This is a genomic window from Sinorhizobium glycinis, assembly GCF_001651865.1.
GTDB lineage: Bacteria > Pseudomonadota > Alphaproteobacteria > Rhizobiales > Rhizobiaceae > Sinorhizobium > Sinorhizobium glycinis.
Genome location: NZ_LPUX01000061.1, coordinates 57672 through 168972 on the forward strand (window position 1 = coordinate 57672; position 111301 = coordinate 168972).

Here is a 111301-nt window from a genome sequence, read left to right on the forward strand (position 1 = left end):
GGCTTTTTCATTCATGACGCCGGTGGGATTTGCTGGCAGGACGGTCGAAAGCGGCGTTGCGGCGATCGAATCGTCGCCGGCATGTTCCGGCCCCGCCGCAATCAGCAGCGCGCCGCCGTTCTGCACGTACTGAGCGATGTTGTCGTAATAGAGAATGGGCAGCACGCCGCGGTGCTGGTAGCGGTCGAAGATGATCAGGTCGAACTCGCTGATCTTGTCGACGAAGAGCTCGCGCGTCGGGAAGGCGATGAGCGAGAGTTCGTTGATCGGCGTGCCGTCCTGCTTTTCCGGCGGCCGCAGAATGGTGAAGTGCACGAGGTCGACGGCGGCATCGGACTTCAGAAGGTTGCGCCAGGCGCGTTCGCCTGCATGCGGTTCGCCCGAGACGAGGAGGACGCGCAGGTTCTCGCGAATGCCATCCAGCACGTGAACGGCGCGATTGTTGACCTCCGTCACTTCGCCCCGGATCGGATTGACCGCGAATTCGAGGATGTTGTTGCCCCCGCGCGGCACGGTGAAGCTGAACGGGACATCCGTTCCCGGCTCCACATGTTCCGTCGCGATCTCGTTGCCGTTGAGGCGGATGGTGACCTCGGCACTGCCGCCTTCGGCAGCCCCATCGTCCACGACCCGGAAGGTCAGTCGCTGCTGCTCGCCGACGATGCCGAAGCGCGGCGCGTTGACGATCTCGATGCGCCGGTCGACCTCATCCGGCTTGCCGGTGATCAACCCGTGGATCGGCGCGTCGAAACCGAGCTTCTGGTTGATGTCCGGCACGTCGTGGATCTGGCCGTCGGTGATGAAGATTGCGCCGCCGAGGCGGGCGGGCGGCACGTCGGCAAGCGCCGTCGCCAACGCGCCGAAGAGCTTTGTCGAGGGCGCCTCGGTCTCCTCGCCATCGGCCGCTTCGACGACCCGTGTCTCGATCTGCGGGAAGCGGGCGAGCCGCTCCTTGAGATCGGAGAGTGCCTTGTCGGTTTGTTCACGCCGGCCGTCATTGTCCTGGCTCTGGCTGCGGTCGACGACGACGGCGACGATGGTCGAGAGGGGTTCGCGTTCCTCCTGGAAAAGCACCGGATTGGCGAGTGCAAGGCAGAATGCCGCAAGCGCCGCGGCCCGGAGCCATGCGCCGCGCACGCCGCGCCAGATGCCGAACGCCGCCAAGGCGGCCGCAACGAGCGCCAGTGCGGCAAGGTAGGGCCAGGGAAGGAGCGGTGAAAAATCGATCGTCATCGCCGCCTCATTGTCCGAGCCGCTCGAGCAGGGCCGGGACGTGTACCTGGTCGGCTTTGTAGTTGCCGGTCAGCATGTACATCATGATGTTGACGCCGGAGCGGAAGGCATATTCGCGCTGCATCTCGTCCGGCGGGACCGTCGGCAGCAGGGCGACGCCATTGGTGTCCACCGCCCAGGCACCGGCAAAGTCGTTGCCGGTGATCATGATCGGCGTCACACCGTCGCCCGAACGGGCCGGCCGATTGCTCGGCTCGTCGCGATTTTCGAACTGCGCCTCGATCCAGAGCGGGCTTCCCGTGTAGCGGCCGGGGAAATTCGTCAGGAGGTAGAAGGCCTTTGTCAGCACGTGGTCGGCAGGCACCGGCTCCAGCGGCGGTATGTCCAGATTGGCCAATATGGCCTGCAGCCGTTCCGTGTTCGGGCCCGTGCCGCTCGAGGAGGCGCCGAGCGAGGAGAACTGGTCCCGCGTGTCGAACAGCACGGTGCCGCCGGCGCGCATATAGGCGTCGATGCGGCTGACGGCTTGCGGGCTCGGCATGGGTGCGCTGGCCGAGACCGGCCAGTAGATGATCGGATAGAGGCTGAGTTCGTCCCTGATGATGTCGAGTCCGACCGGCGCGCCGGGTTCAAGCGTCGTGCGGTAGGTCAGGAAATCGGTCAACCCGCGAAGGCCGCTCTCCGAAAGCCGATCGACCTCGTCCTCGCCGGTGACGACATAGGCGAGATGCGTCGTGTCCAGACGTTCGAGAATACCCTCGTCGCCGGGGCGGGTGTCGTCCGCATGGACCTGTGGCGGCGTGAAGAGGGCGCTTGCGGCAACCGCGAAGACCAGCACCGATGCGGCGCGCGCCACGCGGTGGCGGGAAAAGGCGCCGCTCATCAAGAGCACGATGACGGCGTCGGCAATGAGCAGGAGCAGGGCGAGCGTCAGCAGGGCCGGCTTCAGCGACCAGCTCTCGGCACGCGCGAGCCGCTCGACGGTATGAGGGCCGGCAAGGGTCATGTCGATCCGCTTGAGTTCCGCGTCGCGCGGCAACAGGTTCAAGGCCGTGAATCCGTCCTCGGAGCCGTAGAGACCGGGCGGGTTGTCGGGCGTGGTGGCGGGGGTCTTGCCGGGCTGCAGCTCCAGCGGGCGGGAATTGCCGGTTTCCGCGACCAGCACGCCGTCGGCATTGAGAAGCCGGAAGGGCGCCAGCGTGTGCGCCTGCGCCGCCTTGCTTTCACCGGCAACGCCGCCGCTGCGTGAAAGCTGGACGCTGCGGCGAAGCATCTCGACGAAATGCCCGGAGATCGGCAGGTTCGACCAGGTCGCCTCGGCGCTGACATGGAAGAGGACGATGCGGCCGGTGCCCCGCGCAGCCGTCGTGACCAGTGGAGTGCCATCGGCGAGGTTTGCCCAGGTGCGCTCGACGAGATCCGCCGTCGGCTCGGCGAGAACCTGTCGTTTGATGAGAATGTCGCTCGGCCGCGCCATGCCCGCGAAGGGGCTGTTGGCCGGATAGTCGGCAAGCGGCTGCGGCTCCGACCAGGAAAGCGCGCCGCCGAGCGCCCGCTCCCCTTGCCGGAGCGTGACAGGCACGAGCGGATCGTCCGCTGGGGCTGCGGCAAGGCGCGGACCGGCGAAGCGGATCAGCATGCCACCGTTCTCGATCCACTTCGCCAGCAGCGGATAGGTTTCCTCGGGCAAGCGGCCGATGTCGGCCATGATCAGGACGGAGGGGCGCTGCTCCAGGAGTTCGGGAATGGCGACGGCGAGATCGGTCTCGCGCGGTTCGATGAGATCGGCATAGGGGGCAAGCGCCCGATTGATGTAGTAGAGCGGCGACAACAGCGGCTGCGAGAGGTCACGCGCCTCGCCGCTGAGAAGTGCGACGCGACGCCGGCGGAAACCGTCGTCGAGCAGATGGGTGGCGCCGGCGGTCGCCGCGCCTTCGATGCCGAGGCGGGCGAAATCGTTGCGCAGTTCGAATGGCGCTTCGATCGTTCCCTTGGCGATAGCTGCCCCTGGCGCGAAGTCGATCGTGCCGTCGGCGATGGCACGGCCGCGGCTATCATAGGCGACGATCGAAAGAGACCGGCGGTCGTCCGTCTTCAGGCGGGTTGCCGTCACCGACATGCCGCTCGACTCGTTGGTCGTGCTGGTCAGTGCCACCGCCTGGCCGCCGTCGGCCTCGATCACCCGAACTTCGGCGGCGCCGATCTCGTTCAGCGCCCCCATGGTCTTGTCATCAGCCGATTCGATGCCATCGGTGACGAAGGCGATCGTCCCGGGCGGGGTGTCCTTGAACGCGGTCTTGAGCGCCGCAAGCGCCGATCGGCGATCGGCAGGAAGCGGCTCTGGCGCGGCAGCCGCGAGCCGCGTGCGTGCGGTGGCGGCCGATGCCGGCGCCGCGTCGTGCTGTCGATCGCCGGTGAAAAGGACCGAAACCGCAAGGTCCTTCGCCTCGGCATCGTCGATCATCGCCGAGGCCGCCTCGACCCTTCGCTCCCAATCGGGCGCGGTCGCCCAGCTGTTGTCGATCAGGAGCGCCAAAGGACCGGAGGAGGCAAGCGTGTTGCTGCGGGGATTGAAGACCGGGTCCGCGATCGCAAAGATAACCGCTGCGGCCATCAGCATCCTGAGCAGCGTCAGCCACCAGGGGCTTTTCGACGGCGTCTCCTCACGCTTCATCACCGAGGCGAGGATGCGGAGCGGCGGAAAGACTTCCGCTGCCGGCCTCGGCGGCATCATGCGCAGGAGCCACCAGATCACCGGCAAGGCCAAAAGCGCTGCCAGTATAGCGGGGTTGGCAAAGGCGAAGGCGAGGCCCCCGATCATAGCTGACCCCCGTGTGTCGCGCGGGTAGGCAATCCGGAAAGATACATGTGCACGGAAACAAGGGCTTCAGATGCCGGCCGGTCGGTCCGGTGCGGAATGAAGGTCCAGCCGAGATGGCGAAGACTCGCGCCGATGCCGTCGCGGCGGGCGCGATAGGCACGCTGGTAGTCATCACGCAGGATCTCGGCGCGGCCGGCCGTCAGTTTCTCGCCGGTTTCCGGATCGGTGAATTCGGTGCGGCCCGTATAGGGGAAGACCTCTTCGGCCGGGTCGGCGATTTCGACGACATGGCCGCGCAGTCCCCTGCGGGCAAGCGGGCCGAGACGCTCCATCACCTTGTCGGCCGGATCGAGGAAGTCGCCGATCAGGACCAGATCGCTGGCGCCGCGGATCATGCCGGTCTCGGGCAGACCGCCGGCAAGCGGGCTCAACATGATTGCGGCCGCCAGCCGCTCGGCGGCATTGCGGGCAGAAACCGGTTCCATCACCCCGGGGCAGCCGATCCGCTCGCCGGAGCGGGCGAGGATTTCGGCAAGCGCCAGCATCAGCACCAGTGCGCGGCTTTCTTTCGAGACGGTGCCCAGCGTCGATTTGTACATCATCGAGGGCGAAAGATCGGCCCAGAGCCAGATCGTGTGCGCCGCTTCCCATTCGCGGTCGCGCACATAGGTGTGATCGTCGCGGGCGGAGCGGCGCCAGTCGATGCGCGACAGGCTTTCGCCCTGGCTGTAGGGGCGGAACTGCCAGAAATTCTCGCCGATGCCGCGCTTGCGCCTGCCGTGCCAGCCGGCAATCACTGTGTTCGCAATGCGGCGGGCCTCGACAAGGCAGTCGGGAACAAGCATCGCGCGCTGTTGGGCGCGCGACAGGACTTCTCCGGAAGGTGTGCGCGCGACTGTCTGCCCGATCGAGGCCATGCGCTATCCCTTGGCTCGCTTTACCAATTCGGCAATGACATCCCGCACCGTCATGCCTTCGGCGCGGGCCGCGAAGGTCAGCGCCATGCGGTGCTGCAGCACGGGTTCGGCAAGCGCAAGGACATCATCGATGGAGGGCGCCAGCCGGCCGTCGTAGAGCGCCCGGGCCCGGGCACAGAGCATCAATGCCTGGCCGGCGCGAGGACCCGGTCCCCAGGCGACGTTCTTGTCGGTGGCCGGATTGCCATTTCCCGGTCGCGCGGAGCGCACGAGCGCCAGGATGGCGTCTACGACCTTTTCGCCGACGGGCATCTGGCGAATAAGACCCTGGAGCTGCTGCAGGCGCTCGGCATTGATGACGGGGCGGGCCTCCGCCTCCGTCACGCCGGTGGTCTCCAGCAGGATCCGCCGTTCGGCGGCGAGCTCCGGATAACCGACATCGACCTGCATCAGGAACCGGTCGAGCTGGGCTTCGGGCAGGGGATAGGTGCCCTCCTGTTCGAGCGGGTTCTGGGTCGCGAGCACATGGAAGGGCTGCGGCAGGTCCTTGCGGGCGCCGGCGATGGTGATGTGATATTCCTGCATGGCCTGCAGCAGCGCCGATTGGGTGCGCGGCGAGGCTCGGTTGATCTCGTCCGCCATCAGAAGCTGGGTGAAGATCGGACCGGGGATGAACCGGAAGGAGCGATGGCCCGCGGCATCCTGGTCCATCACTTCCGACCCGAGAATGTCCGAGGGCATCAGGTCGGGCGTGAACTGAATGCGGCTGTTGGCGAGGCCAAGTACCGTGCCGAGGGTGGCGACGAGCTTGGTCTTGGCGAGGCCGGGCACGCCGACGAGCAGGGCATGACCGCCGGAAAGCACCGCCAGCAGCGTCTGCTCGACGACGCTCTCCTGGCCGAAGATGACTTTGCCGACCTCCGCCCGGATGAGCGCAATTTCCCCGAGAGCCGCTTCCGCGGCAGCGACGATCGCCTTCTCGTCGGCCGCTTCGGCCGCGCTCTTCATTACACTCATCGCCTGTCTCCCGCTCGTGCGCGTCGAACCGACACGGCATCATCCGTCCGCCGGTTCCCCTTTTTTCAATTTAGACCCTGGCAGACGGCTGACAAGCCGCCGCCAACGCACTATCTCGTGAGCTTCAAGAAGCCTTGAAGCCTACTGGTGTTTCTCCGCGAAGCGCGAAGCCCGGTCAAGGTGCTCGTAACCGATGACGAACATCCCGAATATAGCGTGGACGCGCTATTTCCTGGAAAGATTGGGGCCAAACGGGACAGAACGATGGCAGAAACGAAGATTCAGCAGACGGGCGATGCGGCGGGGCTTGCCGCGCTGATCGCGCGCGCTGCCGGCCAGACGGGGGGCGAGGCAAGAGGGCTGCCGCCGGTCGAGCGCTGGAATCCGCCATTCTGCGGCGACATCGACATGGAAATCCGCGGCGATGGAACGTGGTTCTACATGGGCACGCCGATCGGCCGGCAACCGCTGGTGAGATTGTTTTCGACCGTCCTGCGCAAGGACGACGACGGCAGGACCTATCTCGTCACCCCGGTGGAAAAGGTCGGCATCCGCGTTGCCGATGCGCCGTTCATGGCCGTCGAGATGAGCGTCACCGTGAGGGACGGCGAAACCGTGCTCACCTTCCGGACCAATGTCGGCGACGTGGTGGAGGCGGGGCCGGAGCATCCGCTGCGCTTCGTCATCCATGGCGACAACCGCGAACTGAAACCCTATCTGCACGTGCGCGGCCGTCTCGAGGCGCTCGTTTCCCGGCCGGTCATGTACGACATCGTCGAACGCGGCGAAACCGCCCTGATCGACGGCGCCGACATGTTCTGCGTCAGGTCCGCGGGAACCGTCTTCCCGATCATGCCGGCAGCCGAACTGGAAGCGCTGTCGCGATGAGCCATCCGCTGTTTTCCGCCGACGAGTTCCGTCGCCGCGCGCTCAAGCAGGCGGGCGGTCCGGTCGAGACCGCCTGGCGCGATCACGGCGACTTCCTCCTCAACCCCGGCATCGTCCCCTATCTCGAGTCCCTGCATCTCAAGGATGCTGCGGTGCTCGTTCCGGTGGTCGACGACGGCGACGATGCGAGCGTCATCTTTACTCAGCGCACCTCGCATTTGCGCAAGCATTCGGGTCAGGTGGCCTTTCCGGGCGGAGCTGTCGACCCCGAGGACCACTCCATCGAGGTGGCGGCGCTCCGGGAGGCGCAGGAGGAGATCGGCCTCGACCCGCGCTTCGTCGAGCCGGTCAGCCGTCTGCCGCACTATATGGCAATGTCCGGTTTTCGCATCACCCCGGTCCTTGCCGTTGTTCAGCCCGGTTTCGAGCTCGTGCCCAATCCCGAAGAGGTCGAAAGCGTGTTCGAGGTGCCGCTCTCCTTCCTGATGAACCCCGGCAATCATGATCGCGGAAGCCGCCACTGGGAGGGCGCGGAGCGGCATTTCTACCGGATGCCCTATGGCGAGCGGAACATCTGGGGAATCACGGCCGGCATCGTCCGCATGCTCTACGAAAGGCTTTATGCATGACATCCATCGCCGCCGAGGCCTGGTTTCAGGCTCCATCGCTCAGCCGAGTCTTCGAGCTGTTGAACGCCGACGGCGGCGAGGTGCGGGTCGTCGGAGGTGCGGTTCGCAACAGCCTTCTCGGCCTGCCGGCGGGTGACGTCGATCTCGCGACCAGCTGGCATCCGCAGGATGTAGCGGAGCGGGCGAGGGGTGCAGGCATCAAGGTGGTGCCGACGGGCATCGACCACGGCACCGTCACGCTGGTGATCGACGGGATACCCTATGAGGTGACGACGCTGCGCCGCGACGTCGCGACCGATGGCCGACGCGCCGAGGTGGCCTTCGGCACCGACTGGAAAGAGGATGCGGAGCGCCGCGACTTCACGATCAACGCCCTCTATGCGGACGTCAAAGGCGAGATTTTCGACTATGTCGGCGGACTGCCAGACATCGAGAGCCGGACCTTGCGCTTCATCGGCAGCGCCGCAGAGCGGGTCGCGGAGGACTATCTGCGCATCCTGCGCTTCTTCCGCTTCTTTGCCCATTACGGTCAGGGCCGCCCGGACGCGGAGGGGCTCAGGGCCTGCGCGCAGGCGCGTGCGAAGCTCGCGACGCTATCGGCGGAACGCGTCTGGGGCGAGCTGAAAAAGCTGCTTGCAGCCGAAGATCCGGGTCGTGCTCTGCTGTGGATGCGCCAGGCAGGCGTGCTCGGTGAGGTTCTGCCTGAGAGCGAGAAATGGGGGATCGACGCCATCCCGGGCCTGATCGCGGCCGAGAAGATCTTCTCCTGGAAACCGGAACCGCTCTTGCGGCTCGCGGCCATCGTCCCGCCAGACGCCGAGCGGCTGGAAGCGATGGCGGCGCGGCTGCGACTTTCGAAAGCGGAAGCGGCCTTTCTCGTCTGCTTTGCCAAGGCGCCGGCCATGGCCGCGACGCTCGCGGACGCAGCGCTCGATCGTGAACTCTACCGGAAGGGTGCCGAGGGCATTGTTGCGCGCCTCAAGCTTTCGCTCGCTTCGGCGCGGCGCAAATCGGAAACCGACCCGGCGTACCTTGCCGAAACCGCCTCCTTTCAGCGGTTGTTGGCGCGCGCTGAGAAGTGGCAGCGGCCCGTCTTCCCGTTGAATGGGGCGGATGTTCTGAAAGCAGGCGTTCCAGCGGGGCCGAAGATCGGCGAACTGCTCACGGAGCTCGAAGATTTCTGGATCGCCCGCAATTTCAATGTCGACCGGGCGACGCTCGTCGCCCGGCTCGAATCCCGGCTGCATCCCGGCTGAAAGCCGCGGTCACGCAGCCTGGGTCTCGTCGACGATACGAGCCTTGATGTTGTCGATCATGTTTTCGCGGATCACCGTCTCTCCGTGGGTGTCGCGCATGTGCTCGACAACGCGGCGGACGATTTCCGCATCGTTGTCGGCGCGGGTATGCCAAGGGCAACCCGGAACGAGAGAACCGCATTCGAACAGGCGCATGGTGTTCCTCCTTTCTCTGGACCCGCATGCTTTCGCATCAAGCCAAAGCAGTGTGATCTCATCCAAGAAGTTCGAGCGGGACTGGGCGAAAGACCGCCGACGACCTTCTCATCCCGCTCTGTCGTCATCGCGATTGAACAGAGCCTCGGCCGGAACCTGCCGACGGGCAAGGGTAACATCAACCCGAGGTTCGGCCAAATCGTTCCGGCCGGCATCGCGCAAAGAAATCCCCGTGAAGATGCGGCTCGATGGTGCTATGGCTTTGCCATCCTCAAGACTTTGAAAAGGCCGTTTCCACACCATGCTCGCTGTTCAATCGGAACTGATTTCCGCCATCCGGAGCATTCCGGACTATCCGAAGCCCGGCATCGTCTTTCGCGACATCACGACGCTGCTCGGCAATCCGAAGACGTTCCGCCGGACGATCGATGAACTCGTGCATCCCTATGCCGGAACCAAGGTCGACAAGATCGCAGGCATCGAAGCACGCGGCTTCATCCTGGGCGGCGCGATCGCGCATCAGCTTTCGGCCGGCTTCGTGCCGATCCGCAAGAAGGGCAAGCTGCCGCACGAGACGGTGAGGATCGCCTACAGCCTCGAATACGGCGTGGACGAGATGGAGATGCACAAGGACGCGATCGAGCCCGGCGAAAAGGTGATCCTCGTGGATGACCTGATCGCCACCGGCGGAACCGCCGAGGGCGCCACCAAGCTCCTGCAGCAGATGGGAGCCGACATCGTCGCCGCCTGCTTCATCATCGACCTGCCGGATCTCGGCGGGCGCAAGAAGCTGGAGGCGCTCGGTGTGAAGGTCCGCACCCTGATCGAATTCGAGGGGCATTGAGCGATGTGAAGCGAGGGCTCGGCGCTCGGCTGCTCAGGTGAATTCGATGACCTTGCTCTCGAAGCGGATCACCGGCTCTTGGTGCTGGTTTTCGCCCTCGCAGAGGATGGTGTTGATGCGCCAGCCGGGGCGGGAGGCAAGCGCCCGGGCTTCGACGAGCGTGACGGCATAGGTAATGGTGTCGCCTGCATAGACCGGCTTCAGCCATCTGAGTTCCCGGAAGCCGGCCGCGGGGCCGAGTCTGGGGGCGTGCAGCCCCTCTGCCGCCAGGCGCCGGGCCTCGTCCGCCCAGAAGCTGACGAAGCACTTCATCCAACCGGCGCCGGTGTGCCAGCCGGAGGCGCAAAGCCCGCCGAAGAGCGAGCGTCTCGCTTCCTCCGCGTCGAGATGGAAGGGCTGCGGATCGAAGTCGCGGGCGAAGCGGATGATGTCCTCTGCCGTGAATGTCAGGCTGCCGATCACGGTCTTGCGGCCGGCCGCATAGAGTTCGTCGAGTGTCATCATGGCCGCGCAGCCTCCCGGCGCCGAAACATGATCGAACATTCGGAGACCGCAACCGGTTCACGGCTCTGATTGCTGATTTCGTTGCGGAACTTCACGAAACCGATCTGGGGCTTCGATTTGGACGGGCGCGCCTCCAGAACCAGGCTGAAGCCGGAAATCACGTCTCCGGCGAGCACCGGTTTCTTCCAGTCCATGAAGTCGATGCCGGGCGAGCCCTGCGACGACGAATGAGCGAGGAAAGCATCGATCATCATCCGCATGCCGATGGCGCTGGTGTGCCAGCCTGAGGCGGAAAGGCCGCCGAGGATGCTGTGCCTACCGGCTTCTTCGTCGAGATGCATCGGCTGCGGGTCGAACTCGCCGGCGAAGGCGATCATATCTGCCGCCTGCATTTCAACCGGTCGATAGTCGAAGCGCCGTCCCGGCGTGAAATCCTCGAAATAGAGCATGCCGCCTTCCTCATACTTCGCCGCCGTGTCTGGCCAGCTTCTGGTAGCTCCACATTGCGCTTGACGTGGGTTCATGCAACCACTTACTTGGGGTTGCACCCTCCTGCCTGTACAAGGAGCGAATCTTGAACGAACTGAACACAGCACTGACCGCCGCTGCCGACAAGGGGATCATCTCGCCGCATCAGGTAAGAGATCTCGAAGCATATCTTTTGGAGCGCGGCATTGGTACAGGCGGCCATGACGCAGCGCTGCGGCGGGACGAGCCAGCCGAAATGCCGGCAGAAGATTGCGAGCAGCCGCGCTTTCTCAGAGGATTTCACGACATCCTGATCACGATCGGAGTCGTGGTCGTCCTGGTGGGCCTTTGGGGCATTGGCGGCGCAATTACGATGCTACCTGCAATCCTGGTCCTCGCCGAAATACTGATTCGACGGCAGCGGCTGGCCTTGCCCGCGGTCAGCCTGTCGCTTGCACTCATTTGCTGCGTTGCCATTGTGGCGCGCGGTGTTGTGATTGCTTGGGAAGAGACATGGGAGCCGCTTACCCGCGGCCTGATCTTCGTTTGCGCCTTCCCGCTACCGCTCTGCTTGTTCTATTGGCGTTACCGGGTTCCCCTGTCGCTCGCGCTGCTCCTCCTCTCACTCGCTGCCACTGCGGTGATTTTTGTGCTCTTCCTCCTCAAAAAGATGTGGGGAATTGACCCTGGCCTGGAAATCTATCCGCATCTGCTCTCCAGTATCGTGCTCGTCGCGGCACTGGCGGTTTTCGGGGTGGCGCTGCGATATGACATCTCGGATCCGCGGCGACTGACACCGCGTTCGGACACCGCCTTCTGGCTGCATATGGCAGCAGCGCCGGCATTGCTCTATGCGATGCTCGGCTTCATCACCTTTGCCGGCGGTGATGAGATTTGGTTGAGCGGCGAGAGGGGCGTTGGCCAGGCCGTGGCCGTCTTGCTGCTTGTCGCCTTCCTCATGGCAATTGGCGTGGTGATCGACCGCCGGGCCTTCGTGACATCGGGTCTGTTGTCGCTGGGCGGCGCCATCTGGGCCATCGTCAGCAAGACTGGCGTCTCATTCGACACCTACGTCTTTGTTGTCTTCGCTGTCGTCGGTGTGACTGTGCTCGCCATCGGCATCTTCTGGCAGGCGCTGCGCCGCATGGCGATGCGGCTGCTACCGGAAGCCATCACGGCGCGACTGCACGCCACGCAGTGATGGCATCACGGGTCCGTTTAAGTGTTGAAGCGGAAGTGGATCACGTCGCCGTCCTGGACCACGTATTCCTTGCCCTCGTCGCGTGCCTTGCCGGCTTCCTTGGCACCAGTTTCCCCGCCAAGGGCGATGTAGTCGTCATAGGCGATCGTGTTGGCGCGGATGAAGCCGCGCTCGAAGTCCGAGTGGATGACGCCGGCCGCCTGCGGCGCCTTGGTGCCGCGCGGGATGGTCCAGGCGCGCGTCTCTTTCGGACCCACGGTGAAATAGGTGATGAGGTCGAGCAGCTTGTAGCCGGCGCGGATCAGTCGGTCGAGACCGGCTTCTTCCAGTCCCAAGGCGGCGAGGAATTCCTTGGCTTCCTCTTCCGGCAGTTGCGCGACCTCGGATTCGATCGCCGCTGAGATGACGACGGTTTCGGCGCCCTGGGCCTTGGCCATTTCGGCGACGGCGCGGGTGTGTTCGTTGCCCGCTGCCGCGTCGGCTTCGGCGACGTTGCAGACGTAGAGAACCGGATGGGCGGTGAGAAGGTTGAGGCCCTGCAGGATGCGCAGCTCCTCGGCATCGAGCTTCGGCAGCAGGGTGCGCACCGGCTTGCCTTCCTGCAGGAGCTTCAGCGAGGCTTCCATGATCGGAAGCTGCGCCATGGACTCCTTGTCCTTGCCGGTCGCGCGCTTGCGCGTCTGTTCGGTGCGCCGCTCGAGGCTCTCGAGGTCGGCGAGCATCAGCTCGGTCTCGATCGTCTCGGCGTCCTCGACCGGGTGGATGCGGCCCTCGACGTGGGTAATGTCGTCATCCTCGAAGCAGCGCAGTACATGCACCACGGCATCCACCTCGCGAATGTTGGCGAGGAACTGGTTGCCGAGGCCTTCGCCCTTGGATGCGCCACGCACCAGGCCGGCAATGTCGACGAAGGAGATACGGGTCGGAACGATTTCCTTCGACCTGGCGATGTCGGCAAGCTTGCGCATGCGCGAGTCGGGCACCGCGACCTCGCCGGTGTTCGGCTCGATGGTGCAGAACGGATAGTTCGCCGCCTGCGCCGCCGCCGTCTTGGTCAGCGCGTTGAAGAGTGTGGACTTGCCGACATTCGGCAGCCCGACGATACCGCATTTGAAGCCCATGGCTAAAACCTGTCGTTCTCGAATTTCTTGGGCGTGGCTATGGGATAAAGGAGAGGAGCGGTCAAGCTCTTCGCGCGCAACGGATGGAACTCAGCCGGCTACGACTTGAACGCCGATGCCGCGCGCGCGATAGTGGGTCCGACCTTTCCGCATGTCATCAACGGGTGAATTTTCCGATGAGTGACAATGAAGTCGCCCCGAAACGAAAAACGAAGGTTAAGCCCAAGCTCGAGCGGCCAAGGCTCTACAAGGTCATCCTCGTCAACGACGACTACACGCCTCGCGACTTCGTGGTGATGGTGCTGAAGGCGATCTTTCGCATGAGCGAGGACACCGGTTATCGGGTGATGATGACCGCTCATAAGCTGGGCACGTCGGTCGTCGTGGTCTGCGCCCGGGACATTGCCGAGACCAAGGCCAAGGAAGCGACCGACCTCGGCAAGGAAGCCGGCTTCCCCCTGATGTTCACCACGGAGCCGGAAGAATGAGCCGGCCAGCCCCTCAGTCTCCCTTTGAGCCGAACATCTTCTTCAGCATGTCGGCCATCGGCCCGGTTGTCGGCAATTTCTTCGGTTGGGCGGCGTTTCGGGCCTGGTGTATGTGAGATTGCGCGACCTGCTTCTTCGGCGCCTGCGGCGCATCCGCGTCGGGCTTGCCGCCTGTGGCAAGAGCGATCTTGTTCATGAGCTGCGAGTCTTCGGCTTTCGCGAGCATTCCGGCATTCTCGGCGATCGTGTCGAGGAGCGGCGAGAGCCAGGCCTGGTCGGCCTTGGCGAAATCGCCGAGCACATGCGCATGCACCAGGTCCTTGACGCCCGGATGGCCGATGCCGAGGCGCAGGCGGCGGTACTCCTTGCCGCAATGCGCGTCGATCGACTTGATGCCGTTGTGGCCGCCGTGGCCGCCGCCGGTCTTGATACGCGCCTTGCCGGCGGGGAGATCCAGCTCGTCATAGATGACGACGATGTCCTTTGGCGCGAGCTTGTAAAAGCGCATCGCTTCGCCGACCGCCTCGCCGGAAAGATTCATGAAGGTCTGCGGCTTGATCAGCAGGACGCGTTCGCCGCCGATCTCGCCCTCGGCGATTTCCGCCTTGAACTTCTTCGACCAGGAGGAGAACCCCTGGCGCCGCTGGATCGCATCGACCGCCATGAAGCCGATATTGTGGCGGTTACCGGCATATTTTGGCCCCGGATTGCCTAGGCCCGCGATGATCAGCATGTGGCCGACTCCTGATGCTTCCTGCCTACAGAAATGGGTGCTGAATCCGAAGAGCGTGGAAGTGCTTCTCTACGTCCGCCCCTCATCCGCCTGCCGACACCTTCTCCCCGCAAGCGGGGAGAAGGGACTCGCGACACCAGCTTCGTCCCCTCTCCCCGCGAGCGGGGAGAGGGCTAGTCCTCGGGTTAAACCCGAGGAGAGGGGCAATCACCCGTATCCCGTAAGCAACCCCAAACACCGTCGCCCGAGCAAGTCAATCTCTATTTCGCCGCCTGCTTTATGCCGTCCGGACGAAGGCCGTATTGCTCGTAGATCCGATCCTGGTCTCCCGCGGCGATCAGGCGGTTGAGTTCGACCTGCATGCGAGCGACGATCTCATCGGGCATGTCGATGTGGCAGGCGATGCCGTATTGCTTGCCTTCGAGCACCAGCGCCGCCTCGACAGGCTTTCCGTCGGCCTGCATCGTCTCGAAGGTCTTTTCCGAGGTCATCATCAAGTCGACGCGGCCGGCGATCAGCTTCTTCAGCGTCGAGTCGAGGCTGGCGGCATAGTCGATCTTCTGAAAGCCGCGCTCCGTCAGATAGGTCGCGGAAAAGTCCTCGCGCTGCGTTCCGACGATGAACTGCTTGGCCTCATCGAGCGACCACAGCTTGATGGCGGAGTCCTTGTGGCGCACCATGATCATCTGGTCGACGAGAAGCGGCTCGACCCATTTGAACTTCTTGTCGCGCCCCGCGTCATGACCCGTCGTGAAAACGCAATGCCAGGGTTCGCTTTCTGCAAGTGCGAAGGCGCGCGCCCATGGCAGGACCTCGATCTCGTAGGGGAGCTCGACGGCCTTCATGATCAGCGCGATCTGGTCGACCGACGCGCCGCTCGCACCTTTGTCGGTCGAGAAATTGTAGGGCGGGTATTCCTCGGTGACGAAACGGATCGTCTCGGCGTGAGCGGCGGAGGAAAGACCGAGGAAGAATGCCAGGATCAGTTGCTTCACGCCTTGTCTCCTTCTTGCCCCTTCTATGCAGGGGCGCTGGCCTTGGCTTCGGAATCGTTCTCCAGCATGGTCAGCATACCGTCTATCGGCATCGGCCGGCTGAAGAGATAGCCCTGGCCATAATCCACACCGAGCTTGCGCAGGAGTTGCCACTGCTCTTTCGTCTCGATACCCTCGGCGACGACGGTGCAGCCCATCTGGTGCGAGATCGTTCGAATGCCCTTGATCAGCATTCGGCTCTTGCGCCGGACGTCGGCGGCCCCGGTGCTCAAGGAGCGCGTGAAGGATTGATCGACCTTGACGATATCGACCGGGAAGCGGTTGAGGTAGCTCAGCGACGAATAGCCTGTACCGAAATCGTCGAGAGCGATGCGGCAACCGAACTCGTTCAGTTGTTTCAGGACCGCATGAACTTCCGGGTTGTCGAGCATCAGCACAGCTTCGGTGATCTCGACGACGATGCGCTGCGGCGAGATATGATGCTTGAGAAGAAGCGCCGCGAGCTTGTGGGGCAGGGTCAATTCGAACTGCAACGGCGAGAAGTTGACGGCGAGATAGGTGCTCTGGGTTCCGTCCAAAGCGGAGATGGCAGCAAGATGCCGGATCGCCTTTTCGAGGACGCGGTCGCCGATGCGGCCGATCGTGCCGGTCTCTTCGGCAATGCCGATGATCTTGCCCGGCGGCATCAGGCCCTTTTCCGGATGATTGAGGCGCATCAGCGCTTCGAAGCCGACAATCTGCCCGTCCTCAAGGCTGACGATCGGCTGCAGCCAGGCTTCGAACCAGTCCTCCTTCAGGCCTGCCTCTATGCATTGCTCGATCTCGTGGCGCTCGCGGGCCGCGTCTAGCATGCCGGCATCGAAGACCTGCAGGCCGTTCTTGCCATCGCGTTTGCGGGCATACATGGCCATGTCTGCCTTGAGCAGCAGGTCGGAGGCGCCGGAGGCGTGGGTCGGGTAGACCGAAACGCCGACGCTGGCGCTGACGAGGAGCTCGTTTCCGGCGACCGTCATTGGTTCGTGTAGCGCCGTGCAGATGCCGCCGCCGATGTCGCTTGTCAGGGCAGAGACGTCCGTTGCGGCAATGAGGATGGCGAATTCGTCGCCGCCTAGCCGCGCGATCACATCCTCAGCCCTAAGCGCGGCCCGGATGCGCTCCACCGTCTTGCGCAAGACCGCATCGCCGGCGGCGTGCCCGAAATTATCGTTGATCCACTTGAAGCGGTCCAGATCGATGAACAGGCAGGCGAGTTGCATGCCGCACTGGTCGGCGCTCAGAATGGCCTGGTCGAGCGCATTCTCGAAACCTTGCCGGTTCAGAAGCCCGGTCAAGTGATCGGTGATCGCCTGCGTGTGGTTGCGGCTCTCGGCTTGTTTCAAGGCGGTGACGTCGGTCATCACCGAAAGCGAGATCTCGCCGCCGCTCGTTTCCGTTTCCAGGATGAGCACGGTCATGAACTCGCCATCCGCCTTGCGGAAGGGCAGGGTCAATGCGCTGGTGTCGTGACCATCCGCCGCTGCGGCTCTCGAGCGCAGATGATAGGCCTCGTGCCAGGAAGGATCGATGAAATCGGTGAAGCTTCGCCCGGTCACTTTTTCGCGGGTGTAGCCGGTCGCCAGCAGCCAATAGTCGCTGACCGCGGTCAGCCGGCCTGCCGCGTCAAGGGAGAAGAGCATCGCCGGCGTCAGATCATAGGTCTCGGTGGCACGGGCATGGGCGCTCTTCAGTTCCATCTCCTCGCGCTCCAGCCGGTCCTGCATGGCATTGAAGTTGGCAGCCAAGGCGCCCATCTCGTCGTCTGACCTCCAATCGACCCGGTGGCGCGACCCGAGGCGGCGCGTTGCCTCGATTGCTGCAGTCAGCCGCATCAGCGGGCGGATCACGGTGAAGCGATTGGCGATCAGTGCCGCCGTAAAGACGGTCGCGACGGCAAAAAGCAGGATGGCGAGGATGGTCCACTCGTCCTTGCTGAAGCGCACCAGGGGGCCGGAAGTCGGTATGACGACCTTAAGCCCTCCGATGGGCACGGGGCCCTTAACACTGTCATAGGAAATGGCGGTTTCCAGAGCCGTGCCAACCGCGGCGATTTTTCCAGGGGGTAATTCAGCGAGGATATTTCCTGCCGTATCGCGTATGGTGACGGCGCGAATGTCGGTCGCGCTCATGAGCGAACGAGCGATCCGCTCGATGCCGTCCTGATCGAAATCCCAGATCGGCTTGCCGAGCGCTTCACCGCTTGCTTCCATCAGCAGTTCGACATTGTGCAGGCGTTCCCGCGCGACGCGTTCGCTGGATACGACTAGGAAAAGTACCAACAAGGGCGCAACGAACACAAGCATTGCGCCGCAGACGATCGCAACAAACCGGCTCTCCACCGAGTGCATCATCGGATGCTCCCGCCAGCGGCCGTCACCAGTCTCAACATTCGGATTCTCTTGCACTGCCACGCTATGTCCCTCGCGTGCAGAACATCATCAAAACCTTAAATGTTGCTGAAATTGCACGCCGAGATTTCATGTTGTCCGAAGACGTCTCGCGCTTTGCGTGCGGTGCGCAAACAAAAACCCGCCCAGGGTGGGGCGGGTTTCTCGAATGCTGGCGGTCGTCAGCCGTTGCGGCGGTCGCCGATCAAGCTTCCGCTTCGCCCTCGGCTTCTTCTACAGCTTCAACTTCCTGCGCGCGGCCGGCGATCGTGGCGATCGTGAAGTCGCGATCGGCGATGACCGGGGTCGTGCCGGCCGGAAGCTTGACGTTGGAAATGTGGACGGTATCGCCGATCTTGAGGCCGCTGAGGTCAACGCTCAGGAACTCAGGGATGTTGTCGGCGGAAACGTTCAGTTCGACTTCGTGGCGAACGATGTTCAGCGTGCCGCCCTGCTTCAGGCCCGGGGACTTCTCTTCGTTTTCGAAGTGGACCGGAACCTGGACCGACACCTGGCTGCCCTTGGAGACGCGCAGGAAGTCGACATGCATGGTGAAATCGCGGACCGGATCCAGCTGGTAGTCCTTCGGCAGGACGCGGATCTTCTCGCCGTTGACGTCGATCGTCGCCACGGTGGTCATGAAACCGCCGGCGTGGATCTTCATCGTCACTTCCTTGGTGGAGAGCGCGATGGAAAGGGGGGCTTGCTTGTCACCGTAGATGACAGCCGGGATAAGACCGTTGCGGCGAAGTTCACGGGAGGACCCCTTACCAACCCGTTCGCGCGTCTCGGCCTTGAGCTCGTAAGTCTGGCTCATGGATAGACCTTTCTGGTTATTTGGAGAGTTCGTCCGTCAAGTCGGAAGAACTTGAAGCCGCTGGCGGCCTCATCCGCGTTGCCTCCAAGGGTGTCTGCGCGGACGCCGGGTCCATAGCGGAGAACCACTTGAAATGCAAGGAGCGCTGCGCATCTCAGCCCTTGCGCCGGGAAAAACGCGCGAGCGCCAGCATGAGACCTCCCGCAATCAATCCCCAAAAGGCCCCGGAGACGCCGGCAAGACTGACGCCCGATGCGGTGACGAGGAACGTGATGGCGGCGGCCTCGCGGGTCCGGGCTTCCGAGAAGGCGGCGACGGCCGAACTCGAAAAGGCGCCGATGAGCGCCAGGCCGGCGACGGCCTCGATCAGCACCGGTGGCGCCAGGCTGACGAAGGTGGTGACGGCGCCGGCGAGCAGGCCGAAGGCGATATAAGTGATGCCGGCGTTGATCGCCGACCAATAACGGCGGTCGCGCTCCGGATGGGAATCGGAGCCGGCGCACATGGCCGCGGTAATCGCCGCCAGGTTGACGGCGTGGCCGCCGAAGGGTGCGCTGAACAAGGAAAAGAGTCCGGTTGCCGCAAAGAGCGGGCCGGGATTCGGGTGATAGTCGTTAACCTTCAGCACGGCGATGCCGGGAATATTCTGCGAGGCCATGGTAACGATGAAGAGCGGCAGGGCGATGCTGATCATCGCCGCGGCATTGAAAACGGGGGACACGAACTCAGGCTTGGGGACGAGAGCGGAAGCGAGTTGCGCAAAGGCATGGTCCGGCATGTCGACGCCGAAGGCGATCACAAGCACGAAGGCGAGAAGGGCTGCCGGCACGGCATAGAGTTTGTTGAGGCTGCCGACGATCGCCCAGGCGAGGACGATCGGCAGGCCGAAGAGCGGGTTGAAGGCGATCGCCTTCACCGGCGCGAAGCAGAGGCTCAGGAGCACGCCGGCGAGCATCGCGTTCGCGAGCGCCGGGGGAATGGAAGAGACCATCCGGCCGAGCGGCTTCCAGAGGCCGGCGACGACGATCAGCAGTCCGCAAACGAGAAAGGCGCCGACGGCGGCGTTGAAGCCGCCCTGGACTGCTCCGGAAGTCGCCAGCAGCGCCGCACCGGGCGTCGACCAGGCGATGCTGACCGGAAGCCGCGTGACGATGCTGATGACGATCGCGCAGACGCCCATTGAAATCGACAGAGCCATCAGGCCCGAGGCCGCCTGTGCCTCGGTGGCGCCGACGCCGGCGAGGCCATGCAGAATGACGGCGAAGGAACTGGCGAAACCGACGAAGGCGATCAACACGCCCATGAAGAGGCTTTGCACGGAAAAATCACGAAGCATGGCGGAGAACCGGATGTTGCGGACGAGTAGCAAGTGTCGATCGACGACGTAGCATATCGATGGGCCTGTCGATACAGCCGGGCCTTCGCCGAAGCCTGCACTTGCACGACCTTCGTCTTGCTGGACCGGCCGCGCTGCCTCAGCCTATAGTGCCCGCGGACGCGGCGCGCCGATATGCTGAGATCGGTGAACGCGATTTGCCGCCGGAGGACGCTTTCAGGGAGGGGGCGAATGCCTGCAGCCAGGGACCATACGGAACACGTCTACAGGACCACGCAGCAGTCGTCGGCAGCGGTCAGTTCGCCGGTCGCCGCCTCGTGGCGGCGCTGCCTGACCCTGCACGGCCTGGCCCCCGAGGAGGCGCGTTTGCCGTGGCGCCTTGCCGATGGCGAGTTTCGGCAGGCGCGCGAACGCTCCGGGGTGCTGATTGCGGAAGCCGTCGGCGAGCTCGACCGGCTGTTCGCCGTCATCGTGAAGGCCGGATGCTGCCTGTTGCTCACCGACGAAAAGGGGGTTGCGCTCGAGCGGCGTGGGGCAGGCGGGGACGATAAGGATTTCCGCGGTGTCGGCCTTTGGTCGGGCACCGTGTGGAGCGAGGCGAGCGTCGGAACCAACGGCATCGGCACGGCGATCGCCGACGAGCGCCCCGTCGTCATTCATCGCGACCAGCATTTCTTGAGCCGCAATATCGGCCTGAGCTGCGCGACAGCGCCGATCCGCGACGAAACCGGGCGCCTTGCCGCGGCGCTCGACATTTCCACCTGCCGCGACGACGCCTCGGAGGCGACACTCTCGATTCTCTCGCAGGCGGTGCGCGATGCGGCCGCCCGCATCGAGGCAAACCTCTTCCGCCGGGCATTTGCCGAAGCGCGGATCGTGCTGGTCCCGGCCGATCGCCAAGGGCCAGCTCTGCTCGCCGTCGACCGCGACGACCTTGTGCTCGGCGCGACGCGGGCGGCCCGGCAGTGGCTCGGGCTCGACGACAAGCGCATTGCCGCCGGCGTTCCCGCGTCCGACCTGCTCCAGGAAGGCGTCTGCAGGGAAGGAGCCGAATTGCCGGATGCAGAGAGAGCGGCGCTGCGCCGCGTCCTGTCGCGCACCAACGGCAACGTGTCGATGGCTGCAGACCTCCTCGGGATCAGCCGCGCGACGCTCTACCGGAAGATGAAACGGCTTTCGTTGAATTGAGCGGCGTATGCCCGATTTGCCCCTCACCCTAGCCCTCTCCCCGTTTTGACGGGGAGAGGGGACTGGCACCGGTGCGGCATCGTCCTTCTCCCCGTCAAAACGGGGAGAAGGTCGCGGCAGCGGGATGAGGGGCAAGACGCAATGCCGTACGATAGTGGAGGCCACCTGTCTCAATTCTGAAACAGATGGCACTGCCGGCTGCCGGGGCACTCTACCGCAAATCCGCACACGGCTTCACTCTTCCTCCCACAGCAATCGGAGTGCTGTTTTTTCGAAGGGAGGAAGCCATGCTTCATCAGAAGATTCTCGAGAACCCGTTCAAGCACAAATACGGAAATTTCGTCGGCGGCGAATGGCGCGAGCCGGTCGCCGGCCGCTATTTCGACAACACCACGCCGGTCACCGGCGGTTCGCTATGCCGGGTGGCCCGTTCGGATGCGGCCGATATCGAACTTGCGCTCGATGCGGCCAATGCCGCCAAGGAGAAGTGGGGCCGGACCTCGACCACCGAGCGCTCCAACATCCTGATGAAGATCGCCGCGCGGATGGAGGACAATCTCGAGCTTTTGGCGCGGGCCGAGACCTGGGACAACGGCAAGCCGATCCGCGAGACGTTGGCCGCCGACATTCCGCTGGCGATCGATCATTTCCGCTACTTCGCCGCCTGCATCCGGGCTCAGGAAGGCTCGATCGGCGAGATCGACCACGATACGGTCGCCTATCATTTCCATGAGCCGCTCGGTGTGGTCGGCCAGATCATTCCTTGGAACTTCCCGATCCTGATGGCCGCCTGGAAGGTGGCGCCGGCGCTTGCGGCCGGCAACTGCGTCGTCCTGAAGCCGGCCGAACAGACGCCGGCCTCGATCCTCGTGCTCGCCGAACTGATCGCAGACCTGCTGCCGCCGGGCGTGCTCAACATCGTCAACGGCTTCGGGCTCGAAGCGGGCAAGCCGCTGGCGACCAGCCCGCGCATCGCCAAGATCGCCTTTACCGGGGAGACGACGACCGGGCGGCTGATCATGCAATATGCCAGCCAGAACCTCATTCCGGTGACGCTCGAGCTCGGCGGCAAGTCGCCGAACATCTTCTTCGCCGACGTGCTCAACGAGGATGACGATTATTTCGACAAGGCGCTCGAAGGGTTTGCCATGTTTGCGCTCAACCAGGGCGAGGTCTGCACCTGCCCGAGCCGGGCGCTGGTGCAGGAAAGCATCTACGACCGCTTCATGGAGCGGGCGCTGAAGCGGGTCGAGGCGATCCGGCAGGGCAATCCGCTCGATAAAGCGACGATGATCGGCGCGCAGGCGTCGGGCGAGCAGCTGGAGAAGATCCTCTCCTATATCGACATCGGCAAGCAGGAAGGCGCCGAGGTCCTGACCGGCGGCGAACGCAACGTGCTCGAGGGCGAGCTCTCCGGTGGCTACTACGTCAAGCCGACGGTGTTCCACGGCCATAACAAGATGCGCATCTTCCAGGAGGAAATATTCGGGCCGGTCGTGTCGGTGACGACGTTCAGGACCGAGGACGAGGCGCTCGAGATCGCCAACGACACGCTCTACGGCCTCGGTGCCGGCGTCTGGAGCCGCGACGCCAATCGCTGCTACCGTTTCGGCCGCGAGATCCAGGCCGGCCGCGTCTGGACCAATTGCTACCATGCCTATCCGGCGCATGCCGCCTTCGGTGGTTACAAGCAATCCGGCATCGGCCGCGAGACCCACAAGATGATGCTCGACCATTACCAGCAGACCAAGAACATGCTGGTGAGCTACAGCCCGAAGGCGCTCGGCTTCTTCTGATCCCGGCCGTCAGAAATCAGGCGGGGTGCGGGCGTCAAACCGCTCGCACTTCCTCATCCCGCCTGTGCCGGCGATCCTCCCGGCAGGCTCCCGATTTTCCATCGGGAGCCGTCGGCGTTTTGGAAGGAGAGAATAATGACGGACACAAAAGGCGAGCCGCGCGTGCTTGCGACCGACGCGGCAATCGAGCTCATCCGCGAAATTCGCCGCGATCATCCGGATATCCTGTTCCACCAATCGGGCGGCTGCTGCGATGGCTCCTCGCCCATGTGCTACCCGGCGGACGACTACATCGTCGGCGACAATGACGTGAAGCTCGGCGAGATCGACGGCGTGCCGGTCTACATCAGCGCCAGCCAGTTCGAAGTCTGGAAGCACACGCAACTGATCATCGATGTCGTGCCGGGCAGGGGCGGGATGTTCTCGCTCGACAACGGCCGGGAGAAGCGCTTCCTCACGAGGTCACGGCTTTTCGGCGGCGAGGCGTGTGCCTTGAGGCGCGGATAACGCTGGCCGCGAGTCAAACCTGGCTCATTTGCGCCTTACGTAATTCGAGCCGCCGCCGTTCGATTTATACTCTACGGACGAAATACTCTCCATCAGCGTGCTGAGTTTGTTAAATCCATAATTTCGGTGATCGAAATCCGGCATGCGTTTGTTGAGCACGCTACCGACTGCGCCGAGGTGCGCCCAGCCGTCATCGCCCGACGTGTCGTCAACTGCGGCCAGGATTTCCTTCAAAGGCAGGTTCGTCTGCTTGCCCGAACTTGCATTGCCTTTTGGATCCTTCTCAAGAAGAAGATCGCAATAAAAGAAACGATCGCAGGACTTAACATAAGGATTGGATGCCTTCTTTTCCCCAAAGCCGTAAACGGACAGACCATCTTCGCGGATTCGGCTTGCGAGAGAAGTGAAATCGCTGTCACTCGAAGCGATGCAGAAGCCATCGACTTGCCCGCGATGCAGGATATCCATTGCGTCGACCGCCAGCTTCAAGTCGGTGGAATTCTTGCCCTTCGCTGCTGGTATGACATGAACCGGTGACAGCGTATATTCATGCACCAGCGGCTGCCACGCCGCCGTCGCAGGACTGCCAAAATGTCCATAAACCCGCTTAATGACAATGGTGCCAATGGCCGATGCTTCGCGAATGATAAGCGGTAGAAAACCCGAACGAATATTATCGGCGTCTATCAATATCGCAAGGCGATCGCGCTGCCCCTGAAAGCCAATTTCCTTTTTGCTTACGCCTAATCTTCTGAAATTAAATGGAACTATGCGGCGCACGCCTCAGAATTGTCAATGTGCGTGGACTTTCGGCACGGTTGCAGGTCGGTGGCTCGCCCGAGGCGGCCATTGGCTGAAAGGCCCAAATAGAGACGGTGATGCTATCCGACGCGGTCTGCATTGGGAATCCTAATCCCAAGCTCCCCCGTGTCAGTTAGTCAAAGAGGCTCGAAACCGATTCTTCCTGGCTGGTGCGGCTGATCGCTTCGCCGATCAGGCCGGCGGTCGAGATCACGCGGATGTTGTGGGCCGACTGCACCGCGGTCGTCGGCTGGATGGAATCGGTGATCACCAGTTCCTTCAGCATCGAGGAGGTGACGCGGGCGACGGCGCCGCCGGAAAGCACGCCATGGGTGATATAGGCGGTGACGCTGGTGGCGCCGTTCTTGAGCAGCGCCTCGGCGGCGTTGCAGAGCGTGCCGCCGGAGTCGACGATGTCGTCGATCAGGATGCAGTCCTTGCCGTGGACGTCACCGATGACGTTCATGACCTCCGATTCACCGGGGCGATCGCGACGCTTGTCGACGATCGCCAGCAGACAGTCGAGCCGCTTGGCGAGTGCGCGGGCGCGCACGACGCCGCCGACGTCCGGCGAGACGACCGTGACGTTCTTGAGGTCGTAGTGCTCCTTGACGTCGCGCGCCAGGATCGGAACCGCATAGAGATTGTCGGTCGGGATATCGAAGAAGCCCTGGATCTGGCCGGCGTGGAGATCGAGGGTGAGGACGCGGTCGGCCCCGGCTTCGGTGATGAGGTTGGCGACCAGCTTGGCGGAAATCGGGGTCCGCGGTCCGGGTTTGCGGTCTTGCCGGGCATAGCCGAAATAGGGGAGCACGGCGGTGATGCGGCGGGCGGAGGAGCGGCGGACCGCGTCGATCATGATGAGCAGTTCCATCAGATGATCGTTGGTGGGGAAGGAGGTCGACTGGACGATGAACACATCCTCGCCGCGGACGTTCTCGCCGATCTCGACGAAGATCTCCTGGTCGGCGAAGCGCCTGACCGTGGCTTTGCCGAGCGGCAGATTGAGATAGTTGCAGATCGCTTCGGCCAGCAGCCGGTTCGAATTGCCTGCGAAAACCTTCATAGACGGTCCGCCTTGAGCTGGCGCGGCCACCGTCCGGTCCGGCAGGATTGTCCGCGCAAATTCCCTGAGCCATTCCGATCGCGGGCAATCGCTGCGATGGCCGTTGTCAGAGCTGATCGGCCGCCTTTTAGCGTCCTTGAAGGTGATTGCAAGGGGATTGCTGCGCCGCAGCGCCTATTATCCTAAAAACTTTGCGTCAACCGCGCTGGGAACGGCGCCATTCGAGATAGGTGTCGATCGTCTTTTCGGCGATCGCCTGCATTGTTTCCGGCGGAATGGCACTCCAGGGCTCGGCAGCGCTGCTTTCCACCGTGTCCTGCCCCTGGATGCGGTGCAGGCGGTTGCCGGTGCCGTCGAGAATGTCCCAGACATAGACGACGGTCGTCTTTCCTCCGTCGTTGAGTGCCGAGAAATAGCCCTTGAGGATGTGGTCGCTCGTGGTGTCCGTGGAACTCTTGATGGCAAGCCCTTGCGCCCGGGCCGAGGCGCCGAGCTGCTTCGAGAGAGGCGTGACGGCCTGAACCGGCGCGCCGATGATCGGCAGGAAACGGATGCCGCCGGCGCCCGTCTTCGCCGGTGCCGGCGAAGCGGCGGCCTGTTTCGTCTCTTCCGCTGCACTCGCGACTTCAGGCTGCTGCGGCTGCTGCAGGCTTTCTTCCTCCGGCGATGCTACACTCTCTGCCTGCGCCGGAGAACTTTCTGCCTGCGGCGAGGGATTTTCTGCCTGCGGCGAGGAATTTTCTGCCTGCGGCGGCTGGGGCTGCATGGTCTGCACCGGTGCCGCGCCCTCGGCCAGACGGCTGGCCTGCCCTTCGAGCGTGCCGGCCGGATCCGTGTAGTCGGTGTGGCTCGTCGCGTATTGCGTCGGCGGGCTGGAAATGCTCGGCTGCGCTGCGAAGGCGGCCGTGCGGTTTGCCGGCACGCTCTCCACCGGCATCACGGCGGTCTGCGTGGACATGGCTTCGAGATCGGACTGCGTCACCGGTGGCGAGCGGAAAGTCCCTCCGCCCACGTCCACTTGCGGGATCAGGGCGTCGGTGGTGTTGCAACCGGCAAGGGCTGCGGCAAGACCAAGGCTTGCGATAGGCATGATCTGCTTACGCATCGTTCCCACCGTCTGGCTCGAACTGGTCGGCGCGGCGTGCGGTCGGAAAGCCGGCCGCCGCGCTTCCTCTCATTTCTCGCCGGAAAGCATAGGACGATTTCCTTACGCAGATATGAAGTCCAGTCCGTAGCGCGAGAGCGGCCTCGGGCTGTCGGTGGTCGTCAGGTAAGTCTGGCCGAGAGTCATGGCCGTCCCGCTGTCGGAGTCCATGATGATCATGTGCACGAAGAGCGACATGTCCGGCTCGATCTGCTGCGGGTTGCCGACGTGGAACATCTGGTGTTCCATCCAGGAGGGCGAGAAGCGGGCCCCGAGCGAATACCCACAGGCGTTCAGCCGATGGCGCGCGAGGCCGCGCTCATCCATGATCCTCGCGTGGACGTCGAAGACGGTGCCGAAGGTGTTACCCGGCCTGAGCACCATTTCGATCGCCTGGATCGTCTCGCGGCAGGCGCTGTAAAGTTCGCGGTGCCGGTTGGTGGGTTCCCCGATCACGATCGTGCGCATCATTGCCGCATGGTAGTGGGCGCTGACGCCCGCCCATTCGAGGGTCAACTGGTCATGGGCGTCGAGCCTGCGCCGGCCGGCCTTGTAACGGCAGAGCAGCGCGTCGGCGCCGGAGCCGATGATGAATTCGTTGGCCGGATAATCGCCGCCGCCGGCAAAGATGGCGCCCTGCATGGCGGCGAGGATATCGGCCTCGTTGCCGCCCGGGCGGATCAGCGGCAAGGCCGCGTCGAGCGCATCGTCTGCAAGGCTCGCGGCCTTCTCGACATGGGCGATCTCCGCCGGGCTCTTGATGAGGCGCAGGCGGCTCACCAGCATCGAGGCGTCGACCAATTCGCCGAAGGTCGAGAGCTGATTGTCGACAAGACGCGCTGTCCTGCCGGTCATGCCATGCGTGTCGTACTCGACGCCGATGCGTCGGCCGAGCAGGTCGAGCTCGCTCAGCAGGTTCTTGAGGTCCATAGCGGGATCGGCGTTGACGCGATCCACCCAGATCTCGATACGCGCGATATTCGACGTGTGGCGCGCCTGCCGCAGATCGGCCGATCGGGTGAGCAGCACCACGGAGCCGTCCTGCTTCACGACGAGCGTCTGGAAGAAGCAATAGCCGAAGGTATCGTAGCCGGTCAGCCAATACATGCTCTCCTGGGCGAAGAGGAGCACGGCATCGAGCTTTTCTTCCTGCATCCTGGCGGTGAGCCGCGCCAGGCGCGATGCATATTCGTCTTCGGCGAAGTGAAGCGCCATCTCAAGCCTCCCGTATGCAAATTGCGGATATCTGCCGCCCGTAGTCGGGCTCCTGCCGGTGCGTGGTGCGGCGGTAGGAGAAGAAGCGGTCCTCGTCCGCATAGGTGCAGATATCGAGGTTTTCCGCAGTCACGCCCGCTTCCGCGAGGCGTCGGATCGTAAGCCCGGGCAGATCGAACATCGCATGGCCGTTGCGGCCGGACGGACTGAAGAAGGGGGCGTACCCGGCATCGGCCATGACGAAGCGTTCGACGAATTCGGGACCGACCTCGTAATGCTGGCGGCTGATCGACGGTCCGAGACAGGCGACAATGCGCTCCCGGTGCGCGCCGAGCGAAACCATTGCGTCGATGGTGCTTTCCAGCACACCGCCGAGCGTTCCCTTCCAACCGGCATGGGCGGCGCCGATGACGCGCGCTTGGCGGTCGGCGAAGAGCACGGGACCGCAATCGGCCGACAGCACGCCGAGCACGATGCCCGGCGTCGCCGTCACCAGCGCATCGGCATCCGGACGGGCGCCGTCGTAGCTATCGTCGACGATGATCGCATCGGGGGAATGAATCTGATGCACCGTTGCAAGACGTCGCGGCTCGGCACTGAACCAGCGGGCGACCCGGGCACGGTTCTCGCCGACGCGCTCCCGATCGTCATTGGAGCCGAGGCCGACATTGAGGCCGCGATAGATACCTTCAGAAACGCCGCCCTTGCGGGTGAAATAGCCATGGGCGATCTCCGGCCCCGCCTCGGCGCCGAAGAGTGGGCTCTGCACGGGTGACAGCGAGGCGTCGTCCTGCATTTGGTGTTCTCGCCCTTGATTTTTCTTGGTTTCGTTGGAGTGAGGGCGCGTCCGGCCCGATGATTGCGCTGATTTGCCGGGCGATGTTGGCCCGGCAGGCCAGGACTGTCAATCGCGGAACGCCAAGGGGTGGGCTCGCTACCGCGCCTTCTTCCGGAACGGCGACAGGGTCACTTCAGGACTGCTGACGACCAGCACCTTGAACAGTTCGCCCATCTTTCCGGCGCCGGCGCCGGCAAGCCGCTCGACATCGTCACGGATGCTTTCCTGAGTCGCCGCATCCTTGCCGCGGCCGAGGGCCGCCGCCCGATCGAGCAGGCCCAGACCGACCAGGAAGTCGCCCTGATGCGCGAGGCCGTTCACCTGCAGACCCTCCGCCTTGGCGCGCAGCGCCAGTTGTTCGAAGTCCACATGGCTGGTGAGATCGGCTCGCCCAGGATTGGCAAGCGGAGGATCGTACTGGTGGTTGCGGACAGCCTGCAGCGTATCGCCGTAGCCGGTCGCGAGATGGCCGTAGTCGATGAGGATCGCCGTGCCGCCGTTCGCGCGGAGACGCTCGCAAAGAGCCGCCATCACCGCGTCACGCGCGGGAGCGACCTCGAAGATCGTGCCCTCGGCGACCGATTGCGCGGCTGTCGGCAACAGCGAAGGATCGATGCCCGCCATACCGGCGGCAAAGGCCAGCTCGCCGTCGGCATCGAGCCCGACCATGCGTTCGCGGAATCCCTGTGCTGTTCGGACGAACTGGCGAATCGGGATCGCGTCGAAGAGCTCGTTTGCAGCGAGAAGCAGGAAGCCGGGAGGCAAGCTGTCGAAACTCGCGTGCCAATAGGTCTTGCCTTCATGACCGGCCAAGGTTTCGGCCTGCACCTTGCGCAGCCTTTCGCTGGTTTCGACGAGATGGACTTCGGCGGCCTGGTAAAGCTCAGGCGCCAGGCGCCGGACGACACGCAGGATGTCTGACATCATCGTGCCGCGACCGGGGCCGATTTCGGCAATGATCGGCTGCGTCGGGGAGCCGTGCTCCTGCCACGCGTGAACCAGGAATATGCCGATCATTTCCCCGAAGAGCTGGCTGATCTCCGGCGCGGTCGTAAAGTCGCCGGCCTGTCCGAAAGGCTCGCGAACGCGATAGTAGCCGTACTGTGGATCGGCGAGGCAGAGGGAAAAAAAGTCGGTGACGCTGATCGGCCCATTGGTCCTTATCAGCGCCTTGATCTTGTCGGCGAGGGGGTTCGTCATGCACCAGTCCAGTTATGCGGCGGCGGCTGCCGCCTTGCGCGCCCGCGCGATGGCCCATATCCCGGCGAGAGCCATCGGCAGCGAAAGCACCATGCCCATGGTCAGCCAGCCGCCGGCAAGATAGCCGATCTGCGCGTCCGGTTCGCGGAAGAATTCGACGAAAATGCGGCTCGCGGCATAACCGCAGACGAAGACGCCGGTGACGAAGCCGGGCGTCTTCAGGGCTTTGCGGCGATAGACGAAATAGGCAAGGACAACCAGAAGCAGAACGCCCTCGAGGAGAGCCTCGTAAAGCTGGCTGGGGTGGCGCGGGAACGGCCCCCCGGTCGGGAAGACGACCGCCCAGGGCATCGAAGACAGCCGCCCCCAGAGCTCGCCATTGATGAAATTGGCGATGCGGCCGAAGAAGAGGCCGATCGGCGCCACGGTCGCCACGACATCGAGCAGGCTCCAGACGGGGATGGCATTCCTGCGGGTGAACAGGACGATGGCGAGCGTCGTGCCCAGAAGGCCGCCATGGAAGGACATGCCGCCGTTCCAGATTTCGACGGCGCGCACCGGATTTTGCAGCACCGAGCCGAGATCATAGAAGAGAATGTAGCCGAGGCGCCCGCCAAGCACGACGCCGCCGGCCGCCCAGAGCAGGAAATCATCGAGCTGCGCCAGATGGAGAGGGGGCGCATCGTTACGCCATAGCGGCGAGTTCTGGACCATGCGCCGGGCGTAGAACCAGCCGAGCAGGATGCCGGCGACATAGGCGAGGCCGTACCAGTGTACGGCGAGCGGTCCGATCGTGAAGATCACGGGGTCGATTTCGGGGAAGGGGAGAATGGCAAGGCGGGTAACAAGTGGTTCCAAGGTCTTCTCTCATGCCGGGCCGATCGGTTGGGCGGAACATGACGGTCGATGCAGGCGGGGTCAAGCGGCTGTCCCGCTCTTCACGTCTCACGCTCCTATTTTCCTTGCATCCTTGCTGCGACGACCCTACCTGAAAGTGACAAGGCTCGCCCATGTGGCGCGAGCGAAACGGAGACACATACGATGAGCACAGGGGCCAACCGCATTCTCGATGATCTTGCCAGGTTGATGACGGATGCTGCCGGTGCGGCCCAGGGCGTGCGGCGCGAGGTCGAAACGGCCTTTCGCGCGCAGGCTGAAGGCTGGTTGAATTCGCTGGACGTGGTGAAGCGCGAGGAATTCGAGGCCGTCAAGGAAATGGCCGCCAGGGCGCGCGAGGAAAATGACGCGTTGCTCGCCCGCATCATGGCGCTGGAAGCGCGCCTCGCCGCGACAGGGCCTGCTACCGGCGACATTACCACCGGCAAGTAACAGGGCGAAGGACCGCCTCCGACGGTGCGCACGATTGGGAATTTCAATCTCCGAGCGCGTGCGTGCGCGGTTCAGGCGGCTGCGGAATGCGGCAATTTCCGCGGCCGGCCGACTCGCCGGTAGAGGGCTCGCGCGACAAATCGCTGCGTCGGCTTCAGGGTTAACAAAAGCTGAAAAGTTTTCCACCTGTGGACACTGCCAAAAAATCCTTATCGCAGAGTCGTTTAAGCATCCCCGCTGAATCAAAATCCTAAGGCGACGAGAGTTCTTCCCTGCAATTTTTCGGCTCAGGGGCTGGCAGGGTGACTCTGCCGCTATACACTGATTTTAAATGATGATTCGAGACGGGCCGCGCAAGCTTCGGGCAGGGTAAGTAAGCCAGGATAGCCGCAGGTCCAGCAATCATAGTGAGTCGGTATCCGGTAGTGGGTTTGCAGCGTTGCGTCTTGTGAACGTGATTCTGTGCGCCGTCACGCCGTGCCTTTAGGGTGATGCATGAGCCTTTTGGAAATGGAAGTCGAGCGCCAGTCCAACCCGGTCGATATGATCGAGTTCGTCGCCGCCAACAATGACTGGTCCTTCGAGCGGTCCGGCGAAGACGAGATCGCCATGACGGTCGAAGGCCGGTGGGCGGACTATCACGTTTCCTTTTCCTGGATGGAGGAGTTCGAAGCGCTGCATCTTGCCTGCGCCTTCGACATCAAGGTTCCGGAAAGCCGCGTCAACGAGGTGATCCGCCTGCTTTCGCAGATCAACGGCCAGGTATTGATGGGGCATTTCGACCTTTGGCGCCAAGAAGAGGTCATCATCTTCAGGCAATCTCTCTTGCTTGCCGGTGGCGCCGAACCGACGAACCGGCAGGTGGAAGTGCTTTTGTCGAGCGCGCTCGACGCCTGCGAAACCTACTTCCAGGCGTTCCAGTTCGTGGTCTGGTCCGGCATGGATGCGCAGCGCGCCGTGGATGCCGTGCTGTTCGCGACCGTAGGGGAGGCATGAGATGAGCATCGCCGTTTCCGGGCCCATCGTTCTTGTCGGCGCCGGCAACATGGGCGGCGCCATGCTCGGCGGCTGGATCAAGAGCGGTGTCAGCGGCGGCGACGTTCTCGTCATCGATCCGGGCCCGGCTCCGGCCATGCAGAAACTGCTCGCCGACAAGGGTGTGGCGCATGCCACGGCAGTGCCCGACGGCGTCAAGGCGGGCGTGATCTTTCTCGCCGTCAAGCCGCAGGTCATGGAGGCCGTGCTCCCCCCGCTTAAGGGGCTCGTCGGTCCCGACACGGTGATCGTTTCGGTCGCGGCCGGCAAGACGCTCGGTTTCATCGAGGGCCATCTCGGCGAAGCGGCGGTCGTGCGGGCGATGCCGAACACGCCGGCAATGATCGGCCGCGGTGTCACGGGCGCTTTTGCCAATACCCGCGTGACCGAAAAGCAACGGGCGCTCGTTCATGACCTCTTGAAGGTCAGCGGGGCGGTCGAATGGGTTGCCAGTGAAGCCGACATCGATACAGTGACTGCGGTTTCCGGAAGCGGACCGGCCTACGTCTTCTATCTCGTCGAGTGCATGGCGGAGGCTGGGCGTAAGCTCGGCCTCGAGGCGGACCTTGCCATGCGGCTCGCTCGGGAAACCGTCGCGGGGGCTGGTGAACTCCTACATCAGTCCCCCGACGAAGCCGCACGCCTGCGCCAGAACGTCACGTCGCCGGGCGGCACGACAGCCGCGGCTCTCGCAATCCTGATGGCGGAGGACGGCATGCAGCCGCTTTTCGACAAGGCCATCGCGGCAGCGCGCAAGCGCGCCGAAGAACTTGCCGCCTAAGGTACGCGGCACGCCATAGGACCAGGACATTCCCCTTCAGGCGCCGCCGTAGGGCGAACTGATTGCCCGGCATCGGTCGAGCCTGCTTCACCAGTGGAGAACTGCCGGAGCGCAGAGCGGATCGCCAGCTGTAACAAGCGGCGAACGGCGGCGGCGCGTTGGCGGCGCGCCAGGGCGTGGAGCTGGTGGCTGAACGGGACGTGGCCGCTTTGCTGGTCCATCGCTGTGATCTCCAATTGCCTCGATCAGCAAACGATACGGCCTATCGCTTGCCGCGATAATCCATGTTACTTTCCGTTTATCTATGACGAATTGGAATAGACGCAATGGACCGGCAGGATGCCATGGCCGTATTTCTCGCCGTCGTCGAGGAGGGGGACTTTTCGGCGGCTGCGCGGCGACTGCGGATGACGCCTTCGGCCGTGAGCAAAATCATAGGCAGGCTCGAGACACGGCTTGGCGTGCGGCTGCTGCAGCGCTCGACGCGCAGCATCAGCCTCACCGCGGAAGGGCATTCCTATGCGGAGTCGGCCCGCCGTATCCTCAGCGACCTGGACGAGGCCGAACTTGCGATCCAACCGGGCGCCGAGCCGCGCGGCCGGCTGCGTGTCAGTCTTCCAAGCGCCTTCGGCCACCGCCTGATCGTGCCGATGTTACCGGACTTCATTGGCCGCTATCCCGCGATCGAACTCGAACTGGATTTCTCCGACGCGATCGTCGATCTGGTGAACGGTGATGCGGACGTGGCCGTGCGGGTGGCGGCGCAAAGCGACTCCACCTTGGTGACGCGGCGCCTTGCGCCCAATCGGCGGGTCATCTGTGCGGCGCCAAGCTACCTCGAACGTCGCGGCATTCCCAAGACGCCCGAGGACCTGGAGAAGCATGTCTGCCTCGGCATCACCGCCCGCGGCCGTCTCAACATATGGGAATTCGACGAAGGTGGCCGGCGCCGGGCCATGCGAATCCGCAGTTCCGTCGAGGCCAACAGCACCGAGGCTTTGCGACGGCTGGCGCTCGCCGGCATCGGCATCGTGCGCTTGTCGGAAATACTCGTCGGGCCGGACATAAGCGAGGGCCGCCTGAAACCAGTGCTCACCGATTGTAATCACGCCGAGGCCGAGCCGATCAGCGTCGTCTATCCGCATCGCCGGTTCCTGTCGCCGCGCGTACGCGTCTTCGTCGACTTCCTCGTCGAACAGTTCGCGCATCCGCCGTGGGAGGCGAGCAGGTCGGGGCACGGGTAACGGTTCTTCCGACCTGCGCGAGCTTTCGAATTCCGCTGAACTGCGGTAATCCGGGCGGAGCCAGATTTTTTGTTCAAAAGGCCTGTCATGTCGGACGTCATTGAATTTTCGGATTTCGAACGAGTCGATATCCGCATCGGCACGATCGTCGAGGCCGAAGCCTTTCCCGAGGCGCGGAAGCCCGCCTATAAGCTGAGGATCGATTTCGGCCCGGAGATCGGCATAAAAAGGTCATCGGCCCAGATCACCGTCCACTACAAGCCAGAGGATCTTGTCGGGCGGCAGGTATTGGGCGTGGTCAATTTCCCGCCGCGCCAGATCGGCCCTGTCCGCTCCGAAGTCCTGACCCTCGGCTTTGCAGACGAAGAGGGCGCGATCGTGCTGGCTGCGACCGACAAGCCGGTTCCGAACGGAAGAAGGCTGATGTGAGTCACGTGATGTTCGAGGTTGAAGCGATACCGGAACGCATCAAAGTATCCTGCCTGTGGCGTGCGGCAGACGCAGCGCGGGAATGGCGTGCGAGCCATGTTCTGTCCCTGCTCGATCCGGAACTGCCGGAGGGGGACGTGCCGATCATCGACCAGGTGAGCCATCGGGTGGCGCGGCTTCGCGACCAGGAAAATGCCGGCGCGACGCAGCATTTTCCCGATCTCGTTGAGGAGATCTTCGAGGCAATGCGACCCGTTGCGGATGACCGGTCCAGCCGGATTCTCGTCCATTGCCACGCCGGCGTCAGCCGGTCGACGGCCTTTGCCTATGGCCTGATTGCGCATCAGCTGGGTGCCGGCAGGGAGGAGGAGGCCTTCGCGGCGCTTCTGACCATCACGCGCAAGCCCTGGCCGAACCGCCGCATCGTCGAGATCCTCGACGTGTCGCTGGGGCGGCAGGGCAGGTTGCTCGCGCCTCTCGATGCGATGCGCAGGCGTTATCCGCGCCGGATCGAGGCGTGGCGACGCTTCAATGAACGGCGTGGTTTGACCTCGGCCTATTCGCGATAGCGGTTTCGAGAACTGGTATCATGTCGGGACGCGCACTGTGGCGCGCAGCCCTCCGAGCGGGCTGTCGCCGAGGATGACGTTGCCGCCGTGGCTCCGGGCGATGTCGCGCGCAATCGCCAGCCCAAGGCCGGTGCCGGAACTGTCGAGATTGCGCGCTTCATCCAGACGGAAGAAGGGCTTGAAGACTTCCTCCCGCGCGTGTTCCGGAATGCCGGGACCATCATCGTCGACGGTGATCGTCAGCCATTTCGGGGTATGGCGTGCCTCGATGCGCACCGTCTCGGCATAGCGATAGGCGTTCGAGGCCAGATTGGCGACGAGACGTGTGAAGGCGTTCGGCGGGACGCGAATATTGTCCTCTCCCTCGATCGAGGTGGTCAGCGTCTTGCCGTAGAGCTCCGCCTCTGCCGCGAGCCGGGCCATCAGGTCGCTGAGCTTCAATTGACCGACATCCTCTTCCGCCTCGCCGCGGGCAAAGGCCAGATAGCCCTCCAGCATGTTCTGCATGTCCTCGACGTCCTGGTTGAGGCTGTCGAGGTCGGGATTGTCGCCGGCTAGCGCGAGTTGCAGCTTGAAGCGCGTCAAGATCGTGCGCAGATCGTGGCTGACACCGGTCAGCATCGCGGTGCGCTGTTCGATCTGGCGTTCGATGCGTTCGCGCATCAGGATGAAGGCAAGGCCGGCGCGGCGGATCTCGTCGGCGCCGCGGGGGGCGAAGTCATCGATCTTCTGTCCCTTGCCGAAGCTCTCCGCTGCGTTGGCGAGCGACAGGATCGGCCGGATCTGCCCGCGAAGGAAGAGGATGGCAATGGCCAGCAAGACGAGCGACGCGCCGACCATCCAGACGAGAAAGATATGCGTGTTCGAGGCATAGGCCTGATTGCGCCGCGCATAAACACGGAGGATGCGGCCGTCGTCGAGCTTGATGCGAATCTCGACGATTTTCGAGTTGCCGACCGTGTCGATCCAGAAGGGGCGGCGGATCTGGTTCGAAATCTCTTCGCTGAGGATCTGGTCGAGAATCTCGAAGAAGGGCTTGGGCCGCGGCGGCGGCAGTTCGCCGCCCGGCTCGACTGCGATGTTGAGGTCGAGTTCGTCACGGGCGATCCGGACGACCTGGTCTATGTCGCCGTCTTGCGGAAAGGTCGTGATCAGGTCGACGATCGCGGCGATGTCGTTGGTTACGGCAGCCGAGAGACGTTGCGTGACGAGCTGCCAGTGCCGCTCCATGAAGACGAAGGCGACGACCGACTGCAGCAGCACCATCGGAATGACGACGATCAGCAGCGAACGGGCGTAGAGCCCCATCGGCAGGCGGCGGCGCAGCCAGCGGGCGATGCGCTTCCAGGCGCTGTCGGCGCTGTTCGATCTTTCGCGCCTGAGGCTGTCAAAGCTTGCCATCGTTGTCTGCGTCGTTGCCGGAGCGTTCTTATGTTAAAGCGGGACGGCCGATGCTGTGAAGCGGATTTCACGCTCTGAGCCTACTGCATGTTTCCTTAACTCGTGGCCGATTCAAGTGCTACAGCGACCTTTGTGCGTCTGAAAAGACGCACCGCGCTGCAGATCAGTCCACACTCAATCGGTAGCCGATGCCGCGCACCGTCTGCAGCCAGACGGGATTGGAGGGGTCGTCCTCGATCTTGCGCCTCAGTCGGTTGATCTGCACGTCGATCGTTCGCTCGCCGACCTCGGCGTCGTCGCCGATCAGTTCATGACGGGGAATGGTTTCGCCGGCGCGCTGCGAAAACAGCGTCATGATCTCCTGCTCGCGATCGGTCAGCCGTATGTGCTCGGCTCCGCGGCGAAGTTCCTTGCGCACGACCGAGAATGTATAGGGGCCGAAGATCACCTGATCGATCTTCGGCGCCTGGGCCGGGTGGTTTCGGCGCAATATGTTGTTGACCCTGAGCACGAGCTCGCGCGGCTCGAAAGGTTTCGGCAGATAGTCGTCGGCGCCCGCCTCGAGGCCCTCGATGCGTGAATTCGCCTCGGCGAGCGCCGTCAGCATGATGATCGGCACCGTCTTGATCTGTCTCAAGCTCTGCGTCAGGGAGATGCCGCTTTCGCCGGGCATCATGACGTCGACGATCAGGAGGTCGAAATCGAGACCGATGAGCTTTCGCCTCGCCTCACTGGCATCGGCCGCCGTTGTCACGCGAAATCCTTGCTCCACCAGAAAGCGGTTGAGCAGGTCGCGAATGCGCCGGTCGTCATCCACGATCAGAAGATGCGACGCGTCGTCGGCCACTTTCGCTTTGGCTATCATCCTTGGCAAACCCTTATTCCCGGCAGAGCCTTGTTTTCCCTTTGGTCCGCTGCGATCGAACCGAATCAATCCGGATCACCAACGGGTCCTCTCCCCCCAAATCTGAGGGACCGCATATTGAAGCAGATGCGCAGCGGTTGCCCCATTCCCTGATTCCAGGGGTTTATCCGCTTATCCTAATAAATCGAAGGCGGAATCCCCGGCATCAATCCGCGGCGCTGTTCTTCATATTGACGAGAAACCGCTTGACGATTTCACGCGCGCCGGGACCCGTCTTCGCCAATGCATCCGCTATGCGGCGGGACTGTGGCTCCGCGAGGGCCCTTGCCAGTGCCTGTCCCTCTTTCGTCGTATAGAGCATGCGTTGACGCCTGTCCTCCGGACCGGTCACCTGGCGAATATAGCCCGAGTCGATCAATTGCTTGAGGACGCGGGCGAGGCTCTGCTTGGTTATCTTCAGCGTATCGAGAAGATCGGCCACAGTCATGCCCGGTTCCCGATTGACGAAGTGTACGACGCGGTGGTGCGCGCGGCCGAAGCCGCTCTTCTCGAGAATGGCGTCCGGATCTCCGGTGAAATCGCGATAGGCAAAGAACAGCAACTCGATGATCTCGAAATCGATCGTATCCTCACTCTTGCGGGTGACGTCGGTCGTATACTGGCTGTTGTCCCTGGATTGGCCGGCCACGCAGTCATTTCCTTTCAGGCAGATTGCACCTCGCGACATATATAGAGGATATGTCAGCTTTGTTGACACAATTCTACGGGGAACAGCGTCGGACTCGGGCTCTGCTGTGGCGGGCATGATAGGCCGATGTGCTGGTGTTGTTGAGGGACTATGTCTGCGCAATAGTTTCGCAGCGCGTTCGGCACGCGCTGCGAATGGAAGCCCCGGGGTACTACAGTAGAGCGTCAGCGGTAAATGTAGACGATCCGCCGCGTGGAGGGTTCCACAAGAACAGGCTGCCCGTTTACCATGACATATTCATAGTTGTAGTCCGGGATCTGCCTGGCGGCCACCGTGTTCGGTAATGTGGCGCCAAGAACCACCTCGCCATCGAGATAGACCGGGTCCATCGGGTTGGAGGTGATGTAGGTGCGGACGGCCGGAGGCGGGGTGACGGCGTCGACCTCTTCGACTGGACCTATCAACTCGAGCGGCTCGGCCGGGGTCGCCACGGTGCTGCCGGTCGTCTCGTAGGTCACGACCGGAACTCCAAGCTCCGCGCGCCGCTCGGAAATCACGACTGTCGAACCGCTCTGGTCGGCTGCGAGATATTTGGCATAGGCCCAGCCGCTGACGCCGCCGGCATTGACGCGGCACCAAAGGCTGCCTTCGATGCAGCCCTCGAGCACGGTTGTGCTGCCGCGCGCCGCAAGGCCGACGATCGGATATTGCGGGCCTGGACCGGCGCGCACATTGAGATCGGTCACTGCCGTGGCGGTCATCGCCGCAGCGGCGGTAGAAATACCTGCGGCGAGGATCAAACCCGCTGCCGCGACCGCTCGTAACAGGTGGGGGGAGAGGGTCTTCATTGTCTTGCTCCTCATCTATGATGCGGGCCAAACGCACCGTACGCCCCGGATGTTCCCGGCGTGACATCAGGAAATGTGAACATGAAACATATTGCTGTCGCCGAGCGTTGCTTGGGGCGCCGGGGGCTTATCAATCAGGAGTCCGGAAAAATGCAGTATGAGACCGTCGACGAGGCCAAGCTTACCGCACAGCGGCTGCGTCCGCTGGTTCTTGTTGTCATAGCGGCGAAACTTGCCGTATCCGTCCTGTTGCTCACCACGGTACAATTGCCGCCGGACGCCAACACACCGGATGTTGTCGCGCTTCGCTGATTTGCGCTGATTCTGCGCCGACATCCCGCTATAGGTGGCGCAGTGATGGCGGTATATCTCCCGCTCAATTGCGATCCAACAGCGAGGCACGGTCGGCATGTTACAGGCGGGCATCATCCCGGTTACGCATTTTCAACAGAACTGCACGGTGCTGTTCGACAGCGAGACCAAGGAAGGGGTGATCGTCGATCCCGGCGGTGACGTGGACGTCATCCTGCAGACGGTTCGCGAAAACGGCATCACGCTGAAGGCGATCTGGCTTACGCACGGCCATATCGATCATGCCGGCGGAGCCAAGGAATTGAAGGAGGCGCTGGAACTCGAGATCATCGGTCCGCACAAAGACGATCGGCCGCTCCTCGAACGGCTCGAGGGCCAGGCGGAACGTTTCGGGCTGGCAATGAAGGTGCAGAACGTCCTGCCGGACCGATGGCTGGAAGACGGGGACACTGTCTCCTTCGGCGATCACGTCTTCGAAGTCCTGCACTGCCCTGGTCACGCGCCGGGCCACGTTGTCTATTTCAACCGCGCGCAGAACTTCGCCCATGTCGGCGACGTGCTGTTTCACGGCTCGATCGGCCGCACGGACCTGACGGGCGGCGATCATCAACAGCTTCTCGATTCCATTCGCGACAAGATCCTGCCCCTCGGGGACGAGGTCGGCTTCATCTGCGGTCACGGCCCAGGCGGCCGGATCGGCGAGGAGCGCCGTACCAATCCGTATCTGCGCGGGCTCTGACGGGATTTGGAACTGCGGACATGAATAACCCCGCGCCTCGATCGAGCCGCGGGGTTTTTCGGTGTCTTTGACGTTGTAATCAGCCGGCAGTGCAGAAATGGCTGCGGCCGTCATAGCCGATGAAGGTGCCGCTCTCCGGATCGAATGAGCGGTAGCGCTGCGAGCAATAGCGGTACCAGGCAGGCGTCCAGGGCTCGAGACCATAGTTTTCGACCACGACGCGACGATAAACCGGGCGGGCCCGGTAGACCGGACGCGGCTCATAGTATTCCGGCTCCGGATCGATATAGGCCGGCTCGTGGTAGTAGCGCGGCTGCGAGGCGATCGCGCCGCCGATCAGCGTGCCGGTTACAAGGCCAACTGCGCCTGCCGCCCACGCATCATCGTTGTCGCCTGCCTGCGCAGTGCCGAAGGTCGGGAGAACCAGGGCGGCGGCGGCGACCGAGAGAACGGCTGCTTTGATGAACTTATTCATGGGCTTCAATCCTGTGCATGGGGAACCGGACTGGAGGCCCGGCTTTCATGATGAACAAACTCTATATAGCCCAAACTGAACGGAGCCTGAACGAAAAAACCCGGCAAAAATGCCGGGCTGCAAAACTTAACCGGTAACAGAGGCGGCGTTAGCCGACGATCTGCAGGTTGACCGCCTTCGGGCCCTTGCCGCGGCGATCCGGCTCGGTATCGAAGGAGACTTTCTGGTTTTCGCTCAGTCCGCTCAGGCCGGAGGCCTGCACGGCTGAAATATGTACGAAGATATCCGCGCCACCGTTTTCAGGCTTGATAAAGCCAAAGCCCTTGTCGGTGTTGAAGAATTTTACAGTGCCAGTTTCGGCCATGCGTCAGGTCCTTTTCTCTCCACCCGGTCGAGGGGTGGCATTACAGTTTTGCCCAGAAGGGCGTGGGGCAGGCATTTCTCGACAATTGAGGAAAGGGTCCTGTTATCGCGATGAACCCTGGGAAGGTTGGCAATGGCTCTTCCCCTGATTCTCCGCCCGGAGTGGATTGCGTCTCCGGCCCGCAATTTATTTCAAGATCTTCCCGCGTTCGCAGATTGCCCGAACACAGTAAGAGTGATCAGTTTATTTTGAATTGGCAAGCAAAACTTTTCCGGCGAGGTATTGAGTCTTCTCATTGCTCAAAAACAGGTCAATTCGCGCTTTGGCCCATGAGGTTCCGGATGCCCCGCAAGCTGTTGAATCCACAGCTTTTTGGACAGTTACGTCAGCGCAGTGGATTTTTTGCGCCAATTCGTGTCGCTGTCGAGCATGCCTTTCTGTTGGGCAATTCCGGATGCGAGTCGCAACCCTATGATAAGTCTCATCCTTCGCGGGAAGCTGATCGGCGGCCAAACCGGCCTATGGCTTTGCAGAAAAAATACAAAGAAAATGAGCGTCCGCTTGCCGCCGTCGCTCGCTGATCCATTTTGGGGCAAAGTAGAGCGGCGCGAACAGTAATAAGTAATATAGTAAGTCCAGCTTGGTTGTCCGGCCTAGCTATTATTGTAGGCTCAAGCGGCCGCTTCTGCCACCCGCTGACGCCGCTTCGCGAGGCGCGAGTTCGACGACCAGCATCGCTGCGAAGGTGACGATGCAGCCGCGATAGAGGCGGGGCCTCACTGGGTCGGCGCCTTCGATACCCTGAGAACGGCTCCATCCTGCTCATCGGTCACCATGAGCAGTGCGCCGTCGGGTGCGACGACCACATCGCGGATGCGGCCGAACTCGCCGTCGAAAAGCCGTTCCTCGGAAGTGATCGCGCCAGTGTCGTCGCGCTCCAGCCGCGCCAGCAACTGGTATTTCAGCGCGGCGATCAGCAGGTTGCCGTTCCATTCGGGAAACATGTTGCCGCGATAGACCGCAATCGCGCCGGGAGCGATCGAGGGATCCCAATAATAGAGCGGCTGCTCAATACCCTCCTTGGCGGTACCTTCGCCGATCTCCGCGCCGGAATAGTCCTTTCCGTAGGTGATCACCGGCCAGCCATAATTCTTGCCCGGCTGCGGGCTGTTCACTTCGTCGCCGCCGCGGGCCCCGTGCTCGACGGTCAGGAGTTTGTCGTCGGCTGGGTCGAAGGCAATTCCTTGGGGGTTGCGGTGCCCCTTGGACCAGATCTCCGCTCGGCCCTCGGTGCCGCCATGAAAGGGGTTGGAGGCCGGGATGGAACCATCGGCATCGATGTGCAGGATGGCTCCAGCATGGTCGCGCGGATCCTGGGCCCGCTTGCCATCGCCGCGATCGCCGATGCCGAAGAAAAGGCTGCCGTCGCTGTCGATGGCAATGCGCGAGCCGAAATGCTGGCCGGCCCGCGTGAACCGGTTCATCCGGAAGATCTCCTTGACGTCCGCCAACCTCCGCTCGTCAGCGGAGAGCGCCGCCCGCACGAGAACGGTGCCATATCCACCGTCTCCGCGGGCGGAAAGGGTGAGAAAAAGGGTGCGGTTCGTGGGAAATTGCGGGTCGAGGGCAACGTCGAGCAGCCCGCCCTGGCCATATTCGGCGACGTCCGGAACACCCCTTATCGCAGGGGAGAGCTTGCCGTCGCGGAGGATGCGGAGGCGGCCCGGCCGCTCGGTGACGATCAGCGCGCCGTCAGGCAAGACCTCGACCGCCCAGGGATATTGAAGCCCGCGCGTGAGGGTTTCGACAAGGACGGTTCCCGTCTGTGTCTGGAATTCCCGAGCCTCTTGTGCAGCGGCAGGCAGAGCGGCGGATAGGAACAGGGCCGCGGCCAGAGCGAGCATCGCGCGGATCTCGCTCAATCTGGTTTTTCTCCAATGCACGGGCCGCATTGCGATTCGACGCTCCTGTATTCCGGGGGCACGCCTGCGGAACCAGACTTGGCTGTACCGACCAGGAGAGAAATTGGTGCCCAGCCGGCCTCGCTTCAAGTCAAATCCGATCAAAACAGCTTTATCGGAGGTGTGAGCGGCAATGAGCGTGTCATTCAGCTCTCAATAAACGCGGGGGTAGGGCTCTGCCTACCGATCTCAGCCAACGACATTCCTTGCCATGAGCTTCTCCGCCGCGAAAAGCTCGGCCTTGGCTTTCACGTAAAAACCCTTGCCGAGCAACATCAGGCCGGCAAGGGCAATCATGGCGATGATCGCCACGATGATCGTCTCGGTGGCCGAAAGCCGGGCAAGGAAACCGGCGCGTTGTTCAGGCGGGTCGTCTTCGTTATCGGCCATGGCGCCTGCTTCTCGCCCTGCTGAAGGCGGCGATCTGGTGACCCGCGACGAAAGTGGTGCCGGCCGTGAGCGCGGCGGCAAGCAGCGTCGTGCCGACGAGGATCTGCCGGTCACCGTCCGCCCGCATCTGGGGTCGATCGAGACCTGCCGACGCCGTCGGAGCCGCCGACGCGGGGTCGGCAATGGCGACCGTTACAAGCTTCGCTTCTGCGCCGGATTGCTGTTCCCGCTTGGTCTCGGCCGCCTGGGCCGTCGCCTCGACTACCAGGCCGAAGATCATCACCATGCAGACTGCGAGAGCCGCGAGCGCGAGATAGACCCCGCAGCGCGCCTCTTTGCGGCCTGTTCGCGTCGAAGCGATTTCGTCATCGAGAAACATGAGCGCACCCCCACATGCCAATGCGTTCGCATTCGGTGAGATGACGCCTGGATATCGGCTCTTGAAGGACGGAATTGCGGCGCTCCGCGACAGTTATCGTGGCGAATTAAGGGCAGCGCAAAGACGCGCGAGGATCGCTGCTTCTCCGAGGCAAGGAGGAGCGACATATTGCGGCCGAAGTGCCGTCGCTCATCGGGGTGCGGGAATCTCCGGCGAGGCGAATGGCCGCGGCTTGGGGCAGGGCGTGAACGGAGGCGGGCCGTCTGCATCGATTCTCGGGATCGCACTGATGAAACTTTGTCATGGTGATGCATTTTGCGCGGCTCGGGGGCCGTTTTTCTCAGCCGAACGCTTGCAAGACCGGACGTCTTTCGACATAGACCTAACCGCTATGGAGCCCGATCTTCCGTTCCGTAGCGTCTCACGCCCGTTTCGAAACGATCAGGACCTCACACCATGGCCTTCCTTGCCGATGCCCTTTCCCGTGTAAAGCCCTCCGCCACCATTGCCGTTTCGCAGAAAGCCCGCGAGCTGAAGGCGAAAGGCCGCGACGTCATCGGCCTCGGAGCAGGGGAGCCGGATTTCGACACGCCGGACAACATCAAGCAGGCGGCGATCGACGCGATCAACCGCGGCGAGACGAAGTACACGCCGGTTTCCGGCATTCCGGAACTTCGGGAAGCGATCGCCAAGAAGTTCAAGCGCGAGAACAATCTCGACTACACCGCCGCGCAGACGATCGTCGGCACCGGCGGAAAGCAGATTCTTTTCAACGCCTTCATGGCGACGCTCAACCCGGGCGATGAAGTCGTGATCCCAGCACCTTACTGGGTCTCCTATCCGGAAATGGTGGCGCTTTGCGGCGGCACGCCGGTCTTCGTATCGACGACGCAGGAAAACAACTTCAAGCTCACGGCCGAGGATCTCGACAAGGCGATCACGCCGAAGACCAAGTGGTTCGTCTTCAACTCCCCCTCGAACCCGTCGGGCGCCGCCTATTCGCATGAGGAGCTCAAGGCGCTGACGGACGTGCTGATGAAGCACAGCCATGTCTGGGTGCTGACCGACGACATGTACGAGCACCTGACCTATGGCGACTTCAAGTTCGCGACGCCGGTCGAGGTCGAGCCTGGCCTCTACGACCGCACCCTGACGATGAACGGCGTCTCCAAGGCCTATGCGATGACCGGCTGGCGTATCGGCTATGCCGCCGGCCCGCTGCAACTCATCAAGGCGATGGACATGATCCAGGGCCAGCAGACCTCCGGTGCGACCTCCATCGCGCAGTGGGCCGCCGTCGAGGCGCTGAACGGCTCGCAGGATTTCATCCCGCGCAACAAGGAGATCTTCCAGGGCCGGCGCGATCTCGTCGTCTCGATGCTGAACCAGGCCAAGGGCATTTCCTGCCCGACGCCGGAAGGCGCCTTCTACGTCTATCCCTCCTGCGCCGGGCTGATCGGCAAGACGGCGCCCTCGGGAAAAGTCATCGAGACCGATGAGGACTTCGTCTCCGAGCTTCTGGAATCGGAAGGCGTTGCCGTGGTGCATGGTTCCGCCTTCGGACTCGGCCCGAACTTCCGCATCTCCTATGCGACCTCCGAGGAGCTGCTCGAGGAAGCATGCCGCCGCATTCAGCGCTTCTGCGCCGCCTGCAAGTAAGAGCAGCAATTTCACTGCTCAGGGGCCCGCCCGTCGTGGCGGGCTTTTTTGTGCTCGGATTTTGATTCGGGGCGAGATGCCAAGTCGTTAAAATTGCGAGTTTTTATTTCGATGCTAGCGGGACTCGGCGGCAATACCCCCTCTGGCCTGCCGGCCATCTCCCCCACAAGGGGGGAGAATCGACGGGGCGCCCTCGGTGGCTCAATTGAGGGTTCCGCTTGTGGGCATGAGGGTCCGGTTGCAGGCGCGTTTCGGAGCGATCGGCAGCCGCGCGTACTCTCCCCCCTTGTGGGGGAGATGGCCGGCAGGCCAGAGGGGGTTCTCCTCCGGCAGCCAGACACGCGCGACTGCTCTCAGCGCTCGGCGAGCGCCGGTTCGCCCTTCTTCTCGCGGATGAGGTTCAGGAAACGGCGGAAGAGATAGTGGCTGTCCTGCGGGCCGGGGGAGGCTTCCGGGTGATGCTGGACCGAGAAGACCGGCTTGCCGCTCAAGCGCAGGCCGCAATTGGTGCCGTCGAAGAGAGAAATGTGAGTCTCTTCAACGCCTTCCGGCAGCGACTTCGAATCGACCGCGAAGCCGTGGTTCATCGAGACGATCTCGACCTTGCCGGTCGTGTGGTCCTTCACCGGATGGTTGGCGCCGTGGTGGCCCTGATGCATCTTCTCGGTCTTGGCGCCAAGCGCCAGCGCCAGCATCTGGTGACCGAGGCAGATGCCGAAGACCGGAATGTCGCTCTTCAGCAGATCCTTGATAACCGGCACCGCGTAATTGCCGGTCGCGGCCGGATCGCCCGGGCCGTTCGACAGGAAGATGCCGTCCGGCTTCAGGGCCAGGACCTCTTCGGCGCTCGTCTCGGCCGGAACGACGGTGACCCGGCAGTCGAGGCCGGCGAAGAGGCGGAGAATGTTGCGCTTGACGCCATAGTCGAGGGCCACGACATGGTAGGCCGCGTCGGTTTCGCCGAGCGCCGAGTAGCCTTCGTTCCACACCCAGGGCTTTTCGTTCCAGCGATAGGACTGACCGGAGGTCGCGACTTTGGCGAGATCGAGCCCTTCGAGGCCGCTCCAGGCCTTTGCTTCGGCCTTCAGCGTCTCGATGTCGAAGACGCCGGCCGGATCATGGGCGATGACGGCGTTCGGCATGCCGTTCTCACGGATCCAGGCCGTCAGGGCACGCGTGTCGATGCCGCAGAGCCCGATGACACCGCGCGCCTTCAGCCAAGCATCAAGGTGCTTGGCGGCGCGATAGTTGGAAGGATCGGTGATATCGGCCTTGAAGATCACCCCGACGGCGCCATGGCGGGCGGCGGGCGTCAGATCCTCGATGTCCTCGTCATTGGCACCGATATTGCCGATGTGCGGGAAGGTGAAGGTGACGATCTGGCCGAGATAGGAAGGGTCCGTGAGGATTTCCTGATACCCGGTCAGCGCCGTGTTGAAGCAGACCTCGGCCTGAACCTTGCCGGTCGCGCCGATGCCCTTGCCTTCGATCACCGTGCCGTCGGCCAGAACGAGCAGGGCGGTGGGTTTCTGGGTTGTCCATGCGGGTGTCGCGGTCATCGTTCCTATCCCGTTGCGGCAGAAGGCGCGGCTTTCAAAGCCGGTCGGTTCAGCCCCATTTCAGATTGCATGCGGCATGGCGCGCGGAAGCCCCGCGAGAAAGAGGTTCATGCCGATGTTCGTGCAGGTGCCGGAAAATAGACAAAGGCCTTTTGCGGGTCAACCGGCCGCTGTGAATTGTCCGGAAATAAAGTTCATTATAATTCAATCGCTTGCGTATTAGGTTTGATTGTGGCTGCCGCACTGGTTTAAGACGATGACAACAATGAGGCAAACGAACGGGTCCGGACGCACGCAGCCGGGGCCGGTTTCGGCATGGAGACAGAGATGCGCGAGCAGTTCGCAAACGCCCTGAAGGAAGCGCTGAAAGCCAGGGATTCCCGGCGCACTTCGACCGTTCGGTTGATCCAGGCGGCCATCAAGGACCGCGACATCGCCAACCGCGGCCAAATTAAGGGTCCGGCCAGCGACGACGAGATCATGCAGATCCTCGCCAAGATGATCAAGCAGCGCGAGGAATCGGCCCGCGTCTACGACCAGGGTGGCCGCCCGGAGCTTGCCGAGCAGGAGCGGCAGGAAATCGCCATCATCAACGAGTTCCTGCCCGAGCAGTTCTCCGAGGAGAAGGTTCGGGAGCTTTGCGTTTCCATCATTCAGGAAACGGGAGCCCAAGGCTTGCGCGACATGGGAAAGTGCATGAACGCCTTGAAGGAGCGTTACCCCGGCCAGATGGATTTCGCCAAGGCTTCCAGCATCCTCAAGGAACTGCTGAAGTAGTCCGGGTCATCCACGCATCCGTGGGCGTACCGTCCGAAAGCCGGTACCAATTCCCTGTGAATAGCGGGCACCGCGGGTCGCCGCGGAAACTTCCGCTCGCCATATTGCTTGTATGGGTCGCCGCCTAGGGGTATCGGCTATCCATGCGCTTTTCACCGTCCTTCCTTGACGAGATCCGCGACCGCGTTCCGATATCGGACGTGGTCGGCAAGCGCGTTACCTGGGACAGGCGCAAGACCAATGTGTCACGCGGCGATTACTGGGCCTGCTGCCCTTTCCACGGCGAGAAGTCGCCGAGCTTCCATTGCGAGGACCGCAAGGGTCGCTATCACTGCTTCGGCTGCGGTGTTTCCGGCGACCATTTCCGCTTCCTGACCGATCTCGAAGGCCTGAGCTTTCCCGAGGCGGTGCAGCAGATCGCCGATATGGCGGGCGTCGCCATGCCTCAGCCGGACCCGCAGGCCGAGCGGCGGGAGAGGGAGCGCACGAGCCTTCTCGACGTCATGGAACTGGCGACGCAGTTCTTTCAGGACCAGCTCCAAGCGGCGACCGGCGCGAAGGCGCGTGCTTATCTGCGCGAGCGCGGACTGACCGGCCGCACGATCGAGACGTTCCGGCTGGGCTATGCGCCCGACAGCCGCAATGCATTGAAGGAATTTCTCGCCGGCAAGGGCGCCGGCAAGGAGCAGATCGAGGCGTGCGGCCTCGTCGTGCATGGGCCGGACGTGCCGGTCTCCTATGATCGCTTCCGCGACCGGATCATGTTTCCTATTCATTCGGCGCGTGAGAAGGTGATCGCCTTTGGCGGGCGGGCCATGTCGGCCGATGCGCCGGCCAAATATCTGAACTCCAATGAGACGGAGCTTTTCCACAAGGGCAACGTGCTCTTCAATTTCGCGCGCGCCCGCCGCGCTTCGCAAGGGCCGGATGGAAGTGGCACGATCATCGCCGTCGAAGGCTATATGGACGTGATTGCGCTGCACCAGGCGGGCATCGAGAATGCGGTGGCACCGCTCGGCACGGCGCTCACCGAGAACCAGCTCGATCTCCTCTGGAAGATGACGCCCCAGCCGGTGCTCTGCTTTGACGGCGACGGCGCCGGCATCCGCGCGGCCAACCGCGCCGTCGACCTGGCGCTGCCGCATCTGAAGCCCGGCCGTTCCGTCCGTTTTGCACTGCTGCCGGATGGCAAGGATCCGGACGATCTCGTCCGTCATGAGGGGCGCGAGCCGTTCGACAAGGTGCTTGCCAATGCCCGCTCGCTGGCCGACATGGTCTGGATGCGCGAGGTTCAGGGCGGCGGGTTCGACACGCCGGAAAAACGCGCCGAACTCGAAGCGCGGCTGCGGCAGGTGACCTCGGTCGTCGCTGATGAGAGCGTGCGTCGCCATTACGGCCAGGACATGCGCGACCGGCTGAACGCCTTTCTGCAGGGGAGCGCACCGTTCAGGGGCGAGCGGCGGCCGTTCGAGCGGGGTGGGCGAGATCGTGGCGGTCGGCAAGGCGGCTTTCGCCCTGCGGGCGGCGACCGGAACGCCGGCCCGACCACGATCTCAGACCGGCTGGCGCGCTCCTCGCTCGTCAGCGGTCAGCAGGCCGCACCCTCGCTGCGCGAAAGCGTCCTTGCGCTGACGATCGTCAACCATCCGCAACTGCTTTTCGACGAGTATGACGAGATCTCGACGATCGAGTTCGACCATCGCGACCTGCAGCGTTGCTGGGCGGCGGTTTTGAACGCGGCAGCGGCAAACGGCCCACGGCTGACACGGGAAGGGCTTGTCGAGCAACTGGAGGCGGAGGGTTTCGGGGCCTTGATCGGCGCGCTCGACCAGCAGATTCGCTATGCGCGACTGTGGACCGCGACGACGGCGGCTGCGCCCGAGGACGCGCGCGAGGGCTATCTGCAGGCGCTGGCGCTTCACAAGCGCACCAAGGCGCTCAATTGGCAGCGCCGGGAGCTCGAAAGGGAACTGGCACACGCCACCGAGGAAGGCGATCTCGAGGCCGTGCCGCAGCTGTTGCGGACGCTGCAGGAGGTTCAATTGGAAGTGACCCGGCTGGAGAACCAGGAAGCCATCATCGAAGGCTTCGGCGTGCTTTCCGGACGGGTGAAGGGGCCAGCGGCGCGGTGATGTCCTCCCTAGGGTTCCGTTCATCTGCCCACCCCTCCCCAACCCCTCCCAACAAGGGGGAGGGGCAACCCGAGCCGCCCCGTTTTCGCCCCTGCCTCAAGCCTCTCGCCAGACGCGAGCGGCTGGAAAGGGGCAGGCCGGCGCCGCATGCGCCTAGCCCCTCCCCCTTGTGGGGAGGGGTTGGGGAGGGGCGCGTCGAAGGCTTTGCTCCGGCCCTTCCAAGTCCCGGTGTCCGACGAAGGCAATTCCATGGCTGATCACCACGACGCCGCGCGCCTCTTCGAAGCGAAGGGCTCCCGTAACCCCCTCGACATTCTCAAACGTATCTACGGCTATTCCGCCTTCCGCGGCCAGCAGCAGGCCGTCATCGAACAGGTGGTGGCGGGCGGCGATGCAGTCGTGCTCTTCCCGACCGGGGCCGGCAAGTCGCTCTGCTTCCAGATCCCGGCGCTGTGCCGCAAGGGCGTCGGCATCGTCGTGTCGCCGCTGATCGCCCTGATGCGCGATCAGGTGGAGGCGCTGAAACAGCTCGGCATTCGTGCCGCCGCGCTCAACTCCTCGCTTAGCCGCGACGAGGCGATCGCCGTCCGCAGGGCACTCTCGGCGGAGGCGCTAGATCTCCTCTACGTCACGCCTGAGCGTGCGGTTACCGATGGTTTCGCCGAAATGATCGCCGACATGGATATCGCGCTCTTTGCGATCGACGAGGCGCACTGCGTCTCGCAATGGGGGCACGATTTCCGCCCTGAATATCGCGGCCTCGATTGTCTGGCCGTGCGCTTTCCCGGCGTGCCGCGCATCGCGCTGACGGCCACCGCCGATCCGCACACGCGCGACGACATCATCGAGCGGCTGGCGCTCCGAGGCGCGCGAGTGTTTTCCTCCAGCTTCGACCGGCCGAACATCGCCTACGAGATCGTCGAACGCGACCAGCCGCGCCAGCAGCTCCTGCGGTTCCTGTCGCGCTTCAAGGATTCGAGCGGCATCGTCTATTGCCTGTCGCGCGCCAAGGTCGAGGACACGGCGGAGTGGCTGAACGAGCAGGGTATCCGTGCGCTTCCCTATCATGCCGGCATGGATCGAGCTTTGCGCGATCGGCATCAGGATGCCTTCCTGAAGGAGGAAAATCTCTGCCTGGTGGCGACCGTCGCCTTCGGCATGGGGATCGACAAGCCGGACGTGCGCTATGTCGCGCATCTCGACCTACCCGGCTCGGTCGAGGCCTATTACCAGGAGACGGGAAGGGCAGGGCGTGACGGCCTGCCATCGGAAGTCTGGATGGCCTATGGCATGGCCGACGTCATCCAGCGTCGGCGCATGATCGACGAGGGCGGGGCGCCGGACGAGATCAAACGCATCGAACGGGCGAAGCTTAATTCCCTGCTGGCGATCTGCGAAACGGCCGGTTGCCGGCGGCAGGCGATCCTCGCGCATTTCGGCGAGACGCATCCCGGCCGCTGCGGCCACTGCGACACCTGCCTGAAGCCGGTCGAAACCTGGGACGGCACCGAAGCGGCGATCAAGGCACTCGCCGCCGTCTACCGGACCGGCGAGCGGTTCGGCACCGGCCATGTTATCGACGTGCTCGTGGGAGCGGTCAACGAGAAGACCGAGCGCTTCGGCCATGTGGACATGCCGGTCTTCGGGGCCGGCAAGGACCTGCCGGCGCGCACATGGCAATCGGTTTTCCGGCAATTGCTGGCCGTTGGGCTCATTACTGTGGATCACGCCGCTTTCGGGGCGCTGAAGCTCGAGCCGGAAGCGCGCGCGGTCTTCAAGCGCGAGAGGCAGGTGCTCTTCCGCAAGGATCGGCCAGCATCGGCCAAGGCGGCCCGCGGCCAGAAATCGGCCGCCCGCGACCGGTCGGATCTCGCCGGCTCGGACCGCGAGCTTTTCGAGAAGCTGAGGGAGCAGCGGTTTTCGATCGCCAAGGAATTGAACGTCCCGCCCTATGTCGTCTTCCCGGACACGACCTTGATCGCGCTCGCCAAGCAGCGTCCGCGCGACTTTGACGACCTCCTCGACATACCGGGGATCGGCGAGAGCAAGCGGGAGAGATATGGAGAGGCTTTTCTGGCGGTCATCGATGCGTTTGAGGGCGGGGGCTGAGAAGGGCAGGCGTTCCCGAAAAAGACATTACTTATGATGAGGCGGGTTTGGGGTGTCGATTTGCACTCCCTCATCCCTGTGCTTGCTTGTCACAGGGATCCAGCAGCGCCGCGTCTGCGGCGCGGAAGTTGCTTGAATCCCGCGCGTTTCGCCTCGACAATGCAGCGAGAAATTGCTGTGCGTCGCTAGCCATCGTGCTACTTGTCTATACAAACCCCTTTATTCGAAAGCGGCTGCCATGACCACTGCCTTCCTTTCCCACCTGCGTTCGGAACTCGACGGATTGAAAACGGCCGGGCTCTACAAGTCGGAGCGCGTCATTATCTCAAAGCAGTCGGGCGAGATCGAAGTCGCTTCCGGCGAAAGGGTCTTGAACTTCTGCGCCAACAACTATCTCGGCCTCGCCGATAACGAGGAGCTTGCCGAGGCCGGCAAGAAGGCGCTCGACCGCTACGGCTACGGCATGGCCTCGGTGCGCTTCATATGCGGCACCCAGGAGGAGCACAAAGAGCTCGAGGCGCGCATCTCTTCCTTCCTCGGCATGGAGGATACGATCCTCTATTCCTCCTGCTTCGATGCCAATGGCGGGCTGTTCGAGACGCTGCTCGGAGAGGAAGACGCAATCATCTCGGACGCGTTGAACCACGCGTCGATCATCGACGGCGTGCGGCTCTCCAAGGCGAAGCGGTTCCGCTACGCCAATAACGACATGACGGCGCTGGAGGAGGAGTTGAAGAAGGCCGAGGGCAGCCGCTTCAAGCTGATTGCCACCGACGGGGTCTTCTCGATGGACGGCATCATCGCCAACCTCAGGGGCGTCTGCGATCTGGCGGAGAAATACGCCGCGATGGTGATGGTCGACGACAGCCATGCGGTCGGCTTCGTCGGCAAGCATGGCCGCGGCTCGGCGGAGCATTGCGGCGTCGAAGGTCGGGTCGACATCATCACCGGCACGCTCGGCAAGGCGCTCGGCGGCGCTTCGGGCGGCTACACTTCGGCCAAGGCCGAGGTGGTCGAGTGGCTGCGGCAGCGCTCGCGGCCCTATCTCTTCTCCAATACCTTGGCGCCTGTCATCGCTGCTGCATCTCTCAAGGTGTTCGAGCTGATCGACAACGGCGATCAGCTGCGCGATCGGCTTTATGCGAATGCGGCGCTCTTCCGGGCCGAGATGTCGAAGCTCGGTTTTACGCTCGCCGGCGAGGGGCACCCGATCATTCCGGTCATGCTGGGCGATGCGGCACTGGCGCAGGAAATGGCGGCGCGCATGCTCCAAAAGGGCGTCTACGTCATCGGCTTTTCCTTCCCGGTCGTGCCGAGAGGGCAGGCGCGGATCCGCACCCAGATGTCGGCGGCGCACAGCGAGGCGGACGTGCGGCGGGCGATCGCGGTGTTCGAAGAAGTCGGCCGGGAGCTGGGAGTGATTTGACACGCTGCCCCTCTCCTCGGGTTAAACCCGAGGAGAGGGGCAATCGGAGGAACCGCGGGACGCGGGGGAGCGAGGACACTGCAATGACCAATATGATGAAGGCGCTGGTCAAGACGAAGCCGGAAGTCGGGCTCTGGATGGAACGCGTGCCGGTGCCGGAGGTCGGGCCCAACGATGTCCTGATCCGCGTCAAGAAATCGGCGATCTGCGGCACCGACGTCCATATCTGGAACTGGGACCAGTGGGCGCAGAAGACCATTCCCGTGCCGATGGTCGTCGGTCACGAGTTCATGGGCGAGATCGCCGAGGTCGGCTCGGCGGTCACCAAGCACCACGTGGGCGAACGGGTTTCCGGCGAAGGCCATATCGTCTGCGGCAAGTGCCGCAATTGTCGGGCGGGCAGGGGACACCTCTGCCGCAACACGCTCGGCGTCGGTGTCAACCGGCCGGGCTCCTTCGCCGAGTTCGTCTGCCTGCCGGAATATAATGTCGTCACGATCCCGGACGACGTGCCGGACGAGATCGCCGCCATCTTCGATCCTTTCGGCAATGCCGTGCATACGGCGCTCTCCTTCGATCTCGTCGGCGAAGACGTTCTCGTGACCGGTGCCGGGCCGATCGGCATCATGGGTGCGCTGGTCGCCAAGCGCTCGGGCGCGCGCAAGGTGGTGATCACCGACATCAATCCGGTGCGCCTCGACCTCGCCCGCAAGGTCGGGATCGACCATGTCGTCGATGCCTCGAAAGAGAACCTTGCCAATGTGATGCGGTCGATCGGCATGACCGAAGGCTTCGACGTCGGGCTCGAAATGTCGGGTGCCGCGCCCGCGTTCCGCGACATGATCGACAAGATGAACAATGGCGGCAAGATTGCCATTCTCGGCATTGCACCGGCCGGTTTCGAGATTGACTGGAACAAGGTGATCTTCAAGATGCTCAACTTGAAGGGCATCTACGGCCGCGAAATGTTCGAGACCTGGTACAAGATGATCGCCTTCGTCCAGGGCGGGCTCGATCTCGCGCCGATCATCACCCACCGCATCGGCATCGACGAGTTCCGCGACGGCTTCGAGGCGATGCGCTCCGGCAATTCCGGCAAGGTGGTGATGGATTGGCTGTGATGCGGCCGCAGGTTGCATCCCGAAATGGGACGGCGCCAGCGATCCCGGAAAACGCCTGCGCCCCTTGTCTTTTAAGAGGGCGCTCCTACATCTTGAGCAACCCTGGTGAACGGTGAGAAATCCCCGTCGAGTACCGTTTTTTGCCGATTTGCGCGGTTTTTCACCGGAAATGCTTGACGGGATCAAAAATTCTGGGAATCACCATTTCAAGCAGAAATGGCGACACGGTACGGCGGATAGGGAATCATGCCAGAGACGATTCAGTGGCAGGACTGTCGAAGCTTGCCCGCTCAACCGCGATCGCTCTCGTGGTTAATCAGGAATTAAACATCATCCCGTTACGTCAGGGGAAATGAGTCGGTGGCGGGTGCGCGGCGCGCCCGAACCCCCGAGCGGCATTGGGCACCGGGAGCACGCCGGTTGCGACAAGGAAAGCGACGAGTAAATGGCAACAAAAGTCAAAGAAAACGAAGAAGCAGACGTTGAACGCGAAGGCACTCCGGACGGTCCGCTTCTCGATCTTTCCGACGACGCTGTCAAGAAGATGATCAAGGCCGCCAAGAAGCGCGGCTATGTGACGATGGACGAACTGAATTCCGTCCTGCCTTCCGAGGAAGTCACCTCCGAGCAGATCGAAGACACCATGGCCATGCTCTCCGACATGGGCATCAACGTCATCGAGGACGAGGAAGCTGAGGAAGCAGCCGGCGGCGACGACGAAGACAGCGGCGATGACGGCGACAGCGAAGGCGGCGAACTCGCAACGGTCAGTGGCACGGCGCTGGCGACCGGCAAGAAGAAGGAGCCGACCGACCGCACCGACGACCCGGTGCGCATGTATCTGCGCGAGATGGGTTCGGTGGAGCTTCTCTCCCGCGAAGGCGAAATCGCCATCGCCAAGCGTATCGAGGCCGGCCGCGAAACGATGATCGCAGGTCTATGCGAAAGCCCGCTCACTTTCCAGGCGCTGATCATCTGGCGCGACGAACTGAACGAGGGCCAGACGCTGCTGCGTGAGATCATCGATCTCGAGACCACCTATTCCGGCCCCGAGGCCAAAGCCGCCCCGCAGTTCCAGAGCCCGGAAAAGATCGAGGCCGACCGCAAGGCGGCCGAGGAGAAGGAGAAGGTCCGCAAGTCGCGGGTTCCGGCCAATGACGACGACATCACAAATGTCGGAGGCGAGGGCCAGCCCGTCGAGGAGGAGGAAGAGGACGACGACGAATCGAACCTCTCGCTCGCCGCGATGGAAGCGGAACTGCGCCCGCAGGTGATGGAAACGCTCGACATCATCGCCGAGACTTACAAGAAGCTGCGCAAGCTGCAGGACCAGCAGGTGGAAGCGCGTCTGGCCGCGACCGGCACGCTCTCGCCGGCGCAGGAGCGCCGCTACAAGGAGCTGAAGGACGAGCTGATCAAGGCGGTTAAGTCCCTGTCGCTCAACCAGAACCGCATCGATGCACTGGTCGAGCAGCTTTACGACATTTCCAAGCGGCTCATGCAGAATGAGGGGCGGCTGCTGCGTCTTGCCGAATCCTACGGCGTCAAGCGCGACTCCTTCCTCGAACAGTATTCCGGCGCCGAGCTCGATCCGAACTGGATGAAGTCGATCAGCAATCTCGCCGGCAAGGGCTGGAAGGAGTTTGCCAAGGCCGAGAACCAGACGATCCGCGACATCCGCCAGGAGATCCAGAACCTCGCCACCGAGACCGGCATTTCCATTGCCGAGTTCCGCCGCATCGTTTCGATGGTGCAGAAGGGCGAGCGCGAGGCGCGGATTGCCAAGAAGGAGATGGTCGAGGCGAACCTGCGTCTCGTCATCTCCATCGCCAAGAAGTACACGAACCGCGGCCTGCAGTTCCTGGATCTGATCCAGGAAGGCAATATCGGCCTGATGAAGGCGGTCGACAAGTTCGAGTACCGCCGCGGCTACAAGTTCTCGACCTATGCCACCTGGTGGATCCGGCAGGCGATCACCCGCTCGATCGCCGACCAGGCCCGCACCATCCGCATCCCGGTGCACATGATCGAGACGATCAACAAGATCGTCCGCACCTCGCGCCAGATGCTGCACGAGATCGGCCGCGAGCCGACGCCGGAGGAACTGGCCGAAAAGCTCGCCATGCCGCTCGAGAAGGTGCGCAAGGTCCTGAAGATCGCCAAGGAACCGATCTCGCTCGAAACGCCGGTGGGCGACGAGGAGGATTCGCATCTCGGCGATTTCATCGAGGACAAGAATGCATTGCTGCCGATCGACGCGGCGATCCAGGCAAACCTCCGCGAGACCACGACGCGCGTCCTCGCCTCGCTGACGCCGCGCGAGGAACGTGTGCTGCGTATGCGTTTCGGCATTGGCATGAACACCGACCACACGCTCGAGGAGGTCGGCCAGCAGTTCTCGGTGACCCGCGAACGCATTCGTCAGATCGAGGCGAAGGCGCTCAGGAAGCTCAAGCATCCGAGCCGCTCGCGCAAGCTCCGCTCGTTCCTGGACAGCTGAGCGAACACCCTTTCAGAGACAGTCATGAAAGCCGGGCTCAGCGCCCGGCTTTTCCGTATCCGCCCCCATCATCGGTCGACCTTGTTCGGTCCAGACCGCGGGATTATACTTCGCAGCTTGCAGCGAAAGGGGCACTGGTTGCAGTGCGAGAGAAGTAGTTGCACCGCAGGCGTCCACCGTGCCTTAGAGCGCCGGACTTCGTATGCGTGAGAAGCGCTCTAGCCTTTCTTGAACCGGAGCATCTTGGACGCTCTCCTTCGAGGGCGGGTTGCTCTGCGGGAGGTGTGAGATGACCACTTACGTCGTACTCCTCAATTGGACCGACCAAGGTATCAGGACCGTGCGCGAGTCGCCGAAACGGCTGGACGCGGCCAGAAAGGTGCTTGAGGAAATGGGCGGCTCCTTCAAGGACTTCTATCTCACCATGGGCGAATACGACATGGTCGCAATCTGCGAGGCGCCGGATGATGCGGTGGCCGCTCGCTTCGCGCTGACGCTGGGCACATACGGCAATGTGCGCACCCGCACGTTAAAGGCCTTCCCCGAGGCCGCCTATCGCGAACTGATCGGCACGCTCGGCTAGAGAACCCGGCTTTCGGCTCGGCCGCGGAGCTCATTCCAGAGTCGTTGCCCCTCATCCGGCCTGCCGGCCACCTTCTCCCTGCAAGCGGGGCGAAGGGGACGCGCGGCGCAGCCTCAGTCCCCTCTCCCCGTCAAAACGGGGAGAGGGTTAGGGTAAGGGTAAGGGTTAGGGTGAGGGTGAGGGGCAATCGCGCACACTTGTTTAGAGCGGCGCCGCGGGAACCCTTGCGGATGCCTCGTCAAGCTGACGCCGCTAATCTGTCAAAGGTCGATTCTCCAGCGATGTTGGAGGCGCCGGTCGGCGATCCAGCCGAGCAAAGGCGCACGCGCCGAAGGTGCCGGCCCAGCCGTTCAACTTCGCTTCAATACCGTTCCTTAACATTTACGTTTTATCAATCTCTCGCACACGAGAGGTTCCGCGATGCGTTGCGTTTTTGTCGTCGTCCTCCTGTTGCTGGCCGGCTGCGGAACGGTGCCGAGAGATACCCGGAACGCCTGCGCGGTTTTCGAGCAGCGAGATGGCCTTTTCAACAACTGGCGTCGGGCCGCCTATGCGGCGGAACGCGAGTACGGCGTGCCCGTACCCGTGCTGATGGCGACGATCTACACGGAGTCCGGCTTCCGCCACAATGCACGGCCGCCGCGCACCAAGCTCTTCGGCTTCATTCCCTGGACGCGGATCTCTTCCGCCTACGGCTATTCACAGGCGCTCGACGGCACCTGGGCCCGCTATCAGGCCGAAACCGGACGCTGGATGGCGCGCCGGACGGATTTCGCCGACGCGATCCGCTTCATTGCCTGGTACCACAATCAAAGCCACCAGCAGAACGGCATCGCGCTCAACGATCCCTATCGGCTCTACATCGCCTACTATCACGGGCAGGGCGGCTATGCGCGCGGCAATTGGAGCGAGACGGCGAAGACGGGCGCCAAGCGCGCCTCCAACACCGCATCACTCTATGCGCGGCAGCTGCAGGGTTGCAGCGGGTGAGGGCTCGTCGAGCCTCCTTGAGGATCGATCGCCCTGTCAAAAAATCGACTCGTCCTGTCGGAACCTTTCCACCCCCGCCGTCCTTTGTTGTCTTTCAACGGAGGAGACGGACATGGCTTATGTGGATGGTTTTCTGGTTGCGGTGCCGAAACAGAACGTCGAGGCCTACAAGGATCTCGCCCGGAAGGCCGGTGAGGTCTGGAAGGAACACGGTGCCCTGAATTACGTCGAATGCCTGGGCGACGACGTTCCCTATGGCGAACTCACCTCCTTCCCGCGGGCGGTGCAGGCCAAGGAGGACGAGACGGTCGTCTTCTCGTGGGTGGTCTACAGGTCGCGCCAGGACCGCGATGCTATCGTCTCCAAGGTGATGGCGGATCCGCGGCTGCAGGGCGACGAATGGAAATCCATTTTCGATGGCAAGCGGATGATCTATGGCGGGTTCGAGGCCTTCCTGGAACTTTGACGGGCGAGCGGCCTATGAAGACGGGGCGACGGCACGTCCGTTCGGGTCGCCCGTCAGCATCACTCTGCGCAACGCCAAGATGGTGAGCGGTTCTTCCAATCCGGACGAACTTCGCGATAGTGTCCTGTGGTAACGGGCGCCGAACGCGGCGTCCCACCACGCAGGACGACAGCAATGCCGCAGACCGTCATCACCATCGCCACCAAGGGGCAGGGGCTCTACGAGTTCACCGGCGAGGCGGCCAACTTCGTGCGAACGCGCGGGATTTCGGAAGGTCTTCTTACCGTTTTCGTGCGCCACACCTCCGCCTCGCTCATCATTCAGGAAAACGCCGATCCGGACGTTCAACGCGATTTGCGCGAATTCTTCCATCGTCTCGTGCCCCCGACGTCCGATCCTTCGATGGACTGGATCGTTCACACCCAGGAGGGGCCGGATGACATGCCTGCCCATATCAAGGCGGCGTTGACCCAGGTCTCGCTCGGCGTGCCGGTGATCGACGGGCGCATGGCGCTCGGCACCTGGCAGGGGATCTATCTCTTCGAGCACCGCGATCGCCCGCACCGCCGCGAAGTCGTCCTGCATCTCGGCAGCTGACGCGACGCTGGCCCGACGCTGGCCGATGCGACAATTCCTGCTGTAGTATGGATCGGCTGCTGAGAGGAGGAGGAGACGATGACGGACGCCCAGACCATCGCCGGTCGGTTCATCGAGGCCGTGAACAACCGGGATTTCGAAACGCTCGCCCGCCTCCTTGACGACGATGTCGCCTTCGATTCGCTGACCGGCCAACGTACGCTCGGCATCGGCCCGCTCCGGACCTGGGTAATGAGCTACCTGCGCCATTTCGACGAGAGCTTCGGCGACGTCGTGCTGATGCGCGATCCGTTCGGCCAGCGCGTGGCTGCCGACACGACCGCGCGCGGCACTTACCGCGAGACTATGGCCGGCTTCCCGGAGGCGTCGGACCAGACCTATGCCATCCCCAGCGTCTTTATTTTCGAGATCGAGGATGGTGTCATCACACGGCTCAGCCACTATCGCAACCTCCGCTTGTTCGAACGAGAACTTGCCGGTTGATTAGAGCAGAGGGAAATGCCGCGCTTTTCAAAGCGTTATAATTACTCTAGCGCAACTGAAAGGAACGAATTCCTTCTTTTCTCGTTTCCCCTTGAACGGGAAGAGGAAAGCGCGAGCGGTCGTCCGTTCACGTCCCGCCTGATGGCCTGCCGCAAATCCGGCCGAATCGCCTGAAATCGACGCGCTGGAGCGGGACTTTTTCCTGAACACCGCATGAACGAAGGGTTCCGGTATCGTTCAGCTTGTCTGGTCTAGATTTGGGCCAATCGTTGAGAGAATGACCGCCAACCTCTTCGCTGAACGGAGAAATGCCATGAGGAAATTTCTAGTCAATGCAGCCGTCGCCGCCGTTGTCGGGCTGACCGGCCTTGTCGGTACGACCACCACGGCTTCGGCCGATTCGCTGATATTCGAATTCGGCCCGGGCGGTGGCGTCCAATACCGCGAACGTGATTATGATCGCTGGGACGACAGGCGCGATTGGCGCCGTGACCGCTGGGAACGCCGCGGCCGCTGCGAACCGTGGCTCGCCGTCGACAAGGCACGTGACCGCGGCCTGCGCCGCGCCCATGTCGCCGACGTCTCGCGCCGCCAGGTCGTCGTCCAGGGTCGTCGCTATGGCGAGCGCCAGGCGATCATCTTCGCCAATGTGCGCGGCTGCCCGATCATCGGTCGCTGGTAAGCACAGTCCCTCCGTCCTGTCTCCCCCGGCTGACGGAGAAGGGAGCCCCGCGCCAAGCGTCGGGGCTCTTCCTTTTTTTCGTGACGCGAATGGACGCGGAAGTCAGCCTGAAACCTCAGGCTGGAATCCCGGACGTTACTGGTTGACCGCGAAGGTCACGTTGACGGTGACGCTATAGGCCTGCTCGCCGGTTGCGATCGGCACCTGATCGGCGGCGAGTTCTTTCGCCATGCTGCGCATCGGGACCGGCGGCTCGGGGCGGGACGGCTGTTCCGAAAGTTCGATCAGCCGACCGAGCGAGACGCCGGCCGCTTCGGCCAGGACCCTCGCCTTGTTGATTGCGTCGGCCACAGCGGCCTTGCGGGCCTCGGTGATCACCGGCTCCGGCTTGTCGTTGGTAAATTCGATGCCGCCGCCCTGGTTGACGCCGAGCGTTACGGACTTGTCGAGGATTTCGCCGAGCCTCGCCAGATCACGCACGCGCACGCTGACGCCGTTGACGACCTGATAGCCGACGAGCTCCGGCGGGCGGGGGCTGCCGTCGCTGTTCTGGGGATAGTTGTATTGCGGCATGATCGAGAAGCCGCTTGTCTGCAGGTCGCGCTCGGCAATGCCGGACTGCTTGAGCGCCGCAAGCACGTCTGCCATCGCCTTGTTGTTGGCATCGAGCGCTTCACGTGCCGTCTTCGCATCCTTGACGACGCTCAGTTGCACGATCGCCATGTCGGGTGCAGTCGTCGCCCGGCCTTCGCCGGAAACCTTGATCAGCGCCTGTCGCCCTCTCGCCCCATCAGGACGGCCCTTGCCGTCTGCCTTGCCGGCACCGCTATCTTGCGCCGCCGCGGCCGCCGCAAAAGCACCGGCAAAGGCGGTGGCTATCGCCGCGACCTGGGCCGAGCGGGCTATGCGTGTAGAAATCATGGATGTTTCTCTCCGGTTGTTATCCGTCAATCCATGCTTATCGATTGTGTAGGCATTGCGGCAATGGCTTGTCGGCAAAAAGGTTTTCCGCTAGAGCCATTCGAGACGCGAATTGCCATTGGTTCGCGACGGCCGGACGACCGGCAGGGCCTGTAGCTCAATGGTTAGAGCCGGCGGCTCATAACCGCTTGGTTGGGGGTTCGAGTCCCTCCGGGCCCACCATTGTCTTTTTTCTATGTTGATTTTCCATCATTTTTTCCTCGTTTTGTCTCACCGGTGTTTTCGGCCTGCGAAAGTGAGACACCTCTCTGCTGCCGATAGTCTTCCAAGCGAGCATACGCGTTTCCCGCCAACTTTCGTTTTCGCGCCTGACGGATGTAGAGTTCGGCCGTTTCCAGTTGGTCCAGCCGAACACGGCGAAATCGTGCAGCGACTCGAAGCTTCATTAACGCAGCGCCTGATTATACCGATCGATGTCTCAGCTGGGAAAGAATGGAAGTTGCTTTTCAAGGAGGGCGTCAAAGAGAGCGTCACGGAGTATCTGCGCGACTCCAATAGTGCTCAATCGATCGACTTTGGCCTTCAGCGGGGCAAATGGCGGCGCCTCTGTTCGAAGCGCCGCCATTGAGGACTACAATTCAACTTGCTCAGAGATGGCGAGCGCGTCATCGACCTCGATCCCGAGGTACTGTACAGTGCTTTCCAGCTTCTTGTGGCCAAGCAAGAGCTGGACGGCGCGCAGGTTGCCTGTCTTCTTGTAGATGTGCGCCGCCTTCGTTCTCCTCATCGAGTGCGTGCCGTAGCGCTTGGGGTCAAGTCCGATACTCGACACCCACCGCTCAACGATCCTGCCATATTGCCGCGTCGACAGATGTGGCTTTGTGTGCACGCGGCTTGGAAACAGGTAATCCCGTTCACCGAGTCTGCGACTTCCGATCCATCCCGCGACAGCCTCCCGCGTTTGATCGGTCAGTTCGAATTGCACGGGTCGGCCGGTCTTCCTCTGAATGATGATCGCCCGCTCGCGAACCCTCCCGGAAATCGAAACATCAGCAACTGAGATCGCGACGAGATCACAAGCGCGCAATTTGCTGTCGATCGGGAGGTTGAACAGCGCCAGATCGCGCACTGCGCTCAACTGCCTGATGGTTGCTTTGCGCCAACCAACGGACCGGTCGAACGAGTTCCTCGGTCTGATCGCAGTCTCTGCGGTTCTACTTGGTTCACAAGGCAGGGATGCGCAGGAGGCGGAACATTCACTTGACCACAAAATCCCCATGTGAGGGAATCCCGCTGCGATTCAGCTTCAAGCTCACCGACTCTAAGACGTTTCCGCCTTTAAATGCATTCTCGGCGACAGGACAATTCGCACACTTCAGCGGTCCGACCTCACTGCTGAAGAAGCCGATAACCTGCGCGTCCCGATGCAGGCGTCGCCGAGCGCGCCCTCAATCAATAGTAGGGCGAGACGCACGCCCGTCGCGGACCGTAATAGGGCTGGAACGTGTTGTCGTAAGCCCTGTACGAGCGGTAACGCGCATAGCACCAGCGCGCATGTGCATTGCCGCCATAATAAGCCTGGCGGTAATAACGTGGCGCGTAGTGGTGCGGACGGTAATAGCTCGACGCGTAGTAGCCCTGATCGTAGTATCCCGGATCGTAATAGCCTGGACTGTAGTAGCCCGGATCATAGTAGCTGGGGCCATAATATCTCGGCTGCGCCAGCAATCCGCCGATGACTGCGCCGGTCGCGAGCCCGCCGAGGGCCCAAGCCCAGTCGTCGTCAATCGCCATGGCCGGCGGAGCGTTCGTCAGCGCCGTCACCAGCGACAGGGTAATCATAGCTAACCGTTTCATTGGCTTCACCTTCCTCTACAGCGCCACCGCGTCGTATAGGCGCGCAAGGGTCGCTGCAGCCTTTTAAATGCACTGCGTAATTTTACCCTAAAATCCGTTTGGTTTGAGCAATTATGCGTTGGCCCGAGGGATTCGCTTCAAAGATGGCCCATTTCGGGGTGTCGCATCTTCCCGGAACGGCCAAAGGCCCGGCGTCGTATAGCTTCACACACTCACCGTATTGCGTCGAGACCGCGTGAAAGGCGTTTTTATGCACTCTGGCATGCTCTGCCCATCAACCGCGTCCACGAGCAACTTCTCCGGCTGCTGATGCTGGCTGACCAGAGCCTGTTGCAGTTGTACGTCGGTTTTCACGCCTGGGGCGGACTTTCGCGGCATTATCTGTCGAGGGTCCGCAACGCCGATTATCCCACCTTCCTCAGCGGCTCGCGAGTGGGTGGTGAGCGACGAGTCGCTTCACGAGGCGAGCGGCTTCCTGTGGAATTGCCGGGATGGTGCCGGATTTCCGTGTCGACCCGAAATCAAGGCCGGCGAAGAACAAGCCTGCTATGGCCCCCACCCCATCCTCGTGTACGGGTTGGCCGGCTGCGTCGAGGGCGCCAGGCAGCCGGACCCATGAGAAATCGCCGGTGAAGCCCGTGCACCAGACCACCGATCTGACGCCGCTAGCATTCCAATCGATGGACCGGATCGGACGATCGGGCAGACGCGCTTGAACCGTTTCGGCGGGGTCGTTCTCGGCAGGCGGCGCATCAAGACCGGCACGCTCGATATATTCGTCAATCAGCCGTTTTGCATTCGCGGAAACTTCATCGGCAAACCGGATATTGCCGTCGAGCTCGTCGCCGAAGATAAGGCTGCCATTCTCCACACCGCTGAAGCGGCCGAGCAACACCACCCCCTGCGCGCTCAGCGATTGCAGGCTGATCGTGTGGGTCGCGCCAACGAGCGCTCGGGCTGGAAGTTTACCGGAGGGGAGGACGAGTTCCTTGCGTGGGACGTCGAGAAAGCCAGCGAGCGTCAGCCAATTGAGTATGTTGCCTCCACGGTAGTGCCGGACCCAACGGCCGTTGCGGCTGGTCGCCAGGAAGACCAAGCGCCCGGCTTGAGCCAGATCCTCGGCGATCTGGCCGCCCGATTGGCCGCTGCCGACCACCAGCACCGCACCATTCTCAAGATCGGCGGCGCTGCGGTAGGCCGAAGAATCGACCTGATGTATGGCGATCGGCAAATCCGCTGACTCTGGAGGCCGGACCTGTCGGTTTTGGTCGCCGGTGGCAATCACCACATTGCGCGCCAGAAGCGCGCCACGAGCCGTGGCGACGCGAAAAAGCCCATCGTCTTTCGTCAGCTCGGTCACCGGGGTTTGGGTGATTACCGGCAGCAAGTGGCGCTCGGCATAGCCTTCGAGATAGGCCACGAACTCGTGGTGGGTTATGGCGCCCCAGGGATCGGGTCCTTCGTAAGCGTCACCGGGTAAGATGGAGCGGATTGTCGGCGAGTTCAGTCTAAACGAGTTCCATCGCTGCGTTCGCCAGGTCTCGCCGATCCGGCCTCGATCGAGCACCTGGTGATTGCGGCCCTCCCGTCTTAGAAAATAGCTGACGCCGAGACCTGCCGGACCGCCGCCAATCACGAGCGCGTCGAGAACCTCGCTCATGCGTCCCCCTGCAAAACTACAGGTTCATAGCATCGCATACTGCAGCTTCTGGCGGAAGCGGAAGCTAGCTTTCGATCGGCCGAGTCGCACGTGTTCTCAAGGTCTCACTCTGGTCTTCACCGGAACTTTGGGCCAGACCTGCCATAGGCGTCCGGCCCTTTGGAAGACGGCTTTGGGTCGACAGGAGGCTTTGGCGAACCTCCGCGAATGTCCCCGTTCTGTGCTGAAAAAATCGCGGCGAGGGGGTACCGACGCGCTGGTACAGAGCGTCCAAGCGCCTATTCGCGCCGACGATCGTGCCGGCGTCAGGTGCGAGGAGATTGGCCCGCCGCGCGCACGCAACAAGCGTCGTACGAGCGATCTCGGCATCAATCTCGCCCGCAAGTGCCGCTTTGCAGGCATCGAGCGCGATGGAGTGAGCGGGATTCCGCTTTGACGGCGGCCACTCATTCAGCCAGGCGTAGGCCTCTCTGACGCCGTAGATCTCGGCCGGAAATCCGAGACCCACGAAGATTGGTACCGGATGTCGAAAGCGATCGTGCTCCATGGTAATCAACTTTGCGGGTGATCAAGCGCTTGGCAACCGTCATGCCCTGACCTCCTGACGCTGGAAGACGACATAGGCCAGGGTGAACAGCAGGATCATCGCAGCGACCAGTCCCGCGAGCTGCGGCCATACGACCAGGAGGCTTTGCAGGGTCGGTAGCGGTGCGCCGGCGATCGCGCCTTGGACCTGATCGAAGAACAAGGGGCCCACCGACCGCGCCGCGGGGTTCAACAGCATCCCGGTGATTTCGCCGTAAAGCGTCTGAGGCGAGAACCTGCTGACGGCCTGCTGCGTTTCGAACTGCGTGACCACAGTCATCGGATCGAGCGGATCAATAGGGGCCAACACGCTTGCAAGCAGAGGCGCGATCATGTCCCAGAACACCGCGAGCACTAGCCAGACCGACAAGGCGGCCAACGCCGAGGTCGCCGGCGAGCGGATCAAGGTCGAGAATGCGATCGCCAGCGCCAGCCAGACACCGGCGTAGGCGAGCGTCGCGGCCAGATAGGCGACACCCCGCACGATGTCGGCGGCGGAAGGAGGCAGACCGAGGAACAGGATGCCGAGGCCCGTCATGAGCAGCCACAGCGTCAGCAGCGCGATCGCGATGACAAGCAAGCCACCGAGGAACTTTCCGAACAGCACCGCATCGCGGTAGATCGGCTGCGCCAGGAGCCGGCTCATCGTCCTCCGCGCGTATTCGCCATTGACCGCGTCGAAAACCAGCGCAATCGCCACCAACGGCAACAGAAAGCCAAGCAGGGCGGCGAAGGATGGAAGCGGTTCTCGTGCCTCAGTCAACAGCTTCAGGAACAGGAAAGGATCCTCGGCCGTAGTTTCGGTGATGCGCCCGATCGCGCCATAGACGGCGGCAATCGCGGTGAGCAGCACGAGCAGCATGATCAAATGCATCCGCGCGCTGGTCATATGATCGGCTGCTTCCTTGAAGGCGATGGTTGCCGTGCCTTTGAACGGTGAGCCTTCACGCCTCATGGACAACCTCCCGGAAATACCGATTATAGGCTTGGTCGAGCCGCGCTCGGCGAAGGTCCAAATTCTTCAGGGAACCACCAGCATCGACGACGAGGCGGGCGAGCTCCGGGCGAACATCGCGTTCGGCCTCGACAAGCCAATGGCCCTGGCGACCGGCTACGATCGACTTCACGCCCTTGGCCGACGTGCCTATTTCGGAAAGGTCGATGCCATCGGCTTCGACATCGATGATGAATGCGCCTCCCCCGATCTTGTCGGCGAGCTCTTCGATGGTGCCGAGGAACCCGATCTTGCCGTTGCTAAACAAAGCGATGCGATCACACACCGTCTGCACCACGTTGAGCATGTGCGACGACAAAAGGATCGTCATGCCGTCGCGGCTCAGCGCCTGGATCAGCTCGAGCAATTCTTGGGTTGACTGTGGATCGAGGCCCGAGGTCGGTTCGTCCAGGATGGCGACGGAGCACTTGCGCATCAGAAGTTCGGCCACACCGAGCCGCTGACGCATGCCACGGGAGTAGGTGCCGACATGGCGATCTGCCACCTCCGCCAACCGCGCCTTGTCGAGCGCCGCGGCAATGCTTTCCCTAGCAAGCTCGGCAGATATGCCGGCAAGGCGAGCGGTATAGGCGAGGTTTTCTCGTCCTGACATGCTGTCGTAGAATCCGACGGCGTCAGGCAGATAGCCGACCTCTCGCTTTACCTCGAGCGGCTGGCGCAGCGGGTCCTTACCGAGAATGCGCACGCTGCCCTCGGTCGGCTCGGTCAAACCCAGCAGCATCAGGATCGTGGTCGTTTTGCCGGCACCGTTCGGTCCGAGCAAGCCGACGACTTCTCCGGCACGAACCGACAAATCGATTCCGGCAACAGCCACGGTGGAGCCGTAGCGCTTCATCAGTCCTTTTGCCTCTATGACCGTCGTGCTCATCGCCGTCCATACCTCATCACCGCCAGGCCGAGGACGAGCACCGCGGTTGCGATGACGCCAAGTCCGGCCATGCCCCAGATCGTCGACGTGTTGACGGTGACGCGGAACTGAGCCGACTCCGACACGGGCCCGCCGCTCGCGCGCACCGAGACCATGTAGTCGCCCGCTATTGCCTTTTCAGAAGGGGTAATCCTGACGTTCACCTGTCTCGTAGCATCGGGCGCGATCAGATCGACGCGCACGGGCTCGAATTCGACTTTCCAGCCCGACGGGGGGCTGGCCGACAGTTCAATGTCGGTCGCAGGCGCACTGCCATTGTTGGCGAGCGCGAACGGGAAGCTCGCTTCCTTGCCGGCCTCCGCCTGTCCGGAGAGGCGTTCCTGCGGCCCAGTCAATGTAACGTCGGGCTGGCCGGTTACTTCAATACTGAGCTCAGTCGTAGCGCTCGCTCCACCGCCCGCCACTTCGACCACGACCGGGTAGCGGCCAGCCGGTGCTGACCTCGGCGGTGTCACTTCCAATGTCACGTTCTCGCTCGCCCCGGCCTCGATCGGCAAGCCGGTAATCTCTTCCGAGCCATAGCCGCGCTTGAAGCGTGACTGAAATCCATCGGGCACATTGGCGGCGAGACTGAACAGGTTCTCTTCCGCGCCGTCATTGGTGGCTTCTATCTTGAAACTGAATGTGGAGCTGGCCGTACCTCGCAGCGCCGGCAGCTCGGATTTCAGCTCCAAGCCACCCTCCGCCGCCTCCGATAGTTTCACCACAAGGGGAAGATCGGCGGTCTGGTTTGCATATCGCGCTTTCACGTTAATCGGAACGCGCTCGCCACTAGCGCCCTCAGGCGGCGTCAGTTCCAGATTGATTTCCTGCGTCGCATCTGGCGCCACGATGACAGCCGAAATCTCGCGGTTGCCGCCCCTTAGCGACCACGCCCAGCCTTCGGGAACGCCTGTAACTTCGAGTGACGCCCGCTGCGGCGGCAGATTGTCATTGCGCAGCGTCAGCGGGATCGTTTCCGTTTCTCCGGGGCGGATCGCCAGTTCCGGATGCGGTGTCGTGAGCCAGAAGCCGGTAAGCTTGGCGACTTCCTGCTGCTGGTCCTGAGCAACAGCCGGTGTGCATGCAAATGTCGCTCCAAGGGCCAATGCTGCTGCAGTGATCCATCGAGCAATTGTCCTCATCTCATTCTCCCTTCGACGTTCGATATCCGTGCGCGCGGCGACCTAACCGATCACCAGGAACAGTTTCGAGCCGCCGCGAAACAGATCGAGCGCAATCGTACCTCCGGCATCCTTTAACGCCGCGGCGAGCTCCGCGACGGTCGCGATCGGTTGGCGATTGACGGCAACGATCACGTCGCCCATGCGCAAACCCGATCGCTCTGCTGCGCTGCCCTCTTCAATGTTGGAGACAACCACATTACCTGCCGCATCCTCGAACTGCGCGCCCTGCAGGGGAGCGGGTATCGCCTCGGCCCCAGCTTTTGCCGAGGCCGGCTCAATGCGCATTGTCACCGTTTTGCGAGCCCGATCGCGCAGATATTCGATCTCAACCTGCGATCCGATCTGAGCCAGGCCGATACGATTGCGGAGATCTGCCGAGCCGGTGATTTTGCGATTGTTGACGGCGAGGATGACATCGCCCGCTTGAAGGCCGGCATGCGCCGCCGGCGAATTCTGCTCGACGCTGCCGACGACGGCGCCGGAGCTCTCCTCTATGCGGAGCGCTTCGGCCAGGTCGGGCGTCAGGTCCTGAACGGAGATGCCGATCCGGCCACGCCGCACTTCGCCATGCTTGATCAGTTGCTCCATCACGGCCGAGGCCATCGCGATCGGAACCGCAAAGCCAATGCCGACATTGCCGCCGGCTGGCGCGATGATCGCGGTGTTGATGCCGACCAGCAGGCCGTCCGCCGTGACCAGCGCGCCTCCCGAGTTGCCGGGATTGATGGAAGCATCCGTCTGGATGAAATCCTCGTAGCCCTCGACATTGATACCGCCGCGCCCAAGGGCGCTGACGATACCGGAGGTCACGGTCTGACCAAGCCCGAACGGGTTGCCGATCGCGACGACGGAGTCGCCCACCCGGAGCGCACTGGAATCGCCCAGGGGCAGGGCCTTCAGCTTTTGAGCCTCGATCTTCAGCAAAGCTACATCGGTTGCCTCGTCGCTGCCGACCAGTTCGGCCGTGAACCGGCGGCGGTCCTTCAGGGTCACGACAACCTCGCCGGCGTCCGCGACGACGTGGTGATTGGTGAGGATATAGCCTTTGTCGGCATCAACGATGACTCCGGAGCCAGCGCTCAGGCGCTGCTGCTGCTGCTCAGGCAAGTTGAAATATCGACGGAAAAACGGATCGTTGTAGAGTGGGTTGGTTTCGGCCGGAGCTCGGGACCTCACTGCAATGTTGACGACCGCCGGCGTGATCTCCTGGAGGACGTCAGCTAGGGAACGTTGAGTGCCTGTCGAGATGGCGGCCTGCGGCTGCGCCGCCGGTGGCGGCCCAGGAACCATAACGAGGACGAGTGCGGCGAATACGCCAACATATTTCGACGAACGCGTGGTCATCTTTGGCCCCGATTTTTTCCAGATCCTCCTTCGGGAGCGGGCTGGCGGCTTCGGGTCCAGCCTGTCGGAGCCACGTCTCGGGCTCCTGCCGACCTGCTCCAAACCTGTTCGAACGCTTTACCCATCGAGGGGCAAGGCATCGGTTCACGGGGTCCGCGCCCGTCAGGCGCGGACCTATCGCTTCGGTCAGAAGTCCATGCCTCCAGGCGGCATCGGTGGAACCGGTGCTTCCTTCTTCGGCTTCTCGGCGACCATTGCCTCTGTGGTAATCAGCAGCCCGGCGACCGAGGCGGCGTCCTGCAAGGCGGTTCTAACGACCTTGACCGGATCGATCACGCCCTGCTCAAAAAGGTCACCGAACTCGTTGGTCTGGGCGTTCCAGCCATAGCCAAATTCGGATTTCTCGCGCAGCTTACCGACGATGATCGAACCTTCGGCACCCGCGTTCTCGGCGATCTGGCGCACCGGCGCTTCGATCGCGCGGCGGACAATCTCGATGCCGTGCCTCTGGTCGGGGTTGTCGGTCTGAACGCTATCAAGGGCCTTGACGGCTCTCAGCAACGCCACACCACCGCCAGGCAGCACGCCCTCTTCGACCGCCGCCCGTGTGGCATGCATTGCATCATCGACGCGGTCCTTGCGTTCCTTCACCTCGACCTCGGTCGAGCCACCGACGCGGATCACCGCAACGCCGCCGGCAAGCTTGGCCAGCCGCTCCTGCAGCTTCTCGCGATCGTAGTCTGACGTGGTTTCCTCGATCTGCGCCTTGATCTGGGCAACACGGCCCTGAATCTCGGTCTTCGAACCAGCCCCGTCGACAATCGTCGTGTTTTCCTTCTCGACGACCACCTTCTTGGCGCTGCCGAGCATTTCGAGCGTGACGTTCTCAAGCTTGATGCCGAGATCCTCGGAGATTGCGGTCCCGCCTGTGAGGATCGCTATGTCCTCCAGCATGGCCTTGCGGCGGTCGCCAAAACCAGGCGCTTTCACGGCAGCGACCTTCAGGCCGCCACGCAGCTTGTTGACGACGAGGGTGGCAAGCGCCTCGCCCTCGACGTCCTCGGCGATAATCAGCAGCGGTTTGCCGGATTGAACAACCGATTCGAGAACCGGGAGCAGCGCCTGCAGATTGGACAGCTTCTTCTCGTGGATGAGCACATAGGGCTCCTCCAGCTCAACGCGCATCTTGTCGGGGTTGGTCACGAAATAAGGCGAGAGGTAACCGCGGTCGAACTGCATGCCTTCCACGACCTCGAGCTCCGTGACCGCGGTCTTGGCTTCCTCGACGGTGATCACCCCTTCATTGCCGACCTTTTCCATCGCTTCTGCGAGGAAGCGGCCGATCTCCGTGTCGCCGTTGGCCGAGATCGTTCCTACCTGGGCGATCTCATCGTTCCTCGTGACCTTGCGGGCGTTCCCTCGCAGCTCCTCGACCACAGCGTCAACCGCCTTGTCGATGCCGCGCTTTAGGTCCATCGGGTTCATGCCAGACGCCACCGCCTTCGCACCTTCCCTGACGATCGCCTGGGCGAGAACTGTTGCCGTGGTGGTGCCGTCGCCGGCGATGTCACTGGTCTTGGAGGCCACTTCGCGCACCATCTGGGCGCCCATGTTCTCGAACTTGTCCTCGAGCTCGATCTCCTTGGCGACAGTGACGCCGTCCTTGGTGATCCGCGGGGCGCCGAACGACTTGTCGAGCACCACGTTGCGGCCCTTTGGGCCCAACGTCACCTTCACAGCATTGGCGAGAATGTCGACGCCCCGCAGCATCTTCTCGCGGGCTTCGGTGTGGAATCTCACTTCCTTGGCAGCCATTTTTCTACTCCTTCAATCGGCCCGGCTCTCAGGCGACCTTCTTCGCCGAGGTTTCGCTCTCGATCACGCCCATCACGTCGGATTCCTTCATGATCAGCAGTTCCTCGCCATTGAGCTTGATCTCTGTGCCGGACCATTTGCCGAACAGAATGCGGTCGCCCGCCTTGACGTCGAGTTCGACAAGCTTGCCGCTATCATCGCGCGCGCCGGAGCCAACGGCGATGACCTCACCTTCCTGCGGCTTTTCCTTCGCCGTGTCGGGGATGATGATGCCACCGGCTGTTTTTTCCTCGGCTTCAATGCGGCGGACCAGGATGCGGTCATGCAAAGGACGGAACGTCATCTCGCTCTCCTCGTGGACAAACAGGTTTTTTTAGACTCCTCCGCGCCGCATCCGGATCGACGCGGAACGCGCGACGTTTTTGGCATCGCGCCAATCGATCTGGTTTCAGATTTTTGGAGTTTCAAGAGGGTGATGAAACTTTTTTAGCACTCCATGACATGGAGTGCTAAAGCCATGATTTCGCAGCATCATATTTCGCCGATCCTGCTCTAATGGTCTCGACTCGCCTCTTGACCCGACGCTCTGGAGTCCCCAACTCATTCTTGTCGATGCCCAATTGGGGTCGGCCTGGTCAGGGAGCGCCGAGCTTCTTGGCGCTCCCTCGTATCTATGTTGCTCTACGGAGGATGTAGCTATGAGAACAAACCTCGACTTTGCCCCCTTCTACAGGTCAAGCATCGGCTTCGACCGCATCTTCGACCTGCTCGAAAACGCCAGCCTCAACGCCGATAACTGGCCGCCCTACAACATCGTCAAACTTGGCGAAGATGCCTACCGAATCGCTATCGCGGCGGCGGGTTTCGCGGAGGACGAACTGACGATCACCCATGAAGCGAACATGCTCGTGGTCAACGGCGTGAAATCGGAGGACGAAGAGGTACAATACCTCCATCATGCACTTCCTGTACGACCGTTTGTTCGGCGATTTGAACTCGCCGATCATGTGATCGTCGAGGGCGCAAAGCTCGAAAACGGGCTTCTCGTTATCACCCTCAGGAAGGAAATACCCGAGGAGATGAAGCCGCGTCGGATCGCCATCGAAACCGAGATGACGAAACCAGCTTCGAAGCAGATCGTAGGCGACAAGGCAGCCTAGACGGCGCGCACCGCTCGAACCTCGCCTGTCGCCGGGCAGGCGAGGGGAGGGAAACTGCGCCGAACCAAGAGGAGAGAATGAAACCGAAGAAAGGATGAAGCCATGAATGTACGTGACCTGATCCCGTGGAACCGTGGCAGCAGCCAGGTCCCGAGCGTCTATCGCGGCGATGAGATGGATCCGTTCCTGTCGTTGCACCGCAATGTAAACCGTCTGTTTGACGACGTCTTCCGCGGCTTCGGTCAGCCATCGGCGTTCGGTGGCATGACGCCCTTCAATGGATCGTGGCCGACCGTGGAGGTCGAGGAGAACGACAACGAGATCCGCGTGATAGCGGAGGTTCCGGGCATCGATCCAGACGATGTCGAGGTGCTGCTGGACGATGGTGTGCTTACGCTTCGCGGCGAGAAGAAATCGGAAACCGAGGACAAGGATCGCCGGTTCACAGAGCGCTACTACGGGCGCTTCGAACGGCGGCTGGCTCTTGGTGGCCAGGTCGATGAGAACAAGGTCGCCGCGACATTCAAGAACGGTCTTCTCGCAGTGACATTGCCGAAGACCGAAAAGGCGCGAACTAACGTCAAGCGCATTACGATCGACAGCACCAAATGATACCGACGCCAGCCGGCGCGGAATGGCCCGGCTGGCAGTTTGCGAGCGAGCAAGGACGACCTCGATGACCGGGCCCCTGAAGCGGGACGTGCAAACGAACCGTGCTAACCGGAAGTTCGAAGAGCATGTCGACTTGCGCCCTACGATCGACATCAACGGATCGCAAATGGGCGGTGATCGTCTCGCGCGTATTTTTCGGCCGTCACGCTCGGTGATGACTTCGGCGCGCGTGTCGAGGCGACCCTGGCTGCTGGTTTTCGAACAGCAAGTCCCGCCCGTTATCGACTATCTGATGGGCTACACGGGCGGGAGGGACACGCTGACTCAGGTCGAACTGCGTTTTCCATCCCGCGATGCCGCCATTGCCTACGCCGAACGAAACAAACTGGATTACATTGTCGTGGACGACAGGGGCGTGACCTGTAGTTTTCGAGTGAGGGAGCGTGCTTAGCTTCTCCATCGATGCTCGAGGGTAGGTTTCCCTTTCAGTCCCGTCGTTTGCGATCGGCAGAAGGCCCCCGCTGCGGCGGCCTTCATGACGCTTACCAGCTCTATCGAAACACTTTGAGGCGATGGCCAAAGCTCTGGCGCGCCGCCGAGCAAATTCTCGCAAGTGCGGGGCACTTAAAGTGCCAGCCCACTTTAGCCGTTCTAGGCAAGCGAGCGCTGACCGCCAGCGCCCGTCTTCGTCCCGAGCGGTCCGTCCGCGAGCGTCGACATGCCCGCATCTCGGCAGGCCTCAATGAACGCCTCGCGCGCGATGGCGACTGGCGTCATTCGGTTGAGAGCACGGCGGCACGTTTGAACCGCCCGATTGTATTTTCCGCCTCGATCGCTCGCCCAATCCTCTACGAGGAAATCGAGCACATCGTTCACAGAAGCGAAGACCTGGGGCGCCCGGCCCTTCATGTGAACGGTGACGGGAGTCATCCAGACCAATTCCGGGTTGAGCATGATGTCCTCCTTTCGCATTCACACCGGATGAAAAAGAAGTGGAAAACATATTGGTGCGAATTAGCGAAATTCAAGCTCGCAGAACCAAGCGCCGTACTCACAATTCACGCCTTACTTGGCGCAAGATCTGAACAGCAGGAGGCGGGGCGAGGCGTGGCCTGGAGGATGCCCACTAGTTTGGTCGACAACCGCGCCTTGGGCGGGACCGGTCGGTCCGGGTGCATGCAGTTCTTCTGGTTCCGCAAACGCATCCATTTAGCGAACAGTATCCCGATACGCCCGCTCAATCGGGAGGTAATCACCGGAGAGGATGGGCAAGGTCGACTGGAAAGCCCATATTGAGCACTTGCCATAGAGGCGCCGCGCGCCTCAAAGCCTAAGCGCAGGTCAAATCGATGGAGGTCATCGGTGACTGAGGATCCATATCAGATTCTGGGCGTTCCGCCTACAGCCACACAGAACGACATTCGAAAGGCCTATCGCAAGCGCGCAAAGGAATTGCATCCGGACCTGCATCCCGGCGACGAGGAGGTAGAAGCTCAATTCAAGGCACTTTCGGCAGCCTACCATCTACTAAACGATCCCGAGCTGCGCGCCCGTTTCGACCGCGGCGAGATCGATGCTTCCGGGGCGGAGCGGCCCCAGCAACGTTTCTACAGGAACTTTGCCGATACGGATCAGGCCGGCCGGTATACGTCGGCGGGAGGAGCGGGCGAATTCGAGGATCTGTCCGACATCTTCTCCGATCTGTTCGGTCAGCACAGGAGTGGGGGTCGTTTCCAAGCGCGCGGGCAGGATGTGCATTACCAGTTGGAGACCGAGTTCCTGGATGCCGTCAACGGCGCCCGGCGCCGCATCACCCTTTCCGACGGGAATACGCTCGATTTGACCATTCCGCCCGGCACGCGTGATGGCAGCACGCTGCGGCTGAGAGATAAGGGAGCGCCAGGAATTGGCGGCGGGCCGCGCGGAGATGCCCTCGTCGAAATCAGAGTCCGCTCGCACCCGGTTTTCCAGCGCAAGGGCGACGACATCGAGGTCGATTTGCCAATCACGCTCTACGAAGCGGTGCTCGGGGCAAAGATCGAGGTGCCGACCGTCTCCGGACGGGTATCGATGACCGTGCCGAAAGGGTCGAACACCGGCGATGTCCTGCGTCTCAGGGGGAAGGGGGTGAAGAGTGGACATGGCCCCGCTGGCGATCAGCGTGTCAAGCTGCAGGTGGTTTTGCCCGACAAGGTAGATCCGGCTCTCGAGGCTCTCATGGAAACCTGGCGCCGGGCGCATCCTTATGATCCGCGGGATATGCTAAGGAGGGCGTCATGAGACTGACAGAGGGGCAGGTTCTCGAACTCTTCCGCACTCTCACGGCCAGACAGTTGCGCCAGTGGGTGCGTCGCGGCTGGATCGTGCCGTCTCAAGTAGAGAGCGTACCACTATTCGATGATGTCGACATCGCTCGACTCCGCCTGGTTTGTGAACTCCGGGACGACATGAACGTCAATGATGACGCCGTGCCGATCATCCTCGCGCTGTTGGATCAGCTCTATGGTTTGAGACGAGAGCTCAGAACGATTGCGGGCGCCCTGCGGCGTCAGCCTGATGACGTCCGTCAGGAGGTCATGCGGGCCCTTTCGGTCATCGTGACGCGACAACAATAGTGAAGTTGGCATCGTCCTTCACTGATCCGCCTTCCCAATTTGTCCATGTTGCGTCGGCAACTTGATCGGTGCCCCGGTGTGGTGCCAAGCCATGAAGGCGGGTCACTTGCGGGTACGACTCGAGCTGGGCGAGGAATCGACGATGTCGTCGGGTTCGCTCGGAACGGGCATCTCCTCGTCGCATGTGCTCTTGTGGGACTCGCCAGCGACCGCGAACGAACTTTGTGCCGCGTGCGTCATGTTCTGCTCCATACTCAGACTTGCAGATATCCCCGAGGGTCTGCTCGGAGAATGCCCGCCGCCGGGGCGGCGGGCATGAGGGCCGGGCCGACTAGGCGCGGGCATGCGGGTTCTGGCGTTCGTCCCACAACGCCCAAGCCGATATCGCCGCGACGAGCAGGCCCAGGACCACATGTGTCCACATGGCATTCACATTCGCGGCGAAGTCGAGCAGCCACGGCGAGACCACCAGCCAGATCCCGATCACCATATTCGCCCATTCCTCCCACTCCGAGAACGCAGTCAACGTGGCGAGCGCCAAAACGCCTATGACGACACCAACGATCCACGCGTTCCAGGCGGCCATGAACTCACCAGCGAAGCCCATGACCCACGGTGAGACGAAAAGGGCGACCGCCAGGACGAGGTTCAACCAGTCCTGCGGCTTTTTTCTTTCCATCAGCGTTGCCATCACAACCTCCACGGATGATGAAGTCGAATGAAGTTGCGCCTATCTCAAGCAGGCGCAAAAATTAGATAATTAGCGGAAAATTGCTTTCAATACCGAATGCCCTATCTCGGACGGATGAAGTATCGCCTTCGCGAGCGGTCGCCATTTTTCTCGATCGGACCATTTGCTGCGAGACGTTTGTGAAGCAAGGGAGTTGAGCCATAGGTCAAACCACACCTCAGAAACAACCCCCCAAAGTCGAGAAATCGGCTCCGGCCGGGCGGGCTCAATTTTCCCTGTTCAAGATCTCCGTCGAGAGATCGACCAGATTTTCGACGACTTGAATCCGCTAGGCTGGCGATCCTTGCCCGAACGCATGCGCGCGTTCGGCATGCCGTCGTTCGAGAGAGCCGCCTGGCATATGTCTCCGGTGGTCGACGTGATCGAGTCGGACAAGGAATACAAGATCACCGCCGAGATGCCCGGAATGGACGCGAACGAGGTCGAAGTGAAGGTCGCTAACGGCCTGCTTTCGATGAGCGGCGAAAAAAGGAGGAAAAGGAGGAACGCGAGAAGGATCGCTTTGTCTCGGAGCGCCGTTACGGCGCCTTCCAGCGGGCCTTCCAGTTGCCGCCCGGCGTCGATGCCGACAAGATCGACGCCACCTTCGCGAAAGGTGTCCTGACGGCCCACCTGCCGAAGACCGCTGAAGCGATGAGCAATGAGAAGAAGATCACGGTCAAGGCAGCGTAAGCGTTGCCCTGAGGCCTCGACTGGCACGCCCTCGAGGTCAAGACACTGAGCCCCGCGCGGCGACTTCCGCTGCGCGGGGCCTCCAGCCGGTCGAGAACGGCTGCTGCGACGGGTTGATTTGCTGCGCGCCCCTTGAGCGTGAACCACGTGTCTGGAGGGCTCCGCTGGAGTTGCAGTCTGAGCGCCCCAGAAAGAACAGGAACGCAGGTTCGAATCTCATCAGGGCGAGGGAACAAGATTGCCGGTTCCTGGCTGGACAGGTCATTCCTGACGAGGCGAGGAAATCGACGCCTTCGAAATAGCGGCACAGGCGGAAAACTGCACCGCTTCCTCATCCGGCTAAGCTGGTCGGGCAAGCCGGTGTGTGCCCGCGTGCTCGCCCGCCAACTCCCGCAATTCGTCTTCTGTGATCGTCTCGCGTTCCAGCAGGAGCTTGGCTGATCGCTCCAGCAGCGGACGCCGCTCTTTGAGCAGCGACACAGTGCGCTCGAAGGTTTCGTCTACGATCGTGCGCACCTGCTCGTCAAGAATGGCCGCGGTCGCTTCGGAATAGTCGCGCTCACTCGATCCATAGAGCGGCTCGGGTGTCAGGAGCGAGCGCCGATCCCGCTCGAGCGCCACGTGGCCTAGTTTTTCCGTCATGCCGTAGCGCGCGACGATGGCTCGGGCTATGTCGGTGACCTTGACCAGGTCGTCGGCGGCGCCGGTCGAGAGATGACCGAAGATGATCCATTCGGCGGCGCGACCGCCGAGCAGCACCGCCATCTTGTTTTCGAGCTCTTCCTTGGTCATCAGGAACCGATCCTCTGTTGGGCGCTGGATCGTGTAGCCAAGCGAACCGATGCCGCGCGGAATGATCGAGACCTTGTGCACCGCATCGAGACCGGGCAAGCTCATGGACATCAAGGCATGCCCCATCTCGTGATAGGCGACGATCTGGCGTTCCCTCGAATTGAGCAGGCGGTTGCGCTTCTCCAGGCCCGCGATGATCCGCTCGATGGCATTGTTAAAGTCTTCCATGGTTACCGCATCGGCCTTGCGCCGTGTGGCGAGGAGGGCCGCCTCATTGACGAGATTGGCTAGGTCCGCGCCGGTGAAGCCGGGCGTGAGTGCGGCGATCTGCTCCGGCTGGACATCCGTCGCAAGCTTCGCCTTCTTGAGGTGCACGTTTAGGATCTGGATGCGGCCCTGCTTATCAGGCCGGTCGACAAGCACCTGGCGATCGAAGCGTCCGGCTCTGAGCAGCGCCGGGTCGAGAATTTCCGGCCGGTTGGTCGCGGCAAGCAGGATAAGGCCGACCGAGGAATCGAAGCCGTCGAGTTCCACCAACAGCTGGTTCAAGGTCTGCTCCTTCTCGTCGTGTCCCCCGGCGATTGGGCCGATGCCCCGCGCACGGCCGAGTGCATCTAACTCATCGATAAAGACGATCGCCGGCGCCTTCTCGCGGGCCTGCTCGAAAAGATCGCGGACCCGAGCCGCGCCGACACCCACGAACATTTCGACGAACTCGGAACCCGAGATCGAGAAGAAGGGCACCCCGGCTTCACCAGCGACCGCTTTCGCAAGCAGTGTCTTGCCTGTGCCGGGCGGCCCAACCAGCAGAATGCCCTTCGGCATGCGGCCGCCGAGCCGGCCATAGCTCTTCGGGTCCTTCAGGAAGTCGACGATTTCCTTCAGCTCGTCCTTGGCTTCGTCGACGCCCGCAACGTCCTTGAACGTCACCCCGGTGTCCTTCTGCACATAGATTTTGGCTTTCGATTTGCCGATCTGCATCAGCCCGCCGCCGACGCCGGCACCGAAGCGCCTCAGAATGAGCATCCAAATGCCGACGAAGATCACCGCTGGCAGGACCCATGAGAGGATGTCTCGCAGGAAGGTGCTTTCGATCCGGCCAGTCACGATGACGCCATGCTCCTGCATCTGCCGGGCAAGGTCCGGCTCGACGCGTGTGGTTATGAACATGGGCTTGCCGTCCTGCGGAGTTTTGAAACGTCCCTGGATGAACTGGTCTGAGACCGCGACCTCTGCGATCTTACCTTCGTCGAGATAAGATTCGAACTCGCTATACGGGATCTGGGCCACCTGTGTAGCGGTCGCGAAGATGTACTGGAAAGCCATCAGTGCGAAAAGGGCCGCGACCCAGTACCAGATGTTAAACTTCATCTGCTTGTTCATTTTGGTGGCCCTCGGGGGCGGCAGCATCTTTCGCATCGGAGATTCGACATCTGGAAAGATTTCAGAGCGCGCCGTCCGGCAACGAAACGCCGCCCGCTTGCCGGCGGTTCCCTCGAACTTCCTGCTTGCGCAGAAGCTGTCCGGAACATTATTTGCTCGGTCACTTGCGGCGAGCGAACCAGCAGGAATTTCAGCCGGCGAAGGCCGAACGACTGTTCACGCTTGCCCCGAACAGCTACGTGGAGCTTGTGTTGATGCCGGCCCTGGTCGCGAGGACGCGAGAGCGAGCGCCGGGCAAGCTCCGCATGATCGGCATTCGGCAACGATCTCGCCGAGACCGGCATCATGTCCGGTATCACGGCGATGGTGCTTGGCCGGATCGTCCATCCGCCGGACAACCTTGTCGTCCAGCATCTGATGGACGATGGGCTCGCCTGCGTGGTGCGTGCTGACCATCCCGACGTTTGAGAGCGTATTTCCCGGGAACAATACGAGGGCTCAAGCTTGTGAACGTGCTCCCGCCGGGCCTGCTGCGCGCGGGTCTCTTCCAGGCATTGGGGCGACAAAACCTCAAGCGAGAGGTTGCCGTTTCTGTAACGCACTTCCTTGCCGTGCCTGAGATGCTTGTCGTTACGGACTACTGCGCAACGCTGCCGGGGCTGATCTGTCGGAGCCTTGAGCGGGATCCGCGCCTCAATAACTGCGGAAGAGACCTGAGATCGCTTTCCTGTGTTTGAGTTGAATGCCCGCAAAAGGGGCCAACACCGGAAATCTCGAGCGATATCGACGAGCGGCAGCAATCGATCGAGAGTTCGTCTTCAGTCGCGGCCGGCCTTAGATCTGCGTTCGGCAGGTGTGAATAAATAGATGTTGGCGGCGCCTCAGGAGGAACACCTTTCGCTGCAAGTCCGCCCGTTGCCAAGGCGGCCGGTCGCCGCCGATTTCTTCAGGTCAGGAACGATTGCAATGCTTGCAATTCCTCGGGTCGGATCTCATGTCCACCGGAATGGTAGCATGCTTCTGCGCGGGCCTTCTGTGCCGCAAAGTGGTCGACGAGCCGCTCTGTGAGGGGCAGCGGGCAAATAGGATCGCGTTGGCCAGCGGTGATCAGGATTCGACGATCTTTCAACTGCTTGTTAACCGCGGGGACCCAAGGAATGAGCGGATGGAGCAGGGCAGCTCGATCGAAAAGCTGCGGCTGGCTGAACAGAGTCGATGCCAGGATGTTTGCCCCGTTTGAATAGCCGAACGCGTATATTGCCCGTCCGGGATTTTCCGCTTTGTGGGCAGCAATGAACTCGACCATCTTATCTGTTCGTCTGGCCAGGTCCTGCATGTCGTAGGAGCCTTCGCTCGTCCGGCGAAAGAAGCGCAGTTCGCCAAATTCCGACACGTCCCCACGCGGAGAAACCAGCCCGGCATCCGGCAAGATTTGCCTGGCCAGCTCGGCGAACTGATCTTCGTCTCCACCCGTGCCGTGGAACGTAAAGACGATGGGCGCGTCGCGTCGTGGCGCTCTTATGAGCGCCTGATAGGATGAGGTCGTCATGGTGGTTTTCTCCCTCGGGCCGGACCCGAATTGCCGTGGTCCCGAAGCGAGCTAGTCTCTGATCGGCTCGAGACGGCGTGAGATCTCGTCGCGATAGGGCTCGTAGCGCGTGGGAAGCTTCAGGGCCTCGCCGAGGTGCCCGGTGTCTTCGTCGCGATCAAATCCCGGCTCGTTGGTGGCGATCTCGAACAGGACGCCGCCGGGCGTGCGGAAGTAGATCGCCCAGAAGTAGTCGCGATCGATGACTGGCGTGACCTGATAACCGGTGCCGATCAGCGCCTTGCGGACCTCAAGCTGGGCAGCGCGATCGTCTACTGCGAAGGCGATGTGATGCACCGAGCCGGCGCCGAGGCGGGCGAGATCGGCACTGGGAACGACTTCCAGGTCGACGACGTCAGCACCGTTGCCGCCGCTGATCGCAAAGCGCGACCACTCGCCTTTGCGGTCGACCTCCTGGTAACCCATGAAGCTCAGAAGTTCCCGCGTGGCGCCCGGATCCGTAAGACGCAGAGTTGCGCCGTGGAAACCCTTGACGGCCTTGTCCGCGTCGACCTCTGTGCCGGCCCAGCCGCGGCGCCGATCGTCTTTGACTTCGACCAGCGAGAAGGCATCGCTGTCGGGGCCTTTGAAGCGCAGACGCTTCTCGCCCCAGAGTTGGTGCTCAGAAAGTCCGTCGACGCCGCGCGAGGCGAGCCGCTCTTTCCAGTAGCCGAGCGTGCCCTCAGGGATTGCAAAGGAGGTCTCGCCCACTTCGCCAGCGCCAGGACGTCCCCTGGCAATATGGGGAAACGGGAAATACGTCATCACCGAGCCTGGCGTACCGATCTCGTCACCATAGTAGAGGTGATAGACCTCCGGATCGTCGAAATTGACTGTCTTCTTGACGCGGCGCAAACCGAGCGCCTTGGTGAAGAAGTCGCTGTTCTCCTGGGCGCTGGCGGCCATCGACGTGACGTGATGAAGGCCTTTGATCTGTGTGAGCATGGCAGGTTTCCCTCCGGGGTAGCGTGTATCGGCTGATCTGGAGAGAAAATCGCTCAGGTCCTCGCGAAAGTGAACAGGAATAATATTGACAAAATTATTGCACATACTGCAATAAAACAGCATGGGCGATCTGAGCGATATCCGAGTATTCCTGGCCGTTGCGCAGCAGCGCAGCTTCACGGCGGCGGCGCGACAGTTGTCAATGACACCGCCGACCGTGACCCGTGCCGTCAGCGCGCTGGAGGAGAGCCTGGGAGTGCAGCTTCTGCTGCGCACCACGCGTCAGGTTTCCCTGACATCTGCCGGCGCCGTTTACGCGGCGCGCGTGGAGCCATTGATCAGACAGTTTGATCAGGTGAGAGAGGATCTGCGCGAAGAGCAAGGGGAGGTGGCCGGGCTGATCCGCATCAATGCGCCGCTTTCACTTGGTCAACAACTGCTGCCGGACATCGTCTCAGGATTTCGAGCCGAATATCCGCGGACGAGCGTTTCGCTGTCTCTAACCGACCGCTTCATCGACATCGTGTCCGAGCGTTTCGATCTCGCATTGAGAGTTTCGGAGGCGCCGCGCGACAGGTCGACGATATGGCGCAAAGTGTGTCGCGTGCGGCGCATCCTTGTCGCCTCCCCAGGCTATCTCGCCGCTTTCGGGATACCAGAGACGCCCGATGATCTCCATCGACATGCCTGTATCGCCTACGACGAGGAGGCGATCGCCGAGAGCTGGGAGCTGACGAATGGCGGGCGTACCCGAAAGGTATCGGTCGGCAAAGTACTGGCGGCGAACAACGGCGAGTTAATCGCCCGACTGGCGGAAGGCGGGCAGGGCGTAGCCTTGCTGCCGCATTTCATCGTCGACGATGCGCTGTCGCGCGGCACGCTGAAGCAGGTCCTTGCCAAGTGGGAGCCTCCCGAGCTGTGGCTGACATTGTATTACCCGCCCTACGAGAAGCTGCCGATGCGCGTTGCAAGGTTCTCGGACTTCTTCGAAATGTACATTACCCATACGCGCCCGCTGTGAGGCAAGGCGAACCCCAGTCCTGTTTTCGGCTCGAAGCCGTCCTTTCCGGCAAAAGGCGAGCAAATGTTACAAGAAATTGACGGCGCCCGCGGGCATGCTTCCTTTCAATCGGACATACAGGGCTTATATCGAGCCCTTCTGCTGTCGAGATATTCCAAGTCGGGAACGCCGGCACTGTCGCGACCCGGCCTCTCGGAGCAGCAGAGCAGCATCTGGGAGGTGCGGATGAATCAAAGGACCGGAACGAGAGAGGGCGTCGGCGCTCAATTTGGGCTGCCGCATGCTCCGTGTCTCTCGGCTCGGCCGGTTCGGGACGCCGGATTTTCCGTGACGCGCCTGGAATGGCGGCTCAATGGGGATGCCAACCGCCTGGTGTCCTTGCAGCCCGACGAAGCTCACTTTCTGATGCTGTACCTGAAGGATGCGTATCATTGCGATGTTGGTCCCGATGGCACCGAGAGCGAGACACGCCGCTTCCGGCAGGGTTCCATGTGCCTCGTCGATCTTGCCAATGGAGCCTGCATACGGCTGTCCAGCGATCTCGATTCCCTCGCCTGCCAAATACCGCGAGAACTCTTTCGGGAAGTTTCAGAGTTCTCAACTGCCCCAAAAGCAACGAGGCTTAGATGCCGGCGGGGCGAGCACGATGATGTGATGTGCAATCTCGGAGCGGCGCTTCTGCCGCTGTTCGAGAGGCAAGGGTACTCCCAGGTCCCGGTCTTGCAGCACATTGCCATTGCCATCTGTGCGCACTTGCTTCACGCCTACGGCGATCCCGATCAGCCAGGCTCCAGTTCAACGCGCCTCTCCGTTTGGCAGGAAAAGGCGGCCAAGGACTTCATGATCGACCATTTTGCCGATCAGTTCCCGATGGCCGCAGCAGCTTCGGCGGCCGGTGTTTCCATCCGTCGCTTTATCGCTGGCTTCAAGGGGGTGACGGGTCAGACGCCGCAACAGTGGCTTCTGGGCTATCGCACAGCACGTGCCAAGCAGTACCTCGGCGAGCGTTCTTTGACAGTACCGGAGATCGCCACCCGCTGCGGCTTCAGTGACGAGGATCACTTTATCACGGCTTTCCGTCGCGTGACGGGCAGCACCCCAGCGGCCTGGCGGGCGCGTTGGTTACAGTGACGGTTTTGTGCAATGAGGTCATTTTCCATTCAAGCCTCGGGACTATTGTAGAGATCGCACTGCAGTCGATCCGGCACTATTGTACCCCGGAGACAGCACGGACGGTCGCACATGGCCAGATATCGGGAGACGACGCCGATGGACCTGCATGAGGGATTGAACGGCACATGTTATCGGCCGGGTCCGATCGTCAGATCAGTTGCTTCCGGCGACATCATCGTCACCAGGACATATTCCGATCGCTTCGATGCAGATGCAGCCGTCATTCCGCGCGCGGAAGCGTTCGGTGTCACCGTTCAACTGCGCGACTTCTATTCCCAGAGGCTCTGGCGTCGTGGCGAGTTGGTGCATGACGGCGGCGGTGCCAAGGCCTCGCTTACAATCACAGATCTACGCGATCAATGGCAATGTCATTCACTCTCCCCGTTCGACAATGTTCGTTTCCAGATTCCATTTGCCCGCCTACGCGCCTTTGCGGAGGAGGCCGGGCGCAGCGAATACGTAGCGCTTTCTTGCTTCGCGAGCCGCATCGATCCCGTGGTGCACGGGCTCGCGCAGGCATTGCTGCCGTCGCTCGACCACCCGGAACAGGCCAATCCCCTGTTCCTGGAGCAGATCAATCTCGCCATGCTGGCGCATCTCAGTCAGACCTATGGCGGCCTGCACTTCCCGGTGGACAAGAAAGGGACCTTGGCGCCCTGGCAGGAAAGACTCGCTACCGAATTTCTCGCAGCTCATTTCAACAAGCCGTTCTCAATCGGAGATCTGGCTTCTCGCTGCGAACTGTCGCGCAGCTATTTCAACAAGGCTTTCAAGGAGAGCTTTGGGCGCACTCCTTCGAAATGGCTGACCGAGTACCGGGTCGCGCGGGTCAAGGAGCTGTTGTTGCAGGACCTGTCGATTGCGGAGGTCGCGATAAATTGCGGCTTCGCCGATCAGAGCCACATGACCAGGGTGTTCACAAGTCTGACGGGCGACACACCGGCACGCTTCAGACGAAAGAATAGGCCGTTCGGCGTGGCCTTGGATCCGTTTGGAATCTAATCACTTCCATTTGCCTACATCGTTCAAAACGCGTGAGTTTTGTACAAGAACGTTATCGCAGTCGCGGCGATGATGCGCCAATTCAGAGCGACTCAGGCGACCTCCTCAGGGGCTCGCTCGTTTTCGCTACAGGTAGGCTCAAAGTACGGGACCACGGCATGACGGGCGTCGCTTCCACCGCAGCAACCGAAAGACACGACAGTCTCGGTTGCTCCATGGACAGGCTCGACGACGACTGGACGATCGAGGGCCGCGACATGACGTTCTATCGCAAGAGGTCGGCGTCGGCGCCGCCGGACAGGGTCACGACACCAGCGACGGGGCGCGGATATCTGCTTGGTCTTTCCGCAGCAGGCGGACACAGGCGTCGGATCTTCAAAGAGCGTCATTCGACTGTCCATGATTTCGAGCAGAACGCCGTTTACTTGCGGAATTTCGCCGATGACTATCGCGCCGATCTCAGCGGTTCATTCGACTTCATGCTAGTCGAAATCAATCACAACGCGCTCGAACGGATCGCCGACGCAGCAGACTTGAGAAGTGTCAGCGAACTGCGCCAGGCTGCCGCGCACCCAGATCCCGTGCTCGGCGGCATGCTGGGGGCCTTGTTTGCGACAATGGATGGAAGCGCGAACAGAAGCGCCTTGTTCGTTGACCAGCTCTCGATCGCAATCGGGGTTCATGTCGTTCAGCAGTACGGCAACGGCCGCGGCGGCGCAGCCACCAGCGGACGCCGGCTTTCCGCACGTTGCCAGGCCAGGATCAGGGACCTCGTGCAGAGCCAGTTGAATGGTGAGTTGGGCGTCGAACAGCTAGCTTCGGCCTGCAATCTCTCACAGGCAGCTTTTCTGCGTGCCTTCCGCGAAACCATGGGGAAAACGCCGCATCGATGGCTGCAGCAGCAGCGCATCGAAAAGGCCATTGATCTGCTGCAGTTCTCACAAACTCGCTTGAGCGAGATCGCCAGCATCTGCGGCTTTTCCGACCAAAGCCACTTCACACGTGCATTCGTGCAGGCGATGGGCAGCACCCCCGGCGCCTGGAGACGACGCCGGCAGTCCTGAGCAAGGCTCGACGTAAACAGCAGATCGAACAACGGGAGCCTCGGGAAGGGCCGAGAGCCCTTGCCGCCGTGCGGTTGAAGCGTGTCTCGGTGGCTCAACTACGGCACTTGAACTCGCATCGGCCTCAGAACTGGCGGCGATCAAAAACTACAAAAGTCCGTCGTTCGCTACAAGAATCGAGCGCCCATCATCGGCATAGTCGCAAGCATCGGCAACCAACAGAAAGAGGCCAGTATCATGACGCTGAACGCAACACCGACGCCCGGCAACCTCCTCGTCTCGCCCAAGGATCACGCGCTGATCATGATCGACTTCCAATCGCAAATGTCGTTTGCGACAAAGTCGATCGACGCTGTGCAACTGCGCAACAATGCTGCGCTGGTCGCCAACGCGGCTGCCGGTTTCAAGGTCCCCACGATCCTGACGACGGTTGCGGAAAAGAGCTTCTCCGGTCCCATGTTCGCGGAAATCACCGATGCCTTCCCCGGACAGCCGCTTCTCGACCGCACCTCCATGAACACCTGGGAAGACGCAGCGGTGATCGAGGAGGTCAACCGTATCGGTAAGAAGCGGCTGGTGTTCTGTGGGCTTTGGACGTCGGTCTGCATTGTTGGTCCGACACTGTCGGCGCTCGATCAAGGCTTTGAGGTCTACGTGATCGCCGACGCCTGTGGCGACGTGTCCGACGAGGCGCACGAGCGCGCAATGGACCGCATGGTGCAGGCCGGCGTTCGGCCGATGACGTCGCTCCAGTATATGCTCGAGCTGCAGCGCGACTGGGCCCGCACCGAAACCTACGACATGACGACGGGCATCGCCAAGAAGTTCGGTGGCGCCTATGGTCTCGGCATCATCTACGCCAAGACCATGTTCGGCGCTTCCGAAGGCCACTGACATCCACTGGGCTTATCCGTAGAGCACCGCTCCGGCCGCATGCTTGCGGCCGGAGCAGCGACCGCAAGCGCAACAAAAGGAATTGACGATGAAGATGTATCTCCTCTCGCTCGGGGCCGGGCTGCTCGTCGGTGTCATCTACAGCCTGCTCAACGTTCGCTCGCCGGCTCCGCCGGTGATCGCGCTGGTGGGGCTCTTTGGGATCCTCGTCGGCGAACAGGCGGTGCCTCTCGTCAAGCGCCTGATGTCAGGCAATCCGGTCACCGTTTCCTGGTTCAGCAGCCGCTGCATCCCGCATGTCTTCGGGGAACTGCCGACCGGGGCAGATCATGATCATGCTGGTGCGCCTGACCGGACACCGACGCGGGAGATCGGCTAATGCCGACCCGCCGCGGTTTTCTCGGCGCAGCGTCTGCGCTGGCGCTCCCCAACCTGTTTTCACCGGCGCCCGCCGCCAATTCCGCTTCGACTTCAGGAGACAAGCCAATGAGCGCCGATCTGATCCTGCACAATGGTTTGCTGACGACGCTCGACCGTACGAATCCGAGCGCGACGGCCGTTGCCATCAAGGACGGCAAGTTCCTTGCGGTTGGGCAAGAGCGGGAGATCATGGCTCTTGCCGGGCCTGACACCAAACTCGTGGACCTCAAGGGAAAGCGCGTCCTGCCTGGTCTCAATGACAACCACACTCACGTCGTTCGTGGCGGGCTGAACTTCAATATGGAGCTGCGCTGGGACGGCGTGCGCTCGCTTGCCGACGCGATGGACATGCTGAAGCGGCAGGTCGCGATCACGCCGCCGCCGCAATGGGTGCGCGTCGTCGGCGGCTTCACCGAGCACCAGTTCGCCGAAAAGCGGCTGCCGACGATGGATGAGATCAACGCGATCGCCCCCGATACACCGGTGTTCCTGCTGCACCTCTACGACCGGGCGCTGCTCAACGCCGCAGCACTTCGCGCCGTCGGCTTTACCAAAGACACTCCGAACCCGCCTGGCGGCGAGATCACTCGCGATGCCAACGGCAATCCCACCGGTCTCCTGCTCGCCAAGCCGAACGCGGGCATTCTCTACTCGACCCTTGCCAAGGGGCCGAAGCTCCCCTTCGAGTATCAGGTCAATTCGACGCGTCACTTCATGCGCGAGCTCAATCGTCTCGGGGTCACCGGCGTCATCGATGCGGGCGGCGGCTTTCAGAATTACCCGGACGACTATGCCGTCATCCAGAAGCTCGCCGACGAAGGGCAGATGACCGTGAGACTTGCGTATAACCTCTTCACACAGAAGCCGAAGGAGGAAAAGGAGGATTTCCTCAAATGGACCTCCTCGGTCAAGTACAAGCAGGGCGACGATTTCTTCCGCCACAATGGTGCCGGAGAGATGCTGGTCTTCTCGGCAGCGGACTTCGAGGACTTCCGCGAGCCGCGCCCCGACTTGCCGCCGGAAATGGAAGGTGAGCTCGAGGAGGTGGTGCGCATCCTCGCCGAGAACCGCTGGCCCTGGCGACTGCACGCCACCTATGACGAGACGATTAGCCGTGCGCTCGACGTCTTCGAGAAGGTGAACCAGGATATCCCGCTCTCCGGCATCAACTGGTTCTTCGACCATGCGGAGACGATCTCCGACCAATCCATGGACCGGATCGCGGCACTTGGCGGCGGCATCGCCGTTCAGCATCGCATGGCTTATCAGGGCGAATATTTCGTCGAGCGCTACGGTCATGGCGTCGCCGAGGCGACGCCGCCAGTCGCACGCATGCTCGAGAAGGGCGTCAATGTCTCCGCGGGCACGGACGCCACCCGCGTCGCCTCCTATAACCCCTGGGTCTCGCTTTCCTGGCTGGTGACCGGCAAGACCGTCGGCGGCATGCAGCTCTATCCGCGCGCCAACTGCCTCGACCGCGAAACCGCGCTGCGCATGTGGACCGAGAAGGTGCAATGGTTCTCCAACGAGAAGGGCAGGAAGGGGCGTATCGAGAAGGGCCAGCTCGCAGACCTGATCGTGCCCAGCAAGGACTACTTCGCCTGTGCCGAGGACGAGATCTCGTTTCTGACCTCCGACCTCACGATGGTCGGCGGCAGGATCGTCTATGCGGCGAGTGATTTCGCCAGCCTCGATGAGAATCCGCTGCCGCCGGCAATGCCGGACTGGTCGCCGGTCAGAACCTATGGCGGATACGCCGCCTGGGGCGAGCCTGAAGGGGCCGGGCGACATTCGCTTCGACGAACCGCGATTGCGTCCTGCAGCTGCTCCAGCAGTTGCGGCATGCATGGTCACGACCATGCTGCGGCCTGGACGTCCCGCCTGCCGACCGCCGATCTGAAGGGCTTCTTCGGCGCGCTCGGCTGCTCGTGCTGGGCCGTGTGAGGGAGCGGTAAATGGCAAGTATTCGATCTCATGAGGCTCCGCCAATGACGTCCCGCACGCCGGCACTTCACTTTCTGGCCCTGCTCGCCCTCTGCTCGGCTTATATTCAAGGGCCGGTCGTGAAGATCTTCGACTTTCCGGGGGCGCTCGCCGAAATGGAGCATTTCGGGCTGCAGCCGGCACCGTTTTTCGCCATCGGCGTGATCGTCTTCGAGCTATCCATGTCGGCGCTCATCCTTGCCGGCATCTACCGCTGGGCTGCCGCGCTTGCGCTTGCGGTCTTCACGCTCGCCGCGACCTTCATCGCGCTTCGCTTCTGGGAACTGCCGCCCGGTATGGAGCGCTCGATGGCGATGAACGGCTTCTTCGAACATGTCGGACTCGTTGGCGCGTTCACCCTTGTCGCATGGCACGACCTGCGTGAACATGGCGCACCCGGAAAGGGGCGGACTTCATGAGCTCTCTGTCTGCAACCCCGGCGGCTGGCGGCGGGTTCGCGCCGCTTCGCCAGAAGACCTTCGCCATTCTCTGGGTGGCGACCATCGTCGGCAACACCGGCAGCTTCATCCGCGATGTCGCAAGCTCATGGCTTGTCACCGACCTCTCGAACGCCCCTGCCGCCGTCGCGGCGGTGCAGGCCGCGGGGACGCTCCCGATCTTCCTCCTCGCGATCCCTGCAGGTGTACTGTCGGATATTCTCGACCGCCGCAAGTTCCTGATCATCATCCAGCTTCTGCTGGCCGGAGCCAGCATCTGCCTCATGTTGCTGTCTGCGACGGGGTTGCAGACCATCACGTCCCTGATCGCATTCACCTTCGTCGGGGGTATCGGAGCGGCGCTGATGGCGCCGACCTGGCAAGCCATCGTTCCCGAACTCGTTCCGAAGCAGGATCTCAAAGGTGCCGTGGCGCTCAACTCGCTCGGCATCAACATCTCCCGAGCGATCGGCCCGGCAGTGGGCGGCCTGCTGCTTGCCTGGCTTGGCGCAGCCTTTACCTATGGCGTTGACGTTATCAGCTACGTTTTCGTCATTGCTGCCCTCATCTGGTGGAGGCGCGCGCCTGATGTCGACGACGGCTTGTCCGAACGCTTCTTCGGAGCATTCCGGGCCGGTCTGCGCTATGCGAGGGCGAGCCGCGAACTGCATGTAGTGCTTCTCCGGGCGGCCGCATTCTTCGCTTTCTCGAGTTCGGTCTGGGCGCTTCTGCCCCTGGTCGCCCGCAATCTTCTCGGCGGCGATGCCGGTTTCTACGGCATCTTGCTCGGCGCGGTCGGCGCGGGCGCCATTGGCGGTGCGCTGGTGATGCCGAAACTTCGCGCAAGGCTCGATTCGGATGCACTATTGCTCGGCTCGGCGCTCGCCACGGCGGCCGTGATGGCCGGGCTCTCCTTCGCGCCGGCCCGATGGGTCGCCATTCTGGCTCTGCTTGCGCTGGGAGGCGCCTGGATCACTGCGCTGACCACACTGAACGGGGCCGCACAATCGATCCTGCCGAACTGGGTTCGGGGACGTTCGCTCGCTGTCTATCTTACGGTGTTCAACGGGGCGATGACCGCCGGGAGCCTCGCCTGGGGTGCGGTCGCAGAGATCGCCGGCGTTCCAGCGACCCTTGTTCTGGGGGCCGTTGGAGTTGCCGTGGCGGGGCTCATCTTTCACCTCGTCAAGCTGCCAAAGGGCGACGCGGACCTGGTCGCATCCAACCACTGGCCGGAACCTCTCACGGCTGCCCCAGTCGAGCACGATCGCGGTCCCGTGCTCGTCACCATCGAATACCGGGTCGATGACAGCGACCGGAGCGATTTTCTGAAGGCGCTCGCGAAGCTCTCCGGAGAGCGTCGCCGCGATGGCGCCTATGGCTGGGGCGTCACCGAGGACGCCGCCGATCCTCAGAGAGTCGTCGAGTGGTTCATGGTCGAATCCTGGGCCGAGCACCTTCGCCAGCATCGGCGCGTCTCGAAGGCCGACGCCGACGTACAGCAGCAAGTCCGTGGCTTCCACAAGGGGCCAGAGGCGCCCGTGGTGAACCATCTGTTGTCGATAAACCTGCCCCATCTCGGTCGCCACTGAGTGCGAGCATTCGCACGCGACGCGGGCGCTTTTATCCAAAACACAACGGAAAACGACAAGACTTGTCCGGACGCCTCCTTAGCCTTCGAGGTGGGGCGGCGAGGAGGCGGAGAGCAAGCCTCGCCCGCCCGGCCGCTCGGGCGACGCTACTTTCCCGCGCATCTGCTGTGCCCGGATCCGGGTGCAGACGGTCCGCGGCGGCAACTTCCATTTCGAACCAAAGCAAAGGAACGATTCCCATGACCCAGAACTTCATCAAGACCGAGGACGGCGTCGAGATCTTCTACAAGGATTGGGGCTCAGGCCAGCCGATCGTGTTCCACCACGGCTGGCCGCTCTCCTCGGACGACTGGGACGCGCAGATGCTCTACTTCCTGAGCAAAGGCTATCGCGTGATCGCCCACGATCGGCGCGGCCACGGCCGCTCGTCTCAGGTCAGCGACGGCCACGACATCGCCCATTACGCAGCAGATGTCGCCGCGCTTGCGACTGAGCTCAATCTGCGCGACGCCATCCATATCGGTCACTCCACGGGGGGCGGCGAGGCTCTCGCCTATGTCGCTCGCCACGGTGCGGGGCGTGTCGCCAAGCTCGTAATGGTCGGCGCGGTGCCGCCGATCATGCTCAAGACGGAAGCCTATCCGGGCGGGCTGCCGATGGAAGTGTTCGATGGTCTGCGCGCCCAGCTCGCGGCAAACCGGGCCCAGTTCTTCATCGATCTGCCGAGCGGGCCTTTCTATGGGTTCAACCGCCCCGATGCGAAGGTCTCGACCGGCGCCATCCAGAACTGGTGGCGGCAGGGCATGATGGGCAGCGCCAAGGCCCATTACGAAGGCATCAAGGCCTTCTCCGAAACCGACTTCACCGAGGACCTCAAGAAGGTCGAGGTGCCGACGCTGGTCATGCATGGGGACGACGACCAAATCGTGCCGATCGACAGTTCGGCGCGTCTCGCGGTGAAGCTCCTGAAAAACGGCACGCTCAAAGTCTATGAGGGCTACTCGCATGGCATGCTGACGACCCATGCCGATGTGATCAATCCTGATCTGCTCGCCTTCATCAAGTCCTGAACAACCAGAGCCGGCGGCGATCAGCGCCGCCGGCTCGCGAGCAGCGCTACCCGCATTCGCGGCCGCGCGAGTTGCTGCCGATTCAAGGGGATCACGTACCCGATCCTTTGATCGCCTTAAGTGCGCTCGCAAGCGCGTCGATGAAGACGCGAACCTTGGGAGGAACGAACCTGCTCGTCGGATAAACGGCCCAGATTGCGAGCGTTTCCGGTTCCGCGTCCTCCAAGGTGACGCGCGCCAATCGCCCGGACGAGAGATCGTCGGCAACGTTCCAATCCGACAGCAGCGCTATTCCTGCGCCCGCAAGGCAGGCCGCATGACATCCTTCGATGCTCGTCGACGAAAAACGACTCTGCAGTCGCCATGAGCTTTCAACCCCGGCCTTGAGGAATGTCCAGTGTGTTACTCCGTAGAGAGGCAGACAATCGTGTTGCGCAAGCTCGCCGGCACTGTGCGGCGTGCCGTGTTTCTCAAGATAGGCCGGCGAGGCGACAAGTGAGCGGGGGTTGTCCGCCAGCTTCCTGGCGATGAGACTGCTGTCCTTCAGCCGCGCAATGCGGATGGCGAGGTCCGTGCCTGAGGACACCAGGTCGGGCATGCTGTCGCTCATGTCGAGCGAGATCCTGAGCCCCGGATTGCTTTCCAGAAGTGAGGGAATAAGCGGAGCGATCACCTTGATGGCGAAGGCCACAGGAGCCGATACGCGCAGGAGCCCGGCCGCACCCTCGTCTTCTCCGTGGAGCAGTGCGCGCGCTTGCTGCTCCGTTTCGACCAGAGCCTGAGCATAAGGAAGGAAGCTCTCTCCTTCGGCTGTGAGCGACAGCGATCTCGTCGTGCGGTGCATGAGCCTGACGCCGAGCGCACGCTCCAGCGACGCGAGCCGCCGGGTGGCGATCATCGGTGTAAGGCCCAGGCGGCGGGCAGCCTCCGAAAGACTTCCGGCCCCGGCCGCTGCGCTAAAGAGGGCAACGTCATCAATGTTCATTATATCAGTTTTCGATATTCCAGCATGACACTTCCGCTCTCTAACACATCCTTCGATAAAAAATTAGGTTCAGCACAGTTTTCATCAGCGGGAAGAGCATCAATCATGAACGTGTTCAACGAGAAGCACCTCGGCTCTCGATCCGAACTCGGCCGCCTTCGCCTCTACGCCATGGCCGTTGCCAGCGGCATTGCCGTCGCGAACATCTATTACAATCAGCCGATCCTGGGCCTGATCGAAGCCGAGTTCTCGGGCCAATCCGCGACCGCCGTCGTTCCGACCGCCACGCAGCTCGGCTATGCGTTGGGCCTTTTTCTGCTTTTGCCGCTGGGGGATACTGTTCACCGGCGGCGGCTGATCATAGGGCAGTTCTTCGCTCTGGCGGCGGCTTCCGTCCTGGCTGCTGTCGCGCCGACTGCCGCGCTCCTCGTCACTGCCTCGATCCTGCTCGGGGCAAGTGCCACCGTTGCCCAGCAGATCGTCCCCGTGGCTTGGGCGCTTGCCTCGCCCGAGCGGCGCGGTGCGGCAATAGGCACGGTCATGGCCGGCGTCCTCTCCGGCATCCTGCTCAGCCGCACTGTGTCGGGTTTCGTCGGAGAGTATTTCGCCTGGCGCGACATGTTCCGGGTAAGCGCGCCGCTCGCGCTGGTCGGCGCAGCGATGATGTATCTAGCTCTGCCGAAGCTCAGTCCGGTTTCCCGCCTGTCCTACCCTGCGGCGCTTCGATCGCTCGTCGAGCTATGGCGGCGCCATCCTGATTTGCGGGCGGCTTCGATCGTGCAGGCGGCACTTTTTGCATCCTTCACCTCCTTCTGGACCATTCTCGCCCTCTACCTCGCAATGCCCGAGTTCAATCTCGGCGCAGATGCCGCCGGCCTGTTCGGCGTTGTTGGTGCAGTCGGCGTGCTTGCCGCGCCCTTGGCCGGGAGGATAGCCGACCGGCGTGGGCCTCAATCGGTCGTAGGGCTGGGGGCCGCGCTAACGCTGTTCGCGTGGGGAGTGCTCGGCTTTGGGACTTCGATACCAGCGCTTCTCATCGGCGTTGTCGTCCTCGATGTCGGCGTCCAGGTCGCCTTGATCTCCAATCAGCACATCATCTACGCGCTCGATCCGCAGGCCCGTAGCCGGCTTAATACCATCTTCATGACGAGCATGTTTCTCGGGGGAGCGGCTGGATCGGCGCTTGCCGTCGCTACGTGGAGTTACGGCACCTGGATCGGCGTCAGCCTGCTCGGCTTTGCTCTCTCTTCGGTCGCGCTCGGCATCAGGCTCCGTTGGCGCGACCTTGGTCCACACCGCTTTGCCTGACCGCACCCTTCATATGACCTGCAGTCGAGGCGATGGCAAATGGGGGAGGGCCTTTGCGAGATAGAAGGAGGGTGCGTTCTGTAGTTCTCTGCCTCGACGATTTAGAGCGGGATGATTCTAGATCCGTTCATATCCGGCCTCGTTGAATTGCGCCGGTTGAAGATGATCCGGCCGCGATAGTGTTCGTTGTTGAGGATGCCGGTTCCGCGGTCGACGTGGCCGCGGATGGCGGTGTCGCGCCACTTCAGCCCGCGCGGTCCGGGAATGCCCTTGCGGTTCAGCTCTTGAGCGATCGCAGACGGCGACAGGCCTTCAGCATATTGCGTCCTCTCTTCCAGCCAGCGGAGCTCAATGGTCGACTGTCGACCACTGACCTGGTGCCGGGCGCTCGTGTCGTAAAGGCGTTCAACCATCTCCCTCCGCATCTGCTCTCTGGTGATCCGCGCGCCGAGGGTGGAAGCCGCGTCCTCTTCTACTCGGGAGACGACGCGAGGTCGAGGGCCGAAGTTGGCGCACTCTCCGGCTCGAATCGGCCAAATCGTCCCGCTTCACGCACACAGGCACTCGCGATGGCGGCGATTTAAAGCTTTCCCTTCCAGGGAACGAGGACAGCTTCGATGAACCGGATGGCGGCGGAGAAGGCAAAGGCGCAGATCGCGATGATGCCGATCCCGACGAAGACAACGTCGGTGGCAAGAAACTGTGCAGCGGACATGATCATGAAACCGATTCCGCGTGTCGAGGCGATCAACTCGGCCGCCACCAGTGTGCCCCATCCTATCCCGACCGCGATCCTCACGCCGGTCAGTATTTCAGGCAGGGCTGACGGCAACACGATGTCGATGAAGAGCTCAAGCGGGCGAGCGCCAAGCGATCGAGCTGCATTGACGCGCTCGATGGGTAGCGAACGGACACCCGCTTGGGCCGACAGGCAGACCGGTGCGAACATCGCCAGCACAAGCAGTGTTATTTTCGACGTTTCCCCGATGCCGAGCCAGATGATCATCAGCGGAAGATAGGAGAGAGGGGGGAGCGGCCAGTAGAATTCGATCGGCGTATCCAGGATGCCCTTTGCCCAGCGGTTCAGGCCCATGAGCAGGCCCAAGGGAATTCCCGCCGCTATGGCGATCGACGCCGCGAGGACGATGCGGAAGAGGCTAGCGAAGATGTGCTCGGACAAGGATGCGCCCGCATAGCCATCATAATAAAGCATGCCGACCTGGGTCAGAACCTCACCAGGACGCGGCAGAAAGAGGTTCGGGACCAAATCAAGCTCGGCGACAAGCCACCATAGAGCTGCTACTGCGAGACCGGTCGCAACGCTTATGGCGACCGTAGGTTTCTCGCCCAGGCCGAAGCTTACCATTTTGACAAGCTTTGGCCTTGGACGCTGCACGGCCGATGAAACGGGGGTCGTCTGGACAAGGTCGCTCATGCCGCGCTCCTGAGGTCTTCGGCGCTGTGAAGAATGGCCCGTATTTCTTCGCGCAGACTCGCAAATTCGGGCGACGACTTGATCGACCGTGCATCCCCGGTCGCGGCAAAGCGGCGGACGAAGTCCAGATCGAAGCGGGCAACGACGCGGCCTGGCCGTGGAGACATGACCAGGACCTGGGTTCCCAGGAAAAGAGCCTCCTCGATCGAGTGGGTGATGAAGAAGATCCGCTTTGCCGTTCTGTCCCAGATCGAGATCAGCAGTTCCTGCATCTGCTCGCGCGTCAGACTGTCGAGGGCACCGAAAGGCTCATCCATCAGAAGGATGTCGGGTTCCGTAGCGAGCGCGCGCGCGATGCCCACCCGCTGGCGCATGCCGCCCGACAGTTCATAGGGCAGGGCCTTCGCGAATTCACCGAGTCCGACCAGCCGAAGCAATTCATGGGCGCGAGCCCTTCGCTCGCTTTTGCTCACGCCCGCGAATTTCAGACCAAGTGCGACATTGTCGATCACCGTCTCCCACGGAAGAAGGGCATCCTTCTGGAACACTACACCACGGTCGGCACCAGGACCGCGAACAGGTCGCCCATCCAGGATGATGGCGCCATCCGAAAGAGGCAGGAAGCCGGCGATTGCGTTGAGCAATGTCGACTTGCCGCATCCCGAGGCACCGAGGGCAACGACAAAGCCGCTCTCGGGAATTTCAAAAGACACGCGGTCAAGCGCATGGACGGGCCGGCCATCGCGCGCCGCGAAGAAGACACTGGCGTGATCGACTTTAAGCATGTGCTCTCTCGTATGTTCGATACCGGCGCGGCCAGCGCGCCGGTATCGGGGGAGGATCAGTTGCTCGCGCTTGTCAGCGCGTCGGCAGTGACGAAGGCACCGTAGTTCGGCAGGACCTCGGAAATCTTCCCCTGATCCTTCAGGAAGGCTGCCGTTTCCTTCAGGATCTTGGCCGCACCGGACTTATCTCCGCCGCCGAGCCAGGCCTCGGAAGCCTGAACCTCAGGCGTCAGCAACGAGAGATTCTTCAATGCGGCCGCATGTTGTTCGGGGGTACCGCCGAGCAACTTGGCGAGCGCCTTGGCGTTTTCGCTGTCGGCGCTCCATGCGCCTTCGTCGGATGCATACGAGGCATAGTATTTGTTGATGACCGAGGCGAAGCTCTTCAAGAAGTCCGGATTGTCGGCCGCGAACTGAGAGGTCGCCACCCAGGCCGAGAACGTCGCCGCGCCCTTGTCGGCCACATCCCTGGAGGTGACGAGCACCTTGCCGTTCTTTTTCAACTCGGTCAGCGCCGGATCCCAAACGAAGCCGCCATCGATATCGCCGCGGTTGAAACCGGCGACGATCTCAGGCTGCGGAATTGCAAAGACCTGAACGTCCTTTTCGGTGAGACCGAGCGACTTGATCAGAGCCAGAAGCTGATAGTGGTCCGTCGAAACGGGTGCTGCCGCAAGCTTCTTACCCTTCAGGTCACTCAGACTTTCTATGCCCGAGCCGTTGCGGACCACCAAAGCTTCGTCGATCCCGGAGATGGAGGAAAGATAGAACGCCTTGACCTCCAGGCCACGTGAAGCCGCGGCCGCGAAGGGACTGGACCCGACATAGCCGACCTGCACGTCGCCGGCTGCGATAGCGGCGAAAATTTCAGCGCCGGAATTGAACTTGCGAAAATCGATGTCGTAACCTGTGGCGTTGGCAAATTCGCCATTGGCTATCGCCACAGAGGACGGCAGTGCATCCGTCTGGTAGGCGACGACGACCTTCCTATCGGCGGCATCGGCAGTTGCAGCCATGGAGAGGCTGGCGAAACCGATGGCGATTGCAGTGATAACACTCTTCATATTCATGTTTTGCCCCCTGTGCGACGAATAACGTCTTCGGTGAATGCCGTGAATTCAACCAGTCAGAGCGTAACGAACGGCCGTAGTTTCGACAGAAATAATCCACTAAATTTATGTGTTATAGGGAGAATGTTTCACTCGTGGGCACACCCACGAGGCGTGCGAGTCTTGGCAGCAAGATCCGCACTCCGAAATGACGAGCGGTTGCTAGGACTTCGTGGTGCGAGCTTTCCAGCTCTCAAGCCTCGAAGGGCCGGCGTGGCCAATGCAGGATCCGTTGAGCGGTGCCGGCTTGTAGTCAAGCCGGCTTTGCCATGACCCTCGCGTTGGCCTCTTCCTATTTCACCCCGCCATGCGCGAGTCCGCTGACCAGGTAGCGCTGCATGAAGAGCGCGATCAGGTAGACCGGTGCGATGCCGGCGAGTGAGGCCGCTGCCATCTGGCCGAAGTTCACCAGCCTGTCGCCCTGGAAGAGCGAGATGCCGACTGGCAGTGTTCGCGTGGCATCGGAAAAGGTGAAGGCCGAGGCGAAGAGGAACTCGTTGTAGGAAAGCACCGTGACGATGATGAGGGTCGCCACGATACCGGGCGCGATGATCGGTGCGACGATCTCAAGAAGCGTGCGAAGCGGTCCCGCGCCGTCTATTGCGGCCGCCTGCTCGATCTCGATCGGCATCCGGCGCAGGAAGGGCGTCAGCAGCCAGAAGGCGACCGGCACATTGGCGAAGCCGTAAATGAGGACGAGGCCCGCGCGCGTATTGAGAAGCCCGGTCCCCTTCAGCAGGAAAAAGAGGGGAATCAGGGCCACGATGGGCGGCGCCATGTAGCTCGAAAGCGTCACGTCCGCCAGCCACTTGCCGCCAATCTTGAGCCGCAACACCGCATAGGATGAGGGGAGCGCCAGCGCGATGGTGAGGAGCCCGGCAAACACCGAGACCGTGACCGAGTTGAAGATGAAGCCCGCAATGTCTGCCGCTTCGAAGGCGTCCGGCCAGTTCGCGAACGTCGCCACCGTCGGCCAGAAATGGCCGCTCAGCACGTCGTCCTTGGTTTTGAAGGAAACGGCGACGAGGTAGAGGATAGGCAGAGCGAAGAAACCGACGATCGGCGCCGTCGCCACGGCCAGCCAGATATGCCGTGCGCCGAGCCTCATGATTCTCGCCTTTCGAAATGCTGATGAATGCGGACCACCGGGAGTGCCGCCAGCCCGATGACGAGGCCATAGACGATTGTCTCGGCTGCGGCACGGCCGACGTCGAACTGCTCGATCGCCCGTCGGTAGATGGAAAAGCCCGCCGATGTCGTTGCAAAACCGGGTCCACCAAAAGTGAGAATGTAGACGAGGTCGAAGAGCTTGAACGAGAGGATGAGTTTCAGCAGGTAGATCGACGAGAGCGGTGCGGCAACGAGCGGAAGCGTGATGTGCCGGAAGCGTTGCCAGGCATTGGCACCGTCGACGAGGGCCGCCTCATGGACGCCTTCCGGTATCGTCGAAAGTGCCGCAAAGCAGAGAATGACAATGAAGGGCGTCCACTGCCAGAGATCCGCGACCGCGATCGCCAGCCAGGCAAGAAGCGGGTGCCCGAGGAAGGAGATCGGTTCGGAAATCAGCCCGTACTTGAGCAAGGTGCCGTTCAAGAGACCTCCGGCCGGCGCGAGAATGAGCTTCCAGGCGACGCCGACCATCACCGGTGGCGTCATCAGCGGCAGCAGCACGAGGCTCATCAGGACGCGGCCCGCCTTCAGAAGAGAGGTGAAAAGAAGCGCAATCAGGAAGCCGAGCGTAAGCTGCAGCAGCGACGTTGTAAGAGCATAGGCGACGCTTCTGACGAGCGCCGAGAGGAAGATCGGATCCTGCAAGGTCGTTGCAAAATGCTTCAGGCCGGCGAAGCCACGGAACGGTTTTCCGAGCGTGCTTTTGCTGAAGGCGAGCGCCAGCAGGAAGACGGTTGGATAAAGCGTCGTCACGGTCAGTGCGAGAATGACAGGCGCAATCCAAAGCGCGCGTCCGAGACGCGCCGGAAGGAGGCTCCGGCGCACCGTGTGGCGGGTTTGGCCAAGCCGCATGACGTCGGCGGCGAAGGCGGTCATGCAGCCTCTGCGAGATCGGGGCGGGTCGGCCCGCTGCCGGCCTGGGTCGCGAGAAGCATGTCTTCGATGTCATCGAGGTCGCGCGGCGCGAGGGTGATCTTTGCGGCATCAATCCAGCCGTCGATGTGCGCCGGCTTGCGCGCCCCGATGATGGCCCCGGTGATTCCGGGCCAGGCGAGAACCCAGGCGGCCGCTATGGCCGCAACAGTCGTGCCGTGACGTGCGGCAATGGGCTTCAGTCCCTCTGCAAATGCGAGATTGCGGTAGAGCGCCTCGCCCTGGAAGTCCTCGTCGCGCGACCGCCAGTCGTTCTCCGGCAGCGCCCGGGCGCGCGCCGGCGTGAATGCTCCCGTGAGCAGACCTGACTGCAGCGGACTATAGGCGATGACACCGCTGCCATGCGCCCGCACCCAGGGCAGGCCTTCCTCGGCGAATCCGCGCTTGATAGCCGAGAAGGGGGGCTGGACGACGTCGACGGGGGCAACTGTCGCGGCGCGCTGCAGTAATTCCCGGTCATGGTTCGAAAGCCCGATGGCTCTGACTTTGCCCTCCGCCTTGAGATCGGCGAAAGTGGACCAGTATTCCTCGATCGGCGTGCCGTCATTGGCCGGCCAGTGAACCTGGTAGAGGTCGATCACCTCGACATCGAGTCGTCGCAGCGAAGCTTCGACCTCGTGACGCAACGATTTGGCATCACCGATACGGGCGGGAAGGGCGTTGCGATTATCAGGATCCCAGACGAGGCCGGCCTTGGTGAAGATCAAGGGACGCTCGGATCTGGGTATTGTCGAGAGTGCTTCACGCACGACCTCCTCGGAATGGCCGAGACCGTAGACCGGGGCCGTATCGATCCAGTTGATGCCGCGTGCAACCGCATGGCGGATGGCCGCGATCGACTGGGCATCGTCCTGGGTTCCCCAGCCCCAGCCCCAATCGGGACCGCCGATGGCCCAGGCCCCAAGGCCAACAGGTGTGATGTCGAAACCGGTGTGGCCGAGCCTGCGCTTCGGCAAGGAATGTGCACTCATGATCTTTCGCCTCGTTGAAGAAAATTGCGGGGCGCCGCCGGGAGGAAGCGATTGCGCCCCGCGCGCAATCAGCTGTTGGTCTCGATGATCTCGGTCCAGGCCCGATGGGCATCGGCGATCGCCTGTTCGGCGCTCTTGGTGCCGGCGAGCGCCAGCGCGAGTTCGTCGGTCAGCGCGTTTTCGAGCTTCGGCGCATAGACCGCCGTCGGCCAGGCCAGGCTGTTCTCCAGTGCGCCGTCATCGAGCAGCGGCTGCACGAGCGGTTGGAAGGCCTTGAACTTCTCGGACTTCAGACCCGTCTGGCGGCCCGGATCGATGCCTGAACCGGTGAGCGCCAAGAGCTGTTCGTGATAGTCCTTGCTGGTCACCAGTTTGATCAGTTCCCAGGCCACATCCTTGTTCTGCGATCCGGTGGTGACCGCAAAGCCGAAGCCGGCGTTGAAGGCCAGGCGCGGCGTTGTGTTTCTGCCGCCGACCGGGATGCGCGTCACACCCCATTTGTCGACGATCTTCGATCCCTTCGGGTCCTGGGCATAGCCGCCGAGGTCGGTCCAGAAGTCGATCTGCGCCGCCTTGCCGTTCAGAAACGCGGGCAAGCCTTCCTCGAAGCGGGTCTCAAGCGGAGTCGGAAGAGCATGAGGCGCGGACGCGAGCAGCGACTTCAGCGCGTCCACGGCCTCTGCGCTATCGAGCGCGGACGAGCCGTCCGCATGGAGAAAATTGCCGCCGAAGCCGGTCAGGCGGTTGGCATAGGTGGACAGGATGATGACCGGGATCTTTGCCCCGAGCACGGCGGCACCATAGATGCCATTCTTCGACTCGGCCTCGGAGATGACCTTGGCGTTCTCATTGTATTCGTCCCAGGTCGTCGGCGCCTTCAGCCCATAGCGGTCGAAAAGCTCGCGGTTGTAAAAGAGAAGATGGCTGTCGCCGTCATAGGGCAGGCCGTAGCGGCGGCCGTCATGCAAGGTGTATTGGTCGTAGATGGTCTGAATGAAGTCTTCCGGCTGGATTTCCGCCTTGTCGCGCTCGATGAGATCCGTCACGTCCTCGATTACGCCGTCTTCGGCGAGTTGGCCCTTGTAAGTGTAGAAGTAGTCGATGACATCGAATTCATTGGCACCCGATTGCACGTCGAGCGTCGCCTTGACGCTGACCTGGTCATAGGGCACCGCGGTGACGTTGACCTTGGCGCCGGTCAGCTTCTCGAAGTCCTCGGCGATCTTCTTGCCGGTGACGACGTGGGGCTGGATGATCAAGAGGTTGATGGTGCGCCCAGCAAACTTATTGTTCGAGGCGAGTGCCGTGGACGAGGCAAACGGTGCGATGAAGGGCAGGGTACCCGCTGCTGCGAGAGATTTGAGCACGCTACGGCGGCGATAGGCCTGGCCGAAAATGGTGTTGGACATGGAAATATCTCCGTCAAGATTTGGGTTCCGGCAATCGGCCTCGGAGCGTGCGCTTTGAGTGGCGCCTGCCGGCCGTCGCCCATTTGCATCATGCGGGAGATGACGATCAGAATATACATATAATAGATGTATTTTATGTATTATAGCGGAACGATTTTCCTGCGACGGCCGGCAGATCGGGCACGGTATTTCTTCGCGGGCCAGTGCGAAAGCGGGCCACCCGTCATTACCTGCCCCCAGGGGCGCGCGTCAGATAATATATTCTATAGGTTAAATAGATTATAGACTTTCTTCGCTTATCCGCCGTGGAGTCCGGCGTCATGATCGGGATCGATCAAAGACGCGCGGCCCTCAGACCGCCGGATCCGGTGTGGCCTGCCGCTCAACGTTGCGGCGACGCGCCGGATGGTCGGCATCGCCGCCACCGAAGGAGCGAGCTGCATGACCCGAACGCTCATCCTCCCCGGTTTCCGGGGTTCCTTTGGCGACCACTGGCAGGCGCACTGGCTGCGCGATGATCCCAGGGCGGTGCTGGTGGAGCAGGACGACTGGGAACGGCCCGATCTCGACCTTTGGAACGCCCGGCTCCAAGAGGTCCTGGCAACGACGGACAAGGCTCTGTTGGTTGCTCATAGCCTTGGCTGTCTGCTGGCGGCGCGGATTGCCTCAAGCCCGCTTGCGGGGCGGGTGAAGGGTGCCTTTCTGGTCGCTCCATGCGATCCGGCCCTTACGGAGAAGCTCCACCCCGGCGCCATTCGTTTCGGTGCGCTGCCGGAAAAGCGGCTGTCATTCCCGAGCATGCTCGTGGCGAGCCGCAGTGATCCGTACATGCAATTCAACGAAGCGCGGCGCCTTGCAGCGGCATGGGGCAGCAGCCTCGTCGACCTTGGCCCTCAAGGGCATATCAATGTGAAAAGCGGCTTCGGGCGTTGGCCGATGGGTTACCGACTCGCCTCGCTGCTGTCGCGCGAGAGGGGTCGCTCCAAGAGTGCTGTCGGCGCGCCGCAACCTACATCACATGGGGCCGAGGGACCCTCGTTCCGATCTCCACTCACATAAACGACTGATGCAACATTCCGGAGGTGGCACCTTGCCTGCAATATTCCGCCTCCCACGGGCCCAAATTTGGGAGAATTTTGCTTATTAAAGTATACTAAATCTATAAAGTAACTGCGCAGATTGAGATGGAACGACAATGAGAATCCTCGGACTGTCCGGCAACGTTAAGCACCCGTCACGAACGGCCTCGCTCGTCGAGGCCCTGGCTTCAGCCGCTGAACGCCGCTTCGGGGGCGTGAAGCGCATCATCGAACTTGCCGATGCTGCGGCGGTTTTGTTTCGTGCGTTGAGAGCCGATCAGCTCGATAGCGAAGGGCGGGAAATCATCGACGCAGTCGAAACCGCGGATGTCCTTATCGTCGGCTCGCCCGTCTATCGCGCCTCCTACACCGGCGCTCTGAAGCACCTTTTCGACCTGGTGGACTATCGGGCTCTGACGGGGAGGCCCGTGGTGCTCGCAGCGACCGGCGGCAGTGCGCTGCATGCACTGATGATCGAGCATCAGCTCCGCCCGCTGTTCGGGTTTTTCAACGCGTTCTCGGTTCCGACCTCCGTCTACGCCGTCGAAGCCGATTTCACCGACTATCGGCTCACCAATCCGGCGGTGCTCGAGCGCGTGGATCGTGCCATCGCCGACTTAGCGCGCCTGCTGCCCAGTAGCCCGCAGAGGGTTCCGTTTTTCGCCGGTGAAGACCGACCGGCGCCGGTTGCCATGAAAGCATGAACAAAGCAGGAGAGGGAGACTCAAATGTCGCATACAAAAAGAGAGCCGCTGAAGTTCGCCTATTGGGTCCCGAATGTTTCGGGCGGGTTGATCATTTCCAATATCGAACAGCGCACAAGCTGGACGATCGACTATAACCGGAAACTAGCGCAAATCGCCGAGGAAAACGGCTTCGACTACGCCTTGAGCCAGATCCGCTTCACCGCCGGTTACGGTGCCGAATTCCAGCATGAATCGGTTTCCTTCAGCCACGCGCTGCTGGAAGCGACGAAAAAGCTGAAGGTGATTGCGGCAATCCTGCCGGGACCGTGGAATCCGGCACTTGCCGCCAAGCAGATTGCCACCATCAACCATCTCACCAACGGGCGTGTCGCCGTCAACGTTGTCAGCGGCTGGTTCCGTGGAGAGTTCGCTGCCATCGGCGAGCATTGGCTCGACCACGACGAGCGCTACCGCCGTTCGGAAGAATTCATCCGGGCGCTGCGCGGCATATGGACCGAGGACAATTTTACCTTCCGCGGCGATTTCTACCGTTTCAACAATTATTCGCTGAAGCCGAAGCCGCTCGATCCGCAGCCGGAAATCTTCCAGGGCGGCTCCTCGCGTGCCGCACGCGACATGGCGGCGCGCGTTTCCGACTGGTACTTCACCAACGGCAACACGCCGGACCAGATCGCCAAGCAGGTGAACGACATCCGCACGAAGGCCAAGGAGAACAACCACTCCGTCCGTATCGGCGTCAATGCCTTCGCGATCGTCCGCGAGACGGAGGAAGAGGCGAAGTCCGTTCTTGCCGAGATCATCGAGAAGGCCAATCCGGAGGCGGTCAACGCCTTCGGCCATGAGGTCAAGAACGCCGGCAAGGCCTCGCCGGAAGGCGAGGGCAACTGGGCGAAATCCACCTTCGAGGATCTGGTCCAATACAATGACGGCTTCCGCTCCAACCTGATCGGCACGCCGCGGCAAGTGGCCGAGCGGATCATCGACCTGAAGCGCGCCGGTGCCGACCTCATCCTGCTCGGCTTCCTGCACTTCCAGGAGGAAGTCGAATATTTCGGCAAGCACGTCATTCCGCTCGTCCGCGAACTCGAGGCGGCGGACGCGGTCCAGCCGGTCGCCGCCGAATAACCATGTGAAAACGGCGGGTCACAACAGCGGCCCGCACTGGCAAGAGAGAAGGGGCCATCGCGGCCCCGCCGGGAACTCGTGTGCCCATGGCGGCCCCTGCCGTCGCTTCTGAGAGGGAAGGACATGCACGCAATGACCTATGCGCTCGAAGGACTTGGCACGGCGCCAATTCCGCCGGCCGTCCAGCATCGCCCTGATCTCGCTGTCAAAGCGGCGCCACCGGTGCGTGCCGGTGAGAGCCCCGATGCCCAGCTCAAACTTGACGGCGTCAGCCTGTCCTTTGGCGGGGTCACGGCCCTCGACAATGTCGATCTGGCCGTAAGCCGCGGCGAAATCCGGGCGATCATCGGCCCGAACGGAGCCGGCAAGAGTTCGCTCATCAACGTGATCAGCGGCGTCTATCGCCCCGATCGCGGCCGGGTGCTGATCGGCGGCGACAGCTATGCCCAGGTGCCGACCGACAGGCTGGCGCGTCTCGGCATCGTCCGAACCTTCCAGAACCTTGCGCTCTTCAAGGGTTTGAGCGTTCTCGACAATGTCGTTGCGGGTCGGGCCTACACGGTCCGCTCGACCTTCCTCGGCCAGATAGCTCGGATCGGCACCGCTCGCCGCGAGGAGGCCGACGCTCGCGAGCGTGCTCGGCGGATCCTCGCTTTCCTCAATCTCGAAGATGTCGCCGACCGGCTGGCCGGCACCTTGCCCTACGGGCTGCAGAAGCGGGTGGAACTCGCCCGGGCTCTGGTCGCCGAGCCGGACGTCCTGCTTCTCGATGAGCCGATGGCCGGCATGACGGCCACCGAGAAGAAAGAAATGGCCGGGTTCGTGCGGGCGACTCGCGGGGCCCACGGCACGACGGTCGTGTTGATCGAGCACGATATCGGCGTCGTCATGGAGCTTTCGGACCGGATCGCCGTGCTCGACTACGGCCGCAAGATCGCCGACGGCACGCCCGAAGAGGTGCGGACGGACCAGAAAGTCATTGATGCCTATCTCGGCGTCGTGCCGGAGAACGAAGACGGAGCGGGGATCTGATGTCGGACTTCGATTGGCTTTTCTTCACCGAAGTGCTCGTCGGCGGGCTGCTTTCCGGTGTGATGTACTCGCTGGTCGCGATCGGCTTCGTGCTGATCTACAAGACCTCCGGTGTCCTGAATTTCGCCCAAGGGGCACTGCTGCTCTTCGCCGCATTGACCTTCGTCAGCCTGGTCGAGCGCGGAGTCCCGTTCGCGCTGGCGCTTGTCGTCACCTTCGCGCTGATGGTGGTCATCGGCATCGGCATCGAGCGCACGGTGCTCAGGCCGCTGACCAACAGGCCGCCGATCACGCTCTTCATGGCGACGCTCGGCCTCTCCTATGTCATCGAGGGAGCCGCGCAGCTTCTCTGGGGCACGCAGGTGCATGCCCTCGACCTCGGCATCGAGGACATTCCCTTCGATGTCGGCGGTGTCTTCATCAGCCAGTTCGACATTTTCGCCGCGGCGGTCGCGGCCGGGATGGTGGCGCTCCTGTCGATCTTCTTCCGCTATACCCGCATCGGTCTCGCTTTCCGTGCGGTGGCGGACGATCAGTTCGCAGCACTTGCCATCGGCCTGCGGCTGCCATGGATCTGGGCGACCGTCTGGGCGACCGCCGGTCTGGTGGCCCTGGTGGCCGGCCTGCTCTGGGGTGCGCGTCTGGGCGTGCAGTTCTCCCTGTCGCTCGTGGTGCTCAAGGCTCTCCCGGTCCTTGTCCTCGGCGGCTTCGATTCAATCCTCGGCGCCATCGTCGGCGGCCTTTTGATCGGGGCGACCGAGAAGCTCGCCGAGGTCTATCTCGGCGATTATTTCGGCGGCGGCATCGAAAGCTGGTTCGCCTACGTCGCCGCACTCGCCTTCCTGCTCATTCGTCCCTCCGGCCTGTTCGGCCAGAAGCTCGTGGAAAGGGTCTGACCGTGGCCTCCATCGCAAACGACCTCCCTGTGGCATCGACGCATCCGCGGTGGCTGATTCCGGCGGCGCTCCTCGCTATAGCCTATCTCGTCATCCCCTTCGTCGGGACGAGTTACCTGTTCGAGGCGATCCTGCTGCCGTTCTTGGCATTGAGCCTCGCCGGTGTCGGCCTGAACCTGCTCACCGGCTATGCCGGGCAGGTTTCACTCGGCAGCGCCGCCTTCATGGCGGTCGGCGCCTTCGCCGCCTATAATTTCAACCTGCGCGTCGAGGGCCTGCCGCTTGTCGCGAGCATCGTAGCTGCCGGGCTTTCGGCCGCCGCCATCGGGATCGTGTTCGGCCTGCCGAGCCTCAGGCTGAAGGGCTTCTATCTCGCCGTCTCGACGCTCGCCGCGCAATTCTTCGTGCAATGGGCGCTGACGAAATTTGGCTGGTTTTCCAACAATTCCGCCTCGGGCGTCATCGATGCGCCGCCGCTTGGCGTTGCCGGCATCGGCTTCGACAGTGCCGCCGGCCGCTATCTTTTCGCGCTGACGGTGGTCACGGTGCTCACCTTCCTAGCGCTGAGACTCGTCTCGTCTCAGACCGGACGCAACTTCATCGCCGTGCGCGACAACGATACGGCGGCGCGCATTATCGGCGTGCCGGTGCTGAGGACCAAGCTGCTCGCCTTCGCCATCTCGTCGTTCATCATCGGCATCGCCGGTGTGCTCTGGGCCTTCGCCTATCTTCGGACCGTCGAGCCGGCGGGTTTCAATCTCGACCGCTCCTTCCAGGTGCTGTTCATCATCATCATCGGCGGGCTGGCCTCCATTCGCGGCGCCTTCTTCGGTGCGGCATTGATCGTAGTCTTCCCGCTCGTCCTGTCGCGGCTCGGGGCGTTCTTCCTCGGCGACATCTTCGATTCCGGCGTGCGCGACATGAGCCAGCGCATCGTGCTCGGCGGCCTGATCATCCTCTTTCTCGTTCTCGAACCGGACGGGCTCGTCGCCCTCTGGGACAGAAGCGTGAGACGCCTCGGTTCCGTTTTCGGACGGAGCTGACGAGGTCGGAGCGAAGCGAGCTCCCAAAAGCAAGAAATCCTCTTTCCATCAATCCAGGTCCGGTGATCGCACCGGCCAATACCCGGAGTGTGTCCAGAAATGACAATCCTCAATAAATTCAAGACCGCGGCGCTCGCCGCCGGCGTCGCCCTCACGATCGCCCTGCCGGCTGCCCATGCGGACGAGCAGTATTTCCCGCTGCAGAGCTATCGCGTCGGCCCCTATGCGGCCGGCGGCACCGGTTTCTTCGGCGGGTTCATCGACTATCTGAACCTCATCAACACCCGCGACGGCGGCGTCAACGGCGTCAAGCTCACCTGGTCGGAAGCCGAGACTCAGTATGAGGTCGAACGCGGCGTCGAAGCCTATGAGCGTCTCAAGAGCAACCCGAACGTCGCCGCCTGGAACCCGCTCTCGGTCGGCATCGCCTATGCGATGATCGACCGGATCACCGCCGACAAGGTGCCGCTGATCACCATCAACCACGGCCGCACCGATTCCACCGACGGGCGCGTCTTCCCCTATGTCTTCCCGCTGCTCTTGAACCCATACAGCGAGACATCCGGCATCGTGAACTACATCGCCTCCAAGGAAGGCGGCCTTGAAAATATCAAGGGCAAGAAGATCGTCGTCCTCTATCACGGCTCGCCCTACGGCAAGGAAACGATCCCGATCTACGAGCTTCTCGCCGAGAAATACGGTTTCGAGCTGCAGCAGATCGAGGTGCCGCATCCAGGCAACGAGCAGCAGTCGCAATGGCTGACGATCCGCCGCGCCAAGCCGGACTACGTCGTGCTGCGCGGCTGGGGCGTCATGAACCCGGTGGCGCTGAAGACCGCGGCCAAGACCGGCTTCCCGGTCGACCACATCATCGGCAATGTCTGGTCGAACTCGGAAGAAGACGTGATCCCGGCAGGGGACACCGCCAAGGGCTATACAGCCATCACCACCCAGGCCTCGGGCACCGAATATCCGGTGGTCAAGGAGATCGTCTCGACGCTTTACGACAAGGGCCAGGGCAATCTCGAGGACAAGAACCGCATCGGTTCCGTCTACCACAATCTCGGCATCGTCAACGGCATCCTGAATGTCGAGGCGATCCGTATTGCCCAGGAGAAGTTCGGCAAGCGGACTCTGACCGGCGACGAGGTCCGCTGGGGCTTCGAGCACCTGCAGCTTGATCCCGCCCGCGTCGAGGCGCTCGGCGCGAAGAACCTCTTCCACTCGATCAACGTCACCTGGGACAACCACGAGGGCAACGGCTACGTCACCTTCCAGCAGTGGGACGGCAAGAAGTGGAACGTCGTTTCCGACTGGATCGCGCCGGACTGGGCGCTGCTGCGCCCGATCATCGAAAAATCTTCCGAAGCCTATGCCGCGGAGAAGGGCATCAAGTTGCGAACGGCCGAAGATGCGGAGGCCGCGACCAACTGATGGTGTCGGGTCGGGCATGGCCGAGGGTGACCCGCCATGCCCGGCCCGATCTCCAAATCGCCAGAGCGCCTTGCAGGCAGGTGGAATCACCTGACGTCGCTCAAATGCGGCAAACAAAGAAATAGAGCGGCGCGAACGGATGTGAGCGCATCCCGCTCTAGAGGAGAATGACATGGCCGATGTGGAAACCCTGCTTGCCGTCGAAGGCGTCAAGGCAACCTACAATCACGCGATCCGGGCGCTCGACGGCGTCAGCTTCACGTTGAAGCGCGGCGAGATCGTCGCGCTGCTCGGCGCCAACGGCGCCGGCAAGACGACGACGCTGAAGGCCGTATCCAACCTGCTGCCGGCCGAACGCGGGCAGGTCGTCGCCGGACGCATAAGGTTCGGCGAGCTCGACGTCGCGGCGGCCGCTCCCGCGGCGCTCGTCAGGGCAGGGCTGGTGCAGGTTCTCGAAGGCCGGCATTGCTTTCGCAGTCTGACGGTGGAGGAGAATCTCGTCTCCGGCGGGATCGGACGCAGCGCAAAGCGGGCCGAAATCGCGGCCGACCTCGAGCGGGTCTACGCCTGGTTCCCGCGCCTCAAGGAAAAGCGCCGCCTGGCAGCGGGCCTGACCTCCGGCGGCGAGCAGCAGATGACGGCGATCGGCCGGGCGTTGATGTCGCGGCCGCGTCTTCTCGTTCTCGACGAACCCTCCATGGGGCTGGCGCCGCTGGTCGTTCAGGACATTTTCCGCACCTTGCGCCGGCTCAATCGGGAGGAGGGGCTGTCGATCCTCGTCGCCGAACAGAACTCGGCCGTGGCGCTCACCTATGCCGACAGGGCCGTCATCCTCGAAAACGGCAGCAGCGTGCTGTCCGGCGATGCCCGTGATCTGAGGG

The 111301-nt window shown here is 62.4% G+C and carries 110 protein-coding genes, 1 tRNA gene and 3 pseudogenes (2 of these 114 only partly in view); 59 read left to right on the top strand and 55 right to left on the bottom strand.

Annotation, left to right across the window (positions count from 1 at the left end; translation table 11 throughout):
• The 4 genes in view from AU381_RS15830 to AU381_RS15845 are tightly spaced (at most 7 nt apart) and all read right to left on the bottom strand, a layout consistent with a single transcriptional unit that may run on beyond the window.
• A protein-coding gene (locus AU381_RS15830) for a hypothetical protein (protein WP_064242711.1) crosses the window boundary here: on the bottom strand, window positions 1-1233 show its 5' portion. It extends 837 nt beyond the left edge of the window; 1233 of the gene's 2070 nt are visible here — the first part of the coding sequence; the start codon lies at window positions 1231-1233; the stop codon falls past the left edge of the window.
• Window positions 1234-1240: 7 nt separating this feature from the next.
• Window positions 1241-4054: a DUF4159 domain-containing protein gene (locus AU381_RS15835; protein WP_064242712.1), complete on the bottom strand. Its 2814-nt coding sequence runs from the start codon at window positions 4052-4054 to the stop codon at window positions 1241-1243.
• On the bottom strand, window positions 4051-4971 hold the full coding sequence (locus AU381_RS15840) for a DUF58 domain-containing protein (RefSeq protein ID WP_064242713.1): 921 nt from the start codon (window positions 4969-4971) through the stop codon (window positions 4051-4053). The genes AU381_RS15835 and AU381_RS15840 overlap by 4 nt, the downstream gene beginning before the upstream one ends.
• A 3-nt stretch (window positions 4972-4974) precedes the next feature.
• On the bottom strand, window positions 4975-5988 hold the full coding sequence (locus AU381_RS15845; RefSeq protein WP_064242714.1) for an AAA family ATPase: 1014 nt from the start codon (window positions 5986-5988) through the stop codon (window positions 4975-4977).
• Between the two features lie 264 nt (window positions 5989-6252).
• Between AU381_RS15845 and AU381_RS15850 the strand changes: the two genes are divergently transcribed.
• The 3 genes from AU381_RS15850 to AU381_RS15860 are packed head-to-tail and all read left to right on the top strand — an operon-like array spanning window position 6253 to window position 8761.
• On the top strand, window positions 6253-6876 hold the full coding sequence (locus AU381_RS15850) for a DUF1285 domain-containing protein (protein ID WP_064243113.1): 624 nt from the start codon (window positions 6253-6255) through the stop codon (window positions 6874-6876).
• Window positions 6873-7505, top strand: a complete 633-nt coding sequence (locus AU381_RS15855; protein WP_064242715.1) for a CoA pyrophosphatase — start codon at window positions 6873-6875, stop codon at window positions 7503-7505. The genes AU381_RS15850 and AU381_RS15855 overlap by 4 nt, the downstream gene beginning before the upstream one ends.
• Window positions 7502-8761, top strand: a complete 1260-nt coding sequence (locus AU381_RS15860; protein WP_064242716.1) for a CCA tRNA nucleotidyltransferase — start codon at window positions 7502-7504, stop codon at window positions 8759-8761. Before AU381_RS15855 ends, AU381_RS15860 begins: the two co-directional genes overlap by 4 nt.
• A 9-nt stretch (window positions 8762-8770) precedes the next feature.
• Here the strand turns inward: AU381_RS15860 and AU381_RS15865 are convergent, their stop codons facing one another.
• Window positions 8771-8956: a DUF1059 domain-containing protein gene (locus AU381_RS15865; RefSeq protein WP_037414981.1), complete on the bottom strand. Its 186-nt coding sequence runs from the start codon at window positions 8954-8956 to the stop codon at window positions 8771-8773.
• Between the two features lie 301 nt (window positions 8957-9257).
• Between AU381_RS15865 and AU381_RS15875 the strand changes: the two genes are divergently transcribed.
• Window positions 9258-9800 (top strand): adenine phosphoribosyltransferase, encoded by a 543-nt coding sequence (locus AU381_RS15875; RefSeq protein ID WP_064242718.1) that lies wholly within the window; start codon window positions 9258-9260, stop codon window positions 9798-9800.
• A gap of 33 nt (window positions 9801-9833) precedes the next feature.
• Here the strand turns inward: AU381_RS15875 and AU381_RS15880 are convergent, their stop codons facing one another.
• Both AU381_RS15880 and AU381_RS15885 read right to left on the bottom strand, forming a co-directional pair.
• Complete coding sequence (locus AU381_RS15880; RefSeq protein ID WP_082910065.1) at window positions 9834-10304, bottom strand: MaoC family dehydratase; 471 nt, start codon at window positions 10302-10304, stop codon at window positions 9834-9836.
• Window positions 10301-10753: a MaoC family dehydratase gene (locus AU381_RS15885; RefSeq protein WP_064242719.1), complete on the bottom strand. Its 453-nt coding sequence runs from the start codon at window positions 10751-10753 to the stop codon at window positions 10301-10303. Before AU381_RS15885 ends, AU381_RS15880 begins: the two co-directional genes overlap by 4 nt.
• Window positions 10754-10878: 125 nt before the next feature.
• Between AU381_RS15885 and AU381_RS15890 the strand changes: the two genes are divergently transcribed.
• Window positions 10879-11973: a hypothetical protein gene (locus AU381_RS15890; RefSeq protein WP_064242720.1), complete on the top strand. Its 1095-nt coding sequence runs from the start codon at window positions 10879-10881 to the stop codon at window positions 11971-11973.
• Between the two features lie 17 nt (window positions 11974-11990).
• Here the strand turns inward: AU381_RS15890 and ychF are convergent, their stop codons facing one another.
• Entirely contained in the window at window positions 11991-13094 is a 1104-nt protein-coding gene (gene ychF / locus AU381_RS15895) for a redox-regulated ATPase YchF (protein ID WP_064242721.1), read from the bottom strand.
• Window positions 13095-13270: 176 nt separating this feature from the next.
• Between ychF and clpS the strand changes: the two genes are divergently transcribed.
• A complete protein-coding gene (clpS, locus tag AU381_RS15900; protein WP_064242722.1) occupies window positions 13271-13582 on the top strand; it encodes an ATP-dependent Clp protease adapter ClpS in 312 nt (103 codons plus the stop codon).
• A gap of 13 nt (window positions 13583-13595) precedes the next feature.
• Here clpS and pth read toward each other — a convergent pair whose 3' ends face one another.
• The 5 genes from pth to AU381_RS15925 form a co-directional block, all read right to left on the bottom strand.
• Entirely contained in the window at window positions 13596-14315 is a 720-nt protein-coding gene (gene pth / locus AU381_RS15905) for an aminoacyl-tRNA hydrolase (RefSeq protein ID WP_064242723.1), read from the bottom strand.
• A gap of 260 nt (window positions 14316-14575) precedes the next feature.
• The gene (locus AU381_RS15910; protein WP_064242724.1) at window positions 14576-15310 is read right to left on the bottom strand and encodes a substrate-binding periplasmic protein; all 735 of its coding nucleotides are present in this window, start codon (window positions 15308-15310) and stop codon (window positions 14576-14578) included.
• 23 nt (window positions 15311-15333) lie between these two features.
• The gene (locus tag AU381_RS15915) at window positions 15334-17697 is read right to left on the bottom strand and encodes a putative bifunctional diguanylate cyclase/phosphodiesterase (RefSeq protein WP_064242725.1); all 2364 of its coding nucleotides are present in this window, start codon (window positions 17695-17697) and stop codon (window positions 15334-15336) included.
• 241 nt (window positions 17698-17938) lie between these two features.
• On the bottom strand, window positions 17939-18550 hold the full coding sequence (locus tag AU381_RS15920; RefSeq protein ID WP_064242726.1) for a 50S ribosomal protein L25/general stress protein Ctc: 612 nt from the start codon (window positions 18548-18550) through the stop codon (window positions 17939-17941).
• Window positions 18551-18704: 154 nt separating this feature from the next.
• Window positions 18705-19919, bottom strand: coding sequence for a benzoate/H(+) symporter BenE family transporter (locus tag AU381_RS15925; RefSeq protein WP_280137779.1), 1215 nt, complete (start codon window positions 19917-19919; stop codon window positions 18705-18707).
• A gap of 198 nt (window positions 19920-20117) precedes the next feature.
• On the opposite strand from AU381_RS15925, the gene AU381_RS15930 reads away from it, so the two are divergent.
• From AU381_RS15930 to AU381_RS15940, 3 genes are all read left to right on the top strand, one after another.
• Entirely contained in the window at window positions 20118-21074 is a 957-nt protein-coding gene (locus AU381_RS15930) for a helix-turn-helix domain-containing protein (RefSeq protein ID WP_064242727.1), read from the top strand.
• A gap of 287 nt (window positions 21075-21361) precedes the next feature.
• Window positions 21362-22870 (top strand): aldehyde dehydrogenase, encoded by a 1509-nt coding sequence (adh, locus tag AU381_RS15935; protein ID WP_064242728.1) that lies wholly within the window; start codon window positions 21362-21364, stop codon window positions 22868-22870.
• 135 nt (window positions 22871-23005) lie between these two features.
• Entirely contained in the window at window positions 23006-23377 is a 372-nt protein-coding gene (locus tag AU381_RS15940) for a DUF779 domain-containing protein (RefSeq protein WP_064242729.1), read from the top strand.
• 24 nt (window positions 23378-23401) lie between these two features.
• Here the strand turns inward: AU381_RS15940 and AU381_RS15945 are convergent, their stop codons facing one another.
• From AU381_RS15945 to lgt, 7 genes are all read right to left on the bottom strand, one after another.
• Window positions 23402-24157 (bottom strand): NYN domain-containing protein, encoded by a 756-nt coding sequence (locus AU381_RS15945; RefSeq protein WP_082910066.1) that lies wholly within the window; start codon window positions 24155-24157, stop codon window positions 23402-23404.
• 154 nt (window positions 24158-24311) lie between these two features.
• Window positions 24312-25244, bottom strand: a complete 933-nt coding sequence (locus AU381_RS15950; RefSeq protein ID WP_064242730.1) for a ribose-phosphate pyrophosphokinase — start codon at window positions 25242-25244, stop codon at window positions 24312-24314.
• Between the two features lie 196 nt (window positions 25245-25440).
• On the bottom strand, window positions 25441-26349 hold the full coding sequence (locus tag AU381_RS15955; protein WP_064242731.1) for a hypothetical protein: 909 nt from the start codon (window positions 26347-26349) through the stop codon (window positions 25441-25443).
• 102 nt (window positions 26350-26451) lie between these two features.
• Window positions 26452-27603, bottom strand: coding sequence for a M24 family metallopeptidase (locus tag AU381_RS15960; protein ID WP_064242732.1), 1152 nt, complete (start codon window positions 27601-27603; stop codon window positions 26452-26454).
• A gap of 1 nt (window position 27604) precedes the next feature.
• Window positions 27605-28399: a peptidoglycan editing factor PgeF gene (gene pgeF, locus AU381_RS15965; protein WP_064242733.1), complete on the bottom strand. Its 795-nt coding sequence runs from the start codon at window positions 28397-28399 to the stop codon at window positions 27605-27607.
• Window positions 28400-28537: 138 nt separating this feature from the next.
• On the bottom strand, window positions 28538-29641 hold the full coding sequence (locus AU381_RS15970) for a class I SAM-dependent methyltransferase (RefSeq protein WP_064242734.1): 1104 nt from the start codon (window positions 29639-29641) through the stop codon (window positions 28538-28540).
• A gap of 12 nt (window positions 29642-29653) precedes the next feature.
• Window positions 29654-30499 carry a prolipoprotein diacylglyceryl transferase gene (lgt, locus tag AU381_RS15975; RefSeq protein WP_064242735.1) on the bottom strand — a complete coding sequence of 282 codons (846 nt, stop codon included), beginning with the start codon at window positions 30497-30499 and terminating at the stop codon, window positions 29654-29656.
• 183 nt (window positions 30500-30682) lie between these two features.
• Here lgt and AU381_RS15980 point away from each other — a divergent pair, with 183 nt between their 5' ends.
• The 6 genes from AU381_RS15980 (at window position 30683) to AU381_RS16005 (ending at window position 35028) form a co-directional block, all read left to right on the top strand.
• A complete protein-coding gene (locus tag AU381_RS15980) occupies window positions 30683-30970 on the top strand; it encodes an accessory factor UbiK family protein (protein WP_064242736.1) in 288 nt (95 codons plus the stop codon).
• 495 nt (window positions 30971-31465) lie between these two features.
• Window positions 31466-31966 (top strand): type III secretion system chaperone family protein, encoded by a 501-nt coding sequence (locus AU381_RS15985; RefSeq protein WP_064242737.1) that lies wholly within the window; start codon window positions 31466-31468, stop codon window positions 31964-31966.
• Window position 31967: 1 nt separating this feature from the next.
• Window positions 31968-32786, top strand: a complete 819-nt coding sequence (gene proC / locus AU381_RS15990; RefSeq protein WP_064242738.1) for a pyrroline-5-carboxylate reductase — start codon at window positions 31968-31970, stop codon at window positions 32784-32786.
• 326 nt (window positions 32787-33112) lie between these two features.
• Entirely contained in the window at window positions 33113-34030 is a 918-nt protein-coding gene (locus tag AU381_RS15995) for a LysR family transcriptional regulator (protein WP_064242739.1), read from the top strand.
• 87 nt (window positions 34031-34117) lie between these two features.
• Window positions 34118-34459 carry a tRNA-binding protein gene (locus AU381_RS16000; protein WP_064242740.1) on the top strand — a complete coding sequence of 114 codons (342 nt, stop codon included), beginning with the start codon at window positions 34118-34120 and terminating at the stop codon, window positions 34457-34459.
• Window positions 34456-35028, top strand: coding sequence for a protein tyrosine phosphatase (locus AU381_RS16005; RefSeq protein ID WP_244520076.1), 573 nt, complete (start codon window positions 34456-34458; stop codon window positions 35026-35028). The genes AU381_RS16000 and AU381_RS16005 overlap by 4 nt, the downstream gene beginning before the upstream one ends.
• A gap of 18 nt (window positions 35029-35046) precedes the next feature.
• Here AU381_RS16005 and AU381_RS16010 read toward each other — a convergent pair whose 3' ends face one another.
• From AU381_RS16010 to AU381_RS16025, 4 genes are all read right to left on the bottom strand, one after another.
• Complete coding sequence (locus AU381_RS16010) at window positions 35047-36429, bottom strand: ATP-binding protein (protein WP_064242742.1); 1383 nt, start codon at window positions 36427-36429, stop codon at window positions 35047-35049.
• A 163-nt stretch (window positions 36430-36592) separates the two neighbouring features.
• A complete protein-coding gene (locus AU381_RS16015; RefSeq protein WP_064242743.1) occupies window positions 36593-37294 on the bottom strand; it encodes a response regulator in 702 nt (233 codons plus the stop codon).
• A 205-nt stretch (window positions 37295-37499) separates the two neighbouring features.
• Entirely contained in the window at window positions 37500-38021 is a 522-nt protein-coding gene (locus AU381_RS16020; RefSeq protein WP_174552528.1) for a MarR family winged helix-turn-helix transcriptional regulator, read from the bottom strand.
• A 185-nt stretch (window positions 38022-38206) separates the two neighbouring features.
• Window positions 38207-38830 carry a DUF1236 domain-containing protein gene (locus tag AU381_RS16025; protein ID WP_064242745.1) on the bottom strand — a complete coding sequence of 208 codons (624 nt, stop codon included), beginning with the start codon at window positions 38828-38830 and terminating at the stop codon, window positions 38207-38209.
• Window positions 38831-38980: 150 nt separating this feature from the next.
• Here AU381_RS16025 and AU381_RS30320 point away from each other — a divergent pair, with 150 nt between their 5' ends.
• Window positions 38981-39142 carry a hypothetical protein gene (locus AU381_RS30320; protein WP_164476196.1) on the top strand — a complete coding sequence of 54 codons (162 nt, stop codon included), beginning with the start codon at window positions 38981-38983 and terminating at the stop codon, window positions 39140-39142.
• 97 nt (window positions 39143-39239) lie between these two features.
• Complete coding sequence (locus AU381_RS16035; protein WP_064242747.1) at window positions 39240-39881, top strand: MBL fold metallo-hydrolase; 642 nt, start codon at window positions 39240-39242, stop codon at window positions 39879-39881.
• A gap of 79 nt (window positions 39882-39960) precedes the next feature.
• Here AU381_RS16035 and AU381_RS16040 read toward each other — a convergent pair whose 3' ends face one another.
• The gene (locus tag AU381_RS16040; protein WP_064242748.1) at window positions 39961-40356 is read right to left on the bottom strand and encodes a BA14K family protein; all 396 of its coding nucleotides are present in this window, start codon (window positions 40354-40356) and stop codon (window positions 39961-39963) included.
• A 148-nt stretch (window positions 40357-40504) separates the two neighbouring features.
• Window positions 40505-40720, bottom strand: coding sequence for a cold-shock protein (locus AU381_RS16045; RefSeq protein ID WP_037415073.1), 216 nt, complete (start codon window positions 40718-40720; stop codon window positions 40505-40507).
• 341 nt (window positions 40721-41061) lie between these two features.
• On the opposite strand from AU381_RS16045, the gene AU381_RS29775 reads away from it, so the two are divergent.
• Window positions 41062-41301, top strand: coding sequence for a hypothetical protein (locus AU381_RS29775; protein WP_156528615.1), 240 nt, complete (start codon window positions 41062-41064; stop codon window positions 41299-41301).
• A 195-nt stretch (window positions 41302-41496) separates the two neighbouring features.
• Here the strand turns inward: AU381_RS29775 and AU381_RS16050 are convergent, their stop codons facing one another.
• From AU381_RS16050 to AU381_RS16060, 3 genes are all read right to left on the bottom strand, one after another.
• Window positions 41497-42672 carry a PQQ-dependent sugar dehydrogenase gene (locus AU381_RS16050; RefSeq protein WP_064242749.1) on the bottom strand — a complete coding sequence of 392 codons (1176 nt, stop codon included), beginning with the start codon at window positions 42670-42672 and terminating at the stop codon, window positions 41497-41499.
• 198 nt (window positions 42673-42870) lie between these two features.
• On the bottom strand, window positions 42871-43071 hold the full coding sequence (locus tag AU381_RS16055) for a hypothetical protein (protein ID WP_064242750.1): 201 nt from the start codon (window positions 43069-43071) through the stop codon (window positions 42871-42873).
• Window positions 43061-43450, bottom strand: coding sequence for a hypothetical protein (locus AU381_RS16060; RefSeq protein ID WP_064242751.1), 390 nt, complete (start codon window positions 43448-43450; stop codon window positions 43061-43063). The genes AU381_RS16055 and AU381_RS16060 overlap by 11 nt, the downstream gene beginning before the upstream one ends.
• A 456-nt stretch (window positions 43451-43906) precedes the next feature.
• Here AU381_RS16060 and AU381_RS16065 point away from each other — a divergent pair, with 456 nt between their 5' ends.
• Complete coding sequence (locus AU381_RS16065) at window positions 43907-45109, top strand: pyridoxal phosphate-dependent aminotransferase (protein ID WP_064242752.1); 1203 nt, start codon at window positions 43907-43909, stop codon at window positions 45107-45109.
• Between the two features lie 353 nt (window positions 45110-45462).
• Here the strand turns inward: AU381_RS16065 and carA are convergent, their stop codons facing one another.
• Complete coding sequence (gene carA, locus AU381_RS16070; protein WP_064242753.1) at window positions 45463-46668, bottom strand: glutamine-hydrolyzing carbamoyl-phosphate synthase small subunit; 1206 nt, start codon at window positions 46666-46668, stop codon at window positions 45463-45465.
• A 327-nt stretch (window positions 46669-46995) separates the two neighbouring features.
• Between carA and AU381_RS16075 the strand changes: the two genes are divergently transcribed.
• The 12 genes from AU381_RS16075 (at window position 46996) to AU381_RS16130 (ending at window position 60534) form a co-directional block, all read left to right on the top strand.
• Window positions 46996-47445: a GatB/YqeY domain-containing protein gene (locus tag AU381_RS16075; RefSeq protein ID WP_064242754.1), complete on the top strand. Its 450-nt coding sequence runs from the start codon at window positions 46996-46998 to the stop codon at window positions 47443-47445.
• A 143-nt stretch (window positions 47446-47588) separates the two neighbouring features.
• On the top strand, window positions 47589-49577 hold the full coding sequence (gene dnaG / locus AU381_RS16080; protein WP_064242755.1) for a DNA primase: 1989 nt from the start codon (window positions 47589-47591) through the stop codon (window positions 49575-49577).
• Between the two features lie 249 nt (window positions 49578-49826).
• Window positions 49827-51686 carry a DNA helicase RecQ gene (gene recQ / locus AU381_RS16085; protein ID WP_064242756.1) on the top strand — a complete coding sequence of 620 codons (1860 nt, stop codon included), beginning with the start codon at window positions 49827-49829 and terminating at the stop codon, window positions 51684-51686.
• Between the two features lie 238 nt (window positions 51687-51924).
• Entirely contained in the window at window positions 51925-53112 is a 1188-nt protein-coding gene (locus AU381_RS16090) for a glycine C-acetyltransferase (RefSeq protein ID WP_064242757.1), read from the top strand.
• Window positions 53113-53195: 83 nt separating this feature from the next.
• A complete protein-coding gene (tdh, locus tag AU381_RS16095; RefSeq protein WP_064242758.1) occupies window positions 53196-54233 on the top strand; it encodes an L-threonine 3-dehydrogenase in 1038 nt (345 codons plus the stop codon).
• Window positions 54234-54678: 445 nt separating this feature from the next.
• Complete coding sequence (gene rpoD / locus AU381_RS16100) at window positions 54679-56733, top strand: RNA polymerase sigma factor RpoD (RefSeq protein ID WP_064242759.1); 2055 nt, start codon at window positions 54679-54681, stop codon at window positions 56731-56733.
• Between the two features lie 289 nt (window positions 56734-57022).
• Window positions 57023-57316 (top strand): GYD domain-containing protein, encoded by a 294-nt coding sequence (locus AU381_RS16105; protein ID WP_064242760.1) that lies wholly within the window; start codon window positions 57023-57025, stop codon window positions 57314-57316.
• A gap of 420 nt (window positions 57317-57736) precedes the next feature.
• The gene (locus AU381_RS16110) at window positions 57737-58306 is read left to right on the top strand and encodes a transglycosylase SLT domain-containing protein (RefSeq protein WP_064242761.1); all 570 of its coding nucleotides are present in this window, start codon (window positions 57737-57739) and stop codon (window positions 58304-58306) included.
• Window positions 58307-58418: 112 nt separating this feature from the next.
• The gene (locus AU381_RS16115; RefSeq protein WP_064242762.1) at window positions 58419-58772 is read left to right on the top strand and encodes a DUF1428 domain-containing protein; all 354 of its coding nucleotides are present in this window, start codon (window positions 58419-58421) and stop codon (window positions 58770-58772) included.
• A gap of 174 nt (window positions 58773-58946) precedes the next feature.
• Window positions 58947-59369: a secondary thiamine-phosphate synthase enzyme YjbQ gene (locus AU381_RS16120; protein ID WP_064242763.1), complete on the top strand. Its 423-nt coding sequence runs from the start codon at window positions 58947-58949 to the stop codon at window positions 59367-59369.
• A gap of 78 nt (window positions 59370-59447) precedes the next feature.
• Window positions 59448-59852 (top strand): ketosteroid isomerase-related protein, encoded by a 405-nt coding sequence (locus tag AU381_RS16125; RefSeq protein ID WP_064242764.1) that lies wholly within the window; start codon window positions 59448-59450, stop codon window positions 59850-59852.
• A 313-nt stretch (window positions 59853-60165) separates the two neighbouring features.
• Window positions 60166-60534, top strand: a complete 369-nt coding sequence (locus tag AU381_RS16130) for a hypothetical protein (RefSeq protein ID WP_064243117.1) — start codon at window positions 60166-60168, stop codon at window positions 60532-60534.
• Window positions 60535-60669: 135 nt separating this feature from the next.
• Here AU381_RS16130 and AU381_RS16135 read toward each other — a convergent pair whose 3' ends face one another.
• Entirely contained in the window at window positions 60670-61455 is a 786-nt protein-coding gene (locus AU381_RS16135; RefSeq protein WP_064242765.1) for an SIMPL domain-containing protein, read from the bottom strand.
• A 146-nt stretch (window positions 61456-61601) separates the two neighbouring features.
• Between AU381_RS16135 and AU381_RS16140 the strand changes: the two genes are divergently transcribed.
• Window positions 61602-61677 (top strand) — tRNA-Ile (locus AU381_RS16140).
• Window positions 61678-62086: 409 nt separating this feature from the next.
• Here the strand turns inward: AU381_RS16140 and AU381_RS16145 are convergent.
• The 10 genes from AU381_RS16145 to groES all read right to left on the bottom strand — a co-directional run bounded on the left by AU381_RS16145 (window position 62087) and on the right by groES (window position 72168).
• On the bottom strand, window positions 62087-62653 hold the full coding sequence (locus AU381_RS16145; RefSeq protein ID WP_082910145.1) for a tyrosine-type recombinase/integrase: 567 nt from the start codon (window positions 62651-62653) through the stop codon (window positions 62087-62089).
• 254 nt (window positions 62654-62907) lie between these two features.
• Window positions 62908-63312: a BA14K family protein gene (locus AU381_RS16150; protein ID WP_064242766.1), complete on the bottom strand. Its 405-nt coding sequence runs from the start codon at window positions 63310-63312 to the stop codon at window positions 62908-62910.
• 418 nt (window positions 63313-63730) lie between these two features.
• Window positions 63731-64972 (bottom strand): flavin-containing monooxygenase, encoded by a 1242-nt coding sequence (locus AU381_RS16155; protein WP_064242767.1) that lies wholly within the window; start codon window positions 64970-64972, stop codon window positions 63731-63733.
• 64 nt (window positions 64973-65036) lie between these two features.
• Window positions 65037-65519, bottom strand: a complete 483-nt coding sequence (locus AU381_RS31240; RefSeq protein ID WP_082910072.1) for a DUF982 domain-containing protein — start codon at window positions 65517-65519, stop codon at window positions 65037-65039.
• A gap of 39 nt (window positions 65520-65558) precedes the next feature.
• The gene (locus tag AU381_RS16165) at window positions 65559-66512 is read right to left on the bottom strand and encodes an ABC transporter permease (RefSeq protein WP_064242768.1); all 954 of its coding nucleotides are present in this window, start codon (window positions 66510-66512) and stop codon (window positions 65559-65561) included.
• Window positions 66502-67440, bottom strand: coding sequence for an ABC transporter ATP-binding protein (locus tag AU381_RS16170; RefSeq protein WP_064242769.1), 939 nt, complete (start codon window positions 67438-67440; stop codon window positions 66502-66504). The genes AU381_RS16165 and AU381_RS16170 overlap by 11 nt, the downstream gene beginning before the upstream one ends.
• Window positions 67437-68624 (bottom strand): COG1470 family protein, encoded by a 1188-nt coding sequence (locus AU381_RS16175; protein WP_064242770.1) that lies wholly within the window; start codon window positions 68622-68624, stop codon window positions 67437-67439. The genes AU381_RS16170 and AU381_RS16175 overlap by 4 nt, the downstream gene beginning before the upstream one ends.
• 42 nt (window positions 68625-68666) lie before the next feature.
• Window positions 68667-70010 carry a Do family serine endopeptidase gene (locus AU381_RS16180; protein ID WP_064242771.1) on the bottom strand — a complete coding sequence of 448 codons (1344 nt, stop codon included), beginning with the start codon at window positions 70008-70010 and terminating at the stop codon, window positions 68667-68669.
• A gap of 186 nt (window positions 70011-70196) precedes the next feature.
• Entirely contained in the window at window positions 70197-71825 is a 1629-nt protein-coding gene (groL, locus tag AU381_RS16185) for a chaperonin GroEL (protein WP_064242772.1), read from the bottom strand.
• Between the two features lie 28 nt (window positions 71826-71853).
• A complete protein-coding gene (gene groES / locus AU381_RS16190; RefSeq protein ID WP_064242773.1) occupies window positions 71854-72168 on the bottom strand; it encodes a co-chaperone GroES in 315 nt (104 codons plus the stop codon).
• 355 nt (window positions 72169-72523) lie between these two features.
• On the opposite strand from groES, the gene AU381_RS16195 reads away from it, so the two are divergent.
• The 3 genes from AU381_RS16195 to AU381_RS16205 all read left to right on the top strand — a co-directional run bounded on the left by AU381_RS16195 (window position 72524) and on the right by AU381_RS16205 (window position 74048).
• Window positions 72524-72985: an Hsp20 family protein gene (locus tag AU381_RS16195; protein WP_064242774.1), complete on the top strand. Its 462-nt coding sequence runs from the start codon at window positions 72524-72526 to the stop codon at window positions 72983-72985.
• A gap of 102 nt (window positions 72986-73087) precedes the next feature.
• Window positions 73088-73597 (top strand): Hsp20/alpha crystallin family protein, encoded by a 510-nt coding sequence (locus tag AU381_RS16200; protein WP_064242775.1) that lies wholly within the window; start codon window positions 73088-73090, stop codon window positions 73595-73597.
• A gap of 64 nt (window positions 73598-73661) precedes the next feature.
• Window positions 73662-74048: an NADH dehydrogenase ubiquinone Fe-S protein 4 gene (locus AU381_RS16205; protein ID WP_064243119.1), complete on the top strand. Its 387-nt coding sequence runs from the start codon at window positions 73662-73664 to the stop codon at window positions 74046-74048.
• A 200-nt stretch (window positions 74049-74248) separates the two neighbouring features.
• Here AU381_RS16205 and AU381_RS16210 read toward each other — a convergent pair whose 3' ends face one another.
• Window positions 74249-74551 carry a DUF982 domain-containing protein gene (locus AU381_RS16210; RefSeq protein WP_244520077.1) on the bottom strand — a complete coding sequence of 101 codons (303 nt, stop codon included), beginning with the start codon at window positions 74549-74551 and terminating at the stop codon, window positions 74249-74251.
• A gap of 408 nt (window positions 74552-74959) precedes the next feature.
• Here AU381_RS16210 and AU381_RS16220 point away from each other — a divergent pair, with 408 nt between their 5' ends.
• Both AU381_RS16220 and AU381_RS16225 read left to right on the top strand, forming a co-directional pair.
• Window positions 74960-75877, top strand: a complete 918-nt coding sequence (locus AU381_RS16220) for a DnaJ C-terminal domain-containing protein (RefSeq protein WP_064242778.1) — start codon at window positions 74960-74962, stop codon at window positions 75875-75877.
• A complete protein-coding gene (locus tag AU381_RS16225; protein WP_064242779.1) occupies window positions 75874-76212 on the top strand; it encodes a chaperone modulator CbpM in 339 nt (112 codons plus the stop codon). Before AU381_RS16220 ends, AU381_RS16225 begins: the two co-directional genes overlap by 4 nt.
• Window positions 76213-76543: 331 nt before the next feature.
• On the opposite strand, the gene AU381_RS16230 is transcribed toward AU381_RS16225, so the two are convergent.
• Window positions 76544-76906 (bottom strand): SPW repeat protein, encoded by a 363-nt coding sequence (locus tag AU381_RS16230; RefSeq protein WP_156528616.1) that lies wholly within the window; start codon window positions 76904-76906, stop codon window positions 76544-76546.
• Between the two features lie 585 nt (window positions 76907-77491).
• On the opposite strand from AU381_RS16230, the pseudogene AU381_RS31090 reads away from it, so the two are divergent.
• Window positions 77492-77635: pseudogene (locus AU381_RS31090) on the top strand (Hsp20/alpha crystallin family protein); the annotation flags it as partial.
• Window positions 77636-77974: 339 nt separating this feature from the next.
• On the opposite strand, the gene ftsH reads toward AU381_RS31090, so the two are convergent.
• Window positions 77975-79810, bottom strand: a complete 1836-nt coding sequence (gene ftsH / locus AU381_RS16240) for an ATP-dependent zinc metalloprotease FtsH (RefSeq protein WP_064243120.1) — start codon at window positions 79808-79810, stop codon at window positions 77975-77977.
• A gap of 179 nt (window positions 79811-79989) precedes the next feature.
• Between ftsH and AU381_RS16245 the strand changes: the two are divergent.
• A pseudogene (locus AU381_RS16245) lies at window positions 79990-80505 on the top strand (LysR substrate-binding domain-containing protein); the annotation flags it as partial.
• Between the two features lie 251 nt (window positions 80506-80756).
• On the opposite strand, the gene AU381_RS16250 reads toward AU381_RS16245, so the two are convergent.
• Both AU381_RS16250 and AU381_RS16255 read right to left on the bottom strand, forming a co-directional pair.
• Complete coding sequence (locus AU381_RS16250; protein ID WP_064242782.1) at window positions 80757-81359, bottom strand: alpha/beta hydrolase; 603 nt, start codon at window positions 81357-81359, stop codon at window positions 80757-80759.
• 51 nt (window positions 81360-81410) lie between these two features.
• Window positions 81411-82343 (bottom strand): VOC family protein, encoded by a 933-nt coding sequence (locus AU381_RS16255; protein WP_064242783.1) that lies wholly within the window; start codon window positions 82341-82343, stop codon window positions 81411-81413.
• A 121-nt stretch (window positions 82344-82464) separates the two neighbouring features.
• Between AU381_RS16255 and AU381_RS16260 the strand changes: the two genes are divergently transcribed.
• The 10 genes from AU381_RS16260 to AU381_RS16305 all read left to right on the top strand — a co-directional run bounded on the left by AU381_RS16260 (window position 82465) and on the right by AU381_RS16305 (window position 92999).
• A complete protein-coding gene (locus AU381_RS16260) occupies window positions 82465-83364 on the top strand; it encodes a LysR family transcriptional regulator (protein WP_064242784.1) in 900 nt (299 codons plus the stop codon).
• Window positions 83365-83589: 225 nt separating this feature from the next.
• Entirely contained in the window at window positions 83590-84495 is a 906-nt protein-coding gene (locus AU381_RS16265) for a helix-turn-helix domain-containing protein (RefSeq protein WP_064243121.1), read from the top strand.
• 138 nt (window positions 84496-84633) lie between these two features.
• Window positions 84634-85539: a helix-turn-helix domain-containing protein gene (locus tag AU381_RS16270; protein ID WP_064243122.1), complete on the top strand. Its 906-nt coding sequence runs from the start codon at window positions 84634-84636 to the stop codon at window positions 85537-85539.
• 158 nt (window positions 85540-85697) lie between these two features.
• Window positions 85698-86603, top strand: coding sequence for a helix-turn-helix domain-containing protein (locus AU381_RS16275; RefSeq protein WP_064242785.1), 906 nt, complete (start codon window positions 85698-85700; stop codon window positions 86601-86603).
• A gap of 243 nt (window positions 86604-86846) precedes the next feature.
• Window positions 86847-87497, top strand: a complete 651-nt coding sequence (locus AU381_RS16280; RefSeq protein ID WP_026617514.1) for a hydrolase — start codon at window positions 86847-86849, stop codon at window positions 87495-87497.
• Window positions 87498-87585: 88 nt separating this feature from the next.
• Entirely contained in the window at window positions 87586-87876 is a 291-nt protein-coding gene (locus AU381_RS16285) for a XapX domain-containing protein (protein ID WP_064242786.1), read from the top strand.
• Window positions 87876-89861, top strand: a complete 1986-nt coding sequence (locus tag AU381_RS16290) for an amidohydrolase (protein WP_064242787.1) — start codon at window positions 87876-87878, stop codon at window positions 89859-89861. Before AU381_RS16285 ends, AU381_RS16290 begins: the two co-directional genes overlap by 1 nt.
• 44 nt (window positions 89862-89905) lie before the next feature.
• Window positions 89906-90319 (top strand): DoxX family protein, encoded by a 414-nt coding sequence (locus AU381_RS16295; protein WP_244520080.1) that lies wholly within the window; start codon window positions 89906-89908, stop codon window positions 90317-90319.
• Window positions 90316-91929, top strand: a complete 1614-nt coding sequence (locus tag AU381_RS16300; protein WP_082910074.1) for an MFS transporter — start codon at window positions 90316-90318, stop codon at window positions 91927-91929. Before AU381_RS16295 ends, AU381_RS16300 begins: the two co-directional genes overlap by 4 nt.
• Before the next feature lie 239 nt (window positions 91930-92168).
• Window positions 92169-92999 carry an alpha/beta fold hydrolase gene (locus AU381_RS16305; RefSeq protein ID WP_064242789.1) on the top strand — a complete coding sequence of 277 codons (831 nt, stop codon included), beginning with the start codon at window positions 92169-92171 and terminating at the stop codon, window positions 92997-92999.
• 91 nt (window positions 93000-93090) lie between these two features.
• Here the strand turns inward: AU381_RS16305 and AU381_RS16310 are convergent, their stop codons facing one another.
• A complete protein-coding gene (locus AU381_RS16310) occupies window positions 93091-93984 on the bottom strand; it encodes a LysR family transcriptional regulator (RefSeq protein WP_064242790.1) in 894 nt (297 codons plus the stop codon).
• A 105-nt stretch (window positions 93985-94089) separates the two neighbouring features.
• Between AU381_RS16310 and AU381_RS16315 the strand changes: the two genes are divergently transcribed.
• Window positions 94090-95292 (top strand): MFS transporter, encoded by a 1203-nt coding sequence (locus AU381_RS16315; RefSeq protein WP_064242791.1) that lies wholly within the window; start codon window positions 94090-94092, stop codon window positions 95290-95292.
• Between the two features lie 101 nt (window positions 95293-95393).
• On the opposite strand, the gene AU381_RS16320 is transcribed toward AU381_RS16315, so the two are convergent.
• Window positions 95394-95705: a recombinase family protein gene (locus tag AU381_RS16320; RefSeq protein WP_064242792.1), complete on the bottom strand. Its 312-nt coding sequence runs from the start codon at window positions 95703-95705 to the stop codon at window positions 95394-95396.
• On the opposite strand from AU381_RS16320, the pseudogene AU381_RS29785 reads away from it, so the two are divergent.
• Window positions 95619-95810: pseudogene (locus AU381_RS29785) on the top strand (NADP oxidoreductase); the annotation flags it as partial. The gene AU381_RS16320 and the pseudogene AU381_RS29785 sit on opposite strands and share 87 nt — an antisense overlap.
• A 62-nt stretch (window positions 95811-95872) precedes the next feature.
• Here AU381_RS29785 and AU381_RS16325 read toward each other — a convergent pair.
• From AU381_RS16325 to AU381_RS16355, 7 genes are all read right to left on the bottom strand, one after another.
• Entirely contained in the window at window positions 95873-96727 is an 855-nt protein-coding gene (locus tag AU381_RS16325; RefSeq protein ID WP_064242793.1) for an ABC transporter permease subunit, read from the bottom strand.
• Window positions 96724-97512 (bottom strand): taurine ABC transporter ATP-binding protein, encoded by a 789-nt coding sequence (locus tag AU381_RS16330; RefSeq protein ID WP_064242794.1) that lies wholly within the window; start codon window positions 97510-97512, stop codon window positions 96724-96726. Before AU381_RS16330 ends, AU381_RS16325 begins: the two co-directional genes overlap by 4 nt.
• Before the next feature lie 56 nt (window positions 97513-97568).
• Window positions 97569-98576: a taurine ABC transporter substrate-binding protein gene (tauA, locus tag AU381_RS16335; protein WP_425288624.1), complete on the bottom strand. Its 1008-nt coding sequence runs from the start codon at window positions 98574-98576 to the stop codon at window positions 97569-97571.
• A 337-nt stretch (window positions 98577-98913) separates the two neighbouring features.
• Window positions 98914-99729: a carbohydrate ABC transporter permease gene (locus AU381_RS16340; protein ID WP_064242796.1), complete on the bottom strand. Its 816-nt coding sequence runs from the start codon at window positions 99727-99729 to the stop codon at window positions 98914-98916.
• Window positions 99726-100667, bottom strand: coding sequence for a carbohydrate ABC transporter permease (locus tag AU381_RS16345; protein WP_082910078.1), 942 nt, complete (start codon window positions 100665-100667; stop codon window positions 99726-99728). The genes AU381_RS16340 and AU381_RS16345 overlap by 4 nt, the downstream gene beginning before the upstream one ends.
• Window positions 100664-101695 (bottom strand): aldo/keto reductase, encoded by a 1032-nt coding sequence (locus AU381_RS16350; protein ID WP_064242797.1) that lies wholly within the window; start codon window positions 101693-101695, stop codon window positions 100664-100666. Before AU381_RS16350 ends, AU381_RS16345 begins: the two co-directional genes overlap by 4 nt.
• Window positions 101696-101763: 68 nt before the next feature.
• On the bottom strand, window positions 101764-103104 hold the full coding sequence (locus AU381_RS16355) for an ABC transporter substrate-binding protein (protein ID WP_064242798.1): 1341 nt from the start codon (window positions 103102-103104) through the stop codon (window positions 101764-101766).
• Between the two features lie 405 nt (window positions 103105-103509).
• Here AU381_RS16355 and AU381_RS16360 point away from each other — a divergent pair, with 405 nt between their 5' ends.
• The 8 genes from AU381_RS16360 to AU381_RS16395 all read left to right on the top strand — a co-directional run.
• Window positions 103510-104163 carry an RBBP9/YdeN family alpha/beta hydrolase gene (locus AU381_RS16360; protein WP_244520081.1) on the top strand — a complete coding sequence of 218 codons (654 nt, stop codon included), beginning with the start codon at window positions 103510-103512 and terminating at the stop codon, window positions 104161-104163.
• Between the two features lie 136 nt (window positions 104164-104299).
• The gene (gene msuE, locus AU381_RS16365; protein ID WP_064242799.1) at window positions 104300-104887 is read left to right on the top strand and encodes an FMN reductase; all 588 of its coding nucleotides are present in this window, start codon (window positions 104300-104302) and stop codon (window positions 104885-104887) included.
• Window positions 104888-104911: 24 nt separating this feature from the next.
• The gene (sfnG, locus tag AU381_RS16370) at window positions 104912-106015 is read left to right on the top strand and encodes a dimethylsulfone monooxygenase SfnG (RefSeq protein WP_064242800.1); all 1104 of its coding nucleotides are present in this window, start codon (window positions 104912-104914) and stop codon (window positions 106013-106015) included.
• Window positions 106016-106138: 123 nt separating this feature from the next.
• Window positions 106139-107047 (top strand): ABC transporter ATP-binding protein, encoded by a 909-nt coding sequence (locus tag AU381_RS16375; RefSeq protein WP_064242801.1) that lies wholly within the window; start codon window positions 106139-106141, stop codon window positions 107045-107047.
• On the top strand, window positions 107047-107943 hold the full coding sequence (locus tag AU381_RS16380) for a branched-chain amino acid ABC transporter permease (protein WP_064242802.1): 897 nt from the start codon (window positions 107047-107049) through the stop codon (window positions 107941-107943). Before AU381_RS16375 ends, AU381_RS16380 begins: the two co-directional genes overlap by 1 nt.
• A 2-nt stretch (window positions 107944-107945) precedes the next feature.
• The gene (locus AU381_RS16385; protein WP_064242803.1) at window positions 107946-108986 is read left to right on the top strand and encodes a branched-chain amino acid ABC transporter permease; all 1041 of its coding nucleotides are present in this window, start codon (window positions 107946-107948) and stop codon (window positions 108984-108986) included.
• A 99-nt stretch (window positions 108987-109085) separates the two neighbouring features.
• Complete coding sequence (locus AU381_RS16390; RefSeq protein WP_064242804.1) at window positions 109086-110420, top strand: ABC transporter substrate-binding protein; 1335 nt, start codon at window positions 109086-109088, stop codon at window positions 110418-110420.
• Between the two features lie 172 nt (window positions 110421-110592).
• A protein-coding gene (locus AU381_RS16395) for an ABC transporter ATP-binding protein (RefSeq protein WP_064242805.1) crosses the window boundary here: on the top strand, window positions 110593-111301 show its 5' portion. 68 nt of this gene lie beyond the right edge of the window; the window shows 709 of its 777 coding nt (coding positions 1-709); the start codon lies at window positions 110593-110595; the stop codon falls past the right edge of the window.

What these genes read in the sequence shown, in the direction of transcription:
- AU381_RS16180 (WP_064242771.1), bottom strand. Translation starts at nt 70,010, where the DNA reads ATGACCACGCGTTCGTCGAAATATGTTGGCGTATTCGCCGCACTCGTC.
- pth (WP_064242723.1), bottom strand. Translation starts at nt 14,315, where the DNA reads ATGCTGATCATCGCGGGCCTAGGCAATCCGGGGCCAAAATATGCCGGT.
- AU381_RS16375 (WP_064242801.1), top strand. Translation starts at nt 106,139, where the DNA reads ATGCACGCAATGACCTATGCGCTCGAAGGACTTGGCACGGCGCCAATT.
- AU381_RS16390 (WP_064242804.1), top strand. Translation starts at nt 109,086, where the DNA reads ATGACAATCCTCAATAAATTCAAGACCGCGGCGCTCGCCGCCGGCGTC.
- AU381_RS16130 (WP_064243117.1), top strand. Translation starts at nt 60,166, where the DNA reads ATGAGGAAATTTCTAGTCAATGCAGCCGTCGCCGCCGTTGTCGGGCTG.
- AU381_RS16260 (WP_064242784.1), top strand. Translation starts at nt 82,465, where the DNA reads ATGGGCGATCTGAGCGATATCCGAGTATTCCTGGCCGTTGCGCAGCAG.
- AU381_RS16025 (WP_064242745.1), bottom strand. Translation starts at nt 38,830, where the DNA reads ATGAAGACCCTCTCCCCCCACCTGTTACGAGCGGTCGCGGCAGCGGGT.
- AU381_RS15985 (WP_064242737.1), top strand. Translation starts at nt 31,466, where the DNA reads ATGAGCCTTTTGGAAATGGAAGTCGAGCGCCAGTCCAACCCGGTCGAT.
- AU381_RS16295 (WP_244520080.1), top strand. Translation starts at nt 89,906, where the DNA reads ATGACGTCCCGCACGCCGGCACTTCACTTTCTGGCCCTGCTCGCCCTC.
- AU381_RS15860 (WP_064242716.1), top strand. Translation starts at nt 7,502, where the DNA reads ATGACATCCATCGCCGCCGAGGCCTGGTTTCAGGCTCCATCGCTCAGC.
- dnaG (WP_064242755.1), top strand. Translation starts at nt 47,589, where the DNA reads ATGCGCTTTTCACCGTCCTTCCTTGACGAGATCCGCGACCGCGTTCCG.
- sfnG (WP_064242800.1), top strand. Translation starts at nt 104,912, where the DNA reads ATGTCGCATACAAAAAGAGAGCCGCTGAAGTTCGCCTATTGGGTCCCG.
- tdh (WP_064242758.1), top strand. Translation starts at nt 53,196, where the DNA reads ATGACCAATATGATGAAGGCGCTGGTCAAGACGAAGCCGGAAGTCGGG.
- rpoD (WP_064242759.1), top strand. Translation starts at nt 54,679, where the DNA reads ATGGCAACAAAAGTCAAAGAAAACGAAGAAGCAGACGTTGAACGCGAA.
- clpS (WP_064242722.1), top strand. Translation starts at nt 13,271, where the DNA reads ATGAGTGACAATGAAGTCGCCCCGAAACGAAAAACGAAGGTTAAGCCC.
- AU381_RS15840 (WP_064242713.1), bottom strand. Translation starts at nt 4,971, where the DNA reads ATGGCCTCGATCGGGCAGACAGTCGCGCGCACACCTTCCGGAGAAGTC.
- groL (WP_064242772.1), bottom strand. Translation starts at nt 71,825, where the DNA reads ATGGCTGCCAAGGAAGTGAGATTCCACACCGAAGCCCGCGAGAAGATG.
- AU381_RS16360 (WP_244520081.1), top strand. Translation starts at nt 103,510, where the DNA reads ATGGTCGGCATCGCCGCCACCGAAGGAGCGAGCTGCATGACCCGAACG.
- AU381_RS15980 (WP_064242736.1), top strand. Translation starts at nt 30,683, where the DNA reads ATGAGCACAGGGGCCAACCGCATTCTCGATGATCTTGCCAGGTTGATG.
- recQ (WP_064242756.1), top strand. Translation starts at nt 49,827, where the DNA reads ATGGCTGATCACCACGACGCCGCGCGCCTCTTCGAAGCGAAGGGCTCC.
- AU381_RS15835 (WP_064242712.1), bottom strand. Translation starts at nt 4,054, where the DNA reads ATGATCGGGGGCCTCGCCTTCGCCTTTGCCAACCCCGCTATACTGGCA.
- AU381_RS16285 (WP_064242786.1), top strand. Translation starts at nt 87,586, where the DNA reads ATGAAGATGTATCTCCTCTCGCTCGGGGCCGGGCTGCTCGTCGGTGTC.
- AU381_RS15885 (WP_064242719.1), bottom strand. Translation starts at nt 10,753, where the DNA reads ATGCTCTATTTCGAGGATTTCACGCCGGGACGGCGCTTCGACTATCGA.
- AU381_RS16125 (WP_064242764.1), top strand. Translation starts at nt 59,448, where the DNA reads ATGACGGACGCCCAGACCATCGCCGGTCGGTTCATCGAGGCCGTGAAC.
- AU381_RS16165 (WP_064242768.1), bottom strand. Translation starts at nt 66,512, where the DNA reads ATGAGGCGTGAAGGCTCACCGTTCAAAGGCACGGCAACCATCGCCTTC.
- AU381_RS15970 (WP_064242734.1), bottom strand. Translation starts at nt 29,641, where the DNA reads ATGACGAACCCCCTCGCCGACAAGATCAAGGCGCTGATAAGGACCAAT.
- AU381_RS15955 (WP_064242731.1), bottom strand. Translation starts at nt 26,349, where the DNA reads ATGCGTAAGCAGATCATGCCTATCGCAAGCCTTGGTCTTGCCGCAGCC.
- ychF (WP_064242721.1), bottom strand. Translation starts at nt 13,094, where the DNA reads ATGGGCTTCAAATGCGGTATCGTCGGGCTGCCGAATGTCGGCAAGTCC.
- AU381_RS16275 (WP_064242785.1), top strand. Translation starts at nt 85,698, where the DNA reads ATGACGGGCGTCGCTTCCACCGCAGCAACCGAAAGACACGACAGTCTC.
- AU381_RS16065 (WP_064242752.1), top strand. Translation starts at nt 43,907, where the DNA reads ATGGCCTTCCTTGCCGATGCCCTTTCCCGTGTAAAGCCCTCCGCCACC.
- AU381_RS16315 (WP_064242791.1), top strand. Translation starts at nt 94,090, where the DNA reads ATGAACGTGTTCAACGAGAAGCACCTCGGCTCTCGATCCGAACTCGGC.
- AU381_RS30320 (WP_164476196.1), top strand. Translation starts at nt 38,981, where the DNA reads ATGCAGTATGAGACCGTCGACGAGGCCAAGCTTACCGCACAGCGGCTG.
- AU381_RS16305 (WP_064242789.1), top strand. Translation starts at nt 92,169, where the DNA reads ATGACCCAGAACTTCATCAAGACCGAGGACGGCGTCGAGATCTTCTAC.
- tauA (WP_425288624.1), bottom strand. Translation starts at nt 98,576, where the DNA reads ATGAAGAGTGTTATCACTGCAATCGCCATCGGTTTCGCCAGCCTCTCC.
- AU381_RS16340 (WP_064242796.1), bottom strand. Translation starts at nt 99,729, where the DNA reads ATGAGGCTCGGCGCACGGCATATCTGGCTGGCCGTGGCGACGGCGCCG.
- AU381_RS15920 (WP_064242726.1), bottom strand. Translation starts at nt 18,550, where the DNA reads ATGAGCCAGACTTACGAGCTCAAGGCCGAGACGCGCGAACGGGTTGGT.
- AU381_RS16270 (WP_064243122.1), top strand. Translation starts at nt 84,634, where the DNA reads ATGGACCTGCATGAGGGATTGAACGGCACATGTTATCGGCCGGGTCCG.
- AU381_RS16225 (WP_064242779.1), top strand. Translation starts at nt 75,874, where the DNA reads ATGAGACTGACAGAGGGGCAGGTTCTCGAACTCTTCCGCACTCTCACG.
- AU381_RS16350 (WP_064242797.1), bottom strand. Translation starts at nt 101,695, where the DNA reads ATGAGTGCACATTCCTTGCCGAAGCGCAGGCTCGGCCACACCGGTTTC.
- AU381_RS16355 (WP_064242798.1), bottom strand. Translation starts at nt 103,104, where the DNA reads ATGTCCAACACCATTTTCGGCCAGGCCTATCGCCGCCGTAGCGTGCTC.
- AU381_RS16325 (WP_064242793.1), bottom strand. Translation starts at nt 96,727, where the DNA reads ATGAGCGACCTTGTCCAGACGACCCCCGTTTCATCGGCCGTGCAGCGT.
- AU381_RS16210 (WP_244520077.1), bottom strand. Translation starts at nt 74,551, where the DNA reads ATGCTCAACCCGGAATTGGTCTGGATGACTCCCGTCACCGTTCACATG.
- AU381_RS16255 (WP_064242783.1), bottom strand. Translation starts at nt 82,343, where the DNA reads ATGCTCACACAGATCAAAGGCCTTCATCACGTCACGTCGATGGCCGCC.
- AU381_RS15940 (WP_064242729.1), top strand. Translation starts at nt 23,006, where the DNA reads ATGACGGACACAAAAGGCGAGCCGCGCGTGCTTGCGACCGACGCGGCA.
- AU381_RS16330 (WP_064242794.1), bottom strand. Translation starts at nt 97,512, where the DNA reads ATGCTTAAAGTCGATCACGCCAGTGTCTTCTTCGCGGCGCGCGATGGC.
- msuE (WP_064242799.1), top strand. Translation starts at nt 104,300, where the DNA reads ATGAGAATCCTCGGACTGTCCGGCAACGTTAAGCACCCGTCACGAACG.
- AU381_RS16090 (WP_064242757.1), top strand. Translation starts at nt 51,925, where the DNA reads ATGACCACTGCCTTCCTTTCCCACCTGCGTTCGGAACTCGACGGATTG.
- AU381_RS16110 (WP_064242761.1), top strand. Translation starts at nt 57,737, where the DNA reads ATGCGTTGCGTTTTTGTCGTCGTCCTCCTGTTGCTGGCCGGCTGCGGA.
- AU381_RS16060 (WP_064242751.1), bottom strand. Translation starts at nt 43,450, where the DNA reads ATGTTTCTCGATGACGAAATCGCTTCGACGCGAACAGGCCGCAAAGAG.
- AU381_RS16175 (WP_064242770.1), bottom strand. Translation starts at nt 68,624, where the DNA reads ATGAGGACAATTGCTCGATGGATCACTGCAGCAGCATTGGCCCTTGGA.
- AU381_RS15950 (WP_064242730.1), bottom strand. Translation starts at nt 25,244, where the DNA reads ATGAAGGTTTTCGCAGGCAATTCGAACCGGCTGCTGGCCGAAGCGATC.
- AU381_RS15960 (WP_064242732.1), bottom strand. Translation starts at nt 27,603, where the DNA reads ATGGCGCTTCACTTCGCCGAAGACGAATATGCATCGCGCCTGGCGCGG.
- AU381_RS15850 (WP_064243113.1), top strand. Translation starts at nt 6,253, where the DNA reads ATGGCAGAAACGAAGATTCAGCAGACGGGCGATGCGGCGGGGCTTGCC.
- AU381_RS16010 (WP_064242742.1), bottom strand. Translation starts at nt 36,429, where the DNA reads ATGGCAAGCTTTGACAGCCTCAGGCGCGAAAGATCGAACAGCGCCGAC.
- AU381_RS16150 (WP_064242766.1), bottom strand. Translation starts at nt 63,312, where the DNA reads ATGAAACGGTTAGCTATGATTACCCTGTCGCTGGTGACGGCGCTGACG.
- AU381_RS16310 (WP_064242790.1), bottom strand. Translation starts at nt 93,984, where the DNA reads ATGAACATTGATGACGTTGCCCTCTTTAGCGCAGCGGCCGGGGCCGGA.
- AU381_RS15880 (WP_082910065.1), bottom strand. Translation starts at nt 10,304, where the DNA reads ATGATGACACTCGACGAACTCTATGCGGCCGGCCGCAAGACCGTGATC.
- AU381_RS16265 (WP_064243121.1), top strand. Translation starts at nt 83,590, where the DNA reads ATGAATCAAAGGACCGGAACGAGAGAGGGCGTCGGCGCTCAATTTGGG.
- AU381_RS16015 (WP_064242743.1), bottom strand. Translation starts at nt 37,294, where the DNA reads ATGATAGCCAAAGCGAAAGTGGCCGACGACGCGTCGCATCTTCTGATC.
- AU381_RS16300 (WP_082910074.1), top strand. Translation starts at nt 90,316, where the DNA reads ATGAGCTCTCTGTCTGCAACCCCGGCGGCTGGCGGCGGGTTCGCGCCG.
- AU381_RS16050 (WP_064242749.1), bottom strand. Translation starts at nt 42,672, where the DNA reads ATGCGGCCCGTGCATTGGAGAAAAACCAGATTGAGCGAGATCCGCGCG.
- AU381_RS15855 (WP_064242715.1), top strand. Translation starts at nt 6,873, where the DNA reads ATGAGCCATCCGCTGTTTTCCGCCGACGAGTTCCGTCGCCGCGCGCTC.
- AU381_RS16035 (WP_064242747.1), top strand. Translation starts at nt 39,240, where the DNA reads ATGTTACAGGCGGGCATCATCCCGGTTACGCATTTTCAACAGAACTGC.
- AU381_RS16250 (WP_064242782.1), bottom strand. Translation starts at nt 81,359, where the DNA reads ATGACGACCTCATCCTATCAGGCGCTCATAAGAGCGCCACGACGCGAC.
- AU381_RS16105 (WP_064242760.1), top strand. Translation starts at nt 57,023, where the DNA reads ATGACCACTTACGTCGTACTCCTCAATTGGACCGACCAAGGTATCAGG.
- pgeF (WP_064242733.1), bottom strand. Translation starts at nt 28,399, where the DNA reads ATGCAGGACGACGCCTCGCTGTCACCCGTGCAGAGCCCACTCTTCGGC.
- AU381_RS16205 (WP_064243119.1), top strand. Translation starts at nt 73,662, where the DNA reads ATGACCGGGCCCCTGAAGCGGGACGTGCAAACGAACCGTGCTAACCGG.
- AU381_RS16290 (WP_064242787.1), top strand. Translation starts at nt 87,876, where the DNA reads ATGCCGACCCGCCGCGGTTTTCTCGGCGCAGCGTCTGCGCTGGCGCTC.
- AU381_RS15875 (WP_064242718.1), top strand. Translation starts at nt 9,258, where the DNA reads ATGCTCGCTGTTCAATCGGAACTGATTTCCGCCATCCGGAGCATTCCG.
- AU381_RS16195 (WP_064242774.1), top strand. Translation starts at nt 72,524, where the DNA reads ATGAGAACAAACCTCGACTTTGCCCCCTTCTACAGGTCAAGCATCGGC.
- AU381_RS29775 (WP_156528615.1), top strand. Translation starts at nt 41,062, where the DNA reads ATGCCCCGCAAGCTGTTGAATCCACAGCTTTTTGGACAGTTACGTCAG.
- AU381_RS16055 (WP_064242750.1), bottom strand. Translation starts at nt 43,071, where the DNA reads ATGGCCGATAACGAAGACGACCCGCCTGAACAACGCGCCGGTTTCCTT.
- AU381_RS31240 (WP_082910072.1), bottom strand. Translation starts at nt 65,519, where the DNA reads ATGGAGCACGATCGCTTTCGACATCCGGTACCAATCTTCGTGGGTCTC.
- AU381_RS16040 (WP_064242748.1), bottom strand. Translation starts at nt 40,356, where the DNA reads ATGAATAAGTTCATCAAAGCAGCCGTTCTCTCGGTCGCCGCCGCCGCC.
- AU381_RS15930 (WP_064242727.1), top strand. Translation starts at nt 20,118, where the DNA reads ATGCCTGCAGCCAGGGACCATACGGAACACGTCTACAGGACCACGCAG.
- AU381_RS15915 (WP_064242725.1), bottom strand. Translation starts at nt 17,697, where the DNA reads ATGATGCACTCGGTGGAGAGCCGGTTTGTTGCGATCGTCTGCGGCGCA.
- AU381_RS16020 (WP_174552528.1), bottom strand. Translation starts at nt 38,021, where the DNA reads ATGTCGCGAGGTGCAATCTGCCTGAAAGGAAATGACTGCGTGGCCGGC.
- AU381_RS16170 (WP_064242769.1), bottom strand. Translation starts at nt 67,440, where the DNA reads ATGAGCACGACGGTCATAGAGGCAAAAGGACTGATGAAGCGCTACGGC.
- AU381_RS16345 (WP_082910078.1), bottom strand. Translation starts at nt 100,667, where the DNA reads ATGACCGCCTTCGCCGCCGACGTCATGCGGCTTGGCCAAACCCGCCAC.
- carA (WP_064242753.1), bottom strand. Translation starts at nt 46,668, where the DNA reads ATGACCGCGACACCCGCATGGACAACCCAGAAACCCACCGCCCTGCTC.
- AU381_RS16135 (WP_064242765.1), bottom strand. Translation starts at nt 61,455, where the DNA reads ATGATTTCTACACGCATAGCCCGCTCGGCCCAGGTCGCGGCGATAGCC.
- AU381_RS15845 (WP_064242714.1), bottom strand. Translation starts at nt 5,988, where the DNA reads ATGAGTGTAATGAAGAGCGCGGCCGAAGCGGCCGACGAGAAGGCGATC.
- AU381_RS16000 (WP_064242740.1), top strand. Translation starts at nt 34,118, where the DNA reads ATGTCGGACGTCATTGAATTTTCGGATTTCGAACGAGTCGATATCCGC.
- AU381_RS16120 (WP_064242763.1), top strand. Translation starts at nt 58,947, where the DNA reads ATGCCGCAGACCGTCATCACCATCGCCACCAAGGGGCAGGGGCTCTAC.
- AU381_RS16320 (WP_064242792.1), bottom strand. Translation starts at nt 95,705, where the DNA reads ATGGTTGAACGCCTTTACGACACGAGCGCCCGGCACCAGGTCAGTGGT.
- ftsH (WP_064243120.1), bottom strand. Translation starts at nt 79,810, where the DNA reads ATGAACAAGCAGATGAAGTTTAACATCTGGTACTGGGTCGCGGCCCTT.
- adh (WP_064242728.1), top strand. Translation starts at nt 21,362, where the DNA reads ATGCTTCATCAGAAGATTCTCGAGAACCCGTTCAAGCACAAATACGGA.
- groES (WP_064242773.1), bottom strand. Translation starts at nt 72,168, where the DNA reads ATGACGTTCCGTCCTTTGCATGACCGCATCCTGGTCCGCCGCATTGAA.
- AU381_RS16115 (WP_064242762.1), top strand. Translation starts at nt 58,419, where the DNA reads ATGGCTTATGTGGATGGTTTTCTGGTTGCGGTGCCGAAACAGAACGTC.
- AU381_RS16200 (WP_064242775.1), top strand. Translation starts at nt 73,088, where the DNA reads ATGAATGTACGTGACCTGATCCCGTGGAACCGTGGCAGCAGCCAGGTC.
- proC (WP_064242738.1), top strand. Translation starts at nt 31,968, where the DNA reads ATGAGCATCGCCGTTTCCGGGCCCATCGTTCTTGTCGGCGCCGGCAAC.
- AU381_RS16380 (WP_064242802.1), top strand. Translation starts at nt 107,047, where the DNA reads ATGTCGGACTTCGATTGGCTTTTCTTCACCGAAGTGCTCGTCGGCGGG.
- AU381_RS16155 (WP_064242767.1), bottom strand. Translation starts at nt 64,972, where the DNA reads ATGAGCGAGGTTCTCGACGCGCTCGTGATTGGCGGCGGTCCGGCAGGT.
- AU381_RS15865 (WP_037414981.1), bottom strand. Translation starts at nt 8,956, where the DNA reads ATGCGCCTGTTCGAATGCGGTTCTCTCGTTCCGGGTTGCCCTTGGCAT.
- AU381_RS16075 (WP_064242754.1), top strand. Translation starts at nt 46,996, where the DNA reads ATGCGCGAGCAGTTCGCAAACGCCCTGAAGGAAGCGCTGAAAGCCAGG.
- AU381_RS16045 (WP_037415073.1), bottom strand. Translation starts at nt 40,720, where the DNA reads ATGGCCGAAACTGGCACTGTAAAATTCTTCAACACCGACAAGGGCTTT.
- AU381_RS15995 (WP_064242739.1), top strand. Translation starts at nt 33,113, where the DNA reads ATGGACCGGCAGGATGCCATGGCCGTATTTCTCGCCGTCGTCGAGGAG.